This is a genomic window from Agriterribacter sp. (assembly GCF_035445465.1).
In the GTDB taxonomy this organism is placed as follows: domain Bacteria; phylum Bacteroidota; class Bacteroidia; order Chitinophagales; family Chitinophagaceae; genus Agriterribacter.
This window is the reverse complement of the sequence record NZ_DAOMQT010000006.1, coordinates 57,672-157,484: the sequence shown is the minus strand read 5'-3', so window position 1 is coordinate 157,484 and position 99,813 is coordinate 57,672. Positions and strand designations below refer to the sequence as shown.

The following is a 99,813-nucleotide window of genomic DNA, read 5'->3' as shown; positions in this document are numbered from 1 at the left end:
TTGAAGCCTGCCTACCGGCAGGTAGGTAATCCCCAATGGCAGAGTCGGATTATATAATTGATAGTTTATGGTTGCTTCGAATTCAGAAATTTCGATTTCGGATTTTCCCGTCCTGTTGCGTGTCTGCACGCAACACTTAGCCATGCTGAGATCGAAGAATCTGCAAGGATTAAAGCGAAGATGGATTCCTCCTTCGTCGGAATGACAAACGTCAGTAATACGGTTGAACTTTAGCAGCAAAACCGAACAAAACACCTGCTGCCGGTCATGCTAAGGAACAAAGTATCCGGCATTGCCATCATAAGCTATGACCTCATGTATACCTTACCAGGTGCCTGGGGAAGTCGCTTACTTTTTCGCAGCAAATTTGTTCCATAACCTGCTGAAGCTGTGTTTTCAAAATAGAGATCGTATGGTTTCCGCCTGCTTTACCCAGCGCCGCCACGCCATACATGAATGACCTGCCGAGGAAGGTAAACTGAGCGCCGGAAGCAAGCGCCCTTGCTATATCCGGACCCGATCTTAAACCGCTGTCCATCATCACTTTTATTTTATCGCCATACTTTGCGGCAATGGTGATGAGTGGCTTTATGGTTGATTGGCCCGCATCCAACTGCCTTCCTCCATGATTAGATACAATAATGCCATCAATGCCCAGGCGGATGGCTTTTTCTGTGTCGGCTTCGCTGGCTACTCCTTTCAAAACAATTTTTCCTTTCCACATGTCACGGATAGGCGCGATCTTTTCTTCGTTTAGCCTTCCCGAAAAAGTTTGGTCCATGAATTCTCCCAGCCGTTTTAAATCAAGTCCTTTGGGCATATAGGGTTGTAATATCTCAAAAGCGGGTTGCCCGTTGATCAGCGTTTTAATCGCCCATTCCGGCTTGCCCATAATTTGAAGCATATTGGTGAACGACATTTTAGGAGGCATGGCCAAACCGTTCCTGATGTCGCGCGGACGGTACCCAAAAGTGGGCACATCGCACAAAATAACAAGTACGGGGTATTGTGCAGCTTCGGCTCTTTTGATAATATCGTCTCTCAGTCTGTTTTCCGTAGGGTGATACAATTGAAACCAGGCCCTCCCTTCTGTAATTTCACTGATTTTTTCGATGCTGCTGGTAGATACCGTGCTGAGTATAAAAGGTATATTATGCTCAAATGCCGCTTTGGCTAAAATTTCAGGAGCTTTAGGCCACATCAGTCCCTGCAGCCCCACCGGGGCAATCCCGAAAGGCGCATCGTAAGTATGTCCGAATAATTCCGTGCGCATATCAGAACCTGTATGCACATCAAGGTATTGCGGAAGGAGTTCCACTTCCCTGATTTCGGCCGTATTCCGGTGCAGGTTTACATCTTCATTACAGCCGCCGTCTAAGTATTCAAATGCAAATTTGGGTATCTTTCTTTTGGCTTTTTCTCTTAGATCTTCCACGGAAGGGTAATGAGGGTTGTACTTAAGTTTCATCGTTTTATTTCTTGTGTGTATGTAAAAGGAATGTTGTGTAAAATTAGTTAACTCTCTCCACAATGAACGGATTCCTCATTCGTTGGAATGACAAGCAGTAGTAATGAATTTGAGCTTTTGAAATAAAGTCCAACAAAGAATTGCTCTCCTCTCCTATTTCAGCAATCCGCTGAGCGGATACGTTTTACCCGCAACGGTTTGCAGGCTTATTGCTGCATTACCATACTTTACTTCGCAGTTGCCGCCTTTTTTGGAAAGCAGCACGGCATCCGCCAGCTTCCCATCTTTCCATTTCATATGCAACTCGAAGCCGCCTCTTGCACACAAACCCTTTACCTCGCCATCCTTCCATGAAGAAGGAAGCGCCGGCAGCAGTTCAATAAAGTATTCATGGCTTTGCAACAACATTTCGGCAATGCCGGCAGTAGCGCCAAAGTTGCCGTCAATCTGGAATGGCGGATGAGCACAAAATAGATTATTATAGGTACCCCCACTGTTGGTCATTTCCACACCGCTTGAATGCACCGGGTTCAGTAAACGGTTGAGCAGCTTTAAAGCATGATCACCATCGTGCAGCCTCGTCCAGAAACTTACTTTCATAGCAAGCGACCAGCCGGTTCCGCCATCACCTCTTAGTTCGAGCGATTTGCGTGCCGCCTGTGCCAGTGCAGGTGTTTTGTAAAACGATACCTGATTGCCGGGGTATAAGGCAAACAAATGCGACACATGCCGGTGCTGTGGTTCCACTTCTTTAAACTCCTGCGCCCATTCCATCAGCCTTCCATCGGAACCAATAGCAGGAGCTGGAATTTGATCAATCGCTGATCTTATTTTATCAATCATTTCATTCTTTATCTCCAAAACTTCGGCCGCATTTAATGTGTTGGTAAACAAATCGTGGATCACCTGGTGATCATGCGATGGTCCCATGCTGATGCTTGCCTGGCTGCCATCGGGTGCTATAAAATTATTTTCGGGCGAAGCCGCCGGACCAGATACCAATTTCCCCGACACAGGATCTTTTACTAACCAGTCCAGATAAAATGCCGCGGCAGATTGCAATATGGGAAATACCTTTTTTAAATAGGCTTCGTCTTTTGTAAAGGCATAATGCTCCCACAAGTGCTGGTTCATCCATGCGCTGGCGCCAACATGCAATCCCCAACTGGGATGCTCCCCCGGAGCGGTAAATCCCCATACATTGGTAATGGGATGCATCACCCAGCCGCCGGCATGATAATGCGTTTGAGCCGTTTTTGTTCCGGGCGCCTGCAGTGATGCAATCAATTCGGTTAACTGCAGGTGGGTTTCAGAAAGATTGGTTACTTCGGCCGGCCAGTAATTCATCTGCACATTTACATCGGTATGGTAATCGCAGTTCCAGGGTGTTTGTATCTTATTGGCCCACATGCCCTGGAGGTTGGCGGGGAGACTGCCCTGGCGGGAAGAAGATAATAACAGGTATCTTCCGTACTGAAAATAGAGCGTGTATAATTCCTGCTCGCTTTGTGTTTGTTTATTCTTTTGCAAAAGTGCGTCGGTAGGCAGCGTGGTATTTTTATCATCACCCAGCCGGAACGATACCCGGTTCATGTAAAAAGAAAAATCGGCCACATGTTCGCTGCGCAGCGCGGCATAGGGCTTGCTGACAGCGGCCGCGGTAAGCTGTTCCAGCTCCGTTTCATAATTGGTATTGATATAATCCGGGTAATGCAAACGGTAATTAGTAGCCGAAGTTATTACCAGCATTACTTCCGTTGCGTTCTTTATTATTAACCTGTTACCGGATGTTTGTATGCTTCCGCCTTTCAATACCGGTGTTACCACTACTTTGTATTGCATGCCTTGTCCGCCGGCGCCATTGTTCATAGTACCTGTCATCAACAATGTATTTTGCTGCGCCACGGTAGTAAATCTTTCCGGACGGTTGATATCCAGCGTAAAAGAAAGGGCTTTGGCTTTTGATGCGGATAAATGAACGATCAATGCTTTTGCAGGATAGCTGGCAAAAACTTCTCTTTTGAACTGAATCCCTTCCTGGTCATATTTCACGGAGGCGATCCCATTAATAATATCAAGATCGCGGTAATAGTTGGCATAAGCCGCTTTTTTACCGAAATCAATCCACAGATCACCTAAGGTTTGAAAGCAACCAAAGGGAACCGTTGAGCCGTTACCGTTACCCGACCCGGCTCCCCTGCATACCTGTGTTTTGTTGGTGAGCGCGGTGGCTTCCTTATACTTTCCGGTAAACAATAAGTTCCTGATTTCCTGCAAAGAAGCGAAGGCATCCGGGTTGTCATTATCCGACACGCTGCCGCTCCACAATGTTTTATCATTCAGTTGCAATCTTTCTTTATTCACATCCCCAAACACCATAGCCCCCATAAAGCCATTGCCCACGGGCAGTGCTTTCAGCCATTCTTCATCATTCTTCCAGCCATCATCCACATCCTTAACCGATGCATCCGCCGGTGCGGCATACCATAATTTTGGTTTTTGTTGCTGTGAAAAAGAAATTGTTCCGATCAAAAAGAAAATGCCAAAAACTATTGTTCTTTTCATGCCGTTTATTTTAATATTCTATAGTCCAAATATAAACAAGAGAAAATGTAAATGCATACAAATAAACAGATCGTCTATAAGACAATAAAAAAATGCAAAGCGGTGGTACAAAATGTCGCTGGCGAATACAGATTCTTTCCAGCGTGACAGGCTGTAGTAATATGGATCAGCTTTAGCAGTACAGTCGAACCCAACTAACCGCCCGCCCGGATGAACTGTTCGGATAGAGTTGGGAAGGGATTGCTGCCCGTTTTCGCCTCAGATGTGCGGGGTTGATGAAGCATAATAACCTGCGGTAGATATTATGCATCGTGCCGGAGAGTGTATTCATTTACCGCACAAATGGTTTCCCTTCTTTACTCAATTCTCTTTTAATACCATGCAGCACATCGGCAAGATTAATAACAAGCGGAGGATGGTGAAAATTTTTATCCGGGTTGGCTATAGTTTCTGAAAAACCTGTTGCACCTGCTGCATCATTTGTACGATCGGATATGTTTACCTGCGCTGATGCCCTTTCAACAGACTTCAAACAGGCATAATGTACTACGTTAATAATACTTCCGCCAGACAGCTCATACTTTTTAACGATATTGAACAATCCGGCGTTTTCCCATTCCACTCTACCGGCGCCATTACCTGGTATTGATTCCGGCTCAGCAACAAAAACAATATTTTCCGGGAAAGACCTTTCCCATATCTGCGCCCTTTCCCCGGCATCGGGGAAAGGAAATTTCAGAATAGCATTAAAACGGCGAAGGAAAGCATCGTCAATATTACCTTTCATATTGGTCGCTAAAATAATAAGCCCGTCATAATCTTCTATACGCTGCAATAAATACGACACTTCCTGGTTGGCATACTTATCATGCGCGTCGCGCACATTGGTGCGTTTGCCAAATAAAGCGTCCGCTTCATCAAAAAACAATATCCATCCTTTATCTTCCGCACGGGAAAAAAGCATCTCCAGGTTTTTTTCCGTTTCACCTATATATTTTGAAACCACCATAGAAAGATCAATCTTATAAATATCTCTTTTCATTTCATTGGCCAGCAAGCCGGCGGTTAATGTTTTTCCGGTACCGGGCGGACCATGAAACAATGCCCTGTATCCTTTCTTTAACCGATCCTGCATACCCCATTGCTGCAGGAGCGTATTATTATACTTCAGCCAACCGGTAATTTCCTCAATCTGGCGCTGCAGCTCTTCGCTGATCACCAGCGACTCCCATTGTCTTTTTTCTTCAATCCGCCTCGCGGGAAAGGTGATACTGAAATGCGGAGGAGATGGTTTACCATACATCAGTATATCGGCATAATCCTGCGATAAAATTATCCTGCCGCTTAAAGGAGGCTCACCCTGGGCTAGTTCTTCGAGCCATAGTATTTTCTTCCGGCCAAATAAATGTTCCGCTCCAAACAATTGCTGAACTTCCAGTCTTCTTTGCATGTCATCACCTGCCAGCAGAAATAAAGCGGTTTCACCGGTAGGTAAAAAAGCCCGGGAATTTTTACCACGAACGCCGCCGATCTTCGGAAAGTTCCCCGCATCATTTAACCGGCTTTCAATAGCATGGTCAAATAAATCGGAATACAGGTAAGGAGTAAGCACAATTAATAATAAAACAGATTCCTCACGGTTTAATTTGTTGTTACTGATAAAATCGGACAATGGTGCATACCAGTTGCTCAAATCCGGAAGTAAAGGTTCTTCCACCTGCACATCAGAAGGAAAATAAGGCGCCAGCCTGTATTTAATGAGCGTATCGAGGTATATAAACTCCGGCGAAACCGGGAGATCGCGGTACCTCTTATTTTCTTCAGAACTCCTTCCGGTATGATCGGTGCTCATATATCAAAAATTTTCCAGCATTTAATCAAAGTAAAAGTAATATTGCTGTTATCATCTACCGTGTAGCTGAAACCACAGGCCAGTCCTTCGTTATTAATAATAGCTTTTGCGATAGCGCGATTAGTAATGGTATTCCATATTAATTTAATACTGGTTCCGGATTGTGTTATAAGTAAACACTCTTGCGAACCGGTAGCAGGTGAAGAACATTGTGTGGTTTGGGCCGGATCGAAAGTAATATTTCTCTGGGTTGCGAGATAGTGCCTGGCTAAAATGATGCTGAAAGATTCCCTGTCATTTTCTACGAGGCTTTCGGCCTTAGCACCGGCAGAAGGAGAAGACTGTTTCTGCACCGACATCCCATCGCCGCCCGGTTGAACAGCATGCGTTAATTCATGCGCCAGCAAATGTTTTCCTGCAAAAAAGGGTTGCGAAGGCATTTGTTGTTCTTCATGTGTATGCGGGTTCCTGTGCCGGCGGCTGCGATAACTGCTTCTGAACATACAGCAACATTTAAAACATTAACAAAACTATTTTGCTATTTTCTCTATAAATTCCAGCGCCAGGTTTTGATAATCTTCAGCGCCATGCGCATGTTTGTCAAAACTAAAAATATCCGTTCCCGCTTCCTGGGCTTTTGCCAACTGAATATTATTACGGATATGGGTATGAAATGCCTTTTCGCCAAACTCCTGTTCCAATTGCTGATATACCTGCCGGTTCATCGTTTTACGTTCATCATAACGGGTAAGTATAAATCCCAGCACTTCGAGGTTCCTGTTTAATTTACTTTTAACGGCTTTGAAATGGTGCATAAAGCTACGCAAACCTTTCAGGGGTAAGAACTCCGCCTGCAAAGGCATCAATACATAATCGCTGGCCACCAGGGCATTTACGGTAAGCATACCAATAGCCGGAGGGCAATCAATAAAAATGAAATCGTATTTCTCTTTCAGTGATTCAAGCATCCAGGAAAACACCTGCTCACGTCCGTACACACTTACAAGTTCCAGTTCGGCGCCCGCCAGTTCTATAGAAGAAGGAACAAGGGGCAGGCCTGATCGGGTTTGAATGATCGTTTGCACCAGGTCACCACTTTCTCCTGCAATTTCTTTCTTCAGTTCTGTAAAGAGGTTCTTCTCCGGCTCATCCAATACACCCAGCGACTGCGATAAATTGGCCTGAGGATCAGCATCAAACAGCAACACTTTTTTACCCATGCGCTGCAATGCCGCCGCAAGGTTGATGGCGGTGGTGGTTTTGCCTGAACCGCCTTTTTGAATGGCAATTGAAATAACAGACATGTATGCGGTTTTATATTTTTCTTTCTTTAACCTGTTCCACATCAATGCTGCTCACCTCCGCTCCGCGTCCACCGGCGGTATATACCGCTACCACATCCAGGCTATCCGTACTTTCAATAACAAGGAATCCTTCAAAGCCATGTATAAAAGTGAGGCCAAACTCACGCACCTGGGCACAGGTTATTCTTTGTACGACATCGGGATCAAGTCCGTCATTAAAATATTTTGAAATACCGATAGGAGAAGCGATCTTCTTTCTCATTTTTATTTTTTTGTTCAGGGGATTATGAATATTTACCGCCGTTTGGTAAACACCAGGCAGCAATGCGTCCGTTGTTTGTGAAGTGCCGGGAATATGGGCTGTGCAAATAAATTTCACAGCGTACTGAAACCGGTACCTGGTTCGTGAAATAACTGCTGCTTTTGCCATGATGCTATTTTTTTGATGAGCAATAAATGATTGACTTTATTTATAAATCAGGTGCTCCGCTTAATCATTAAAATAAAACAATGCTTTTTCCCATACACATTTGCCAATTTCCGCTCCCAGCTTTTGTCCATCCCTGTCTCCCTTAGAAAAATGCGTTCCACCATACAGTCCTGATTTTCCCGCTTGTTCTGCCGCTGCAGTAAAAGTGTCCCATTCTAATGTTATATCCTGCGTTGGTACTGTTCCTTTTTCAATTGCAGAACACCCTTTTTCAATAACGGTGCAGCCGCCAAACTGATCACTACCGGTATAGTATTGTAGTATGGTGGCAGCAGCACGACTGAATGTACTGTGCACTGAAACATGTTCCGGGAAAGGTGGGGTGGCAATATAAGATTGCCACTCTTCTCCTTTAATCGTTTCCCTGCCTTTATGCGCACCGCCCCAGGCCTGTATATCTTTGCCGCGGTACAGTTCCCGTATTGCCGTTACCGGCCGTACCGAATTATACCGGTGCTTGCATTCCCAGCAGGCAATGGAGGCATCGAGCAGGGCATTAGAAAGCACAAAAAATAATTTGATGCAATCGGAATCACCATATTTTTTATTAACGGCTACAAACTGTGCAATTTCGCACCAATGCCCTGCCGGAGTATAAGTGCCGGGGCCATCGGCCCAATATGCTGCAATAGCTTTTTGTTTATCTGTTAATGCTGCGCTGAGGGTTAGTATTTCTCTTGCCTGATCTTTAAATTGCGACTGGTGTTTTTTAAAAGGCGGTTCAGGTCTGAACTGTCCATTATAGTTGAGCGAAAATGACTGTATCAGTCCCCAATGCGGAACAGGGAAGTGCTGTATTTTATATTGCCCGGATGAGATCATTGTTCTTAATGGTTGCCAGTAATTCAGGTCATTTACTTTATCCCAGGTATTTACAGGTGTATATCCGGTATAATCGCTCCAGGATGGCATATGCAGCGTTCCATAAGGATTGGAGCCATCGCCGGCGCGATATTCGATCACTAATTTAGCTATCACATTTCCAATACCCTGCGGCATTGTAATATCTAAGGATGTATCAGCAGGATCGTAATCCAGTTCATGCATCAGCCCGCGAAACATGTTCTTGTTTTGTGCCGGCAACACCAGCCAAAACAATTCCACCAACACACGGTAAGCGGCATAGCTCACCGCTTTCCGGCGGTTATCCTTCCTGCATTTTTCATCATCCTTTATTTTTATGTATAAAGCCGTGCGGGTGCTGAGCGCACCATCGGTATACACACTCCACGCATCGTACGTGGCAGTATGCAGCATAGCCAATGCCCTGGCCGCCAATGGCGGGGATGTTTTGGAATACCGGATAGCGTTTAAGGCTAACTGGTTCCATTGGAGGGCGATGGGTTTTATTGTATTAGCTGACATGGCTTACTAATTTTTATTGATGCCATAATGATTCTGGTATTTAAATCCTGATCTATCCTGTTTTGTTCGTTCTTCCTTTATTTAATTTTTTAAATTCATCAAGCACAGGCCCATCCATTATTTTATTTAATACATCACCGGCGTCATTTTCTGCTTTTTTGGCCGCTATCAGCTTTTTGTTGATTGACGCTTCAGCAACAGATGTTGTTTTTGCTTCAGCGGTTATCATGCTGCTATACATTAAAAGCGACCCGATATACCAATAGATGTATTCACTTTCTCATCTGCAGGCTTAACGGGATTAGTATTATAATCAAATTTTATATCAAGGTTCACGCCTTTTCCTACAGGTATTTGTATATCTAATTTCAGCTCGCCATCTTTAAGAAACTGGTACGATTTCATACCTATGCCGGTACCATAAGAAAGTATATTGCCCCATTTTTTGCCCGTACCCAGGAAACCAAAATTTGTTTGCAGAAGGTTAACGCCTATTCCATATCTCAGAAAAGTATTCCACATAAGCTCATTATCGCCGGGATGTAAATTGGCTGCCTGGTAAAACTGATGAGCATTGTTTAAAATATTTTCATCAATATCTAATTTTAACTGGCCGGCAAAACATCCGAAATCCGGAAATGCAGGATCTGCCACACATCTGCCGGCACGGGCGGACCATTTTTTTGGAGGGATCACAGGCACTTGCTTCGGATCCGGTGAAGCTGGTTTGGTTTCTCTTGGCCCCTGTTCTTCCTGTCGCTGAATCCTGTTTTCTTCCTGCCCGCATGCTGTACATTTTTTTTGTATCGCACCCCTACCGCCAACACTAAACTCATTCGTTTGCTTGAAAAAAGCAGAATCCCCAATACTGCTTTCACCAAAAAAACTTCCCTCCGCCTTCTTTGAAAAGAAGGGCTGGTTTGCTTTTTGCACCGTAGCAACAGTTGCCGTTTTTGGTTCAGCCGTTTTCATATTCATATTTATTTTCCGGTTAATACGGACACTAACAAGGGCGGTAGATTAGCGACATACTTTGTATCAGTCCTTTAATGTAGAAGAATTTAAAATGTTATCTATTTCAATAGTATGGTTTGTATGGTCGGTAAACATAAATACAAACACGAGTGCATTTTTATCAAAACTCTTTACCCGAAAATCAATGAATGCAACTGCACTGTAGTCAATAAATGTGCAGCGATACGAAATAAGCAGCCGATTCCAGTCTCCGGTTTTTTCAAAGGCATACGATGGTGTTATTGTTTTAATTAAAGCCGGCAGTTCATTGAGTTTTTTCATGAATGAATTGCTACTGATATCAAAAGATGTACTTCTAAATACATAAGCCCGCACTTGCAAATCGGCAAAGCTTAACCCCTTACTACCCCAGCCCTCTGCACCTACATGAGCAAAACAATTTTCAAATGGCAATAAGTAGTTTACGTAGGTGGCAAATTCTTTATCCCATTCCCCTTCTGCATTTTTTACAGTGGATAATTCCTGAATTGATAAATGCAGGTTTGGATAAGTTTCGTTTTCATTATGCCATTTTATCCATTTCTCAGGTATAACAAAACTAGCTTTTCCATCCTCTGAAATAATTTCCCTGTTTTTTAAAACAGCACCCATTTTGTTATTTAATTTCTCATCTTCCATTTGCTTGTTTTTAAGGCCGGTACAACCTGAATTGACAAGGACTATACAATTTATAATTACCAGAAAGGATATTTCATTCATAGTACGGCATCATGGATTTACAATATCAACCATTGCTTTGCTTACGCGCCTGCCTGGCCGAGTTTGACATGGAGTCATAATAAATCCACTTGGATGGTCAAGTCCGAGGAAGTGGCCACATTCATGAGCAAGTCCCAAACCATCAGCACATGGGTTGTCTCCAATTAAAGTATTCACACCCAGATTAGCTGCATCATTCGGCCATGTTCCGTCTTGCATATATCTCCAGACTCTAAAAACGTTATAATTTGCTCCTGCGCCTGTTGCTATTACTGTTGCCCATTCTCCTCCGCCTGGCAGGGCTGATGTCCAGTCAACTGCGGCTCCTAAATCTCCGGCAACAACAACGTTTTGAGCGGCTCCTCCGGTAAATAAAATATTAGCCTGTAAATGCCATACACGGTTAAGCAGAGAGCGCATGGTATCCGCGTCCGGTGTTCTGTTTGAACAATGTGGGCCACCTGCCGCTGCTGCTCTTGAATCGCATACATAATGAAATGCAACTGACCGGGTCAACTGATTCTTGACCGTTACCCGCAATGTACCTAATATTGTTGCTCCCTCTCTTGCAGTAATATTTGCAGTTCCACGGGTAATACCAGTAACGGCGGCACCTGTATCTGTCCGCTGCACTGTAGCAACTGCCGGCGTATCACTTACATAGGTTGGTATAGCACCGGCAGGCGCCACTGTAACCTGTGCATGTCTTCTTCCATTTACCGGTACTACCAACCAATTGGGCGCAACAGAATTATCATAACCGGTAAATGCTTCAGCAGGCTCCTCAGCAAAAACAGCAGCTGTAGCAGGTGCAGGTGACGGACCAGCTACAGCCACAGTGCCTCCCCTATCCTGCATATTCAGCCTGCGCATTGTTTCGCTACCCACAATACCGTCTAAGAGTACGGCACCATTGTCTACCTGAAACTGCCTCACAGCAGCCTTTGTTTCGTTTCCAAATATGCCATCAGCGCCAAACAGCGGGAGCGTATAACCTAAAGCCAATAGTGCTTCCTGTATAAGTCGCACATGGGTACCCCTGCTATGGGTTTGCGTACTCACAACCGTTGTTCCATCAAATACGCTTTCTAAAATATTGTTTCCGGAAAACCGTGTTGCAGTTAAATTCGTTTGGCACTGTATTGACCCATTTCTACTTTGACTGATTTTCCCATCACCATTTTTGGCAGTGCTCAAATTCTTTTGAGCCGTACCCCCCTGCTGCACCACATGCGTTAACTCATGCGCCAGCAAATGTTTGCCTCCGGAAGAATCCGGATTATATTTTCCATTGTTAAAATAAATATTGCTGCCATGCGTGAATGCCTGTGCATTCAAATCCTTGTTCATCTCTGCTGCTTTATTATCCGTATGCAATCTTACATTTGAAAAATCTGCTCCGAAAGAATCTTCAAATTGCGTCTTTGTATTTGCCGGCAAGGGATTACCACTTCCTCTGGAGGCATTTAAGCTGCTTTCAATATGCGGTGATGCTGCGGGTATGGAAGATGATTCAGCTTTAGCATGTAGTTCTTCTTCCTTCTCACACGCTGTACATTTGCGTTGTATTGCATTTTTCTTTTCTTCTTCTTCGCAATGGGCACATTTGGTTTGCACGGAAGGATTTGCCAATCGTTGCACCACTTTATCTGCCATTTCATCGGCTTCCCTTTCGTATTTATCATTGGGCTGGCCGATGGATAATTTTGTTTGCAGAATACCATTTCCTTTTACAGCATGCCCAGCAGAAGCTCTAAAAAAAGATGGCTGTTCCGTATCGGCTTTACTAAAAAAATTATCCGTTCCGTTCTTTGAAAAGAAGGGCTGGCTTGCCTTTGCAACTGAGGCAACCGACGCTGTTTGCGATTCAACCGTTTTCATATTCCTATTTCATTTTTCTGTTTAGTGGAGGCACTCACTATTCACTATTCACCATTCACTATTCGCCACTCACCCACTCACTACTGTCTCCTCACCTCCATTCCACCCACAATATTTCTTTCATCCAGGGCAGTTTAATGATCCCCAGGTTCCAGGGCAGTTGGTCTAACAATACATCTAATGCACCGCGCTCTACCTGCAGGTATTGCTTATCGTTCCTGGTAAAAAACTTTCCCCGCCTTTGCAGGAAGCCTTCGCGTAATCCATCCGGAGAAGTATGCTGTAAAACCGTCCATTGTTCAATAGCGGCCTGCAACATACTATCTGCTTCATTTAATTCAGCTTTACTCCATTCCATATCTTTTTCCACAGGCATTGCCAGCGGCCAGTTGCATAGTATTTTGGGAACAACCAATTCATATTCTTCCGCTTCCCCCCTACCTGTAGCGGCATAATGCAAAAGGTACAGCGCTTTTTGCCGGGAACGTTCGTCTTTAAATGCTCCCTGGTTCACCCATTGCAACCGGTTAAAGAGCGCCGAAATAAATGGGTGGATCAGTACCATTCCGGCATGCTGTACAAAAACGCCTTCTTCCTCTGCGGCAGAAATATCCTGATTTGTTTTTGTCTCCACTGTTGCAGGATCAACGATAGCATCGTCAGTTTGCTTTGGAAAATGCGTTTTTTTATTAGCTATTATTTTTTTAAGTATGGGTAAAATAGCCCGCAGTTCCCCGGCATGAGTAGTAATAATATTTTCAACAACAATTGAACTGGTTAGTTCTCTTTCTAAAATTTTTTCAACAAGCTGCAGCGGCGTTAATGCTTTTTCAACTTGTGCAGCAACCTGTATTAACTGTTCCCATATCTTTTGTATAGCAGCTTTTTGATTAGCTTCGGTTAAATTTCCGTTGTTTAACCATACCAACAGAAGAGAAAATTGTTGCACCAGTTTTGGCAAACCCTGTTGATTCCCGGCGGTTAAAACTGCAACCAGTTGCTGTAAAAATATTTCGCTGTGCTGTAAAGCGATCCTTCTTACAACAAAAGGATGATGTTTAATGATGCTTCTCAGTTCAGATATGCTCCCGAAATCAACGGCTAAAGTTTCCAAAACTTTTTCATGCCACGCATCGCTTACCTGCAAAACATTCCAGGGCAGATACCCCTTTTGCATATAAAATAACCATTGCCTGTAATTGTTGAAAGACACGCCCGTGTGTTTAGTGTTTTCCTCTTCCCGTTTAGCTTTAATTTGCTGATACAATTGTTCCCTTATTTTTGAAAGAATAGCTTCGTTCCATTTACCCCGTTTCACTTCTTTTTCAGAAAGAATGCCCAGGTCAATTTCAAGATAATCTATTTGAATGATTTCACCCTTGGCCGACAATCCGTCAAAAACATTTTCCATCAACGGCACAACATCCCGCGTGTAATATTCGCTCACGCTTTGCTGTATACCAAAAGCATCAGCTTTTACGGGAAGCGCCAGGTTGATGATCTGTTTTTTTATGATGTGTTGCATAACAGGTTATCTCATATTGGGAAAAACAAGTCATTTAACATGGTTTCATTCAGCGTCGGCTGGAATACTGCTATTTCAGCAAAGTTCCAGTAAGCATACAAAGCCTTTATATCTGTTTCTGCTTTTCGCAGCTTTTCAAAAACCGTTTTTAATTCGCGGTGCTTAATTTTATCCTTACCATTAAAACAAAGCTTGTCTAAAAAATAACAGGTACCGGTTTGCAGGAGTTCACGTACCTGTTTCTTCGTGAGTGCCTTCACAGGCTTTTCAGGAGCTTTGTTTTGCAGCACTTCAACAATCAGCTTTGATAATCTTTCCCGGGTAGGATGCGGGTCCGACAGGAAACGCTGTACTTTGGCTGCAATGGCATTATTGCCCGACTTTTCAAATATATTATCTGCCATCTCTCTGTATTTCGCGAGGCGGCCGTTTATCACCTGGCGTTTCCGTTTTGCCATATCCTTATCTGGCAAACCCGTTTCGATTTTCCTTTCTACTAAAGATTTTCCGGATATGCCGACAGGCTCGGATAAGTCTTCATTCATTTCTTCATTATGGCTCCTTACTATGTTTAATAAAGGCGTACCGGGTATATCAGGGTTGCGGGGTTCTGTTCTTTCACAGGGAACAAACGTATACTGATCACACTGCTGATCATACCAGCAGTAGAGCTCATTGATCTGCGACAAATATTTATTTTCTTCTTCTCCGTCATTCCCTTCAGCAAAACAGGGATCGGGTTGTTGCACATTCTCTTCACAAGGCAGGCAAACCATACAATCATCCAAACATTCATAATTCCGGTCAAATAAAAAAGTGAGGAAATCACATACTGAAAAATCATCTGTACAGTTTTTTTTCTGTGCCAGCCAGCGACCCCAGCTTGTGAATTTTGTTTCAAAGCAGCAAAAATCGTGTGGCGCCAGCCATAATATGCGCAGCAGCACATGGGCAGGCGCCTCGCAGTATAATATGTTTTCAAGCAATGCCCTGTTCTCTTTTTTGCGGAAACGCTCCGGCCAGGCCGGCAATACTACCGTAGCAATAAAAGAATACCGGTCGGCGCCGGGAACAAAACAAATATCCTTTTCCTGCGTGCACGGGTCTTCATCCTGAACCGGCCACACAAAGCGGCATCCTGTTTCATCATCACATTGCTTATTATACTGTGAACAGCGGCAATCTTCCGGATTGCAGCGCGGGCGGAGCAAAATATGTTCCACCACATGCAGGCCTTCACTGTTGATCAGCGCTTTTGCACGGGCTACGGCTTCGCAGGCCATTTCAGCATTGGTATAACACTGGGGGTTAACCGCTACTATTTCACTGCTATGCCAGTTGCGGATCGCCGCTTCCTGCCAGTACCAGGTAATATTTTCATCTGCTATTATTGCATTCCTGCTAAACTGAATGGCAATACCATGTGAATAGCATCCGCAGTCAAATACAGGCTGGTAATAACTAAAATTCAGCAGCAGCCGCATAATGGTTTGTAATGCCAGTTCCGCTTCTGCGCAGGTAGAGTAACAACAATCCGCTTTCCATGCTATATAACAGGGTGGTTCGTCTTCCCCGGGTTCACTGCCGCAACCACAGGGCTTTTCTTCTGTTATATCTTCATTACAGGTATTGAAGCCGGGCAGCTTTATTTCTATACAATACCTGTAAGTATCGCCGCCTGCTTTTGCATCCTTCGTTTTTTTTACCGGATAATAGCAAACGAACAACTGCAACATTTCTTTCCATGCCGTAAGCGTTATATCTTTCTGCAGGGAACCGGCAATGATTTCATTTTGATCGTCCCTTAAAACTATTCTTCCTTCTTCTTCCTTATAATTTTGGATTGAGTCAACATATTCGGTTAAAGTCGCTATCCTGTCGCTTATACAATTGTTGTCCCTGTTACTGATACCAACAGCGGCAAATGCGGTTCCATCATCATTTCTCAATACAACTGCGTTATCATTTTCTTCCGCCTGCCATGCTTTCTTCTTTATGGTTTCTTTTAGCGACTGGTACAATTTGACCAACGCGTTATCTCTTTTTTGAGGCGTGTCATATTTACATGGATGATAAACCAAACCTGCGCCACAGGCAACATAAAACGAATAACAGCAGTCTTCTTTTCGCCTGTAGGTGTGAAAAGCATTTTCAGTTTGTGCTGTACAAATGAGCTTTTGCACGCCTTCCTTACCCCAGGCCTGCTCTTCCGAGATAAAGCGTTCGGCGCTTTCCGCAAGCACTTCCCTGAGGTATACCCGGTAAACAGTTTTGGCACCCGCACAATGATCGCAGTCTGCGTAATAGTTGCCCTGGTACCACAACAGCATCACAAAAAAATCAAATTCCTTTTTTGCTTCTCCGGCAGTAGTATAGAACTTTACGCTCTGCCATTTTTCAGTTCCCTGTTCCGGAGACAGCAAGGTGAAATAATATACGTACGGTTCATTTTTCTTAATACAGTTATCCGCAGTGGTTTGGTCACCGGGATTTTGTTCACAGGAAAAAAGTTCATAAAACGTCTTTGATTTATATTGTACCAGCCGTATGGGATAAGTGAGCGCCATTTTTACCATTGCAGCTATCAGTATATTATCCGCAGCGCCCAGCGCATCTTTTGTGGCTGCGGGCACAAAAACAATACTATCGGCACTGCCATAAGCATTTGCATTATGAATAAGGATTTCTGTAAGACTTATGGATTTTCCATAATTAACCGGATCAGATGCCAGGTGCAGCAGCAACAGATAATTTTCGGCAAATGCATTCTCCGCATCATCGCTGTTTTGATAGCCTTGCGTACTTTCAAAAAGGATCAGCGGTTTTCCTGCCAGAGGGCCCGACGGATAAAATTGATTCAGGCATTTAAGCTGGTAGTGATACCATGTGATTTTTGTGGCTTCATCTTTTCTTTTATTAATGATATCGCCACCCATGCAAACCTGCAAACAGGCGGCGCCATACTTAAACAACTTTGCCAATGACTTTATATCCGGCCCGGCGCTGGTTTTATCGGCAAAAGAACGGCTATAGAAAGCAAGCGGGCGATCTTTGTCTACCAGCCGGTACACAAACAACCCCTGCTCGCTAACAGGGTCTATACGCACACTATCAGAGAACGCGGCAGAGCTGGTACTTTCCGTAAGGCGGCTTATTTCTTTCTGTTCCAGCAATAGCTTATCTACAGCAGCTTTAGCCCTTATGATGTCTTTAGGTTCTCCTTCATCAATGAGTTTTACAGAACTAATTGCTATATCATCTTTGTGCGCCACTAAAAAAAGTTCATGCTTCACTGCATCAACGCGCAGGGTTGACGAGGCATTATAAAATAAAGTAGCGGCGGAAAGCGCCTCTTCCGGGTTTGTGTAATCACGTACACTATAAAATAAATACCGGTTATTTTTTTCATACCCCAGGCTGTAATTAAATTTCCAGCGATGGGGCTCTTTTTCTATTTCGATAAAATAACGATTCTTTTTTACAATGTCCAGGATCAGTAGCCGGAGCTGCTCCGCTTCTGCTTCAGTATTGTTTTCAATTATACAAACAGCCCTTACGGTTCCCCGATCTGCTACCCGGATAGCAAACTTACCGGTTGCAGCATTCCGGAAAATTTCATAGTGCTGCTCCCCGGTTAATAAGCCCAACAATGCAGCGGCATCTGTGAGTGCTTCAGTAGCATTATTAAATTCACTTACGGATTGAAATTTGAAATTATTTTCTTTATCTAACAGATCATAGGTAAACTGAGCAGGTTTTCCAACGATGCTGTTATTAACGTCAATTTTAAAAGCATCTGCATTAATAAAGGATAAGACGCCGGTGTTTTTTTCGTCATAAATCAATGTGCCCAGGCGGGCAACATCTTCACCATATTCCCATTTTTTCCGGTCGTCAATTTTTGTTATTGTTTTCAATACGGCTTTCCGTGCTTCTTCTTCAGATGGATAGAATGCCACTGATCTGCGAACCTGCTTCCCGTTTGAATCATTTAACCGGGGAACATATTTATAGGTGCTTTCAAATATTGCGGCAGCCGGATCTTTTGGTATAAACAGTTCCGTAATGTTACCGGCAACAGCCATTGCCTCTTCTTTTGCTGTATATTGAAACGGGAAAACTGCTGAACGGTTTGGCGCGTAATGTATGGTTAGCCTATACGCATTATCATGTTCAATAAATTCAGGCTGATAATTGCTTTTCCCGGGCAATGCGCTGAACAGGGCTTTGGCCGCCATCAACGCTTCATTCCTCGTATCAAATTTTTCATCTATGGTGAACCAGGAAGTGCCGGCGATTTTTAATATTACTTCAAACTGTTCTTCATATTCAGCTACTTCAAAATTGCAGAGGCTACGTTTGCGGTTAGCAATGCCACTGATGGCTTTCACTTTATTTTCGAACCCGGAAACATTTCCGTTGTTCCAGTTATTTTCTAAATAATCGTATGCTTTACCCCTGTTGCTGCTCAGATCATCATAATGAGTCAAAAAATTTTCTTTCCATTTTATAACGGCCCCTGTCAATTGCTGATCTGTTAAGAAGCCAAAAGACAGCAGGGCATAATCCGTAAACTGTTCGGCGAACCTCGAAAGCAGGTGATCAAGGAACTGCTGCCGCCGTTGAGAAAATAATTCCCCGCTTTCAACAATCAGTTGCAGGTATTTTTCGAATGTGAGCAGGTTAAGCTCCATATCGAAGGAAAAACCTCCGGTGGCAGTAACAAAGGAGCGGTAGTTTTCACTGAATGTTCCAATGTACTTTACTGAAGCGGCATTTTCAGCAGCCTCCTGCACGTTGCTGAAATACTTTTTGCTTACGAGCGCCATTTCATCAGAGCCGGTGAGCATATAATAGTAAATACAACCGTTGGCTGCAGTAACATACACACATTCATATTGGTTAAACAGCAGGTCGTTCTTCAACTGGCTGATAGCCGTTTCCTGCTCAGCCATTGTGTTAAAAGTATAGGGCTCAAAATTGCCGGGAGATAAAGTTTTTAGCTTATCATCATCTTTAAGTTCAAGTAATTTCATTTTATCTACAGGCAACACAAGTATTGTGCCTTCTGTGCCCAAAGCGTTTGCATTGCTTTCACTACTATTAAAACGAAGCAGTTGCTGCAGGTCGGGAACGGATGAAAGCCGGTTGATAAAATAAGTATGATTTTCTTCGTTGCTATCTGATGCCGACAATGCGAATAAGGAACGCATATGCTGCAATTGCGAAAGATAATTGGCCAGTAACTGGTCGAAAAATAAAAGATAAGCCTTCAACTGGTAGGCCTGCGCTTTTCGCAAGGAAGAAGCTCCATCCGGCAGCCCGCCTTCTGCAATGCCATATACCCGCGGAAATTCATTCTGGATGGAATAGTAATCGGCCAGGTCATTGCGGTAAACCCCTTTGGGAATTTCATTATCGAGATAAGGCGATGGAGCTTTATTGAGAATTTTTCCATTACCGGAAAAGTTGATCTGGAAAAGTCCTTCAAATTTTTTAAAATCAATAAAAACCGGCCTCCCATGTTTGGTAAACTGAAACCCTGAACACTGGACAGAAAATTCCGGCACATGATTTTCGGGGATATTCAATTTCCACGAATTGGGGGGAACAGGAGTTTTGTTGTTACAGAATCTCAGCTCAAGATTACGAACGCCCTTTATTCCTTCCACTTCAAACAAGGCATTGTATACATCCGACAAATGAATTTCTTTTCTCAGTTTCAATTGTTCCAGCTCCCCGGCATCGGTAAAGCCATGGCTTTCTGCAATATTGTAAGGGCGGCCGGCAAAAATTTCATCTATTGATTTTTGCTTTTCCAATAACTGCTGCAGCGTATAAAACCGGGGAGCCGGAGAAAAAAATGTTCTCAATTTTTCAACTATATCAATATATGCTTTTTCAATATCTGCATTATCTTCCAGCTCTATATCAGCGCATACACCTGTTTCCTGTTTGCATAAAAAATAAATATCAATAAAATCTTCGCAGAGGTTGCGATGCGACATCAGCGCGTTTTTAATTTTATCTTCCAATTTCTCCTTTTCTTCCGGGTCGTTTTTTATTTTCTCTTCAACTTCATTTTCCAGGTCAATATATATGTGGTATAATCCATTAAGAAAATCAATACACGGCACATCACTTTCATGGTTGCCGGCGTTACCGCCCGCAGGGTCTTCCTGCCAGCGTGGACGGCAAAAATCTTTCTGATCTGTGGCTATTTCCAGCCAGGCATTCTTAACGCCTTCTATATCTATCAGCAGTTTTCTAAAATCGGTAATGGTAAGCGGATTACAGGCCAGTATTTGTGCAGGTGTGAAAAAGTTATTATCCTTTGAGCTGTCATCAGGGTTCCGGGTGAGCAGATCTTCCACAGGGAGGTTGGTACGATACCCCAGATCAAGCAATGCATAGCAAAGCACCTCCAGGATGGTGATGCCAGGATCGTGCACATTATGATCTGTCCATATCTTACCTCCTAATTTCCCCAGATAATCAATACCTTCGGCTCTTAGCTTGTCAAAATCTAAGTAGCCGGGAAACCCCGAATTATTTTTACTGATAACCATATTTTCCTGACCACCTGCCATCCTAATATTTTTTACCCTATTACCACATCATCTTTACAATAATCAGCAACAGGTATTTTTTTATTATCACAACAATCCACCTCCTGCCCCTGCACATCAAAACACCGGCCCCATTCTTCACAATCCTTACCCGGAATGCACACATCTATATCGCCGGCAATTAAAATGCTGCGCGGTGTTTTAGGGCATACCGGCCTTAGCAGCTCTTCTTTTTTTGTTTTATCCGGCCAGGGATCATCATCATGCCGCATGAGCAGATCAATAATATAATCCACATAATCCCTTGTTTCCAAGAAACGTATAACTTCAGACCGACCAACACACTGACCAAATCGCAGCTTATCGTATTCACCAATTGCCCATGGCGCTAAAAATTCACGCAGATCCTGTTTCATCTTTTCTTTATAATAATTTTCATCCTTACCTGCAATCAATTTTACTTTTAAACAAAAATGTACTTTTTCGTATCGCGGGTTCATGGCCCGGAAGCGAACAAAAGGCGAGCTGCGTTTCTTACAATATTCCTGTATATCACCGAGCATACTTACCGGAACACGTGGCTCAAAAGATTGGGCGGCTTTTAGCTGGTTTAAATCCGGAATAACGGCAAGCAGCACATAGCCGGGGGCAATGGGAAAATCATTTTTATACTCGTGGGCATTCAACGCAAAACTGTGATTGATGCATTTTGCTTTAAACAATTGAGGAAAAGCTTCTAATACCAACCGCTCATAATCGAATTTTTGTATCGCTCTTCCTTTGTGGCGGAGCAATTCGCTTATCCGCACATAAAAATGTCCTTCGGCTTCCGGCACCCGGCCCCCAAAAGAATCAAAAGGCTGGCTTAATTTTTTAACATTCGCATCTGCTTCATTCAGTTTGGATATGGCTCCGGCAGCCAATGACTTAGAAAGGCGCAGTTTGTCATTTCCCTCCTCATTAGTGAAGGTAGCGCGGATAGCCTGCGTATATATACCCATCGTTTCACACACCGTTTTACTATTTTTTGATACGGAAGCTTTGATCCAGTGCAACTCTTTCGGCAGAACAGTGTTATCCTTTGTCATGTTTTCAGGCAATGCAAATTTTACAATGCCCGAAGTGGTTAACCCATCTGTGGCATCATCCTGCACTTCAAAACCTTTACGAAGCGTTTTCCATTGGTTATTCTCCAGGTAATACCAGTTTACTTCTTCAATATCTGATTCGGAATCGGCCGTAGCTTCCGCCAACTGGAATAATACATTTACATTACTGCCAGGTTCCAGGTCTTTTAAACCAATAAACAAATTGCCCTCATCACAGCAGGTGGGAAATAAGGTGGGCTGTAATGTTATCTTTTCTGTTTTGTATGTACCATCAAAAGGATAGAGATGGATCAGGTCCATATCATTAATCGTAGCTGTGGCAGTATAGTCAAGAGAAATATTTTTAATGATCGGCGTCCAGGGCTCGTTAGGAATCAATACGGTTAAAGGCTTCACTATTTCCCCCGTAAAAACATCAAAAATACCCAGGAATGTTTGAAGCACGGCCAACTTGTCTTTTGTATCTGCCGTCTTCTGCAACGAATTGTCAGCAAGCGTTTTGCTGCCATGAACCAGTGGAATGAGCGTATCTCTCTCTGCATCACTTACACTATTAACAGGTGGAGGCGGCGGAAAGCCAATGGCGCTATCAAAAGTTGTATTTAAGGTATCTACGATATCTTTAGCAAGCTGTGCAGCATCTTTAGATTTGAATATTTCGTCTTTCAGTTCAACAATTGCTTTACCAAGACTTCTGAAAACGATAACCGTGTTGCCGTCTTTTCTATACACAGCCCCTTCAAGAATGGAATCAGGATATTTTCCCATAGCCATCATTTGCCTGGCTAAAATAAATGGATAGTCTTTGTGCAAAAAATCCTGTTCCTGCAAATTGATTTTAATAAATCCTTTTCTTGTGTCTGATTTTAAAGCGGTTTCTGCAGCATCCGGCAGCGTAAATTCCCTGGAAAACTGACCGGGAAAATCTGAAGGTTTCACCACTATACCCTGACTATAGAAACCATCCGGGGTACAAGGTGACGGAGAGGCTGGAGTAAGCTGAGGTATAGCGGGAGGAGGAACAACATCAAATAATTTTCTATTGAGCACTTCGTCAACCCAACTACCATTTTGAAGTACGGAAACTTTGATTTTAAAATTATCCTGATCCAGTCCAAATATCTGGAGGTTTACATCTTCCACCACGTAGGCATTATAATATTCCCTGAAATCATTCGGTTTGTCTTTCCAGTTTAAATTGATCCTTACCGAGTTCCATTTCTTGCAAAAAACCTCACCCGATCCTATATAAAAATTGGGACCCGTTTGATTGTGCAAACAATAGCTTTTTGTTTTATCATTAATCAATGCTCTTATTGCTATTTTATCGGCATTATTAAAAACCGGGTTATTGCTATTGTCTTTTATATCTAAAAAAAGTTCCAGCTCATTCTTCGCTATAACTTTTTTAAACCCATTTGCAGGAGTGATCAGGCTTTGAAGATAGTTTCTGGCTTTAACAGAGATAACAGGAGTGGCATCATTAATAAATGCCGGTGTAATACAGACCGTTGGATTGACCACACTAAAGTCAACGATATCGGGTCGCGTTCCAAAAGGATATACCAGTCCATTTACATCCTGCACACTTTCGTCATTCTGAACAATAAAATTTTTTAGTCCGCATACGCTTACATCAATCCTGGTTGCATCCGTTGGATCGTTACTCAGCTTATCCAATACCGTCACATTCCGGAAAAAATGATACAGGGAAACCGTATGGCTGCCTGATGAGGATGCTTTCAATAAGCAGCAAGGATCAGCCGATCCTGTGTTTTCAATCTTTTCTTCCAGTTCAGTATCTGTAAATGCTAACTTTATTGTATCATCCAGTTCCACCTTAACCAAAGGCAGGGTGGTGTTAAAATCTTCTTTCAGTTCGTCTTTATTATAAAAAGTTACCGCAGGCTGATCTGCTGTAAGCGCGGCATTGATGTGTAAAAGAAATTTGCCTGCAGAAAGTGCAGGGCTCATGGTAATGGCTAAAGCACCGGTTGGCTCAATCCATTCCTTCTCTCCACTGAATAAAGCTTTTAAAGCTTTCCGGGGTTTAAACAGTTTATCCAATACCGCTTTTTCAGCAGGTAAAGCAGCATTGTAAAATATATCCCAGGCTGCTTTTTTCAGCACCGCATCATATTGTTTTATTTCTTCTGCACAATAGCATACCTTTTTGTCATGGATAAGAAAAGAACGAAGCTTATTTTCAAGCGCTTTACCGATCCCATTTTTAAGCGCGTCCGCTACCAGGTCTTCACTGATATAATAATACGTTTCATTCAATGCCGCAACGATATCACTATAGAAACCGGGAGAATGAATAAAATCGGGATATTTTTTCTTTGGACGGGGGGCTGCACCCGGGATGTCCTGTGTTGTTTCTTCACAACAGTTCCGGGTTGCAGGAGTTTCTTCATTCGCCGTCTCATTGCAGTAATCATTGGTTAACCGGCATGCTAATGTTATATCTATTGTTCTTTTTCCTTCATTTAACAGCAATACCGGCGATGCCAGTATAAATCCTATCCTGGCATTGGGATATGGCCGGGCAAATGTTTTTTCAGGATCAGTGTATTTGCTAAGCTTAGCACCCAGCGTGGCGAAACTTTTAGGATCAGTATCTTTAAAATCTTTGATCAGTCCATCTGCTTTACCGGCAGTGGGCGCCATATATACACCTTCTATATAAGTGTGCTCAAATATATTTTGATTATTGAGAAACAAAGTACGTTTGTCTGCCACCTGTGTTTTATTCACCACAATTTCATCATCAAGCGCAAAGCGGATCTCTGATTTGTTATTATCCTTCCCGTCTTTAACCAGGAGTCCTTTCTTCAGTAAATATTTATCTAATTGCTTTTGGATCTCAAAAACAATATGCGCTTTATCGGGCACGGCGTCACGGGCCTTTAATTGCAGCACCTGTTTGTAAAAAAAATCGAGATGCTTTTTGGTGTACGTATTCAAGTCGCCCTGCAGGTGCTGAAATAATTTCAAAAAAGCAAACAACAGGGCTAAATGAGGGGTATGCTTTTTCTGCAATTCTTCTTTCAGCGGAAAAAGGCTTTGTTCCATACTTTGCGCAGCAGTACCGGCAATGATCCGGATAGCATCTAAAAAGGAAGGCAGCAGGCCTGCAAGCTGGTCTCTTAAACCAATAAGCCGTTTACGTTTGCTTTTACCCTGCGGCCTGCAGTTTTCTTTCGCGTTTTCCACAGTTAAATCAAGCCCCCACACTTCGTTTTCAGCAATCCGGCTAAAACTAACCGGTTTTATGCAATAATATTTTACGGCTACATTGTTGATGCAGATCATTTTTTTTAATGGCTCCCGGAGCTTATCCTTAATTAGTTTTTCCACAATCAGTCCGGCAGGAAGCTCGCTGTGCTGTAATTGCAAATGCCAGGCATTGATCCGGCTAATCACCTGCTGAAATATATAATGAAGCTGTAATTGCAGGGCTGCTTTAGAGGGATGCCGGTTAAATATTTTGTTATAGCTATCTGTTTTTTCAGTAACCGCTTTTATATCATATTTAATGATCGCAGCCAGTACAAAAGGAATACTCTTTTGAAAAAAAGGTTGCCAGTCGCTGATACCCAGGCCTTCATCATAATAATTAACATGGGGGGAAAGCTGTACAAAATAATGCAGCAAATCGGCCATGCTGCGCCCGTCAATCTTAGGTGAGTTATGCAATAAATCATCCATTACCCGTTGCTGCTGACTTACACCGGGGTCGTTTTGAAAAGGATGTATAAGGTTATTGCAATCAAACATGGTTCAGTAAAGTTATTTTTGCTACTATACCGGCTTTAACGCCTCGTTTTTATAATAATCATACACATAATTGAAGCGCGAATTGGTACCCGGAATGGTATATTCCACCTTAATGATAAACCTACCTTCTATCAAATCAAAAGCATCATCGGGGGTTACTTCAATTTTATCCACTACAATGCGCGATTCATAAATTAAAATAGAAGATTCCACCCTGTCTTTTATAAAGCCGATCATAGAGCTGCTGAGCGGCTCAAACATATAGTCATTGAGATTACAGCCATAGTGGGGCTGCATCACTCTTTCACCGAGGCTGGTAGACAACAGGATGTTTAAGCTCTGCTTAATATCTTCTTCATCGCTTACCAATGCAACCGTGGCAGCATCCCTGTCGAAAGCCGGCGGGAAAGCCCAGCCTGTTCCAAGAAAAGAGTTAAATTGTTGATTCATCTTTTTGATTTAATACTTATCATTTTCTATCATCCTCCAATCTGCACCGTTGGCAAACCCATAACAATTACGCCGCCATGCGCTGTAAGATCGCCCTGCCTGGCTGCCGGTCTCCCGCCGATGAGCACCGTAGCAGATCCTTTTACAATGGTATCAGGCGGACCAACACATACTAACAGATCTCCCACTACTGCCGCCGGGAGGCTGTCAATCAGTACCGTTGGCACACAGGGCCCGGTTACAGGACCGCCCACGTGCGGAACCACACCCGTTACCATCGGGCAGGTATGCATATCAGATAGTCGTGCAGCGGAAGGCATTGTTGGGAATGTTTATAGTTTATGGTTTGTAGTTTATGGTTTATGGTTTTTTCCCGGTCTGCCCCTCCTTCGCCGGGTGCCGCAACCTTATACCTCACACCTCACACCCTATACCTTACACCCTATACCTTATACCTTATACCCCACACTTCTTACTCCCTCAATTTATCTTCACCAATGACCCGCTGATCTCCGTAATACCCTGGGCCGATAATTTAGCCAATGCGCCTTCCAAACTTAAATTACCATCTGCCTTAACCCCCAGCGATGCACCTCCAATGGTAAGGGATGCGGCGGCGGATAAGGTGAGATTTACACCAGCTTTTATTTCTACATTCATAGGGCTTTCTATGGTTATGCCGGATGTGCCCATGGTTATTTTATTGCTGTTCTGGTCTTTGATCTCGATCTTCATTCCCTGCTCATCTATGATGATGCTATTGCCTGCAGGTGTATCAATCGTAATCGTTTTGGTATCATCGTTAAACTGCAAATGCATTTTACTGCGTGTAGTGAAGCCCTTTTCATTGTTTGCATCCTGCGCGGTAACAGGCGCCGGCTTAGCGCTGCTATGCAACATACCCAGCACCACGGCATCTCTCGGGTCATCATTGATGAAACCCACAATTACCTCATCGCCAATTTCAGGTCGAAAAAAAGCACCCCTGTCCTGTCCTGCATCTAAGCTGGCAATTCTTGTCCATATGCCCTGGTCGTTATTATCAATTACCGGGATCCTTACCCTTATGCGGTCTTCGCCATCCGGGTCATTTTGCAACTGCACCACAACCCCGATCTGCAGTCCGTGAACAGCTCCTGCCAGCCCGGCAGCCGGGGCATCAGGCATATCCTGGTGAACAAAAGCATACCGCTCGGGATCAAGCCCAAACTGCACATGCGTATCCCACATCCCGTTGCCCATCTCCTGTTTCACCGCTGTTACATAGGCCTTGCCTTTAAAGCGTTCACCCACACCTTCAAGCTTTACCATATCACCGGGATGAATGCCGGCAAAACCGGTAAATTTCGCACGCCCCCTTATTTTTGCCAGCCTGCTGCGCAGCATAACGCCGTTTACCCAATCCTGCAGTTCCTGTTCCAGCGCATGCCCGCTGTGCTTCATTTCGTAAGCATCAAGATTGATCGTTTCGGCTAACTGGCTGCCCGTGATATTTCCATGCTGTGCAAAAGCGTCAAACTCACCGGCTTCTGCTTCAAACAACTGCTGGTTGGTATAATCCCAGGAAGCCGCTTTTACGTTTTTCCATTGCGTGCGGGCATCCATCTCCGCTTCAAATTCTAATATGGATGAACCATAGGTTACCTGCAATACGGGTTCGGCTGTTGTGTCGGGCGTTGATATTTTTATCCGCCCATCATCTACATTTACCAGCATGGCATTGGCTTCGGCGCGGAGCAACATAAAATCCCAGTCGCTGAGGTGATGCTGCACCAGGTGCTTATGCGTAAGTTTCGTTTCAGCAGTATCCCCCTGCAGCCCGTTATACCGCCCGATCAGCTCATCAAACAAGCGGTTGTCTTTTATGTTTTCATAGTAGCGGCTATGCCTGCCTATAGTCATCCGTACTGCTTCATCGCGGCATTCCACATGCAATTCCCCGTCCCCGTTTTCTTTTACCCTTATGGTGTGCCGGATGATAATACCTTTAAAAACCAGGATATTATTTCCGTCGAGCCCTATTTTGATCAGTATTTTTTTTCCGGGAATAAAATCATTGCTGTTGCTGATCTCAAATGATCTGTCGCTGGCTTCGCCATCACGCAAAACAATTTTTGCCGCGGGTATACGGTTAATCTCTTTTGTTATGGAAAGAGACAATACCTGGTACGATGGATTGATATCCTGGTCATCAACCAGTATATTGAAAGTGGCCACATCATGCTTTGAGGGATTGGGAATCAATAGCTCTTCCATTATGCTTCATTTTTATCAAAGGGTGGAAAAAAAAGGTCGGTACCTGCTTTAACATTACGGATACGGGTAAGCGCATTTGCCTTACCTACCTGCAAAAAATATTTAGGGTCGTTGTATATCCTGAACGTCATGAGGTCCAAACGGTCGCCCTGCTGCACTTTTCGCAGGTGGGTAAGATCAGCGGATTCCTGTCTTTCTTCAGCCAATCTTTCCTCCCTTGCTTTATAGTTTAAAAAAGTAGCGGTTAATCTCGCCCGTAATGGTTCGCCTTCCGGGTTAAACAGCGTATGGTTAATATCCAGGTTAGACAATATGCAGCGAAACCGTATTTCGGAGCCCCATATCAGCAATAAAAACTTCGGACGGTGAATTTCTCCCTGGTATTTATAAACGCTGTCTAAGAATTTTTTTATCTGGTCGTGCACCTTCATTGCTTTGAGCGAAGTATCTTCTCCCCCGTATCCTTCCATGGTTTGAGTACCATCCAGAATGAATTCCAGCTTTAGCTCTTCCGGCACCGTTGACCTGAACCGCAGATCGGTTCCATGACTGCCATGTCCGCGTCGCTGATCCAGGTCTATTTTTAAATTTTTGGTAAACGATTCGGGGTTAATGGGCGCCATGAATGCGGGTTGCAAACGGCTGATCCCTTCGCCCGGGTCAACAAAATTCCTGTCGAGGAAAGCATATATCCGTAGTTTTTCCATGACTATCGTTCAATTTTATCTTTTAATATGGCCAGCACTTTTTCCACGCAGCTATTGATCATTTCTTCATTAGGAGTAACAGCATTACCGGTAGCGGGTTGCTGTGCTCCGCCTGTTGTTGCTTCCTGCGTAACGGTTGCTTTTATAACCAGTTCCCGAACTTCTATGGGCATAATGTATCAATCGTTTAAGATGAGATAATTATAATTTAATTCGAGTGTTTCAATTAATACTTCTCCCCGTTCTGCATTCAGCTCACCTATCTTCCAGCTCCTGGGCCATACATTGTTGACCGTCCAGTGCATCAGCGGCTGATGTTCTTCATTTAACAATTTAATATGCACGGTAGCGATGGGCATTACCTTTTCATCATCAAAAACCTGTTTGAACCATTTTGTTATCCCTGATTCGGTTGGAGTTAGCACCCCTCTTTTTAAAACAAGCGGACCGTATTTTCTCCTAACCGGAATAACATGCTCAAAGCGGTTTTCTCCGCCTTCTCTTACCGTGTCCGTATCTAAAGTGGAATCTAACCCCGTTACCGATTGAAAGCTCATATCTAACGCCTGTGCTTCCCGCACAAACTCAACGCGGAAATGAAAGTTCACCGTTTGGTAAAAATTATCCGTATTTCTTGCTTGTTCAACTGCCATAGTTAATCTACATTCATTATTTCCAAACCTTCATGCACCAGCTCCATGGTTTCAATAGCCACTTCATTGGCATCGGCTTTAAGATCGGTTGATTGTATTTTGGATGGCCATGCATTCTGGAGCTTCCAGGTAATAATGGCTTCATGGTTTTCATTCAGCAACTTAATGGTAATGGTACGGCGGTACATGGAGCCTGTTTTATTGCCTTCCTGGAATAAATAGGTTTTACGCCACTCTTTATAGTAATCGAAGTCGCCTTCGAACGTACCTCTCTTTAAGGTAATATTGCTGAACTTGGTTAATCCCGGCTGTTTGCTTTTATTGTATTTTTTACTATTCCCTTCACGGTATTCAATTACTTCCGTTTCAAAGTCAAGACCACTGGCTTCCGTAAAGCCAATTCTGAAATCATCACCCCACTCAACCTGGAAGTGAAATTTTGGAATGGGATAATCTCCTTTGGCTGCCATAATTTTTAATTTTAAAGATGATGTGAATGGGTTTCTGCATTATTTACACCTGCTTTTGGGATCTGTTTCTTTAATAGCCGATTCCAGGCTTTGCTTGCATGCAAGCAAAGCTTCCTTTTTCTTATTCTCTTTCAATAATTCCTTAGCCAGATCTTCCGCGGCTTTTTTATCTGTTTCATACTGATCATCTACACACTTGTAATACGGGTCTTTGCAAACAGGGAACAGGAGTATGGGCTCAAGGCTGCAGGCTCCCAAACAACTGTCTTCCTGTGCAGGCGCCGTTCCGGTTTTAGTCATATTCGCTTTGGCGCCTGCAGGGGGGCAGGGCGCTGCGTCATCATCACACTGAACAGAACAGTTAAACGCCGTGCTCCATTCCGTGATAACCGTGCTTAATCCAAAATCAACTGAAATGTTTTTGTTAATGCGACAGGCTATTTTGATAGCCGCCATCAGCATTTTTATTACTTCATCCCTCGTGGCAATAACAATTTCCAGTTTCTTCCCATATTCCTCTAAGCATTTCATGATGCCTACACCCGGGCCAAGTGCCGGGTTATTCAAACATTTAATGCAGTTCTGCAACCGGTCGTATTTTGTTTTTATGAGGTCTACCTGCATATAAAAATCACGTACCATGCAGTAAAGGGTTTTAATGGCCTGTACTGCCAGCCCCGTATTGGTGCTTATTTTCTCCACCTGGGTAAGCAATATCTCCAGTTGATCACAAATTTTGCGGGCCAGATCATTGGCCTTTGTCAGCTCATCGTACCACATTTTTAATTTATCCCTCCGGTCTGCCACTATCGTCAGCTCATCCTTAAGCTGCCTCGCTTTCTCTTCCGACTCGCTGTATTTTGTTTTTACCACTTTCAGCTCATCCTGCCAGCTATCATAGCAACAATCGCAGCCCCGCGGATCATCCGGATCTTCCTTATCGCAGCATGCTTTGATCTTAGCATCCCAGGTATCCGCCAGTTTCTGATATTTATGTTCTGTAAGCATAATAATTTGATTTAATTGTTATGGATTAATTCACCTCCTGTTAACCGGCAGTGGTTTCATCATTACCTCCACTCTCATTACAAAAGGTCTCCTTCACTTCGTCACATATTTCACAAATTTCCTCTTTGCATTTTTCCAGGCGGGGTTTGCAATTATCATCTTCTGTAACACAATCACATGCAGGACAACAAATGAATTTGGTAGTACACATCAGTCCTTCAAAATCACTCCTCTTATTGTACAATCCGGTAGCAGATTTAGTGGCTTCCTGCACGGCTTTTACGAGGTCTTCCTGTGTTTTCTTCAAAGCGCCTTCCCTCAATTTCATCGTATCCTGGATATGCTTTTCAAAAGCTTTGGCATCATCGGCAAGCGTTTTTTGCAGAGGGTCGAGCGTGCCCAGGTTGGAAAAAACCTGAATGCCGATCACATCGGAAGCGGCGTTAAAAATATAGTCTGCATCAAATCCAAGCGCTTTGGGCATGCAAATAAGGTCGTCCAGCACTTCTTTGGCATCGTTGCATTCGTCGGGCCTGTTGTCCTGCGAAGGTCTTGTTTCACAATTCTTTTGCTGCTCGCCCGTTAAAATGGTCATTTGCGTGCAATTGCAACTATCATTTTTGCAATCCTCCAGCTTACCCGCCGCAGTACGCAGGTCGCCCAGTTTTATTTTCACATCCTTTATAGCTTTAAAGATATTTTTGAGGCCGGCAGAAAGATCATTGCCCCACTTTATATAATTGCTCACATTTTCTTTGATGAGATCGTTGGATTGCAGCAGCTCTGTGCCAACACAGATCTCCGTATTCCGATAACGGCGGTAATTGTCCTCCGTCCACACAAACATGCATTTTTTTTGTTCATACAAATTGCTTTGCCCGTAGTAATTGGTTTCATACTGGCTCATCTCACCCGCCGCTGTATACAGTTCGTTACAGTATTTTTTTCGTTCTGTACTGATTGATTTTTGCGTGGCGGTATCGTTCTCTTCGCAATTGCCGCAGTCATCATTCTGCTGCCTGGTACCTTTTTTTGAAGATGATATGATTGACATGTTGAATGATTTTAAAATTTAAGAATCCTGTTTTGTTACACATAGTTTATCATTCCTGCAGCATTTTGTGCATGAAACGCAGGATGATAAATTCGGCCGGACGAACCACCGCGAGGCCAATTTCCACAATCATGCGCCCTTCCCATATGTCTAATTCCGTCATGGTTTCCCCGAGCCCTACTTTCACAAAATAGGCTTCGCGGGTGGTAGTGCCCATCAATGCCCCGGCCTTCCATTGCTGGGTGAGGTAATTTTCGATCATGGATTTTACGCGTATCCAGGTATTGCGGTCGTTAGGTTCAAACACAAAGCGCTCCGTAGCATTTTTAGTTGATTCTTCTACCATATTAAAAAATCGTCTCACGGAAATATAACGCCATTCATTGTCGTTGCCGGCCAATGTTCTGGCTCCCCAGATAATGGCGGGGCCTCTTCCTGCGAAAGAACGGATAACGTTAATGGATTTACCGGCAAGGGTATCTACATTCAACCCTTCCTGCTGTTTGTGTGTAACCAATATTTCAGGACGTATAGCAAAATCAATCCCCACATTAGCCGGCGCTTTCCAAACACCCCTGGTATTATCTACTTCGGCATATCTTCCAACAACGGCACTGGAAGCAGGCATGAGCATCTCAATATCTGCAATGGCGCTTTTGGCCATAAAATAATAGGCATTATTTTTTGACTTTAATTCGGCAAGCGTTCCGTTTAAGGAACCATCGCCAACACCAACAATCGTTACCGCATCTTCATCGTCGTACTGGTAATCTAACCTGGTATAGATGCGCGGGTAGTAAACAGCAGCATATTTCATCGTATCAATTGTGCCAAAATCAAAGTCGCGAAGCACCTGTATATTATCAACGGTAGCATCCGGATCTACCCATACGTCTAAAACAGCAAAGCGATCTTTGAGCTCCGCACACTGATCCATAGCTTCCTTATATAACGCATAATAATTACCGGCGCCGGTCATATTCAAACCATCGGGAAATAATAGTAAGGTAACCTCGTTTATCTTTTCAACCTCATCCAGCCCTCCCTGCAGGGTTGCCTGGTCAATTACTCCGCCTCCGCTGTAGTCGCCTACCGATACGATATAGCACGGACCTCCCCCATTAATAAAAAACAGTTGAAGCGAATAATACATCAGGTAGGGAGCAGGTGTAATAACCTTACCCTGCGCATCAATACGCCCGGGCTGTGTAACATCTATGGTTACGGTAATTGTTGTTTCAGGCAGGGGACCACCAAAGAACTGTTCATATTCCAGCATAGAGGAAATGCGTTTGGGTATATTGATCAGATCGGCAGGTTCCTTTAGCTGCGCTTTCTGCGTATATCCGATAAACGCGGGGATAGCCGTTTCAACCGAGGCAATGGACGGAGGGAGTTTTGGAATCTCTTCAATATAAACTCCGGGGGTTTTATATTCTGGCATATGAAAAGGTTTTGTGTTTATAAATTGTTTACGAAACCAGTTTGCGCATACATTATGGTAATAATGGGAACAGGGCAGACGCTCCTACAAAAATGTCTGTATACTGCTTGCCATTTTCTGTTTTTACTAACTCAAAAGGAAGGGGGTTGGGCAGGTAATACGAACTATTATCGGGCTTCTTTAACAAATAAGGGGTGAAGCTTAACGGGCGGGGTAAAATTGAAACAAGGTTGTTGTTTTGCGGGAACAGGAAATCGGGGTGTTCATTTTTCAGCTTTTTCTTTTTATCATGAATGTATCGCCAGAAAGAAAGCCGGCTTTTCATTCTTATTTCAAAAACGGGCGCCGGCACCATACTGCTGTCGGGCATTATACGGGTAAGCAAAAAGCCATTGTTATCCAATAAATGGAAAGCGGGGTCGGTTACCTTTGGCTTCATATTTATTAATCCCCAGCTTTCCCTGAGGTTAACAGGATCATTAAAAAACAGGAAACGGTGTATGGAGGTATTTCCATTATTATCTTTTACTTCAAGGGTATAAAAAATATTTTCATCTGCCGGGAAAGCAGGAAGCGTGGCTATATCTCCCCGGCTGAAATCCAGTGTTATTTTTTGAAGCGGCGCCATGCTTTTAAACGTCAAAGCTTTTTTCTCCGTACCATATTCATCCCTTGAAAGCACTACGGCATTCCCATCTTTATCTTTCAATATCATTTCTGCTTCCGTTATGTTACCGGCAGCGCTGAAATTATAGGAAAAACGCAGCGGAAGCAGGATACGGTCGGTTTCATTTACGAAATGGGTGCCGCTTATATTCAGCCACTGCCCGTTTCCATCTTTATCAATATAGAAAGAACGGGTATCATTAAGACCGAATGAAGCCTGCTCACCCTGTTCATATATCAGGGAAGCGTCAAAGGCTGGTATGCTGTTAGACAAAACGGGATATGCTTTTACACCGGTAACATTTTCATTTGAAAAATAATATACTGCATTCGTCAGCCGCTGCATTTTAGCACTGGTATACGCATCCCAGGCATTGTTTTTCCGTACGATAAGGAAAGCAATATTCGAGGCATCGGGCAAAGGGATCAGGGGTTGATAAACCACCGTTCCGTCAGGAAGCTTTTGCCTTTTCACTTCCACTCCAACCTTGCAACCGGCATAAGAAGGCAGTAATTTCAGGTGATAATCCCGGAAGGTTTTACGTACACTTTCCGGGAGGTCAAAACGCAGCTCACTGTTAATATCCCTGTCGCCACGCGCAAAGCGGTTAAATAAAAAGTTAATTCTGTCTGTTTGCGCGGCCAAGTCAAATACCGTTTGCCCGTTAGGTTGGGTAAGATAAAACTCGTGGAGCAGCTTTACTTCAAATAATATTTTATAAATAACCCCCATCAATGACCGGTTGGTATTTTTGAAAAATGGGTTTCTATTTCTTCAATCAATGGCACTTCTCTCAGCACTTTGCGTTCCGTAATAGCTATCAGCCGAAGTTTATACAATACAAAAGGCATCTGCTTTCCACCCAGCGTGCCCCACAAATGATTGACCTGCTCAAAACTGAGCGTATACATTTCATGACGGATAGTAAGCTGCAGCAGGTCTTCATTAGTAAAGGAAGGCGTGCCACCCGAAACAGAACCGCCTGAAGAAAAGGAATTTTTACTTTGAAAAAAAGCAATCACCAGTGAAAGCCTTTCCAATGCATCTGTATAACTATTATTGTCTGCCGATTTATTGCAAGCAGTAACAAGCAGGTAAAGATTCAGAAAAACAGGAGGATTTTCATATTGCGCCACGCTGGCAAACTCCTTTTTTACGAAGGCATTGTTTTTCAGCGTACTTTCTTCTTCAATGTTCACCAGGGTAAAAACGATCTTGTCATCTAAATTCACACCACTGGCAGCAGACTCAAAAAGCCCGATATTTTCAATTACCACTATATCTTCCGCAGCGGCATATCCATGCGAGGAAAGATAGGTTACCAGTTCACGGCGCAATAAGCCAAGTGCTTCGTGGATCATACCCGATGTGTTTCAATGGTAAAAAGTGTACCCTCTCATAACGTAAAAAAATTGAGTGTACCCATTTGCCCAACACAGGAAGTGTTCAATTCTTTCACGATATGATATGGATATTTTTTCGGGGGCAGGGCAACAAGGTGTGCGGAAGTTTGCAGGGCGGATGATTTACTTGCAGGAACACGGAGGCCAAGGTAAAAAGTTTACCTGTCAGATGCAATAACCCATTTGTGGTATTTTTGGTTAATGCGGCCTGACCCTCCTGCCGTTGGGTACCGACCGCATAATCAAAAAGATGCCGCAGGTCAGCAGGTAGTACCTGCAAATCTGCGGCAAAAATGAAAGTCCTGCTCATGATTCAGGTTACTTTCTGCGCTTTCCTTCTCCTTTATTCATTTCCTGCGTTCTTACGGCTGCGGATTTATAGCACTTGTATCTGTTTGGGGATAAAGCGTATCGGAAGGAGCGGTCGTAATGGAATCGGCACTGTTGTTCTCTATGCTATCCGTAGAAGGATTGCCACAGGCTGAAAAAATAAAGCAGGTTATGCAGATCAATAATAAGTTCTTCATAGCTTTTGTTTTATTTGATTAAAAAGATAATTCTGCAATAACGTTGCCAGTAATTTCAGCAGCAATATTCATCCTGCAGGTGAAAATGCCGCGCCATTAAGGGGAATTTCATCCACACCTTTTAATCCTACCCGGATCGCCGGAAAGAAAATCAAAAAAAATTTTGATAATAAAAAATCAGTATTATATTTGCAGTGTACTAATACAATAGTACACTAAATCACTACATATGGTCTCTGTACAAAACCTACACTTTGGCTACAGCAAAAAAAAGGTGTTTACCGGTTTGAGCCTTCAGCTACAACCGGGCTTTATTTATGGTTTGCTGGGTAAAAACGGTACCGGTAAATCAACCCTGCTGCGCAATATCGCGGGAACGCTTTTCCCCGACACGGGAAGCATTACAGTAGGAAATCATGTGCCGGGCAAAAGAAAACCCTCCTTTTTACAGGACGTATTTATGGTAGCGGAGGAGTTTTTTCTCCCCGACATCACACCCGCAAGACTGGCAAAATACAATGCGCCGTTCTATCCAAAATTCAACTACGACCAGTATAACCGTTACCTCATCGAGTTTGAAATACCGATTGATAATACCATTCAAAGCATGAGCTACGGGCAAAAGAAAAAAACACTCATCAGTTTCGGGCTGGCATGCAATACGGCTTTATTGCTAATGGATGAGCCTACCAACGGTTTGGATATTATGAGCAAGAGCCAGTTCCGTAAAGTAATAGCAAGCGCTTTGGATGAAAACAAATCCATTATCATCAGCACACACCAGGTAAAAGACTTAGAAAATCTTATTGACCGCATTACCATTATTGATGAAGGAAAGATCCTGTTTGATCAAACCATTGAGCAGATCACGCATCACCTGAATTTCAAAATTTCTTTTGATCCCGAAGAAATTCAGCAATCACTATACAACGAACCGTCATTAAAAGGCAATGCTGTCATTACCCGCAACGCCATGCATGAAGAAAGCCGCCTGGATCTTGAAATGCTGTACAAAGCCATTATTGTAAACCGCGACAAAATTCATTCTGCTTTTAACTGATAAAGATATTACCATGAATAATTCATTTAGTTTTTCAAGGCTGGGGCTGCTCATTAAAAAACAATGGTTCGACAATGCGAAGCTTTACAGCTTATCTGTGCTGGCGCTTATAGGTTTGCTATCCATCATATTTATTTTTTGGGCCATTGCAAATGAAAGCCGTTACGATGAAGAAGATACCTATGTTATTTTCCTCGTTCTTTTTTTTGGCGCGGGCTTAATATTCGCCAGCACCACATTTGGGGCATTGAGCGATAAAGCCAAAGGCACTTACTGGCTCAGCATTCCGGCAACGCATACCGAAAAACTGTTGTGCGGTATTTGTTATTCGCTTATTGCTTTTCCTGTCGTTTTTGCGGTGAGCTTTTTTATTATCCAGCAAATCACTTTTTTTGCTATCCGCTTAAACCCTCATAACATAATAGAACCTGTACGCAACCTGAAAGATCATGTCATCATATTTTGCTATATTTTTCTGGCGCTCCAATCCCTGTTCATTCTTGGCTCTGTATATTTTGAAAGATATGCCTTTATAAAAACCATACTGGCCGCACTGTTTATCATATTCCTTTTTATGCTGGCAGGCATATTTTTCGCGAAAAATTTATTGCCTCACAATAGTGGTATGCGGGGTTTAACCAGCTTTGTAATATATGGCGATAATGAAATGAAGCTGTACCGGTTAGCACCCTGGATTGAAGATGCGGTTATAGCACTCGCAAAATTTATATGGGCGCCTGTTTTTTGGGTAGCCACTTATTTCAGGCTGAAGGAAAAGGAAATATGATCGAGTACCTATTAAAAATTTGTAACCATGCAATTCAAAGATAGTCAGTCAATATACCTGCAGATAGCAGATTACGTGTGCGAGAAGATCCTGCTCGGGGAATGGAAGGCGGAAGAACGCATTCCATCGGTGAGGGAGCTGGCTGTGCAACTGGAAGTGAACCCCAATACCGTAATGCGCACTTTTGATTTTTTACAGCAGCAGGAGATCATTTATAACCAGCGCGGCATCGGCTATTTTGTAACCGCTAATGCCAGGGAACGGGCCCTTGGCTACAGAAAGGAAGCTTTTTTGCAAAAAGACCTTCCCGGCGTATTCAGGAACATGTACCTGCTGGGCATGAATACCGAAGAATTGAAACCCCGGTTTGAAAAATTCATTAAACAAAACTTTTCATAACATAATACCACGGTATGAAAACAAGTAACAAAATATTATTAAGCCTGTTCGTGCTGCCTTTTATGATCCTGACTTTTATCTATGCTTCCTTATACGCGAAGTATAAAAACGGTGAATACGTTACAGAACAGCAGGTGGAAAATGAAAGAAGCGCGCTTACCATAACAGATCACTTTACTGAGATAGACCTCGGCAGATTTAAGCGGGGACATATTTCAATAAAGCATTCGGACAGCTTTGCCATACGGGTAGACAACTGGAATAAAGACAAAATTCAATTTCAGTCGGAAGCCGGCGTTTTAACGCTGCGCTCAAAAAATCAGCACGATTATTTACCGGTTACCGTGTACTGTCCCGGCTTTTTAAAGCTTTCTATTGACTCTGCTAATGCTGAAATTGATCCGGTTACCCTAACCGGCGCCACAATGCATATTGGCGCGGAAGGAAATGTAACATTCCACGGTTCAGCAGACAGTTTAACGGTAAACGTTAAACGAAGCGGTACGATTACTTTGGGCAGCACCGCCGATGTAAAATGGCTTAACCTTCAACTGGCTAATGGCAGCAGGTTCAACAATGAGCAGGGCAGTGTACAGCAAATCGGGAACCTTGTGCTAGAAGACAGCGCCACGCTGAATGTGAATGGCAAAACCATGCGCATGATTGCAGAAAAGAACAATCCTTAAAATATTAATATATCAAATCATGAAAAAGAATTTTCATTCCATTATAATGCTTCTTTCGCTGATCGCATTATGCATCGCGCTGCACCATACCTTGCATGCAGGAACAGAACCCGAAAAAGACCAGGCTGGAAAAGAAAGATTGATATTGTCACCTGCTGCCCAGGCTTTTCCGTCTGCCTTTTTTATTGGTTTGGAATAATCGCTGTATCACAAATAATTCGTGCCTGTTTGTAACATTCGTGGCAAAATATTACTTCTTGGACAGCCTCATTTTTTTGCATAATAGCATCGGGTAACAATTGCATATACTTTCACCACTTCCCTTCACAAAATTCACTTAGCCGGCCGATTCAACTTATCACTTATTTTTGTGTGATGGCAGCTCCACTGGCAGAACGACTACGGCCTCAATCATTAGATGAACTGGTAGGACAGGAACATCTTACCGGACAGGGAAGCATTTTGCGCAAGGCAATCCAGCAGGGTAAGATACCTTCTATGATCTTATGGGGACCACCTGGTGTTGGCAAAACAACCATCGCCCACATCATCGCGCATACGCTGCATGTTCCATTTTATACATTAAGCGCTATCAGTGCGGGAGTGAAAGAAGTAAGAGAAGTAATTGAAAAAGCAAAGCTTCAGTCTGAGAGTATTTTATTCATTGATGAAATTCATCGTTTCAATAAGGGACAGCAGGATGCATTACTGGGCGCGGTGGAAAAGGGTACAATTACCCTTATTGGGGCCACTACCGAAAATCCATCTTTTGAAGTAAATGCCGCCTTACTGAGCCGCTGCTTAGTATACGTATTAAAGCCGCTTGATGAAACGGCTTTGAAAAAATTACTTGCACTGGCTATTGAAAAAGATGCGGAGCTCAGTAAACGCAAAATAATGCTCAAAGAAATTGCTGCGCTTTTGAATATTTCGGGAGGCGATGCCCGGAAATTACTGAACCTGCTGGAGATCGTAACAGACGCTGTTCCGGATAACGAAGTGCTGATCACTGACGCAATGGTAATGGACATTGCGCAAAAGCGCATTGCACTGTACGACAAAAGCGGCGAGCAGCACTACGATATTATTTCGGCATTCATTAAATCTATCCGCGGCAGCGATCCCAATGCAGCCGTATACTGGTTGGCAAGAATGATCGAAGGCGGCGAGGATGTAAAATTCATCGCCCGGCGGTTAGTGATCCTGGCCAGCGAAGATATTGGCAATGCCAACGCCAATGCCCTCTTGCTGGCCAATGCCACGTTTGAAGCGGTAAATAAGATCGGGTACCCGGAGTCGAGGATAATATTATCGCAATGCGCTACCTATCTGGCTTCATCACCCAAAAGCAACGCCGCCTATCTTGCTATTGACGGGGCCCTGGCCGCTGTAAAGCAATTTGGCGACCTGCCCGTGCCCCTCCATATTCGCAATGCCCCTACCAAACTGATGAAAAACTTAGACTATGGAAAAGGCTATCAATATTCGCACGATTACCAGCATAACTTTTCGGCCCAGGAATATTTACCGGATGAAATAAAAGGAACGGCATTTTATAATCCCGGCAAAAATGCAAGGGAAGAAGAGTTAAGAAAATGGCTGAAGGGATTGTGGAAAGAGAAGTATGGATATTAAATTTGAAATCTGAGATTTAAAATTTGAGATGGGCTCGGGTTACAGGGTTCAGGTTTCAGGGGAGTTATGCTAACGACAGGCTGAGCTCTTCCTCTTTGGATTTTTTTAATTTACAGTTTATCGTTTGTAGCTTACGGTTGCATTTGGCTTCGAATTTCGAACTTTCTGCTTCGGATTTGAATTTTTATTTGGTTCTTGTTTTTTGCTTTTTGGAACTTTGTATTCGGTTATCATACATCAAATTCTTATGGTGCTGCAATGGAAAATTAAAACATTCGATGAACTCACAGTGCATGAGTTGTACAAAATAATGCAGTTACGCATGAAAGTATTTGTAGTGGAGCAGCAGTGCACTTTCCTTGACGCTGATGATAACGATCAGAAAGCGTGGCACTTATGTGCATGGAACGAAGACAGCCTTGTGGCGTATACCCGCCTTTTTGCCCCCGGAACAATATATACGGAAGCTGCAATTGGAAGAGTAGTTAATGCGGCAGAGGTTCGGGGAACCGGCATAGGTAAAGCGTTGATGGAACGTTCTGTTCTTACTGTATATCAATTATTTGGACGTACCCCTATCCGGATCGGCGCCCAGTTATACCTCAAAAAGTTTTATGAAAGTGTAGGATTTATACAGGATAGCGATATCTACCTGGAAGACAAGATTCAACATATTAAAATGATCCTCCTTTAAAGCATATTTCTGCTCACAACAGTTTTTGATTCTATCTATTCCTCTCCGGGGTTGTCTTTTCTTATTATACTATTTTATAGCATAGCCCGTTAATTAGGTCAGTCTAATACTTTTTGAAAGCATAAATCCGCTCTCATGACACAAAAATTACCCAACCTGGTTTTTCGTGCCTGTATTATTACGGCCATAAGTTTCTTTTCTGTACAATCGTATGGTCAGTATATCTTTTTTGATAAGCCTGTATACGAAATAGGGATCAATGTAGGCCCTTCCAATTTGCTTGGCGATTTAGGCGGACGCTACGGTACGGGTAAAACATTTCTGAAAGACAATAACATCCAGATGACCAAACTGATGAAAGGTGCTTATCTCACCATTCGTCCGAGTGAGTTTTTGGGTATAACGCTTGCTGCAAATTTCACAACGCTTGAAGGCGCCGACAGTATTATTGTGGATAAAGGCGGACCTGAAGTTGCCCGCAAGAACAGAAATCTTTCGGCCCGTATTCCTATACAGGAAGTTACGTTAACGGGTGAAATATACCCCCTGGTATTCCTTGAAAATGATGACAAAGACCTGTATCATAAATTCCGTCCTTACGGCGTAATAGGTATTGGCGTCTTTCATTTTAACCCTAAGGGACAATATACAGCACCTAATGGCACAAAAACCTGGGTTGACCTGAAGCCTTTGCGCACTGAAGGTCAGGGTATGCCTCAATATCCCGACAAAAAAGAATACAGCCTTACTCAAATCAATATTCCTTACGGCGTAGGTATACGTTATTATTTCTCCGATAAAGTAAGCGCCGCATTTGAAATCGTAAACCGGAAAACCTTTACCGACTATATTGATGACATAGGAACAGAATTTATTGCCGACAGTGATTTCGACAGCTATTTTGGCGCGGGATCGCAAACCGCGGCCATTGCCAAACAAATGCACAATAAAGCCCAGCTCATAAGCCCCGGCGTAAGGATACCTCATTATAACGAAGGCAATAAACGGGGTACGCCTACCCGTAATGACTCGTATTATGCCGCCACCATTAAAGTAGGCATTCGCCTGGGAGGCAACGGCGGTTCATCCGGTATTTTACGCTGCCCGATGGTGTTTTAAAATATTTAATAGCCCATATTTAAAAACAAAAACCATGAAAAGAAGCATTACCTCCAATATTGTAACGATAAGGGTTACTTTAATAGCTATACTGATTATTTACACCTTTATTGCCAACGCATAAGCGCGCAGGAACTGAGGCTTTCATTTGCCTGTTCTCCGGTTCAATAATGATATATCCACTGCATATCAATATTGCCCGTTCGCAATCCTTATCTTTGTGGCAAATTTTTTCAATGGAACCCGTTTCAAAGAAGGCCAGTGAATCATTAGTAATGATGACGGAACTGGTATTACCTAATGATACCAACGTGTTTGGAAATCTGATGGGCGGCAGGCTCATGTACTGGATGGATATTGCTGCCGCGCTGGCTGCGCAAAAGCACGCCAATGCCCCGGTGGTTACGGCCTCCGTTGATAATATTTCTTTTGAAGCGCCGATTCTGCTGGGAAACGCCGTGTATATTGAAGCCAAAGTAAGCCGGGCATTCACCACGTCAATGGAAGTACATTTGCATGTATGGGGAGAAGATTTAAAACGGCAGCATAAATACAAAAGCAATGAAGCCTATTATACATTTGTGGCCCTGAACGCTGCGGGAGCCCCATCACCCGTTCCCCGGCTTACACCCCAACTGGAAGAGGAACAGAAATTATATGAAGGCGCCATGAGAAGAAGACAGCTCAGGCTGGTATTAGGCGGAAAAATGAAGCCCGATGAAGCGCTTGAGCTGAAAGCGCTCTTTTTTAACGGGGCAGAAACTACACAGTTTTAGCTTTATACGCATCGCTTTGTTCTATTGCATCCATCAATTGATTTAATATGCTGTCTAAACTGTTTTCATAATTAACAGCAAGCGGCGCCTTAAAATTTACGGTTAACAACACGCCTTTCCGCATAAGCTTCAGGTTTTTTTTATGGAACGCCTTATTAAAACCATCTATTACAATCGGCACTACCACGCAATGGCTTTGCTTTATCAGAAAAGCTGTGCCTTTACGCCCGGGTGCAAAAGGGGTAGTAGTTCCCTGGGGGAAAGTGATCACCCAGCTCCGGCTCAGCGCTTTTAAAATTTTTTTGGTATCGGAAAGGTTTAATCCTTTTCTCACGGCCTTATCATCTTCCACCCACGTACGCTTAACAGTTAAGGAGCCCGCCAGCGCCATTAACCTGCTCATGAAATTTTTTCGCATGGTATCTTCCGCCGAAACAAAATATACATTGGTAAAAGGATTAAGCAGGTAATAGGGCACACCCAGCTTGTTTGTTTTTCTCCACTTCACTGCGCAAAAAATATGCAGGAAAGCGATCACGTCCATAAAATAGGTTTGGTGATTGCTCACAAATAATACATTTTTCCGGGGTAAGTTCCTGAGATGTTCCGTACCGGAAATTTTAATACGGTTCATCATTGCCAGCCCCGGATAAGACAGGGACCCAATGATAACATATACGATCTTTCGTACCAGTTTTACATAGCGTAGCCTTTCAAAAAATGAAACCATTAGTAAATATTTATACTCCTCATTTGCTTTGCAATATAGGCTATTTGCAAAAACTTTGTTAACTCCTGCGCAACGCTTCCTATAAATATGCAATCAGTAAAAGAATAACATCCTGTCTGAAATTATAATTATGAAAAAACTGGTATTCACATCCGCATTAGCCATTGTGCCGGGGAAAGCAGCACCATTGATTTCAAAAAAATTAAATTGAAGTTTGAAGTACAAACCGTTTTTGCCCTGCAATAAGTTTAACCGGGTAGCCGCCGGAAATAAATAATGACCGGCGGCACTTTCCACCCTCACCCCTACCTTCTCTGGGCAGTCAGCGTTCAGCCTTCAGCCATCGGCTAAAGTATACTAACGACGAGCTTATTCGTTCTCTCCTTTCACGTCTCACGGTCTAACCTCTCACCATTCCCTACCCCGTTTCCTTTATATTTGCAGCATGCAAACAGATACCGTAATTTTCGACATGGACGGGCTGCTCATTGATTCTGAACCTTTGTGGGAAGAAGCGGCAGCAGAAGTTTTACAGGAATTCAACATACAGCTAACTACAAAACAATACCACGATACCAGGGGTTTGCGCACCGAAGAATGGGTTACCCACTGGTTTCATTATTTTAAAATAAAGCCTGAATTTATCAACGATGCTATTGAACTGACCATTCAAAAAGCAATTGAAAAGATTGATACCCGTGGGATAGCCATGCCCGGCGTACAGGAAATTTTTGCGCTGCTACAGCAGCATCAATATAAAATAGGATTAGCCACTTCTTCGCCAATGGCAGTGGTACATGTGGTAGCCGATAAATTAAATATCCGCCGCTACCTGCAAGCCATGACCTCTGCCCAATCCCTGAGCTTTGGTAAACCCCATCCCGAAGTATACCTTGCCTGCGCTGCGGAGCTGCAATCTGCTCCCGTTAAATGTATTTGCTTTGAAGATTCATTTAATGGCATGATCGCCGCCAAGGCAGCAAGAATGAAATGCGTGGTGGTTCCCGATAAAGTTATGAGGGACCTGCCCCAATGGAATGCCGCCGATCTGCAATTGAACAGCCTGGCCGATTTCGGTGAAGCGCAATTGAAGCGTTTTTTATAAATAAAGCAATATTTGTGGTATCCATAAAATGGAAGACCCCATGTTGAAGTTCGCCCATATGTTTGAAAAAAAATTCCTGGTGGTGAAAAACCGCCTGAGAAAAAAGCATAGCATATTTTCCCTGTTCAACCGGCTAATTCTTCGCAAATAAATCCTGTTGTTTTTTTTGAATATGGTTGTTCAAAAAGTACATGAGCAATATGGCCACCATCATAGACAGCACTACTACATAACCGAGTGTGTTGTAATGCACCAAAGCACCACTGCTGTTTTGCACTACAATCATTCCTGCTATAGCCGAAGCTATGCCACCCGATATTTGCTGCACAGCAGCATTGATACTCATAAAAGCGCCTCTGTCCTGTGGCTGCGGCACCGCGGTTAGTAATGCCGATGCTGAGATCATCCGCGATGAAATTCCCACAAACAATATTACATTCAGCGCAATGGCAATCCATAGCGGGGTAGCGCCTAAGTTTGTATATATAAGCACCATGCATATACCAAGTACAGATCCGAGGACAAAGATTTTATATTTTCCAACTTTATCGCTCAGCCGCCCTATCAATGGTCCGAAAAGGATGGAAAAAAAACCCGTCACACCATATAATAAAGGCAGGCGCTCTAATGATATCTTCATATTATTGGTCATAAAAGCACTGCCAAACGGCATGAGCATAAACCCGCCTGTAGCCAGTAAAATAGTGGCCGTAAACCCTTTCACATAATCAGAATCAGAAACGGTTTTCCACAAATGCTGAAATGCACTCCCCTTATGTTTTAATAGAAGATGTTCGGTTACCGGTTGCATAAATATCCAAATGACGCATCCCACAATAACAGCAAACCCGGCTATCATCCAAAACGGCGAATGCCAGCCGAAATAATTTGCCAGCAATAATCCAACAGGAATGCCTAATACCTGGCTTGCAGCAAAAGCCATTTGTACAAACCCCATTACCCTTCCTCTTGTTTGCAGCGCAAATAAATCCGTAATAATGGCGAAACCTACAGCCCCTATAACGCCTCCAAATAAACCGGTTATTATACGTGCTACCAGCAAAAAATGGTAATTGGGCGCAATAGCGCACAATACAGTACCGGCAATAAAACCAGCATAAAAGAACAAAAGCATTTTTTTCCTGTCGAATTTATCGGCGAAGCCTGCAGCCAGTAACCCGGAAGCACCGGCGCTGAAAGCATAAGCCGATACCACCAATCCAAACTGGGAAGGCTTAATATTTAACTCCGGTAGCAATATGGCTCCAAGCGGAGATAATACCATGAAATCTAAAACAACTGTAAACTGTAATATGGCCAGTATGGCAATTACAAATTTTTGATACCCGGTAAAAGTATGCCCGACAGCGCCTTCCTGATGATTCATATATGTTCAGATAAAAGTGAATACAATTTATTCAGGCTGCAATGCTTTTATAACCAGCTTAAATGTTTGTTTCATAATGGTGTCCGTAAGCTTAAAGTTTTCATTCATCATAGACTTTTCATTAAGATGAAATCTTACAAGAGCATAAAAGCTGCCATAGGCAAGCGACCAGAAAATTTCGGGTTCCATCTTTACAAGCTCGCCGCGCCTTATGGCATTCAGCACAAAGTGTTTCATATTGTTCTTAAAAACAGACAGTTTAACATCGCCGTTATTTATTAAAGGTGAGTTCCTGAACTGCTCGTAAAACTGGTAATGCACCGGGTATTTCAGTATGAAGCGCAGCCTGTTTTTCCATTGCAACCATAAGCCTTCTTCAAGAGACAGGTCGGCGCTGAAACCCGTCAGCGCCACATGGGAAAAAGTTTCCTGCACCTGTATAAACAACTGGTTCAGCAGGTCTTCGCGGTTTTTAAAATAGATATAAATGGTAGAAGCGGAGATATTGGCAGCCCTGGCTAATTTTTGCATGCTCAGCCCGTCAAAGCCCTCTATCACAATCATTTCCATTGCTTTTTCCCGGATGGCTATTTCTTTATTTTCATCTTTCTTACGCATGATGAAGCGAAAATAAACGAATATTCGTTCATTTTATAATAAAAGGTTTCCACATCTGTCTTTTCATCTCTCCAATTCGCCGAAGGGAACACAACCCGGCTGAAACTTACGCATAAAGGGCTGGAATCATTCCCGTTAACAAATCCGGATATGGCCAAAGAAAATTTTGCCGGAGGATGGAAACAGATCATTGGAGAATCGCTGAAAACATTTGTTGAAAAGTGACGCTATGCAGCTTTAACAAAGCCACTGTATAATAAATACTATTTTGCAGCCGTTTGTAGCTTATAAAGCCATATCCAGCAAATTTCTTTCAATGAAAAAATTGATATACTTACTATTATGCTTTTCTACAGTAACCGTGCTGGCGCAGAATAATAAAAAGCCTGCCACCGCTCCACCCGCACTGCCTAAAGTAACCATAACCATCGGCGGATTTAAAGGTGGCGATATCACTTCGGATATACTTTCCCGTATTATTGATTCCTCCCTGGTAGCCCGTGATGAAAAGGGAAATAAATATGCTATTGTCCGTTTCCGGTCTATTTATAAATTTAAAAGCAGCTATGAAGATCCGGAAACCGGCGTGCGAAAAACAACAGACGATATGCGCATCAACGACTTCAACGACACCAGTATAATGACTGAACTGTGGCGGCAAAGTATTAAAGATAATATCGTTAAAGGCGACCAGATGATCCTGGATAACATGATTGTGCAGCTGAAAAACGGCAATAAAATAATGGCGCCTGCCATTACATTTAAAGTGATCCGGTAGCGCACTGGACAGTTAACACCCAAAAGTAGTTGTACGGGTCTGGGATTATATGCTTAAACAACTACAGGTCTCCATCACCTACCCGAATAAATCAGACATTCGATGACCTTTTTTGGTCAACTCCCCGACAATTTGTAATGCACTCATCCGATACGGCCTTTTCTAAAATTTCTGCTATTTTTGGAAAACAAAGATATTGGAACATACCCAACCATACAATGAGAAAGCGTTACTGCACCAGTTAGCAAAAGGCAGTGAAGAAGCCTTTACGGCCATCTTCCATCATTACAGGGGCAAGCTGTATCACTACATCTTCACCATTACCTCCTCGAGGGAAATGGCGGAGGATACCGTGCATGATGTGTTTTTGAAAGTATGGACCCACAGGGAGAAACTGGCTAATATAGAAAACATGAATGCCTACCTGTACAGGGTTTGTCATAACCAGGCCATTGGCGGGCTGAGGCGAATGGCCAAAGAAACCCTGATACTGGCTGAACTGCAGCAGGAAGATATACCGCTCCTTCCCAATGTTGACCCTGCCGGTCAAAGAGAAATCCGGAACTCCATACAGGAGGCAGTAAGCAAACTCAGCCCTCAGCAACGTAAAATATTTCTTCTCAGCCGCCAGGACGGCTTAAAGCATAAGCAGATAGCCGAACAACTTGGTGTGTCTATCAATACAATTAAAACCCATTTGGGGCAAGCCCTTCGGTTTTTAAGAGAAGAAATCGGTCAGCAATACAAACTCCAAGCCACCGCTATTTGGGTTATGTTCCAGCTTACGTAAAAAAGTTGTCTTGCCGCCTCATCCTCTTTTGCATCTCATTCGTTACATATCCGTTAACGGGGAATTTTTTAGTATTCATTTGAATACTTATTGTTTACTCCAATAATGATATATGAAGGATGAGCGCATACAATATTTATTTAACCGCTACCGTACAGGAACCTGCTCGCCTGAGGAAAAGAAAGAGCTTTCCTTGCTTTGCCTGCTACCTGAAAATCAAAAGATCCTTGAAAAATTATTGGAAACCACCTGGGAACAAACTCCGTTAGAAAATGACATGCCCGCCAGAAAAGGGGCCTCGATATTGCAAAATATCCTGGACTCATCTGCCAGGGAAGGGATGCCTGTTAAAAAAATAGAATGGCGTCGCTGGGTGGCCGCTGCCGCTGTTATAATGACTGCAGGTCTGGGCAGTTACTTCTTCTTATTTCATAAAAAAAATATACCGGGGGAAACCGTACTGGCCGTTACTCCCAATGATGTAAAACCGCCAAAGACCAGTAAAGCAGTTATTACATTGTCCGACGGAAGCGTGCTGTATCTCGATAGTGCCGGTAAAGGGCAGTTAGCCATACAAGGCAATGTGAAGCTGGTAAAACTCGCCAATGGGCAAATTGCATATGAGACCGCAGATGGCAGCACGACCCCGGAACCGCAGTATAACACGCTATCAAACCCCCGTGGCAGCAACATAATAGACATTAAACTATCCGATGGCTCGCATGTATGGCTTAATGCCGGTTCCACTATACAATACCCCGTGGTATTTACAGGAAATGAGCGAAAAGTTTCCATAACCGGTGAAGCTTATTTTGAAGTTACCCGCAATCCGGCGAAACCATTTAAAGTGGCAAATAACAAGATGGAAGTGACTGTATTAGGAACACATTTTAATGTGAACGCGTATGATGATGAACCAAACGTTAAAGTAACATTACTGGAAGGTGCTGTAAAAATAAAGCATTCAGGCTTCACCAAAGTTTTACAGCCTGGCCAGCAGGCGCGCATCACCAATGAAATACTGGTTACTGATAATATAGACATAGAAGAAGTAATGGCATGGAAAACCGGGAAATTCGTTTTTGGAGAAAAGGCAGATATAGCAACCGTTATGCGACAAGTGGCAAGATGGTATAATGTGGATATTGAATACCGTGGAAAAATTACTTCTCATTTTGGAGGAACGATATCCAGACAGGTAAACATCTCAGAAATAATCAATGTTTTGGAAGCCACGGGGCATTTGAAGTGTAGTATAGAGGGGAGAAAGATTATTGTATCACCATGAATTCGTCATAAACCATTAAATAAGTTTCGGATACATTAAAATGGCCAGCAGTGGTGGAACACGCTGGCCATAGCCTGGATTAACACCTAATACAATCAGCGAGATTATTTATTCATTAACCCAAACAAAACAAAGTTATGGTATTAAAGGCTTTTGGCCTCGCCCGTTCCATACCGGGAGGCTTTTTCTGCAGGAGTAATGCAGGCGCTGCGGAAGAAGACCTTAAACGAAGCCGCTCAATTAAACAATTGCTGAATGCAATGAAACTAACTGCTATCTTTTTACTTCTGGCCTGCCTCACGGCAGGAGCAAAAGGGTTTTCCCAAATTACCCTGGCGGAAAAAAATGCTCCTTTGCAAAGAATATTTAAAGCCATTCAAAAGCAAAGCGGCTACGATTTTTTTTATACCTATGAAGTAATTGAAAAGGCCGGCAACGCAACAGTCAACCTGTACCGGATGCCGCTGGAAAAGGCCATCGAAGAGGTGCTGAAAGATAAACCGCTCACCTATATTATCACCGGCAAAACGGTGGTAATAAAAGAGAAGGCAGCCCCCTCTTCTAACATGGAAGGAACACCGGACCTTCAGGATATGCAGAAAAAGATCAGCGGTGTGGTAAAAGATGAAAAAGGAATGCCGCTCGACGGGGCTTCCGTAGTGGTGCGCAGCAGCGGCAAAGGCGTAAGCACGGATTCAAAAGGAAGATTTACGGTAGAAGCGGATACAGGAGATATACTGGAATTTTCCCGCGTGGGATATAAGACGGCTTCTGTAATCATCGGTTCTGATGCATTTTTAGAAATAAGCATGCAGGTGGAAATTACTGCTGCAACGGAAGTAATAGTGGTAGGTTATGGCACTCAAAAAAAGACCAATGTAACAGGCGCCGTAAATACCGTGAACATGAAAGAAGTGGCAGGCAACAGGGCTACCACCAATATTGCACAGTTGCTGCAGGGTGTTGTACCGGATCTGCAGATCACCTATTCTTCGGGTGAACCGGGAGCTTCCACAGGCCTGAATATAAGAGGTACCACAAGCATCGGTTCCGGCTCCAATGGTTCACCGCTGATATTACTTGACAACGTTCCGGTAGCTTCGCTTTCCTTAATTAATCCTAATGATATTGAAACCGTAACTGTATTGAAAGATGCCGGCTCGGCTGCAATATATGGCGCCAGATCGGCCTGGGGAGTTATCCTGCTCACCAGTAAAAACAAGGCGGGCGCTAAAAAAACAAGTATTGAGTATGCTAACAACCTGGTCTTCAGCCGTCCGCTGGAAGTGCCTCAGAAAGCTACTCCGCTCCAAACCGTTCAATCTTTTAAAGACATGAACTTTGCACCGGGAACCGGCCAGAATGTAGACGAATGGATAAACTTATTGCATGACTATGCCCAAAATCCGGCTCAATACGGATCAGGATATACTGTTCAAAACGGCGTTATCTATCCTTTACGGGAGAATGATATCTGGGGTGAAATGGTCTCCAAAAACGCCTTTCAGCAAACGCACAACCTGGCAATAAGCGGCGGAACAGAAAAGACTTCCTACAGGATTGCGGGCGCTTTTACCAATGAAGACGGCATACTGATAACCAATAAGGATAGTTACAAGCGGTACAATCTTACTGGTTTTATCAATTCGCAGATCACTCCCTGGGCAAATGCCCAGTTGAGTACCATGTACTCCAACGCCAATAAACGTTTCCCGTATACAGGATATGGGTTTGACATATTCGGATCGGCATCTGTATTACCTTCTTACAGCCTGATCGGAGATTCGCTTATTGACGGAGTACATGTGCCCTATGCCACTCCGAAGAACCTGATTGAGAACGCGGCGGTAAGCAACAACAGGTTAGACAATATCAGGTTGTCCGGTAAAGTAACCCTGAATATTTTTAAGGGATTTAATGTTGTAGGAGAATATACTTACGACAAGACGAATACTGTTAATACCAGCTATGACAAACCATTTAATATTATCACATTAGCCAGTTTTGTTCCCAACCCTACCGTTACTGCTGATAAGGCAAAATATTATAAATACAATGATTTTACGGACTATCATGCCCTGAACATTTACGGTACCTACGAAAGAAAACTGGATGATCACCTGTTTACGCTGGTTGCCGGATTTAACCAGGAAAGTTCCTATTTTGAACTGCTGAATGCGCAGATGTCGAACATGATCAATCCCAACCTTCCTTATTTAGATGGCGGCACCGGTGTTATTCAGCCGGATGACAATGGTTTTGACGGATTTTCTGAATACGCGGTGCAGGGATACTTTTACAGGTTCAACTACGCATATAAAGGAAAGTATTTACTGGAGACCACGGGAAGGTATGATGGCTCCTCCAAATTCCCCGAAGGAAGAAGATGGGGATTTTTCCCTTCTGTATCAGCCGGCTGGCGGGTATCAGACGAAATATTTATGAAGGCGCTCAAACCCGTGCTGTCTGATCTGAAAGTCAGGGCAAGCTATGGTAATGTAGGCAACCAGTCCATTGGTAATTATCTGTTCTATTCGGGAATGAAAACCCGGCCCACCTCCAACTGGGCTGATGTATCGGGGGTGAGGTACCTCACGCTGGATGCTCCGGGACTGATCAGCGGCGACTTTACATGGGAAAAAGTAACTACCCGGAATCTCGGCATTGATCTTGGGCTGTTCAACAACAGGTTTACCGGCAGTTTCGACCTTTTTAAGCGCACCACAACAGGCATGCTGATCCCCGGTGCACAACTGCCTGCTGTATTGGGTGCCAGTGCTCCGCTTCAAAATACCGCCGATTTAAAATCTACGGGCTGGGGGTTGCAGGCTGCCTGGAAAGACCAGATAGGTAAAGTGAATTATCAATTCGGATTTACGCTTTCCGATAACAAAGCCTTCATTACCAAATACGATATTAATACAACCCGTCTCCTCACACAATATTATGTAGGTCAGCAAATAGGAGAGATTTGGGGTTATGAAACTGATGGGTTCTATACCGTGGAGGACTTTGTTGACGGCAGTTTGAACAGCAATCTGCTGGGAGGAAAATTACGTGACGGAGTGATCAGCTACCAGGGCGAAAATCCCAACCCGGGGGATATTAAATTCAAAGATCTTGATAAAGACGGGAAAATATTTACGGGAGACAATACAGTAGATAACCCCGGCGACAGAAGGATCATCGGCAATACCAATCGCCGCTACCAGTATGGCTTTTCAGCACGTGCCGCCTGGCATGGTTTTGATGTTTCGGTCTTTATACAAGGTGTAGGTAAAAGAGATTTGTTTGTTGTAAATGATCTTACATATCCCTATTCCTCCAACTATGGCACGTTGTATAGTAACCTGCTCAATTATTGGACCATTAACAATACCGATGCCTACTATGGACGTATTTATAATTTGGGAGGCGGCAACAGCAGCTATAATAAGCTTGTGCAAACACGGCTTTTGCAAAACGGGGCTTATATGCGTGTAAAAAATATTACGCTGGGTTACATTGTCCCTCTGCAATGGCTGTCAAGAGCTAAAATAAATTCCATGAGACTTTTTGTGAGCGGGGACGACCTGCTTACCAAAAAGCATTTGCCTACAGGAGTAGATCCTGAGCTCAAAGATCAGGGGTATGGTGCGCAATATCCCATTATGCAGAAAATGAGCATTGGGCTCAACCTCAACTTTTGATTTTTTAAAGCTTAACATTATGCAACAAAACCGTTTTTATATATTATTGCTCTTTGTAGTGCTGGTGGCTTCCTGCAACAAAGATTTTTTGAACAAGATACCTTTAGATCAGCAAACAGAAGCCACATCATTTAAAACGTATGAGAATTTCAAAACATACGCATGGGGGTTGTACGATCTGTTTGATGGTTACGGGCAGGGGCCTATATTGAATACCGCTACTTCTCTTTTTGAGGAAGCCAATTCAGATAATCTTTGCAATACGGCTTCTCTCAATTCAAACCCATGGGCTTACCAACTCGTAACAATACCCTCTTCAGGGGGAGACTGGGACTTTTCTTTCATAAGACGGGTGAATATCATGCTTGACAATATAGATCAGTCTTCCATGTCGCCGGCAGAAAAAGATCACTGGAAAAGTGTAGGATATGCTTTCCGGAGCGCCAGGTATATGCAGTTGCTTTCCAAATTCGGCGATGTGCCCTGGCTGGAGCATGTAGTAAAAGACAATGATAAAGATATATTATACGGGCAGCGTGCTCCGAGAGATGCAGTGGCTCAAAACATTCTCGACAATCTTTTATGGGCAGAATCGCATATCAATCCAAAGGGAGATGGCGCCAATACCGTTAACGTGCATGTGGTGCGGGCGCTGATCTCCCGGTTTGGGTTATTTGAAGGTACCTGGAGAAAATATCAGGGACTGGGTAATGCAGAGCAGTACCTGCAGGCCTGCCGTACCGCCTCTGCAAAGCTTGCCGCCGATTTTCCAACATTGTTAGCGGACTATGACCAGGTTTTTAATTCGGAAGATCTGGGCGGGAAAGCCGGGATAATATTGTACAGATCTTATGCTGCGGGGCAAAATATGCATGGTATACAACGGTATCATCGTACAACGGAATGGTATTTTGACGTAACGAAAGACGCTGTTGAAAGTTACCTGTGCCAGGACGGGAAACCGATCAGTACGAGCAGCCTGTATGCTGGGGACCGTACATTACATGATGAACTGAGGCATCGCGACCGGAGGCTGTACCTTACTGTTATGCCTCCCTACAGAGTTTTTACTACTACAGACGCCACGGGCAACGTGGTTACCTCTCAAAACACTATCTTTTGGAAGCATACCGGCATAGCGGCAGACAGGGAATACATGGATACCATGGCTACTATTGCATCACCCGGATATAAAAGACTTCCTTACCTGCAATGGGCAGGCAATGTACTGAGAGGCGTTCCTCATTTTAGAAAATTTAATGAAGGACAGGCATTTGGCGTATCTCAGTTAGGATATTATTTTTATAAATTCTACAATGCCACCACGGATGCTACCGGCTTTGTGAATACCACCGATGCACCGATCTTCCGGATAGAAGAGGTGCTATTGAATTACGCTGAAGCAAGCTATGAGCTGGGCGAATTTGACCAGTCCATGGCCGAGCAGACCATAAACAAACTTCGCCGGAGGGTAAATATGCCGGCTATGATCATTGCCGATATAGATGCTTCTTTTGACCTAAGCCGGGATACAGATGTGCAGCCCGTTTTATGGGAAATACGCCGCGAGCGGCGTGTAGAGCTGATAGGGGAAGGATTTCGCTTTAATGATCTGCGCCGTTGGAAAAAGGGCAATTACCTGAATAAGCAACAGACCGGTATGTGGGTAGACAATACTCAATATGGAAATAAACTGGCGATCGCCGGCGGAGGCACTGAAGGATATGTGGAATACAATACTGCCCCATCAGGCTGGCTGGAATATTATTATCTGTATCCATTGCCTAAGGATCAGCTTGTATTGAATAGCAGCCTGATACAAAACACAGGCTGGAAATAGTTTCGTTACCGTATTTTCACGCAGAGGTGCAAAGAAAATCGCAAAGAGCGCAGAGGATATCTTTGTGCTCTTTGCGTAACCTTAGTGTTCTTTGTGATTAAAAAATGTAATTGACTCAGGCATATTTTAATTTTTAACCCCCTTTTTTATATTCAAACCACCTGTAATGAGATTGAACCTGCTGATAAGCTGTTTGCTTCATTTAATAACTACAGCAAAACTATATGCCGGGATAGCAGATACCACACAAATCCCCATTCTTGCCTGGGGTGGAGTGCCGCCCCATGAGGCTGGCATAGCCCGTTATGAGGAAATGAAAAATGCGGGGCTAACTGTCAGCCTTACACGCAGCACCTCAATAGATTCTATGGCAATGATGCTGGACATGGCAGCAAAAGCCGGTGTTCAACTGATCGTACGCTGCCCGGAATTGCAAACAGATCCCGAAAACACGGTAAAGCGTTTTATGAATCACCCCGCCACAGCAGGATATTTTCTTAAGGACGAGCCTTCCGCTTCCGAGTTTGAAGCGTTAGGCATTTGGGCGGGTCGTATAAGAGCTATAGACAGTCAACGTTTCAGCTACCTGAATTTGCTTCCTAATTACGCTGTTCCTGCTCAACTGGGTACCGCTTCCTATCAGCAACATGTGAGCGTGTATCTAAAAAGCGTTCCCGTTCCCTTCCTGTCCTTCGATCACTACCCCGTAATTGAAGATAATGGTCAGCGATCCTTGCGGAAAGAATGGTTTGAGAACCTGGAAATCATCGCAGGGGAATCAAAAAAAGCAAACAAACCTTTTTGGGCTTTTGCGCTCAGCGTGGCACATGGCAATTATCCCGTTCCAACCCTGGGAGAATTGCGGCTGCAGGTATTTGCCAACCTTGCGTATGGCGCACAAGGAATACAATATTTCACCTACTGGACCCCCAAAAACAAGTCTCAATATAATTATCACCATGGCCCTATAGATGATGATAACAAAAGAACAGATGTGTATGAAATGATCAGTACAGTGAACAGGGAAATTCAAAACCTTTCCGGTGTATTTCTGTCGGCTAAAGTAATTTCCGTTGCGCACATTGGTAAAAACATTCCAGTTGGCACGCAACGCCTTCCTAAATTGCCTGAAGGCATTAAAAAGATCAGTATACAAGGAGAAGGAGCAATCGTATCCGTACTCGAAAAAGGGAACGACCGTTTTATTGTAATAGTCAACAAAGACTTCGTCAATCCTATGAAGTTAAAGATCAAAAGCAACAGCACGCTTGAAAAAGTATCAAAAAACGGTACTATTCTGAATACGCACAAGCATTCCTCATCTGTAGCAATTGGTGCCGGGGATATTGCGGTATACAGGCTGAACCATATAAATGAATCATCACTTAAATAACAACCTATAGGGTGCAAAAAAACACATAGCGCTTAACGGCTCAGCAAATCTACCGGCAAAATAAATTCCCACAGGTTGGCATTGTTAGCGCCAATCACATTCTTATCTATCAGCCTGCTATACCGTATGCCAAAAGTAACCGGTTGCTGGTTCCACCATTTGGTATCAAAAAAAACTTCGGTTCCGGTACTCCTGAATGAAAAAACATCACCGGTGCGTAAACTTTTGGCCCGGGCGTAATCAAAAAACAGGTTGGCTCTTATGCGGGAGCAGTACACGATTTGCGCAAAGCCCCAGTCCGGATAAGCTAAAGGCAAATGATAATTGACACTCCCCTTCCACATGCGCGGCGCATCAACACTATTGTAACCACGGGCAAAAGGGAAATTATTGGAAAAGCGGTATTGATCTGCCGTATCGCGTACCTGGAAAGCACCGCTGAGCACCAGACTGTGATTTACTCCTATACCGGGGAAGTACAATGATGCCGATGTGAGCAACTGATGAGCCCTATGATCATTAATAACAGTGCGGTACCGCAGCAAAAATCTTTGTGCAAAATGCGGATTGATGTGCTGTACCGCCTGCTGGGTTTGACTACCCCAGTTAACCGAAAACTGCAGGTAATTGAATAAAGGACCCGCAATACTGTCTTTATACTTTCCCGTTATATTCAGTTGCTCCACATTAAAAGAAGAAGCCAGCGTAAGATTTTTATACCATCGGCCTTTCGTAAGATCAAGCGGCAGGCTCACACCTATATTAGCATTCAATTCATTCCATCGTATCGTTCTCACGCTGTCGCTCACCTTCCTGTTGAATGTATAAGACACCCCTCCGGTTACCCATGGAAACCAGGCGCCGTAAACGCCGGCAAAGCCGGTTTTATGACTTCCTTCATTTTCGTTATAGGTATAATATAATTGCGATTGAAAAGTATTGAGGATGTTTTGACCGTATACCGTAAAGCTCCATTCGGGCTGCTCATAGTAGGGGCGCCAGCTATGAAAATTGAATGGCGCCGATAATTTGCCATATGTGGAAACCGGGTACCGGCCATATGAAATACTGTCTAAAATATTACCGCCTGTTTGCTGCAGCGCCCCGGGCAAATACAAATCAGGAGCATTTATTGTGGCAATCTGCATCAACGGCTGCCAGTCTTCCGCTTTTAAATGTTTTTCCTTTAGCTGCAAGCCCTCTGCCGTAAAGCTGCTCCATACTAACCGTCCCGCATTATTGACGGCGGGTTGGTATGCACCTAACGGTTCATTAGTGAGCTTAAAAAGATTTCTTGTTTTGATATCCACTGCAAAAATATCATCCTGGTAACCGCTGCCTGCCGAAAAATATACCGTATCTCCTTTTAAGAATGGGAATCCCTTTACTTCATAGCTCCAGGGCAGCAGGTTATCCGTTGCTCCCGTTTGCAGGTTAACCATCGCCAGGGTCATTAACCCCTGTGCATTTCTTACACAGGAAACCACATGATCCTTACCGTAAAATGCAGGATACGTATAGACCAGGCGCTCCGCCGGTTGTGGTACCCGGTGCAGCAGCGCCCCGGTGGCCGCATCCAGCACATGCAATTCCTGCTGCTGATCCGGCGTAAACTGCACGGCAACAATCACAGTACCGTCCTGTGCAATATCGGGCTGGAAGTATTTGCTCCTGTGCGTTAACTGTACGGTTTGCTTCGTTGCTATATCGAATACTTTTATTACGCTGTAATCTCTTTGTCCCCACCGCGCATCGGGCTCATAGGCGGTATAAATGATTTTACCGTTGCGGTAAGCATAATAATCATCGCGCGCAATATCCTTCACCCTTATCTTTTCCTCTCCCTTTGCTGTAACCAGCCACCATGCAGGCAGGCTGCGGTATGTTTTTTTCAGTACTACCAGCGAATCTTCGCCTGCAAAGTAAGGCAGCGAATAATCCGATACATACCGGTTATTACCGGCAGTTATAAAAGCATCACCTGCAGAAAGCGCCGATTGGTCTTTATAAAACTGCAGGGCATTTTCTACAAAATCACTATACGTTATTCCTGCATATTTTTTTACCGCTTTTTGAAAAGGATAAAATAACCCTTTAAACCGGGCCGCATCATCCGTTACTGCGGTCCAAAACCGGTCTCCGTATTTTTCCCTGCCATAGCCCGTCAGTAAATAGCCTAATGCATAATGATCAGGCATATAATGCCGCAATGATCCATTGCGCAGCTTCATAAAGCTGTATTTCTTATCTGCTTTCCATAGCGACCGGTAGCCGTTAAAAAAAACGGGCAGCCTTCCCCTGCCCTGCCCGCTTACGGCTGTTTCCTGGAAAACAGCATCCCCTTCAAAAAACCAGTTAGGGATAGCCGCGCTGTTGGCAACCGCCTGTCCTTCTTCGCCCAAAATGATATATGCCAGCTTCGATAGCCCTTTCCTGTAATTCATATACTGCTGCACATGCCTGTATTCGTGAATAGCTAAATTTTCAGCCCATGGCAGGCTGCCGAGGTCAAAGCTGTTGAACCGGGGTGTAAGAAAGAATTCGCTGCGCCACGGGGCTAATCCAACATAACCATTTGCCAGTGTAGTCTGGTTTTGCAACACGATATTGATCTTACGTTGAGCGGTACCCGCAGTAATGCCGGTATGCCGGTTAAGATAATGAACAATAGCGGCTATGCGCTGTGCCGTTGTATCGAGTCCGCGGGGATAGACAACCCGGGCTTCGGGCGTATTCACCTGCTGCCATTTAACCGAAGGCGGATTAGCGCCAAACTCCTGGGAATAAGCTGAAAATCCGGAAAAAAGCAACAACCATAACAAAGCATGTATACGCATACGCAACAATTGCAGCCTAAATATACATTCAAAATGAATAGCCGTTGGCACACATCATTCACTTGTTTTTACCAAACCCATTTCGCGCAGATTGCGGCTTGCAATGCCATGAAGGATAAAAGTGAATCTTATTTTTTCCCTGGATTTATATATTTTTTGTGCCAAAATACCCGGTAATTGCGCGATTGTTATTATCTTTTCGCAGTATGATAAATGCTATTATCGTAGATGATGAGCAACATTGTGTTAACAGGCTGTCAGGATTGCTGGGTCAGCATTGCCCTTCCTCCGTAAATATCCTCGACAGCTTCAATACCGTTGAGGATGCGGTTTCAGGAAGTGTGCTTTTACAGCCCGATCTCGTTTTCCTGGATATGCAGATACATGATAAAACAGGTTTCGACCTTTTAAAACAAGTCAGCGACATCTACTTTGATGTCATCTTCACCACAGCTTATGAAAAATACGCCGTTCAGGCATTTAAGTTCAGCGCCATTGATTACCTGCTTAAGCCTGTTGATGCCGATGAGCTGAAGCAGGCTGTGGCAAAACTGGAGCAAAGGTTATCGAAGAATGAAATGTCGAAAAAAATTGACGCGCTTTTTGATAACATGAAAAGCACGCAAAGTGCCACAAAGCGTATAGGTATCCCTACCGTTAGCGGTATCACCTATATAGCCATCGGAGATATCATCCATTGCCACAGCGATATTAATTATACCACGCTCTTCTTAAAGGATAATAAAAAAATTACGGTAGCCAAAACCCTTAAGGAGTTTGAAGAAATGCTGTTGGACTATAATTTCTACAGGGTGCATAATTCTCATCTTGTAAACCTGGCTTTTATAAAAAGCTATCATAAAGGCAAAGGCGGTTATCTGATTATGGCCGACAATACTGAAATAGAAGTTTCCATACGGCGAAAAGATGAGCTTTTAAAGAAGCTTTCGCGCTAACCGGCTAAAATAAATATCGCATATGCATTTTGCCGCTGCGCCATTCCCCGGTAGCACATGACAGCACATGACAGCTTTAACAGGGGTATAGTATACTTTTGAACACAGATTGTTTACACCCATAAGAAAAGACTTACGAATGCAGGTAATTTTAGGAATTGTTTATCATTTTATAGGAGGTTTTGCATCGGGTAGTTTTTATACTCCATTTAAGAAAGTTAAAGGCTGGGCCTGGGAAAGCTACTGGATAGCAGGTGGAATTTTTTCCTGGCTGATTGTTCCCCCCCTGGCTGCTTATCTAACCATTCCGGGTTTCGCGGAAATTATTAAAAGCACCGATGGCAGTATCTTAGGCATTACGTATTTGTTTGGTGTACTTTGGGGAATTGGCGGGTTAACCTATGGGTTGGGTGTACGTTACTTGGGCATTTCGCTGGGTACCAGTATTATATTAGGGTTGTGCATGGTATTTGGTTCGCTTATACCTTCCATATACTATAACTTTTTTCCAAAAGAAGGCAAGGATACGTTTAGTATGCTCATCCATTCAAAATGGGGGTTGTATGTACTGGCAGGGCTGGCGGTGTGCGTGCTGGGAATCGTTTTCTGCGGTAAAGCGGGAACGATGAAAGAAAAAGCGCTTAATATATCGGGCACCGGCCCGCACGGAATGCAAACAAAAACCGAATACAGGTTTGGACTGGGTTTGCTGGTTTCCATTGTATCCGGCATTTTAAGCGCCTGTTTTAACTTTGGTATAGAATCGGGAAAATCAATGGCAAATACCGCCAATGAATTATGGAAAACGGCGCATCCCGGGCAGGGCGAGTTTTTATTTCAGAACAATGTAATTTTCGTGGTAATACTGTGGGGCGGACTTACCACTAATTTCATCTGGTGCATGATACTGAACGCCCGCAACAAAACCTTTGGTGATTATACCAATACAAAAACACCGCTGCTGTCTAACTATATCTTTTCCGCCTTAGCCGGCATTACCTGGTTCCTCCAGTTTTTCTTTTATGGCATGGGTGAAAGCAAGATGGGTAATGGCGCCAGTTCGTGGATATTGCATATGGCCTTTATTATTCTGGTAGCCAACTTCTGGGGTATTGTGCTAAAAGAATGGAATGGGTTGAGCAGCAAAACAAAATCCATGATCACCCTGGGCATTGTTACCATAATTATAGCTGTTTTGCTGGTGGGGTATGGCAATTCATTAAAATAAATTAATTAAAATACTAAAATAAAAAATATGCCTTCCGTTACAACAAATGAATTTAAGCACGTGAGCTATTTATGGGATGATGCCAAAGCCGCCGCACTTGCCGGGGATGAAGTGGGATTACTGATTTACCGTTCTAATTTATTAGGCGCCGATTTGCGGCTTACCAATTACGGCGGCGGCAATACTTCCTGCAAGGTAATGGCAAAAGATCCGCTCACCGGCCGGGAAACAGAAGTGATGTGGGTAAAAGGTTCCGGGGGCGATTTGGGCACACTAAAGAAAAGCGGTTTGGCAGCTTTATATGTAGACCGCCTGAGAAGCCTGACGAATGTGTACCGTGGCATTGATCACGAAGATGAAATGGTGGAGCTGTTTAACCACTGCATTTTTGATCTGAGCTCCAAAGCGCCTTCCATAGATACGCCTTTGCACGGGTTTCTTCCGTTTAAGCATATTGATCACCTGCATCCTGATGCCGCTATTGCCATTGCCGCTGCCAAAGACGGCAAGCGCATTACGCAGGAACTTTTTAACGGCGCTATAGGCTGGGTAGAATGGCAGCGGCCGGGCTTTGACCTTGGCTTAAAACTAAAACAGTGCCTTGATGAGAATCCGGGAATACGGGGTATAATGCTTGGCTCACATGGCTTGTTTACCTGGGGCGATACCGCCTTTGAAAGCTATATCAACACCCTGGAAGTAATTGAACGCTGCGCGGCTTATCTTGAAGAAAATATAAAAGCCAAACCGGTATTTGGCGGAGCTAAGCTGGAATCCTTAGCCAAAGAAGAAAGGTTAGATAAAGCAGCAGCTTTAGCACCCATACTCAGGGGATTCTGCTCTTCCAATATAAAAATGATCGGACATTTTACGGATGACGAAAGAGTATTGGAATATATCAATTCCAACGACCTGGAAAGATTAGCGCCTATGGGTACCAGTTGTCCTGACCATTTTTTAAGAACCAAGATCAGCCCGCTGGTGCTGAACCTTACTGCCGGTGAAAGTGTAGCGGATGTTGCCGCCGTAAAAGAAAAGCTGAAGCCGCAATTTGAAGCTTACAGGGAAATGTATACGGCGTATTACGAAAAATGCAAACATCCCAACAGTCCTGCTATGCGCGATGCCAACCCGGTGGTGATATTATACCCAGGCGTGGGCATGTTCACTTTTGCAAAAGATAAGCAAACGGCACGGGTAGCCGCTGAGTTCTATATTAATGCCATTAATGTAATGAAGGGCGCTGAAGCCATTTCCGAATATACCTCCCTGCCCCGCCAGGAAGCTTTTAATATTGAGTACTGGTTATTGGAAGAAGCCAAGCTGCAGCGTATGCCAAAGCCTAAAGCCTTATCGGGACGGATTGCATTAGTAACAGGCAGCGCGGGGGGCATTGGCAAAGCCATCGCCAAAAAATTTGCAGATGAAGGCGCAGTAGTGATGGTAAATGATAACGATGCAGACAGGCTGGCGAATGCAAAAAAAGATTTCGCAGCGCATTACAGTAAAGATGTTTTTTCGGCAGAAATATTAGATGTTACCGATGTGAATACCATTCGCAAAACGTTTAAAGCCTCAGCACTCGCCTTTGGCGGTGTTGATATAGTAGTTAACTGCGCCGGCTTATCTATTTCAAAGCCATTGGAAGAACATACCGAAAAAGACTGGGACCTCCTGTACGATGTATTGGTAAAAGGACAGTTCCTCATTACACAGGAAGGCGTAAACGTTATGCGCAAGCAGGATATGGGAGGCGATGTAATTAATATCGTAAGTAAAAACGCGCTGGTAAGCGGTCCTAATAATGCGGGCTATGGATCGGCTAAAGCAGCACAATTGCATTTAAGCCGTTTAAACGCCACCGAATTAGGGAAGGATCATATCCGCGTTAACGTGGTAAACCCCGATGCCGTTATTTCCGACAGTAAAATATGGGCGGGCGCATGGGCGCAGGGGCGCGCCAAGGCATATGGCATAACCGTAGAGGAACTGCCGGCTTTTTACGCCAAACGTACTTTACTGAACGAAATTATATTGCCTGAAGATATAGCCAACGCCTGCTTTGCTTTTACAGGAGGCTTACTAAACAAAACCACGGGCAATGTGCTGAATATTGACGGTGGTGTTGCTATGGCTTTTGTAAGATAAGAGTATTAAATCCGAAGCCGGAAAACCGAAATTCGAAGGAATACAAGTAAGAACCAAATAACAAAAACCAAATAAAATCCAAATTTTAAATCCAAAGGAGAAAGTTCGAAATCCGAAGCGAAATGCAACCATAAACTACAAACAATAAACTATAAACTAAAAAAATCTGCCTCCGGTATGAGGGGATTGCTTCGCAAGATGGTATTTGGGGTAACATTATTCATCCGTTTGCTTCCTCGCAATGACGGGTAAAATCCGAAGCCGGTAGCGCGAAATTCGAAGGAATACAAGAAGAAACAAATAACAAGAAACAAATAATATACAGATGCTTCGTTCCTCAGCATGACAGGCAATATTCAAATCCGAAGACGAAAATCTGAAATCCGAAGCGAAATGCAACCATAAACTACAAACAATAAACTGTAAACTAAAAAAATCCGGAGCGGAATCTAATCTCAAATCCATATGCATCGTCTCGCGTTTATAATGAGATTACACAAAGGTGCTGAAGCCGAATACCAAAAGCGGCATGACGCGATATGGCCGGAATTGCAGGCATTATTAAAAGAAAGCGGTATTCAGGAATATTCAATTTTTCTGGAGGAAGCAACAGGAAGCTTGTTCGGTTATTTGAGGATCAATGATAAAACCTCCATGGAGGCATTGCCACAGCAACCCGTTATGCAACGCTGGTGGCATTACATGAAAGATATCATGGAGGTGAATGACGATGCATCACCGGTAAGCATACCGCTGAAAGAAGTTTTTTACATGCCATAAAAATAAAATCATGCAGATAGAAAAAAACAGGATTGACGATCACAATGCCACCCTGCTGAAAACACATAGCAGCAGGTTTGCGTATTGCAGCGCAGCTATTGAAAAAACGGAAAGCATTGTAAAAAAGCTAACCGCCTTCCAGGTAGCCATTCCCAGTTGGGCTTTGGGAACCGGTGGTACAAGGTTTGGAAGATTTTCGGGGGGTGGCGAGCCGCGTAACCTCGAAGAAAAAATAGAAGATATAGGCCTGCTGCACGCGCTCAACCAATCAAGCGGCGCCATTTCGCTTCATATTCCATGGGACATTCCGGAAAACCCTGCGCATATCAAAGCGCTGGCTGCGCAGCACGGACTGCAGTTCGACGCTATGAACTCCAACACCTTCCAGGATCAGCCCGGCCAGCAGCTCAGCTACAAATTCGGGTCGCTGCAAAATGTAAATAAAGCCATCCGCCGGCAGGCAATTGATCATAATATTGAAGTGATCCGGCAGGGCGTGGAGCTGGGCTCCACCTCCTTAACCGTATGGCTTTCCGATGGGTCCTGCTTCCCCGGGCAGCTTAATTTCAGGGAAGCTTTTCAGCATACACTCAACGGATTACAGGAAATTTACAAGGCATTACCGGAAAACTGGAAAATGTTTGTAGAATACAAAGCCTTTGAGCCTAACTTTTATTCCACTACCGTTGGCGACTGGGGGCAGTCGTATTTATATGCCAGCAAGCTGGGCAATAAGGCCTACACATTGGTTGACCTGGGTCATCACCTGCCCAATGCCAATATTGAACAGATCGTTTCCCTTTTACTGATGGAAGGAAAATTGGGCGGCTTTCATTTCAATGATTCCAAATACGGAGACGATGACCTTACAGCAGGCAGTATTAAACCCTACCAGCTATTTCTCATCTTTAATGAGCTCGTAGAGGGTATGGATGCCAAAGGCATGAACCACGCTACAGATCTTGGCTGGATGATTGACGCATCGCACAATGTAAAAGATCCGCTGGAAGATCTGGCACAGTCGGTTGAAGCCATTTTTATAGCTTATGCACAGGCACTATTAACCGACAGCAAAGCCCTGCAGGAAGCCCGCCAAAATAATGATGTGGTAAAAGCACAGGAAATACTGCAGCATGCCTTTAGAACCGATGTACGACCGTTAGTAGCCGAAGCCAGGCTCCGTGCCGGCGGAGCGTTAGACCCTATAGCGCTGTTCCGCAGGGAAAAGATACGGGAGCAGCTTGTCAAAAGCAGGGGAGCAAAAGCGGTAGCCACCGGATTGTAAAAAAGAATATGGGAGTGGTGAATAGTGAGGAGTGAATAGTAGACCCTATGCTTATGCTTCTTCTCCTGTACACATGCTCTTTTTATACGCTGATTTTTGGGGCGCATTTCAAATTTTCGCAGGTGGGTGGTGACACCCACCTGTAGAACCCGCTACCGGTCGGTGTCTCACCGACCGGAAAGTTGTACATGGAGCGAAAAATTGAAATACGCCCGATTTTTGTCTTTCAACCCCTACCTCCTATCTTTACGCCATGATGAGCAATAGTGTGCCGGTTATAGCCATTTACGATATCGGCAAAACCAACAAAAAAGTATTCCTCTTTAACGAAGCTTACGAAGTAGTATATGAAAAAAGCGCCACGCTTCCCGAAACAACGGATGAGGACGGGTATCCCTGTGAAAACATAGAACTGCTGACCCGGTGGATCACGGAATCATTCAGTGAAATAACGGAGTTAAAGGCATTTACTATAGTAGCTGTTAACTTCACTTCTTACGGCGCCAGCTTTGTGCATATTGACAAAAATGGCAATCCCTTAACGCCATTATACAATTACCTGAAGCCTTACCCCGAAGATTTAAAGAAGAAATTTTACGGCAGGTATGGAGGGGAGATCATGCTTTCTATACATACCGCTTCTCCCGTACTCGGCAGCTTAAATTCGGGCATGCAGTTATACCGTTTAAAATATGAACAAAAAACTGTGTTCGACCAGATCGTGTACTCGCTGCATCTTCCGCAATACATCAGCTACCTGCTTACCGCAAAAGCCTGTTCCGATATTACCAGCATTGGCTGCCATACCAACCTCTGGAATTTCCCGCAACACAATTACCACGAGTGGGTATACAGGGAAGGCCTGATAGATAAGCTGCCGCCGGTTTTTGCTTCAGATGAAATAGTAAAAGAGATAATATTTTCAGGCAAAAAGATCAGGGCCGGCGTTGGTTTACACGATAGCTCAGCGGCGCTTATCCCCTATCTCACTAATTTCCGGGAACCCTTTGTACTGATCTCCACGGGCACATGGTCTATCAGCTTCAACCCGTTTAACAGCAGCCCTCTTACGGTGGAAGAGCTGCAGCAGGACTGCCTGTGTTATTTAACCTATCATGGCAGACCGGTAAAAGCCTCGCGTTTATTTGCAGGATACGAGCACGAGCAACAGGTAAAACGCCTGGCTGCGCATTTTAATAAGCAAACCGATCATTATACTACGGTAAAGTTCAGCAAAAACATTATTGATGCATTGCGGTTGCAGCCTGAAGTTCGTGCAAAAGATGCCGCCTCCATAACGGTCTTTCCCGAAAGAGACCTGCATGCATTCACCAGCTATGAGCAGGCCTATCACCAATTGATGCTGGATATTATGAGCAGGCAGATCAATGCTACAGGGCTGGTGCTGGAAGGCACTGATGTAAAAAGGATTTTTGTTGACGGAGGATTTGGCAAAAACCCGCTGTATATGCATTTGCTGGCAGAAGCCTTTCCGGGCATTGAAGTATATGCAGCATCTATAGCGCAGGCTACTGCACTTGGGGCAGCGCTGGCCATACATCCTCACTGGAACAGCAAACCGGCCCCTGCCGATACGATTAAATTAATGTATTATAACACCAGTACTTTTCAAAAATAGCGGCATTCCATACAGCAATTGAAATACGCGGGCTCCCGCTTAACCACCACTTGTCCACCTGCTGTGGAAAAAAAGAATAGTATATATCCGTTTGCACAACCGATATTTATCCCGATTCTCTTACAATAAAAGGCGGATACATTCGTCTATATCTTATTCAACATTTCCCATGGAAGAAACCCGTGAAATAAACGCGCTATTGCATCTTATAGATGACCCGGACCATGAGGTGTTTGATACCGTTAGCAACCGGATCGTAAGCTATGGCAGGCCCATCATTCCTAATCTGGAACATTTATGGGAGAACACCCTTGATGAAATCGTTCAGGAAAAAATAGGACTGCTCATAAACCGGCTTCATTTTCATGAATTACAGGCGGATATTACCGCATATACAAAATCCACCCGTCACGACCTGTTAGAAGGATCATTGCTGGTTGCAAGATACCAATACCCTAACATGGCAGATACGCCCGTATTCCAGGAAATAGAAAAAATAAAACGCAATATCTGGCTTGAGCTCAACAGCTATCTCACAGCGCTGGAACAGGTAAATATCATTAACCGCATTTTTTTCACTTATTATAAATTTAAAGGTGTTGAGGTTTCTTACCAGCACCCCGAAGAATTTCTCATCAATAAAGTACTGGAAACCAAACGCGGCAACGCCATCATCAATGGCATCATATACCAGTTGCTTTGCGGGCTGCTGGATATTCCCGTGAAAGCCATTAAAATACCGCGCCAGTACCTGCTCGCTTATTTTGATACCTCTTACGACTACTTCAACCCGAAAAAAGAAAATGATAACAACATACATTTTTACATAGATCCGATGAACGGCCAGGTATACACGCATAAAGACGTGGAAAGTTATTTTAAAAAAATAGGCGTTCCCATCACCACATCTTATTTTAAACCTATGGATCACAGGCTTATTTTCCAGTTTTTGCTGGAAGAGCTGGCCAAATGTTTCGATACGAAGGATAACCTTTATAAGCAAACGGAGCTGCTTACGCTCGCCGATATTATGGGGCACTATAATACCTCAAAATGAAGAAGGGACGTTTTGCCAGGTACCTTATTGCGCTGCTGGTATGCTGCGGATTGTTCTGGCTGTATTACAGCAACAACATAACGCAACAGCAGCCTGTTGAAAAAAACGGAGGCTTTAACCGTGCGCTTACCCCGCTTATTTATACCCGTCATGCCCGCTGCCGGATGGATTGCAGGCATATAGACGAAGGCGAAATAGCCGGAATACTGCAAAAAGGAAAGATCAATTACAGTAAAAGCGATTTGCATGCGAAGCCCGATCCCAAATATGCGCTCGAAGGCATTACACGCGACAATCAGCAGGTTCGTGTTATTTTTGCTCCTTCAAAACGCGGTATGGTAGTGATTACCTGCATAGACATGAATGAAGAATGGCAATGTAACTGCAACTGAGCCTGTTGCTATTTATCACAAAGAACATGACTGTTCATGAACCTCCTGGCTATAACACTCCGCCGGCTCTACAATGTGTATGCCATACTTTTGTTTGTATTGCTGATGCTTATTATATTTCCCTTTGTAATCATTGTTTCTCTGGCGGGCCCCGTATGGGGAGGAAATGCCATCTACCGCATTTGCATGCTATGGGGCGACGTATGGTTTCCGCTGGTGGGTATTTTTCATAAGAATATATACGAATCACCACACGATAAAAAAAGATCCTACATCTTCGTCAGCAACCATATTTCTTTTCTCGACGCCGCCGTAATTGTTAAAACCTACCGGCAACCCATACGCGCTTTAGGTAAAAAAGAAACGTCCGGCATCCCGGTATTTGGGTATATTTATAAGAATGCCATAGTAACCGTTGACCGCGATAATGCAGCGGATCGCTCCAGAAGCGTACGCAAACTAAAAGCAGTGCTGCGAAGAGGTATTTCCATTCTGATATTTCCGGAAGGCACATTTAATGAAACAGGCAATGCCCTGAAGCCTTTTTTTGATGGTGCTTTCCGTATTGCCATTGAAACGCAAACCCCCGTTAAGCCCGTTTTGTTTCTTGATGTATTCAACAGAATGCCTTATGGAAAATTATTGTCGCTTACACCGGGAAAAAGCAGGGCCGTATTTATGAAAGAAATTGATGTAACCGGCTTAACCATAAGAGATATGGATACGCTGAAGCAAAAAGTGTATGCACAAATGGAAGAACGGTTATTGTATTATGGAGTGAGTTGGGTGAAATAGGTTAGGTTGCAAAGTAACCTGTAGTCCTAAATGCGAACGGCACTGCAATACATGCCCGGTAAATTTTCTTAGGTAGTCATGCAGATGGTATATGCTATACTATATTCACCTCTCTCTCCAGCACTATACCAAATTTTTTATGCACACTGCGCAAAATCTCCCCGCTTAAATGGTAGATATCTTTCCCCGTAGCCTTACCATAGTTAACCAGCACCAGGGACTGGTTAGCATGCACGCCGGCATCTCCGCGGCGAAACCCTTTCCAGCCACACTGCTCAATAAGCCAACCGGCTGCCAGCTTCACAAAATCGTGATCGTCCTTACCCGGTGCGGGATATTGCCTGGCAGGATAATGTGGTATGGCAGGATATGTTTTTCGTAAAGCTTCAAATTGCTTTAGGGGAATTTCGGGGTTCTTAAAAAAGCTGCCTGCATTGCCAATTACTGCCGGGTCGGGTAGTTTGGAAGAGCGGATATTGATCACAGCCTGGGAAATAGCCCGGATGCTGAGCGCTTTTACCTGCATCTTTTCCAGCTCTTCCCGGATAGCGCCATAGGAAGTATGAAATACCGGGTGCTTGCGAAGCCGGAAAGTTACATTCAATATAATGAACTGATCTTTATACCTTTTTTTGAATACACTTTCCCGGTAACCAAAGGCACAATCGCCTGCCGTAAAATTGTGCACTTTTTTGTCGTGCAGGTGATACGCACTTAAGCTGTTAAACACCTCCTGCAATTCTACCCCATAAGCGCCAATGTTTTGCATAGGCGCGGCGCCCACATTGCCTGGTATCAGCGACAGGTTTTCGAGTCCGGCCCAGTTGCGCTGTATACAATACTGCACAAAGCGATGCCAGTTTTCACCCGCACCTGCCCGAACATACACATAGGTGTCGTCTTCCTTTATCTCTTCAATACCCATGATCTCATTCTTCAATACGATCCCATCCACATTTTTGGTAAACAGCATATTGCTGCCGCCACCAAGGATTATTTTTTTTACCCTTGGTTTTCTTTCAATCCATTCGGCCAGCAAATCAATGCCGGCAAAGGAAGAGAAATAACGGGCACGCACATCTATTCCAAAAGTGTTATATTGCCTTAGCGAAATATTTTCCCGGATCTGCATATGGTATCTGTTCACTGCAAAATACAAAAATCATGCAAGCAAAAACAGCGGTGCTGCTCGGTGCAACAGGATTAATCGGCAATCACTTGTTACACCTCCTATTAACGGATGACTATTTTACCGGGATCAGGGTGCTGGTAAGAAAGCCATTTGCTTTTATGCACCCCAAACTTGAAGTACGCATCACCGATTTTGATGATCACGATAATTTCCACAGTGCCCTGGGAAAGGGAGATGCTATTTTTTGCTGTACCGGCACAACCATGGAAAAAGTAAAGGGAGATAAAACACTGTATCGCCGCATTGATTTTGATATACCCGTGCATGCCGCACAATGGGGCATAGATAATGGGTTCTCCCAATTCTTAGTGGTATCCGCAATAGGCGCCAATGAAAAATCCTCCAATTTTTACCTGCATCTCAAGGGTAGCATGGAGGCCGCCATTCATGCCCTCCCCTATGCATCGCTCCATATTTTCCGGCCATCCCTTTTGCTGGGCGATCGGGCAGAAAAAAGAAAAGGGGAAAAGCTCGCCCAGTCAGTTATGCCGACACTGTCTTTTATGCTGGCAGGTTCATTAAAAAAATACCGGGCCATTGAAGCCCTGGATGTAGCCAAAGCCATGCTTGCCGCGGCCAAATCCGGTAAAAGGGGCATTAACGTACACGAGTACACGCAAATGAAAATACTTTCGGCGCAGTAACTGTTTATAAAACCATAAAAAAATCGTTTAGTTGATATGACAAAAAAAATACGCTGGGGCATACTGGGCGCCGGGCGCATCGCACAAAAATTTGCGTCCGATCTGAAGCTGGTGGAAGATGCTGAACTGTACGCCATTGCCTCACGCGGCAAAGCCAATGCTGAATTATTTTCCGGCTTATATCCTGCAGCCGTGCAGTACAACAATTATGAGGCTTTGGTACAAAACCCTGATATAGATGTAATATACATTGCCACACCACACGGACTGCATTATGCGCATGCCCTGCTTTGCCTGCAACATGGCAAAGCGGTATTGTGCGAGAAAGCATTTGCGCTGAATGCCCGGCAGGCAAAAGAAATGATAGCGGCAGCCAAAGCACAGCAGGTATTTTTGATGGAGGCCCTGTGGTCGAAATTTACGCCCCCCTGGCAAAAAATGATGGAAATGATCCGTAACGGGCAATTGGGTGAAATAAAAAATGTGCTCATCAACTTTGGCTTCATACCGCAGGCGCCTGTTGCCGACCGGCTGTATAATCCTGCGCTGGGTGGCGGCACCCTGCTGGATATTGGTATATATAATGTTTTTTATGCCCTGTCGGCTTTGGGAAAACCAGATCATATTGAAGCCAGCATGACGCCCGCTGCTACCAATGTGGATGAGCAGTGTGCTATTTTATTTCGTTATAACAACGGCGCCATGGCACAGCTTTTTTCTTCCTACTACGCTCATCTTGCCACAGAAGCCGACATTAGCGGCAATAAGGGCAGGATACGCCTTACCCATCGCTTTTATACACCGGATACCACTATTGAATTTTATCCCGGGAGAGCAGACAGTAAAACCATCATCCCCACGCAGCTTACAGAAGGATTTGGCTATCACTACGAAGCACGGCATGTGGGTGAATGCTTACGCAAAGGCCTAACCGAAAGCCCGGTAATGACACATGCCGACACTTTGGTGTTGATGGAGGTAATGGACGAAATTAGAAGTAAAGCGGGAATCAGGTACCCGGCTGATGAGGTATAACGCAGGGTTTCTTTGAAAGGTTGGAAACCCTGCCGGGCACCTCACACCCTGCATAGCGGCTTGTATTGCCGGCGAATGGAGGTATCTCCCCCAATGCCTAACCTAAGGCAACGGCTTCACCATTATATCTTTATAATACACCACGCTGTTAGGGTCGTGCGCCTGGAATGCAAATGTGCCGGGTTTTATTAAACGGCCGGGATGTCCTTTTGGTGCAACAGCATTTTCGGGTTCCGTCCAGTCAATGATGGTTTGCCCGTTGATCCTGGTAATAACATGTTTGCCTTCAACCCGAATACCCAGTTCGAACCATTCGTCATCTTTTACAAAAGTGGCCGCCGTATCTTTAATATCATATAACCCCGCGGTTCTTTTCCAGTCTCGGTGTGAATTGTTTACCTGCACTTCAAAACCATCATCCGGAAAACCTTTCTGCTGAAACCTGGTATGAAAATAAACGCCTGAATTGGAGTTGGCACGCGTCATAACCTGCATCCTGATCTCAAAATCTTTGAAGTTATGATCGTTCACCGGCCCGACATAATACAGATGGGAGCGTTTTCCTGCAACTTTTATGGCGCCATTTTCAATGCTGAACGAAGGCCCTTCGCTTTCTTTCCAGCCATCCATTGATTTACCATCAAAGAGGCTGATCCATTGATCGCTATGGCTGTCCTTGCTGCTGTCTTTTATTTTATTCTGGCTGCTGCAGGCGGCAAGCAGCAGCACTGCTGCAAGAAAGAAAATATTTTTTTTCATGATCAAACTTTAAAATGAATGGTAATGAAAAGAGGCTGTCTCGAAAGCAATATTTTGCCACGAAGTCACGAAAACACGAAGAAAATAAAACCTGAAGATCAGGACTTTGTGTCCCTGCCTACCGGCAGGCAGGTTAGTGTCTTAGTGGCATATCTTCTATAGCGGCTCTTTTGAGACAGCCTCTTTTACATATTAAAAATCCAATGTCCATCCCTGGCGGTATTCGCGTTTTACAAAACGATTTACTTCTTCAAGGTTGGTAACACGCATATTTTTATAATCCCACAGCAATTTCATATTGGCGCCCGGATAATCATTGCCCCTACCATTGGCTCTTGGCTTGGGAGTATCAGCCGCCCTTATACCGAGATTGGCCATTAATATAGCTTCGGTAAGCGGTCCTGCCTTTTTAAAGGGAGAGCTCAGCTCCATATTGCCATAGCCGGCTATACAACCTTCTACCCATTGTGCATAATGCCCGTCTGCGCTCCCCGGAACACGTTTTATTGTTTGCGGTACTTTTACTTCGTCATTTCTTGTAAGCGGTAACAACCGCGGATTGGCTGCATATTCGCTCGCCATCATTTTACCTTTGGTGCCTATAAACAGAATACCGCTGTTGCCATCGCCAAACACTTCGTTGGCACCCAGCTCTTCCGGACGCTCCGGCTTAATACCACCATCCATCCAGTGCATAATTACCTGGCCTTTTGTTTTTGATGTTTTGGGGAAAGTGAGCGTAGCATGACTTGACGGCGGAAAACTATCGGGGAAATATCCGCGCTTACCAAAAGCTGTGAATACGCTGGTTACAGATGCCTGCACGTCGAGCGCATACTCCAAACCCAATATTCTGAATGGAGCTTCCATCAGGTGACAACCGAGATCGCCCAGGGCGCCGGTGCCGTAATCCCACCAGCCACGCCAGCTACCGGGTATCAGGCCGTCTACATAATCCTTCTGCGGTGCGGTGCCCAGCCATAAATTCCAGTCTAATTCCTTAGGAACGGGTGGCTTTCCGGAAGGCCAGGGAATGCCTTGCGGCCAAATTGGCCTGTTAGTAAATATGTATACCGTATGCACATCGCCGATTATTCCCGCATCAAACCATTCCTGCATCTGGCGTACACCATCACCCGAAGCGCCCTGGTTGCCCATTTGGGTTACCACTTTAAATTTATCGGCTGCTTCAGTAAGCATCCTCGCCTCATAAATATCATGTGTGAGTGGCTTTTGCACATACACATGCTTTTTTCTGCGCATAGCAGCCATCGCCACTACAGCGTGGGTGTGATCGGGCGTAGACACTGAAACGGCATCAAATGATTTGGCCTCTTTATCAAGCATTTCCCTCCAGTCTTTATAATACTTGGCCTTGGGAAACCTTTTCCGGGATTCTTCAGCCATGCGGTCATCCACATCGCACAAAAAACCTATTTCTGCTTTTTCGCTTTTATAAAAATTAGCGAGATCGGAGCGGCCCTTGCCTCCTGCTCCCACGCCGGCAATAATTAATTTATCGCTCGGTGCTGTAATACCTTTACCCAGAACATTGCGGGGGACGATCATAAAGCCCGCGGCGCCCAAAGCTGTATTTTTAATAAAGCTCCTGCGGGATCTGTTTTTCTTTTCTGACATACATACGATTTTTAAGCAATCAAATTATTAGACCTATTCATGTATAGTAGCTCTTTCTCGTTATATAGATCATCGCTACACAAAGCGTAAATAGTTGAGGTGCATAACTAAATTAAGCGTTTTGCAATAAATATCACTGCAATGTTTTCGGAACAGCACCCGGTCTCCTGTTTAAGCCGGATTCTGAAGGAGCGTTAAGTTACCATACCTGCCTACTTCGTATGTGAACAGAGAGATGGTAATCGCCCGCATACCCGAACATACCGATTTTTTTTTGAAGGATGCAGAAAGATTCCTGCTAAAAACGAATACGATTACTATTACTGCCGGCATTACCGTTCCGGCAGCTTACACAATTAAATTTCAAATATTTTTTGCTACATGTACGTGCTTTAAGCCACATAATGCTGTAAAATACAACGCTTAAGCCATTGCGGCTGCATCAGCGCCCGTCTTTCGCATAAGCTACTTCAGCAGAAAATTTCGGATCTTTATCGCTGATCTTGAGTTCCGCAGCCGCTGCATTGCTGATGCGGATAAGCAGCCCCTCGTTTTCCCTGCCTGGAGGAAGCTCGCCCAGCACTTTGGCAAATATAATACGCTTATTATTGGCGTTGGTGATACGTACAATGGTGCCGGGCGTAATATTGTTCATTAAAGCATAATATTTGGCATCCTGCCAGCCACTCGTGCTTTTAAAAACAGCGGCTTCTCCCATCTCACGCTTAAATGCATTAAAGCTTCCCGCCTGCTCGCGATAGCTGTTCTTAAAAAAACCCGCTCCTTCTGTATCGCTTTGCAATGCAGTATTTTGAGCAGTTTCAACGGCTTTTACCACAGGTTCCTCAACCGGCCGGGTAGTTGCCGGCGGAGCTACTGCCGGTGTATGGGCAACATTACCGCCTATGCGCTTTATACCCTTAGCTGCCAGGGCAGACTGATTTGTTTTAACCCTGAGAAAACCCACAACCAGCGCCTGCCCGTTACTGATCGTTTCCGAGCTCAGGTTGTTCCAGGTTTTAAGGTCGCTTACACTTACTTTATTAAAGTTTTGCCCTATGCGGTATAAGCCCTCTTTTTGGGCAACAATATGATATAACGGAACAAAAACTTCATCGGCGGCTGCTGTGCCGTGTTGTGTAAAGTTGGTAACCTGCAATGGTATTTTAAGCTCCTGGTCAATTTCCAGCCCGCTGTTTAAAGACAATCCATTAAAAGGTGCTATTTCCTTCGGGCTGATATTGTATAACCGACCGATGCTATAAAGATTTTCCTTTGGCTCAACTGTATGATTAATAAAGAGTTTACTATTCTCTGATTGAATAATAAGGTCTGCAGGCTGTGCTTTAAGTGCAAGCGCAATACCAAATGAGAGCAATACAATAACCAGTTTTTTCATCAGATATTATTTATTTTCAGCACTTACGAAAATAAGTAAAAAATGTATACTGCATGATATAACGTGAAAATCAATGCTTTAATATGCGAAAAGGAGAAGGATAATAGTTATTTACCCTGTTGGGTAATACTTTAACCCACCCCAGGTTATATCCCATAAATCTTACGACGTTCCAGCCCCCCGCAGCGTTGCCTGCCGGAATATCTTTTTTCCGTAAATAATCCAAAGCAGCTTCATTGTCTGCATCTATTGCCTTCAGGTTCATTGTAATAATAGTGCTGAGCGCCAGGTCATGCGATGGAATAAGCTCATTTCTCATTACCCTGCCCGCCTTAATACCAAGCTTCTTTATATACAATACCGAAAAAAGTACAGCAAGGTCTTCCGTATCATTCTTTTTCAGCACCTTAACCTCATCGTTGGAACGCACCAGCTCAAATTGTTCCGGAGCCGTTAAATAGGCAGAAATCGCATTTTGCTCCTGCTTTGAAGCCATTATGAATTTTTTAGGTTTTGGTATTTGCGCAGCAACCGCTTCTTTCTTTCGCATACATGCAATAAAAAAACCTTCACCTTTTACTTTATCGGGGTAAAAACGATAACCATACATATGCTTTTGCTCAGAAACCGTTTCCACAATTCCCCAACCGGTTGCACCGGGAACAGGTATCGTTTCTACATCAAAGATTTCTGCTATCCGGTCTACAACCGCTTCATTTTCCTCCACCGAATAAGAACAGGTAGAATAGATCAATATCCCGTTCTCTTTTAACGCTGGCCAGCTATCCTCTACAATACGCTGCTGCCGTTTACTGCAAAGCCCTACATTTTGCAGCGACCATTCTGCAATGGCATCTGGATCTTTTCGAAACATGCCGCTGCCGCTGCAGGGGGCATCCACTACAATCATATCAAAATAACCCTGCAGTTCTTTAAAGTCTGACGCGTCATTGCTCGTTACCACTATATTTTCCTTTCCCCATTTCACTGCGTTCTCCGTTAAAGCACCTGCTCTTGTTTTAATCACTTCATTGGCTACTATTAAACCTTCGGGAAACAGGGCCGAAAGGTGCGTTGCTTTACCCCCGGGAGCGGCACACAAATCAAGTACTTTGTATCTTGCTGTGGCATGATCGGGATACACAGCTTTTACGAACTGCTCTAAGAACATGGAAGCGGCTTCCTGCACATAGTAGCACCCGGCATGAAACAAAGGATCAAGGGTAAAGGAAGGCCGCTCCGAAAGATAGAAACCGGTACTGCACCAGGGAACCGGAGAAGGTAGTGGTAAGGGGTAAGGGGTAAGGGGTAAGCGCGGTTGCCGCCATTTAAAAGGATTGGTACGGATAGAAGTAACCTTTACAGGCGATGCATGTTCCTGCTCAAAAGCTTCTTTGGAAAAGCCTTCAGCGTTTTGTAAGCTGTTTATGAATGCGGCAGGAAGGTGCAAATAATGATCCGGTTTTAAGCTGCAAATATATTACGCATTATTACAGGATGGCTTTGCAGGAACTATTTTTAACGGTACTATAATTCCTTCAGCTCACTGATCAGGTCCTGCAGCACTTTCTTGGCGTCGCCAAACAGCATGGATGCTTTTGGCTGAAAAAAAAGATCGTTCTCTATGCCGGCGTACCCCGGTTTCATGCTCCGCTTGTTTACAATAACGGTTTTTGCCAGCTCCACATCCAATATGGGCATGCCATAAATAGGAGAAGCAGGATCATTTTTAGCGGCAGGGTTAACTACATCATTCGCTCCTAAGATCAGTACCACATCGGTGGAGGGAAAATCGTTATTGGCCTGTTCCATTTCCTGCAGCTTATCGTAGCTCACATCGGCCTCTGCCAGCAGCACATTCATATGACCGGGCATGCGGCCGGCCACAGGATGTATGGCATAGGTAACTTCCACGCCTTTCGATTCGAGCAGCTTTTCCAGCTCATGACAGGTATGCTGGGCCTGCGCCACAGCCAACCCATAGCCCGGAACAATAATGACCTTATGGGCATAGTTCATTACCATTGCCGCATCGCTCAGCGATATCTCTTTGTAGGCGGCGCCCCCTTCCGCTTTAGCTCCCGCCGCGCCTTTATGACCAGTTCCAAAAGAGCCAATCAGCACATTGAGCAGCGAACGGTTCATGGCCTTGCACATCAAGATGGTTAACAATGTACCCGCCGCGCCAACTAATATTCCACCTGTTAGCATGGCTTTATTGTTATATAAAAAGCCTCCGCAGGCCGCAGCCACGCCGGTAAAAGAATTGAGCAACGAAATAACCACCGGCATATCTGCTCCGCCGATAGGCATCACAAAAAAAACGCCATACAGCAGGGATAAGCCCAGGATAATATAAAACAGCAAAACACCACTTGCCGGCAGCCAGCCAACGAGGTACAGCGCCATAAAAAAAATAACCAGCAGCAGAACAATATTAAAAATATGCTGTCCTGTAAAAATAAAATCCCTGATCTTACCATTAAGCTTGCCCCAGGCTATCATACTACCGGCAAAGGATATGCTCCCGATAACAAGTCCGGCCAAAATGATCAGCAGTTGCTGCCGCAACCCTGCCTGAAAAGTTATATCAATGGCGGTTAGTCCTGGTACCGATTGCAGTCCGTCCATAAGATGCCCGAATTCCACCACCGATATTAAAGCCGCGCAGGCGCCCCCCATTCCGTTGAATATGCTCACCATCTCGGGCATAGCCGTCATTTTCACTTTGCGTGCGGCAACCGTTCCCGCTATACCTCCAATTATTAATCCTCCAAATATCCATGTATAATTTTGCAGGAAATTTCCCTCTTCATCTTTGTACAAAAAGATCGTTCCCGCAATAGCGGCAGCCATCCCGGCAGCGGCTATAAGGTTTCCCCTCCGCGCCCTGGCCGGATGCGCCAGCATCTTTAACCCAATGATGAAGGTAATGGAGGCGAGGAGGTAAATGATTGTTAATATAGCTGCCACATTCTAAGTTTGAAATCTCAAATAGCAAAAAAAAAATAACAAAAAAATAATAAATATTAAATTCAAAAGGCCTGATCCTGATCATTCCCCTCTTTTTTTCAAAATAGCAGAAAATATCAAAATAAACTCTTTTGCTTCCTGCCTCAATCCAAGCCTTTCATTTTCCATTTCAGAAGAATGATCGGTTATAACAAGTCTTAACCAATACGCAGATTCTTTTGCTTCTCTCCGGCATGTTTTAATTTTCATCTTAAAATCCTTATCACCTATGCTTTCATTCGCTTCAATATAATTAGCACCCGGCGAACTACCCGCCCGGATTAATTGTGACACATATTCGGCATTTATACTATTCCTTGGTAATTTTAAACAGAAGTCTCTGACCCGTTCCGCAAAAACCGCTGTTCTTTCTTCCAGGTCATATTTATTTTGTTGCCTTTCCAATATGCAGGAGTTTGGTGAGATGAATAGGTTATTTTATGCTCTAATTTATTTTTTATTTTTTTATTTTTAACTTTATTTGGTTCTTGTTTTTTGGTTCTTTGAATTTTTATTTCCCTTAAACATTTCCAGCATCCTGTCTGTTACCACAAATCCGCCTACCACATTTAAAGTGCCTAATATTACGGCCAGAAAGCCCAGCACCAGCGCGGGATAATTATCTTTTGCCGCCTGGCCCATTACAATAATAGCGCCGATGATCACTACGCCGTGAATGGCATTGGCGCCGCTCATCAGGGGTGTATGCAATACGGCAGGTACCCGTCCTATTACTTCAATGCCCACAAACACCATCAGTATAACGATATAGATCATTTGCTGATGCTGCGAAATAAAAGAAAGTAATGCTTCCATATATAGTTATATTACATTTCTGATCTTTTCATTTACGATCTCCCCGTTATATACCACGCATGTTCCTTTCACCAGGTCGTCGTTGAAACTGAGATTTAATTTGCCTTCTTTATCAATCAGGAGATACAGGAAATTCAGGATATTCCTGCCATATAATTTACTGGCATCAGAGGGCATGGATGATGGGAGACCGGAATTGCCAATAATGCTCACGCCATTATAACGTATGGTTTCTTCGTTTTTTGTAAATGGCGTATTGCCACCGGTTTCGGCGGCGATGTCAACAATTACCGAACCGTTGCGCATGGTTTTCAGCATATCTTCCGTAATGAGCAATGGTGCTTTTTTACCCGGTATCTGGGCCGTAGTAATTACTATATCAGCCCTGGCAATATGGTCTGCAATTTTTTGCTGCTGCCTGAGTTTGTATTCATCCGGTTGATCAACAGCGTAGCCCCCGGCTTCACTGGCATCGGCAACGCCTTCCACTTCAATAAATTTAGCTCCCAGGCTCATTACTTCTTCCTTAACCGCAGGCCTGGTGTCGAATACTTCTACCACGGCGCCCAGCCTTTTTGCGGTTGCTATGGCCTGCAACCCTGCCACGCCTGCACCCAAAATCAATACCCTTGCAGGCGCAATGCTGCCGGCAGCCGTCATGAACATGGGAAAATATCTTCCATAATGATTAGCGGCGGTTAATACTGCTTTATAGCCCGCGATATTGGCCTGGCTGCTCAGTACATCCATACTTTGTGCGCGGGAGGTGCGGGGCAGCATATCCATACTAAAAACCGTAACGCCGGCATCCGCATATTGCTGCATCAAAGCCCCGGCATAAAGGGGTTGCAAAACACCCAGTACAATGGCTCCTTTTTTTATTGTACTTATTTCTTCCGGCACAATTCCGTGAATAGAAAGAATAATATCGCATTGGGAAAGCAATGCGTTTCTTGCATAAGAAGAAACGCCTTTTGCATGATATGCGTGTTCATCAGCGAAGGCAGCATCCCCTGCTCCGCTTTCTACCCGTACTTCCACATTCCTCTTGGCCAGCGCTTCTGCCTCTTCGGGTAACAACGACACCCTGTTTTCTCCGGTAGGTTCTTTGAGTATACCTGCGATCATAAAATGAATGTAAAGATTTTCAGGGAAAAAAGGACTTACAATCTAAAACCTTATGCTAAAATGTTGCTTCTCCTTAAAGCCGGGTGTAAAAAAAACAACGCCTATAAAAAACAGGTCAATGCTACAGGTAACTAAAGGATGAGACCGGATAACGCGCCACGCTGCTTCCATTTCAGCGCTCCAGTGTATATCATCAAAAACAAACAGGGAACCGGGTTGCACATAAGGCAACAGCCAGTTAAAATAGCGCAGTGTTGGCTCCATTCGATGATTGCCGTCTATAAAAGCAAAATCTGCTTTACCGGCTTTTGCCAGAACAGTTCGCAGGGTATCATCAAAGTTACCCACGGTTAAATGGATATTAGAAAGCCTGAGCTGCGCAAAATGCTGCCTGGCCAACGCCGCTATAGCCGGTGCACCTTCTAATGTATATACCTGAGCAGATGTATTTGCCGATGCAAGATAGGCAGTGGTAATGCCCAAAGCAGTGCCCAGCTCAACAACGGTTTGGGGCTGGTAATAATTAACCATCCGGAAAAGCAGCCGGGCGTATTTGGCCGATTTAAGCGACCACCTGGCAATATCTTTCACCTTCCTGTTACGGGAAGCCATAACCGCAGATCCGGCGCCATAATCCTGCACTTCAATCTTTTCATCGTTAAGCAGCACATGTGCCCTCAAACGCTCTACCCGGTCGTAGGCATAAAAAAAGCGCTTATCGTTTAATACTTTTGTAATAAACTCAAACACGAAAGGCGAATGCACGCCATGCCCGCTGCCATTAGCGGCGGCGCCATAGTATTGAAGATATTTAAAAGCGAGCTGGAATTTATTGTACATCCGTGTTAAAGCTATGGACAGCACCCCAAAAAAAGAAATCTTATTGCTTTCTTATCCAGGTTTGAAAGGAATAAGCATATGCATGACGGTCATCGGCCGCGAAATCAAGGTTGTACACTTTTTCCCATTGCTGTTCGTTTATTGCCGGGAAAAAAGTGTCGCCTTCCAATACCGCATGTACCCTGGTTATATAAATTTTATGTGCAAGCGGCAAAAAAAGCTGGTATATCTGTCCGCCACCGGCTATAAAAGCTTCTTTGCAGTCGGTTTCTGCCGCTTTTGCCAGCGCTTCTTCCACCGAGCTTACTACCCACACATCATCGCGGTGAATGCCGTGATCGTGCCGGCGGGTAATAACAATATTATATCTTCCCGGCAAAGGCTCGGCTGCCATAGACACGTAAGTTTTCCTGCCCATGATCACCGGCATGCCCCAGGTAGTGTTCTTAAAGAACTTCATATCGTTGGGCAAACGCCACAGCAGTTCATTATTGTTGCCGATGGCATTGTTTTCCGAAGCAGCCACGATGAGCGATATAATCATATCCTAATAATTCAATACAAAGAACCAAATAACAAAAAACAAATAATTTCAAAGCCCGAAGTCAAAAATCCGAAATCCGAAACGAAATGCCAACGGTAAATCATAAACGACAAACTGTAAATGAAAGTAGTAATTCCATTTACAGATTATAAACCGTATCCCAATCAGGGGATTGCTTCGACCCTTACAAAATAGTACGCATCATTCATATCTGTGTAGGGTCTCGCAATGACGTTCAAATCCGAAGCGAACCAACGGTAAACAACAAACAATAAACTATAAATCCCTATACCGCCACCGGCGCTTTTATGGCCGGATGATGCTGGTAGTTTTCGAGCGTAAAATCTTCGAATGTAAAATCAAAAATATCCTTCACTTCCGGGTTCAGCCGCATTACGGGCAACGCATAAGGCGTACGCGATAATTGTAGCTTTGCCTGTTCAATATGATTGTTATATAAATGCACATCGCCGAAGGTATGTATAAATTCACCCGGTTCAAGGCTGCAAACCTGCGCAATCATTAGCGTAAGCAGCGCATAGGAAGCAATATTAAAAGGCACGCCCAGGAAAACATCGGCAGACCGCTGGTACAACTGGCAGGAAAGGGCAGGCTTTCCTCCGCCTTTCGGCTCAGCTACATAAAACTGGAACATGTTATGACAAGGCATCAAAGCCATTTTGGGAAGATCGGCTACATTCCATGCACTTACAATGAGCCTGCGGCTGTCCGGATTTTTTTTGATCTGGTCAATTACCTCCCTGATCTGGTCAATGGTTTGTCCGTTTGCCCCTTCCCAACTACGCCATTGCTTGCCATATACCGGGCCTAATTCACCATTACTGTCGGCCCATTCATTCCAGATGCTTACCTTATGCTCATTAAGATATTTGATATTGGTATCGCCTTTTAAAAACCACAGCAATTCGTATATAATGCTTCTCAGGTGTAGCTTTTTGGTGGTTACCAGCGGAAATCCCTTACGCAGATCAAACCTTGCCTGGTAGCCGAAACAACTGATGGTGCCTGTTCCCGTACGGTCGTGCTTTTGCACACCGCTATCCATAATATGCTGAAGTAACTGCAGGTATTGTTGCATGGGTGCAAGTTACGGCAAAAGCTGCAAGGAGATAATTTGAAAATGCGGAAATGTGGAAATCTGCCAGCCGGCAGGCTGGTTTGAAAATGAAAGGAGCGTCAGACTGCGGGTGAATATGGAAAATGTGAGTATACGGAAAACCGTTTCAGATCCGGTATTTTCTTACTGATCGCTAACTGCTGACCGCTGACAGCCACGATTAGAATTTTTTACGTCCAGGGCTTCCTCTTTATATTTATAAAATATTCACTGATCTTTACAACTCATAGAAATTCCGGCTTAAGATTAGCTTTTACTGTTATCACTGAAATAATTACAAAATGAAAAAGATTTTTTTACTTCCTGCTGTATTTTTTTTGTTATTATCAAACGGTTGTATGTCCACTAAAAAAAACACGGCTGCTTCCCTGTCGTTTGCGCCTAATATTGTTGTTGCCCATCGTGGCGCCTGGAAGAAAAACAACCTGCCTGAAAACTCTATTGCCTCATTAAAAGAAGCGGTGCGGATAGGTTGTACCGGCTCAGAGTTTGATGTGCATCTTACGGCAGATGACAGCCTGGTGGTTAACCACGATGCACATTATGCAGGGCTAACCATTGAAAAAAGCACCTATGCCGAATTATCCGCAACAAAACTATCCAATGGCGAAATGCTGCCCACGGTATATCATTACCTGAAGGAAGGCATGCAGCAAACCAAAACCATGATGGTACTGGAGATCAAGCCCTCCACCATAAGCAAAGAACGGGGACAGTACCTCGCGGAAAAAGTGGTGACGCTGGTAAAGCAGCTCAGGGCCGAACCGTGGATCATGTATATCAGCTTCGATTATGATATACTCAAAAAAATACTGGAACTGCAACCCGGCGCCAAAACCGCCTATCTTAACGGAGAGAAGACGCCGGAGCAACTGGCAGCGGATAAGATCTGGGGGGTAGACTATCATTACGCTGTTTTTAAAAAGAATAACAGTTGGATCGCAGACGCTCAGAAATTGGGAGTGAACCTGAATGTTTGGACGGTAAACAATGCAGAAGACATGGAGTGGTTCATCAATAATAAATTTGATTATATTACCACTAACGAGCCGGAGCTGTTATTTGACCTCATTGATAAAAAAGGAAGATGAAAAAATACGTTAAACACATAGGAACAGTAGAAACATAGGAACACAATAGAGAGCACAAAACTATGTGCACCTATGTGCCTATGATCCTATGTGTTACAGAAAAAACTAAACACATAGACACAATAGAAACATAAGAACACAATAGAGAATACAAAAAACTATGCGCACCTATGTGCCTATGATCCTATGGGGTCAGGAAAAAACTAAACACATAGACACAGCAGAAGCACAGAAACACAATAGAGAATACAAAAAAACTATGTGAACCTATGTGCCTATGATCCTATGTGGTCAGGAAAAAACTAAACACATTAGACACAGCAGAAGCACAGAAACACAATAGAGAATGCAAAAAAACTATGTGCACCTATGTGCCTATGTGTTAAAAAAACACCTAAGCACAGTAGAAACAGAAGCATATCAAAATAAACGCCCCGGATAATGATTAGTCCGGGGCGTTTTACATTTATAAATACAATTTTACCTGCCGCCAATAACATAGCGTGCCGCTATACCAAAATTAGAGGCATGAAAAGAATCATAATAATCGGGACGGGTGAAAAATATAGTTGGCCTATAATCCGCAGTTAAATTCAACGGTATAGAAGGGAACTTATAATCCAAGCCTCCTGTTGGATAGAACCCGAATCCAAAGCCCTTATACCTGTTTTCTCCTGAAAATGCATTATAGCCTGTTAAACCTCCGCCTACAAACCATTTCAACCCGGTTACCGGTATATCAAAATGGTGCTGATATCCTGCTGATACAGAAAGACTGAACGGACGATACCTGTTATTAGTATAATAGTATCCCTTAGTTCCTCCCCCGGCATTCAATTCAAAAGCTCCGGCATCGCTAACAAAGGTTTTATAGGAAAACGCAAAAAGGTCATAATAAGATTCCGGCGCTATACGTATACCTATAGCGCTTCTGTAATCTCCCTGTGCTGTGGCGGCAACGCTGATACCCGTTGCGATCAGGGTCATGCATAACAATTTTTTCATCATAACAATTTTTAATTTGATGTGGCAAAGATAACACCGAAAGAAAGATATCATAACTTATTATGCTGTATGGCACAGTTTTTAAACAGTCGTTAACATAATTGTTTTAACTTATACCACTTCTCGTTTCACAGCCTCATTAAAATTGCATGTAGCTAAAAAATATTATTCTTATTATATTTGACGCCTGTATGTTTACATTAAAAAGATCAGTGTTTGCACCTTCATTCTTTACGGTAATATTATTATTGTTCACATCGCAATTGCTGCCTGCTCAAAGCAATTCCGTTGATTTTAACCGCAAGGCTTATTATGCGGCCTTTACCAGCGCAGATATTAACGGTATTGAAAAACAATTGGATATTATAAGCCAAAGCGCACACGGGCAAAAAGATGCTTTTGAAGGCGCATTAATGATGAAAAAAGCAGGACTGATCAAAGGCGCATCCCACAAACTCAAAACATTTAAGGCAGGGAGGGAAAAATTAGATAGCATGATCGCTGCAAATGCCGGTAATGCCGAATTCCGGTTCCTCCGGCTGATGATACAGGAAAAGGCGCCCAAAATACTCCATTATGACCAACAATTAGAGGAAGATCGTCAATACCTGGTTGAGCATTTCAGATCTGTTCCGGAAAGCGTTCAAAAAGCTATCCTTGATTACAGCAAATCATCTAAAGTTTTATCACCCCAAGACTTCTAATCCCCGGCAAGTATGAGTAAAAAAGTTTTAGCCGTTTATTTTACGCAATCCGGCCAAATGGAAAGTATTATTGATCATTTTACCAAGCCGCTGGCATCCGCTGCCGATATTACCGTAGAGAAAGTGCGCATTTACCCTGCCAAACCGTTTCCTTTTCCATGGACGTCCGCCCTGTTTTTTGACGCTATGCCGGAGAGTGTGGATGGCATTCCCACAGCACTGGAACCCTTTACTTTTAAAGAAGCACAATACGACTTGATCATACTGGGTTATCAGCCCTGGTTTTTATCGCCAAGCATTCCTGCCGGCTCATTGCTACGGCATCGGTTATTTAAAGCCATACTTAACAATACGCCGGTGGTTACGATCAGCGGATGCAGGAATATGTGGATCAACGCCCAGGAGAAAGTAAAAAAGCTGCTTAAAGAAGCCGGTGCAAACCTGGCGGGAAACATTGCGCTGGTAGACCGGCATAATAACTATATCAGCCTGGTAACGATCCTTTACTGGATGCTTACCGGCAAAAAAGACAGGAAATGGGGGATATTCCCCAAACCCGGCGTATCGGATGAAGACATTGCCAATGCCGCTTTGTTTGGCCAAACGGTAAACACTCATTTACAAAAAAATGAGTGGCACGATCTGCAGGCCCACTTGCTGCAGCAACAGGCGGTAAACGTAAAATACAACCTGATGTTCATTGAACGAAAAGCAGGTCGCATATTTTCGATATGGTCGAAAATCATTAATGGCAGCAAAAAAAGACGCGCCTTACTTGTTGCATTCAAATATTATCTTTTAATTGCTCTTTGTATTGCGGCGCCTGTTATTTTACTGGTTGACGCTTTGTTTTTTAAACCCTTTCTGGGTAAGCGGATAAAACGACAAAAAGAATATTATGCAGGTGTGTCCCTGAAGTAATTGACAGACAACGATATAACTGTTAATTGTATTTGATAATATTCTATTTTTGAATTTCATACTTGAAGAAAATGTCATTGAACGAAGTTTATATTACAAGAACAGCCAGTTTTTTTCCCAACAGCCCTGTTTCAAATGATGAGATGGAGGAATACCTGGGCTATATTAATAACAAGCCGTCCAAGTCTAAGCGGATCGTGTTGCGCAATAATGGAATTACCAACAGGTACTACGCACTGGAAAAAGGAGGAAAGGTAACCCATACTAACGCAGAGATGGCGGCCCTGGCCGTAAAGTCTTTATTTAATGGCGCCCCGGATGATATAAAATCTGTTCAACTATTGTCATGCGGCACCTCCTCTCCCGATCAACTGATGCCCTCTCATGGGGTAATGGTTCATGGCTGGCTTCCGGAAAGCGGCGCTATAGAAGTGGTTTCACCTTCCGGTGTTTGCTGTGCGGGTATGCATGCGCTTAAATATGCGTACATGGCCATCAAAACAGGGGAGCTTACAACCGCTGTGGCTACCGGGTCAGAAAGAATGTCGGCATCACTGCGTGCAGAGAAATTTGAAGATGAGGTGCAGAAGCTGATCGAACTGGAAGAAAACCCTTATATCAGCTTTGAGAAAGAGTTTTTAAGATGGATGTTATCGGACGGCGCATCGGCATTTTTATTATCAGACAAAAAAAATGAAAAAGGCTTAACGCTTCGCATCGAATGGCTGGAAGGCGTTTCTTACGCGCAGGAAATGGAAACCTGCATGTATATGGCCGGCGAAAAGCTCGAAGACGGAACCCTGAAAAGTTTCTTAGAATATACGCCGGATGAAATAAATGAGCATTCTGTAATGAGCATTAAGCAGGATGTAAAGCTGCTCAGCGAACACATCGTTCCACTGGGTGGCATTAAGCTGAAACAATTATTTGAGAAGAAGGGATTAACGCCTGATGATATAGATTATTTTCTGCCCCATATGTCCAGCAACTTTTTTAAAAGCAAGATATATGAGCGGTTAGAATACAATGGCATCGGTATTCCGTATGAAAAATGGTTCGTTAACTTAAGTACCGTGGGCAACGTAGGCGCGGCATCGGTGTATATGATGATTGATGAATTATTTCATAGCGGGAAGCTTAAAAAAGGCGATAAAATTCTTTTACTGGTTCCCGAAAGCTCACGCTTTTCATATATGTATGGTTTATTGACTGTATGCTAAGGAATGTGAGAAATGTGGAAATGAAAGCAATGCGGGAGGCTAATAGCATATCGGGATAGTTACAAGTTGCAGGTTACAGGGTGCGGGTTTATCGTTTCACGATGGGATGAAAAGGTGAAAAGAGAGACGTGAGACGTGGCTGATTGCCAATGGCTGAAGGCTGATCGCTGATAGCCCAAACCTGACACGGGACAATTCGCATTGCAAAATAATTGCTCAATGAAAAAAGAAGACATACCCCAGGATCCCAGTGCTTTGCAAAATGTAACGAAAGAAGTTTCGTATGCAGTTGATGAAAATGGGAAGTATGTAACAGAACTGAGTGCCGGCTGGGATGTAAAAATAAAGGCATTAGATGTTGCCTGGAGCGACATTGAAAAAAAGGTAGCCGGCGCCAGGCAAAAAGTGCTGAATAAGGAAGCCAGCCCGCTGTTATATTTCATGGAACTAAAGCTGATGGATATAGAGATCCTGTCGGCCTATACCGGTTTTTGGAAATGGCAGGTAAAGCGTCATTTAAAACCCAGCGTTTTTGAAAAACTATCAGCTAAAAAATTGCAGCGATACGCAACCGCTTTTGACGTAACGGTTGAAGCATTAAAAAATGTGAACTGGAATGAAACCGGAGTATAAGCACCTGCAGGCGGCGCATTGCGAAAATGGGGTAACAACGAGCCTGCTGCAGCATTACGGGGTACATCAGATAACGGAACCTTTAGCTTTTGGCATCGGTTCGGGGCTGTTCTTTATTTATATCCCTTTCATGAAAGTAAATGACGGCCCTGCCATTTCCTTTCGTACCATGCCGGGTATGATCTTTAAGCGTACCTGTAAATCGCTGGCAATTCCTATACTGCGTAAAAAATTCTCTTCTAAAGAAAACGCGAAACAGGCATTGGACAACCGGCTGGCGGAAGGTCACCCTGCTGCCTGCCAGGTGGGTGTTTTTTATCTTCCTTATTTTCCAAAAGAATACCGCTTCCATTTTAACGCGCATAACTTAATTGTAGTGGGAAAGGAAGGAGACAACTATCTCATCAGCGATCCCATTATGGAAACCATCACCACCATGAACAGCTATGAGCTGGAGCGGGTTAGGTTTGCCAGGGGTCCGCTTGCTCCCCGCGGGCAACTGTATTTTCCACAAAAAACAGGAGCAGTAACGCAGGAGCAAATGAAACACGCGATTATTACCGGCATCAAAAGAAATGTACGCCATATGCTATATGCACCCGGTAATATTGCCGGCATCAGCGGCATACGCTATACCGCCAAAAAAATAAAAAAATGGCGTGATACACTGGGGCTGGAAAGATCGCGCAGCTACCTGGCGCAACTGGTGCGGATGCAGGAAGAAATTGGTACAGGCGGCGGCGGCTTTCGTTTTATTTATGCGGCGTTTTTACAGCAGGCGCATGCCTATTTCCCTGTTGATGAATTGATGGATATATCAAAACAGTTTACCAAAGCCGGCGACCTGTGGAGAGATGCGGCTATACAGGCATCGGGCATTTATAAAGGCCGGCTTACGGAACAGCACGACTACAATATAATGGGCGATCACCTGTTGGAAATAGCAGCGCTTGAAAAAGAGGCGTTCAATGATTTGGCTGCCACACTAAAAAAATTACGTTAATGGAGCATACAGGGTGCAAGTTACAGGGTACAGGGTGCAGGGTGCAGGGTACAAGTTACAAGTTGCAGGGTACAGGGTACAAGTTACAAGTTGCAGGGTACTGGTTGCTGGGCACAGGGTGCAGGACAAGTTTATACCATGCACCATACCGCTATCGCCGAACAAAAGTCTTTCACACCTTATACCTTACACCTTATACCTTACACCTCATACCCTATACCCTATACCTCACATCCCATACCTGATACCCCATACCTCAACCATGCCCTCCGCCATCCATATAGAAAACCTGAGCTTTGCATACAAAGGCAATACCCATAAGGCAATAAGGCAATTCAGTATGCAGGTGGAAAAGGGCGACCGTTTTGGCATTTTTGGACCCAACGGGGCAGGTAAAACCACTTTAATGAACCTGATGACCGGACTGTTGCCCTATACAACAGGATCTGTTCAACTGATGGGACATGAAGTAAAGAACAATAAAAAACGCGTTAATACCTTATTTGGCTTTGTGCCGCAGGACTTCTCTTTTTATCATGAGCTGAGCCCGGCAGAGAATATGGAATTTTTCGGCGCCTGGGCAGGATTAACCAAACAGCAGATCGGGCAAAGAATAAATGACCTGCTGAACATTATGCAATTGCAGGATGTACGGAACAAGCCGGTAAACAAATTTTCGGGCGGCATGAAACGCAGGGTAAACCTTGCCATTGCGGTTATGCACGAGCCCCCTGTATTATTCTTAGATGAGCCAACGGTGGGTGTGGATGTGCAAACGCGGCATGCCATTATTCGTTATCTGAAAGAACTGAACGAAAAGGGCACTACACTAGTATATACATCGCACCAGTTGAAAGAGGCGGAAGACCTGTGTAATAAAGTAGCAATGATAGATGAAGGAAGAATAATCGCTAGTAATACGCTAAACCAATTATTAAAAGAACATCAGCAGGATGGGCTGGAAGGATTGTTCCTCAACCTTACGGGAAGGGAATATAGAGATTAAAGATTTTAAATTTGAAATGCGGCTGGCTTATAGATCATTAACAAATTGAAAAGTGGTTATTATAAATAAAAGAGAAGTATGCTGAAGAGGTTATCCATTATGAAATATAAAAATGAAGCAAAGCCTGATTTTAATAAGCGCTCTATAAACCGCATAATCTCAAATCTGAAATCTCAAATTTCAAATTCTTTTGTTTAAGCTCTGGTCAACGATAATAAAGGATTGCAGGATTTTAACCCGCGACAAAATGGGACTGACCCTGATGTTCCTGATGCCCATTGTATTGGCCATTGTAATAGCATCGGTACAAAACAGCACTTTTGAGCTGGTCAATGAAAATAAAATACCTATTCTCCTTTTTAATAAAGATACCAGCGAACCGGCCAGAGAACTGGAAACAGCATTAGCCAAAGTGGGCATGTTTGATATAAAAAAGGTAGAGGATATTCAAAATGAAGAAGCGCTTAAAGACCGTATTAATACCAAAAACGCGTTAGTTGCCATTGTTATCCCCGGTAATTATTCAGAGGATGTTTTAAAAAAAGCAAAAAATATAGCGTCGGAAGCTTTAAAAAATATAGCACCGCCACAAGATTCGGTACAGCAAACCCCGCATGAGGCAGCCCCTGTTCAACTGTATTATCATCCCGTATTGCAGCAATCTTTTCGGAAAAGCATTGACGGCATGCTGCGCAGCACCCTGCAATTTATCCAAACCAAATATATCGTAAAAGACGTATACCATGCCGTAAATGAAGAAGACATCCCCGTTTCCTTAGAGGATCAGATCGTTACCAATCAAACCCCCATAGCGGAAATTTCTGTTTCAAAGAACAACAGCCGTCAAATACCCAATGCCACGCAGCACAATATTCCGGCCTGGACGATCTTCGCCATGTTCTTTATTGTTATATCGCTCGGTAGCAGCGTGGTAAGGGAAAAATTAAATGGCAGCATTATCCGGCTGCGCACCTTGCCTACTCATTTTGGGTTAGCTATCATTTCAAAACAAATTACTTACGTGGCGGTAACGATGTTGCAGGCAGCCGTTATTTTTTCTATTGGCATATGGCTATTTCCGCAAATGGGCCTGCCCGCGTTAAACCTGCCCTCCGACAAGGGCGCTTTATTGCTGGTAACCTTCATTTGCGGCTGGTGCGCCGCGAGCTTCGCTATTTGCATTGGCGTTTTTTCCAACACGCAGGAGCAGGCAAACGGCTTTGGCGCAGTATCTGTTGTATTGCTCGCTGCCATTGGCGGACTATTAGTACCCTCCTTCGTAATGCCACCATCCTTCCAGCTTATCATGAGGTTATCGCCGCTGCACTGGTGCCTTGAAGCCTATTATGGACTGTTCCTGGAGGGCGGCAGGCTACGGGATATTGGGATGAATATTATACCTTTATTGGTTATTACATTATTATTGCAAATAATTGCGTTTTACGGGTTAAAACGTAAAAATCTGATCTGAAAATTTCATCAATGGAAAAGGAACAATTAAAGCAACAGCTCAAAGAACAAATAATTCAATTTCTAAATCTTACCAGCGTAAAACCAGCGGATATCAAAGATGACGAGCCTTTATTTGGCGAAGGGCTCGGACTTGATTCTATTGACTCTATTGAACTGATCGTATTACTGTCGCGCGAATACGGCATTACCATACAAGACCCTAAGGAAGGCCGGAAAATACTGGTAGATATCAATACCATGGCAGACTATATTATCCTGCACCAAACAAAATAAAAATTTTCTATTGAGCAGGATCTTTGTAACAGGAATGGGAATGATCAGCGCTATTGGGGATGCTGTACAAAAAAACCGGGAAGCGCTGATCAGGAAGCAAAGCGGCATTTCCACGCTAACATTATTTAACACAAAGTATACCGGGCTGAGACCCTGTGGTGAAATAAAAAAGGGAACCCAGGAGCTGAAAGATATGCTGCATGCCCATGAAAAAGGAACTACCCGCAGCTCCGCACTGGCTTTACATGCATTTAAAGAAGCGGCTGATGATGCGGGTCTTTCGGCTCAACAGTTATCGTCACCGCATACAGCGCTTATTGGCGGGTCTACGGTAGGCGGCATGTGCCTTACGGATGAACTATACCATGATGCAAACAGGAGTGAGAACGGCTCCGAGTATCTTTCGTCTTATGATTGCGCTTCCGTTAATTTGTACCTGCAAAAGCGTTACCGGATGGGCGGTATTATTAATACCATCAACACCGCATGTTCCTCTTCTTCTAATGCCATTATGTATGGCGCAAGGTTATTAAAAAACGGTTTGGCTAAGTGCGTGATCGCCGGCGGAACCGACAGCCTGGCTAAGTTCACGATCAACGGCTTTAACGCGTTGCATATTCTTTCCCCTGAAAAATGCGCCCCGTTCGACAGGGACAGGAAGGGGCTGAACCTGGGTGAAGCTGCTGCATTCCTGGTATTGGAAAAAGAGGAAGATATTGCCGGTAAAAAAACATACGCTGAATTAACGGGTTATGGCAACAGCAACGATGCGTTTCATCCTTCCTCATTATCGGACGAAGGAGACGGTCCTTTTTTGTGTATGCAAAAAGCTTTAGAAAAAGCCGGGCTTTCGGCGCCGGCCATCAGCTTTATCAATGCGCACGGTACCGCTACTGAAAATAACGACGCCGTTGAAAGCCGGGCTATGCTGCGCTTATTTGGTACGCCTCCGCCCTTTGCTTCCACCAAAGCCAACACAGGTCACACGCTTGGAGCGGCAGGCGCTGTGGAGGCAGTATTTAGTGTTTTAAGCCTTTACTACCAGGAAATATATCCCGGTTTGCATTTCAGCAATGCAATAGCAGCCACAGGCCTAAAACCTGAAACCCATTACAGGCAAATGTCATTGCAGCATGTGATGTCTAATTCATTTGGTTTCGGGGGTAATTGCACTTCGCTCATCTTTTCGAAAGTATAGAAGAGGGATTGGGAGTTTAGGGTTTATAGTTTGTTATTTGTGGTTTATGGTTACATTCGTTTGGGTTCTGGATTTTTCGTTTCGGATTTCGGATTTCAGGCTTCGGATTTGATTTAATATTTGAATTTTATTTGCTTCTTGTGATTTGTTTTTTGGTTCTTTAATTCGAACTTTACTTCCCATGTATATCCATCACCATACCTGCATATCGCCCCAGCAAACTTTTAGAAATGCCGATGTGGAAGCATTGCAGGAAAACACTGATAATAAATTAAAGGCAAAGGAACCGGTATATGATGGCATTCCGCCCGGTATTTTACGCAGGATGGGGAAAGCGGTAAGAATGGGCATAGGCGCTGCAATACCCATCATCAAACAACAATCAACAGACGGGATTATTATAGGCACGGCCAACGGGGGCATGGAAGACTGCATTAAATTCCTTAACCAGATCATAGCTTATGACGAAGGGATGCTCACCCCGGGAAATTTTGTACAAAGCACCCCCAATGCCATTGCGGCGCAAATGGGATTGCTGGATAAAAACAGGGGATACAACATTACCCATGTGCACCGGGGGCTGGCATTTGAAAATGCATTGCTCGATGCCATGCTGATGATCAGGGAAAACCCGGGTAATCATTACCTGCTGGGAGCAGTGGATGAAATTTCCGACTACAATTATAATATTGATCTTTTAGACGGCTGTTACAAAAACGAAAAGATCTCTAATAAAGCGCTGTATACCACGTCATCTGAGGGTACTATTGCCGGAGAAGGCGCGGTTATGTTTTTAGTTAATAACGATGCTGAAAATGCCTTAGCAAAAATAAACGCTATACAAACCCTTCATACAACAGATGAAACAGAAGTAAGGCATGCGCTCCGGCAATTCATGCAACAGCACTTTGCTCCCGGGCAGAAAGCAGATATGCTGCTCACCGGTGAAAATGGCGATAACCGTTTATTAAAATATTATACTGCCGCCGAATCGCTGTTTGACGATCATACTACCGTTGCCCGTTTTAAACACATGTGCGGCGAATACCCTACCGCTTCATCGGTAGCACTATGGCTGGCCTGTTACCCGCAGCCATTACCCCCGCATATGATCAAAAAACAAGGATCAGCCGCTGCTGTGCGGAATATCATTATTTATAACAGCTACCGGGGATTGCAACACAGTTTTATACACATTGTTATTACTCACAAAAAATAAAAACCCTGTACTTTCGTTTATTATCGCAATCATATCACTAAACAAATAAATAGCCATTTGTATGAAATCACTCCCCAAAATCATCCTTCTTTTTGCAGTAACATTTGCTTCGCTCCAGCTATACGCCCAGCGCATCCGCGTAGTGGAAGGTAAGGTACCTGACCTGAAAAATGAAAAAGCGGTGAATACCGAATTTACCTATGATAATATAAGTGTAGGTAAATTTGATAAAGAAGCCGACTACATTAAGGCAAAAACAGAAGAATACAATAATAAGGAAGCAGGAAGAGGAGACAGCTGGGCAAAGAAATGGGTGGATGACCGGGAGTACAGATTTCAGCCTAAGTTTGACGAATTACTTACCAAATACAGTGATCTGACCATAGACAATAATGCCAAATACACGATTATATTCCATACCACTTTCATAGAGCCGGGATTTAATATTGGCATCACCCGTAAAAACGCTTTTATCAATGGCGAAGTGCTGATTGTGGAAACTGCCAATAAAAGTAATGTAATAGCTAAACTATCTGTTGATAAAGCTCCGGGCAATTCGTATTGGGGAAATGATTTCGATACCGGTGAAAGGCTTTCAGAAACCTACGCTACTGCTGGCAAAGCGCTGGGAAAGTTTATTAAGAAATAATAGTACGGATAAATTATGCTGAAGATAAAGAGGTTGCAAAAATCATGGCAACCTCTTTATCTTTTATATCAAAAATATTCCAATTCTCATCTTAAAACTTAAACCCAACCGTGAGCAATATATTGCCAATGGTATTGCTAAGCTTCGCAGCGTTATATACGCCTTCATCTAAACGATAGGGATAATACGCGTCTTTAATGATCTGGTGAATATAGGCCAGGTCAACAAACATTCCTTTATTACGCCAGCCCAGCCCGCCACTGATATTCATACGGCTTGCATTGGTTATATCTCCGGGCTGGTTGTCAAAATAATTGCTGGTATAGGGGTTGCTATAATAGTTGAAGCCGGCCCTAACCATTACCGTTTCAAATTTCAATTCCCCACCAATTCGAAAATTGATAGCAGATTTGAATACCTTATCTATATCCTTATTTAGTTTGTTGAAATATTCTTTATCCCCTGCGCTCGTATTATCCTGTGTATTAAATGTATTCCCTTTATAATCCACATATTCAATATCGGCAGTGATAAATCCTTTTTGAGAACTTACATCCGCCTGGGTTCCGAAAATATAGGCCAGTCCTGCGCCTATACGCATGGGGGTTTTATACCTGTATGTATATTCACCCGCGTAGCCGTCATTCAGATCCAGCGAGCTCTGCGACTTAACGCCTGCGTAACCTTCAGTATCAGTAGTAAGCGAAGCATAATAAGTATCCTTAAAAGAATACCAGGAAGGGCTATGAAAATTCAATCCTACCCGCAATGCCTCAACAGGTTTAAATATGATACCGATTTTAATGCTTGCTCCCGTACCATCTGTTCTTAAATAATCGTCTGCAACAAAACTATCAAAATAATTTCCAGGATCACTCTTAGTGTCTATTTCCTTAAAACTACTGTTACGTACGTATTTTAACGTGTTAATATTGAGTGAACCTCCAATATAAAATACATCGTTATAATTTCCTCCAACACCTATACTAAAATCTGAAATACTTCCCTTTGTTGATATAATCTGTTGCTGCCCCAGAGGCCCTCCCGTCCTTAATATATCTGAAGCACTACTGAAATATCCAAAATTGCCATTCATATCGGTTATTGTATCAATGAGATAAGTATTAAATGCAAGGGCGGGACCATACCTATAATTAGGGTCATTTAACATTTCATCTATATCATTAGGGCCGGCTCTATTATCACGATATAACTGATCAATATATTTTTCCGAATATGAATTTTGATTATTCTCCCCGCTAAGATACACTCTATTATTAAAATTAGCTGCTTTGCTAACAGCCAGCCCAACGCTCATATTCTTCCATTTGCTGTTTGCTTTATAAGAGGGAATGCCCCAAACTACACCCACAGGTCCGTAATTGAAGCTGCTTTTACTGTCGGTTGCCGAAGCGCCCCTGTAAGTAGCTTTATTGTTGCTAAAAGTAAAGCCGGGTGTTAACACGATTTCGCTCGTTTTATATAATCCGATCCCCGCGGGGTTGGTATAAAGCGCCGATATGTCGCCGCCCAATGCGCTAACAGCTCCCCCTAATGATTGCGCACGTGCCGTTCCCTGTGGCGTAAGCCAGGAGTACCGTATGGCGTCTAAAGGTTCCTGCGCTGATAAAATGGTAATGGAAAGAATAAATCCTGAAGTTAATACTAGTTTCCTCATATTTTTGAATGGTTTAAAATCAAAGGATCTGCAACTTTATTATACTAAAAAGAGCGGAAAGCCGCTCTTTTGGTTTAGAAAATAATATTGTAAAACTGTACTATTACACACTATACCGGCAATTATCTGCCCCCTCTGCCGGGTGAACGGGAAGGAGCGCTGCCACCTCCGCTGCTTCTGCTGCCTGAATTTGAACTGGGAGCAACCCTTGGTGCGGAAGGTGTGCTATTGCTGCGTTCAAATGTTCTGGCAGGCCGGCTTTCGCTGCTCCTGTCTGCAGAACGGCGCGGACTGGTGGTGTTACCCGAAGAAGAGCTGCGGGGGTTGATATAATTGTTATCGTTATTCCTGAATACTCTTACCGGTGCATTCCTGCTGTTATTTAATTCCGGATTACTGTTCCGGTTGCCATAACTGCCAAGGTTTGTTCTCCTGGGTGCGTAAGTTCCCGCAGGCCTCACATTACCGGGCTTGGTAGAAATTAAACCGGGATAATAATGCCCGTATCCATAAGAAGGATAATAAGGATTATAAAATGAATAAGGATTATAAAATCCGTTATACAAACCTCCCCATCCAAAACCCATGCCCATACCCATTCCATAATAGGAGGACGCATAAGGCGAATAGAAGGAATAAGGATTATAACCAAACCCCATTCCGAACCTGCTGCCATATGAATATGGCGAATACATACCGCCGCCATAATAGCCATAATCATCTAACGACGACCAAAGCGAGGGATTCCTTACTTTCATACGGAGATAATTGTCTTCACTGCTGTAAGCGGAACGGTCCTGTTCCGTTTGCACATTCACGTATTCATCCTGCCCGCCATTATCATCGTAATATTCATCATCGTTATTGGAGTAGGCTACACGCTGCTGTGGCGCAGGAGAATAATACACATCATCGGGTGTTTGGCCCGATTTATACATGGTGGAGCAGCTACTAAGCCCTACAGCCACCGCCGCCAAAAGTAAAATTCTCTTATTCATACATAGAGTGTTTTAAAATTACACCATGAAGTTACTACATTTGCGACAATTCGCACTGTTAATCTATTCAAAATAGTTGGGTATATATTAAAAGATATCCTATGTGAATTAACGCCTTTCAGGGTGCATAAAACAAGAACATATTAAAAAAATCATGAGCAAAGAAATTACTTCCCGGTTGCAGGATTACGCACAATGGTATAATGATCTTGTTATCAAAGGCGGACTGGCAGATTATTCTGCCGTAAGGGGCTGCATGGTAATTAAGCCCTACGGGTTTACATTATGGGAAAACATGCGCGACCAGTTAGACAGGATGTTTAAAGATACCGGGCATGTGAACGCTTATTTCCCGCTGTTTGTTCCCAAAAGCCTGTTTGAGGCGGAAGAAAAAAACGCGGAGGGTTTTGCAAAAGAATGTGCCA

Annotated in this window: 87 protein-coding genes (1 of these 87 cut by a window edge); 41 read left to right on the top strand and 46 right to left on the bottom strand. The window is 43.8% G+C overall.

The features are described 5' to 3' along the window. Positions 1-313: 313 nt before the first annotated feature. From PLE34_RS05460 to PLE34_RS05330, 27 genes are all read right to left on the bottom strand, one after another. Positions 314-1,468: an alpha-hydroxy acid oxidase gene (locus PLE34_RS05460; protein WP_324554779.1), complete on the bottom strand. Its 1,155-nt coding sequence runs from the start codon at positions 1,466-1,468 to the stop codon at positions 314-316. Positions 1,469-1,621: 153 nt separating this feature from the next. Then, a complete protein-coding gene (locus PLE34_RS05455; protein ID WP_324554778.1) occupies positions 1,622-4,033 on the bottom strand; it encodes a glycoside hydrolase family 95 protein in 2,412 nt (803 codons plus the stop codon). A gap of 331 nt (positions 4,034-4,364) precedes the next feature. Then, positions 4,365-5,885: an ATP-binding protein gene (locus tag PLE34_RS05450; protein ID WP_324554777.1), complete on the bottom strand. Its 1,521-nt coding sequence runs from the start codon at positions 5,883-5,885 to the stop codon at positions 4,365-4,367. Continuing rightward, positions 5,882-6,388, bottom strand: a complete 507-nt coding sequence (locus PLE34_RS05445) for an eCIS core domain-containing protein (RefSeq protein ID WP_324554776.1) — start codon at positions 6,386-6,388, stop codon at positions 5,882-5,884. Before PLE34_RS05445 ends, PLE34_RS05450 begins: the two co-directional genes overlap by 4 nt. Before the next feature lie 27 nt (positions 6,389-6,415). Next, the gene (locus PLE34_RS05440; protein WP_324554775.1) at positions 6,416-7,189 is read right to left on the bottom strand and encodes a ParA family protein; all 774 of its coding nucleotides are present in this window, start codon (positions 7,187-7,189) and stop codon (positions 6,416-6,418) included. Positions 7,190-7,199: 10 nt separating this feature from the next. After that, positions 7,200-7,619 (bottom strand): hypothetical protein, encoded by a 420-nt coding sequence (locus PLE34_RS05435; protein WP_324554774.1) that lies wholly within the window; start codon positions 7,617-7,619, stop codon positions 7,200-7,202. Between the two features lie 60 nt (positions 7,620-7,679). Continuing rightward, positions 7,680-9,044, bottom strand: a complete 1,365-nt coding sequence (locus tag PLE34_RS05430) for a vanadium-dependent haloperoxidase (protein ID WP_324554773.1) — start codon at positions 9,042-9,044, stop codon at positions 7,680-7,682. Between the two features lie 52 nt (positions 9,045-9,096). Then, entirely contained in the window at positions 9,097-9,273 is a 177-nt protein-coding gene (locus PLE34_RS05425) for a hypothetical protein (protein WP_324554772.1), read from the bottom strand. Positions 9,274-9,284: 11 nt separating this feature from the next. Then, the gene (locus PLE34_RS05420) at positions 9,285-10,016 is read right to left on the bottom strand and encodes a hypothetical protein (RefSeq protein ID WP_324554771.1); all 732 of its coding nucleotides are present in this window, start codon (positions 10,014-10,016) and stop codon (positions 9,285-9,287) included. A 66-nt stretch (positions 10,017-10,082) separates the two neighbouring features. Further along, complete coding sequence (locus tag PLE34_RS05415) at positions 10,083-10,697, bottom strand: hypothetical protein (protein ID WP_324554770.1); 615 nt, start codon at positions 10,695-10,697, stop codon at positions 10,083-10,085. Between the two features lie 90 nt (positions 10,698-10,787). Next, entirely contained in the window at positions 10,788-12,659 is a 1,872-nt protein-coding gene (locus tag PLE34_RS05410) for an eCIS core domain-containing protein (protein ID WP_324554769.1), read from the bottom strand. 91 nt (positions 12,660-12,750) lie between these two features. Next, positions 12,751-14,184 (bottom strand): contractile injection system tape measure protein, encoded by a 1,434-nt coding sequence (locus PLE34_RS05405; RefSeq protein ID WP_324554768.1) that lies wholly within the window; start codon positions 14,182-14,184, stop codon positions 12,751-12,753. Between the two features lie 11 nt (positions 14,185-14,195). Continuing rightward, positions 14,196-20,774, bottom strand: coding sequence for a baseplate wedge protein (locus tag PLE34_RS05400; RefSeq protein WP_324554767.1), 6,579 nt, complete (start codon positions 20,772-20,774; stop codon positions 14,196-14,198). An 11-nt stretch (positions 20,775-20,785) separates the two neighbouring features. Then, positions 20,786-25,642: a baseplate J/gp47 family protein gene (locus PLE34_RS05395; protein ID WP_324554766.1), complete on the bottom strand. Its 4,857-nt coding sequence runs from the start codon at positions 25,640-25,642 to the stop codon at positions 20,786-20,788. Positions 25,643-25,666: 24 nt separating this feature from the next. Beyond that, positions 25,667-26,092 carry a GPW/gp25 family protein gene (locus PLE34_RS05390; protein ID WP_324554765.1) on the bottom strand — a complete coding sequence of 142 codons (426 nt, stop codon included), beginning with the start codon at positions 26,090-26,092 and terminating at the stop codon, positions 25,667-25,669. Between the two features lie 29 nt (positions 26,093-26,121). Continuing rightward, the gene (locus PLE34_RS05385; RefSeq protein WP_324554764.1) at positions 26,122-26,412 is read right to left on the bottom strand and encodes a PAAR domain-containing protein; all 291 of its coding nucleotides are present in this window, start codon (positions 26,410-26,412) and stop codon (positions 26,122-26,124) included. A gap of 160 nt (positions 26,413-26,572) precedes the next feature. After that, positions 26,573-28,348: a type VI secretion system tip protein VgrG gene (vgrG, locus tag PLE34_RS05380; protein ID WP_324554763.1), complete on the bottom strand. Its 1,776-nt coding sequence runs from the start codon at positions 28,346-28,348 to the stop codon at positions 26,573-26,575. Further along, the gene (locus PLE34_RS05375) at positions 28,348-29,055 is read right to left on the bottom strand and encodes a CIS tube protein (protein ID WP_324554762.1); all 708 of its coding nucleotides are present in this window, start codon (positions 29,053-29,055) and stop codon (positions 28,348-28,350) included. The genes vgrG and PLE34_RS05375 overlap by 1 nt, the downstream gene beginning before the upstream one ends. Positions 29,056-29,057: 2 nt before the next feature. After that, positions 29,058-29,228 carry a DUF5908 family protein gene (locus PLE34_RS05370; protein WP_324554761.1) on the bottom strand — a complete coding sequence of 57 codons (171 nt, stop codon included), beginning with the start codon at positions 29,226-29,228 and terminating at the stop codon, positions 29,058-29,060. Positions 29,229-29,234: 6 nt separating this feature from the next. Continuing rightward, a complete protein-coding gene (locus PLE34_RS05365; RefSeq protein ID WP_324554760.1) occupies positions 29,235-29,708 on the bottom strand; it encodes a phage tail protein in 474 nt (157 codons plus the stop codon). A 2-nt stretch (positions 29,709-29,710) separates the two neighbouring features. Beyond that, positions 29,711-30,178: a phage tail protein gene (locus tag PLE34_RS05360; protein ID WP_152270059.1), complete on the bottom strand. Its 468-nt coding sequence runs from the start codon at positions 30,176-30,178 to the stop codon at positions 29,711-29,713. 39 nt (positions 30,179-30,217) lie between these two features. Continuing rightward, the gene (locus PLE34_RS05355) at positions 30,218-31,186 is read right to left on the bottom strand and encodes a hypothetical protein (RefSeq protein ID WP_324554759.1); all 969 of its coding nucleotides are present in this window, start codon (positions 31,184-31,186) and stop codon (positions 30,218-30,220) included. A 40-nt stretch (positions 31,187-31,226) separates the two neighbouring features. Further along, positions 31,227-32,240, bottom strand: a complete 1,014-nt coding sequence (locus PLE34_RS05350) for a hypothetical protein (protein ID WP_324554758.1) — start codon at positions 32,238-32,240, stop codon at positions 31,227-31,229. A 49-nt stretch (positions 32,241-32,289) separates the two neighbouring features. Next, positions 32,290-33,684 carry a phage tail sheath C-terminal domain-containing protein gene (locus PLE34_RS05345; protein WP_324554757.1) on the bottom strand — a complete coding sequence of 465 codons (1,395 nt, stop codon included), beginning with the start codon at positions 33,682-33,684 and terminating at the stop codon, positions 32,290-32,292. Positions 33,685-33,736: 52 nt separating this feature from the next. Continuing rightward, positions 33,737-35,083: a hypothetical protein gene (locus PLE34_RS05340; protein WP_324554756.1), complete on the bottom strand. Its 1,347-nt coding sequence runs from the start codon at positions 35,081-35,083 to the stop codon at positions 33,737-33,739. Beyond that, positions 35,083-35,712, bottom strand: a complete 630-nt coding sequence (locus tag PLE34_RS05335) for a Pvc16 family protein (RefSeq protein WP_324554755.1) — start codon at positions 35,710-35,712, stop codon at positions 35,083-35,085. Before PLE34_RS05335 ends, PLE34_RS05340 begins: the two co-directional genes overlap by 1 nt. 404 nt (positions 35,713-36,116) lie before the next feature. Beyond that, entirely contained in the window at positions 36,117-36,281 is a 165-nt protein-coding gene (locus tag PLE34_RS05330) for a putative periplasmic lipoprotein (protein WP_324554754.1), read from the bottom strand. 229 nt (positions 36,282-36,510) lie between these two features. Between PLE34_RS05330 and PLE34_RS05325 the strand changes: the two genes are divergently transcribed. From PLE34_RS05325 to PLE34_RS05285, 9 genes are all read left to right on the top strand, one after another. Further along, on the top strand, positions 36,511-37,341 hold the full coding sequence (locus tag PLE34_RS05325; RefSeq protein WP_324554753.1) for an ABC transporter ATP-binding protein: 831 nt from the start codon (positions 36,511-36,513) through the stop codon (positions 37,339-37,341). Between the two features lie 13 nt (positions 37,342-37,354). Continuing rightward, complete coding sequence (locus tag PLE34_RS05320; protein ID WP_324554752.1) at positions 37,355-38,128, top strand: hypothetical protein; 774 nt, start codon at positions 37,355-37,357, stop codon at positions 38,126-38,128. A gap of 27 nt (positions 38,129-38,155) precedes the next feature. Beyond that, positions 38,156-38,527, top strand: a complete 372-nt coding sequence (locus PLE34_RS05315) for a GntR family transcriptional regulator (RefSeq protein ID WP_324554751.1) — start codon at positions 38,156-38,158, stop codon at positions 38,525-38,527. Positions 38,528-38,541: 14 nt separating this feature from the next. After that, complete coding sequence (locus PLE34_RS05310; protein ID WP_324554750.1) at positions 38,542-39,213, top strand: GIN domain-containing protein; 672 nt, start codon at positions 38,542-38,544, stop codon at positions 39,211-39,213. A 19-nt stretch (positions 39,214-39,232) separates the two neighbouring features. Beyond that, positions 39,233-39,412 carry a hypothetical protein gene (locus PLE34_RS05305; protein WP_324554749.1) on the top strand — a complete coding sequence of 60 codons (180 nt, stop codon included), beginning with the start codon at positions 39,233-39,235 and terminating at the stop codon, positions 39,410-39,412. 176 nt (positions 39,413-39,588) lie between these two features. Continuing rightward, positions 39,589-40,848: a replication-associated recombination protein A gene (locus tag PLE34_RS05300; protein WP_324554748.1), complete on the top strand. Its 1,260-nt coding sequence runs from the start codon at positions 39,589-39,591 to the stop codon at positions 40,846-40,848. A gap of 322 nt (positions 40,849-41,170) precedes the next feature. Further along, positions 41,171-41,542: a GNAT family N-acetyltransferase gene (locus PLE34_RS05295; protein WP_324554747.1), complete on the top strand. Its 372-nt coding sequence runs from the start codon at positions 41,171-41,173 to the stop codon at positions 41,540-41,542. Positions 41,543-41,677: 135 nt separating this feature from the next. Continuing rightward, positions 41,678-42,661, top strand: coding sequence for a hypothetical protein (locus PLE34_RS05290; protein ID WP_324554746.1), 984 nt, complete (start codon positions 41,678-41,680; stop codon positions 42,659-42,661). A gap of 236 nt (positions 42,662-42,897) precedes the next feature. Next, the gene (locus PLE34_RS05285) at positions 42,898-43,437 is read left to right on the top strand and encodes an acyl-CoA thioesterase (RefSeq protein ID WP_324554745.1); all 540 of its coding nucleotides are present in this window, start codon (positions 42,898-42,900) and stop codon (positions 43,435-43,437) included. Here PLE34_RS05285 and PLE34_RS05280 read toward each other — a convergent pair. Continuing rightward, the gene (locus PLE34_RS05280; protein ID WP_324554744.1) at positions 43,424-44,167 is read right to left on the bottom strand and encodes a lysophospholipid acyltransferase family protein; all 744 of its coding nucleotides are present in this window, start codon (positions 44,165-44,167) and stop codon (positions 43,424-43,426) included. The two genes, PLE34_RS05285 and PLE34_RS05280, sit on opposite strands and share 14 nt — an antisense overlap. 445 nt (positions 44,168-44,612) lie before the next feature. Here PLE34_RS05280 and hxpB point away from each other — a divergent pair, with 445 nt between their 5' ends. After that, positions 44,613-45,272 (top strand): hexitol phosphatase HxpB, encoded by a 660-nt coding sequence (gene hxpB, locus PLE34_RS05275; RefSeq protein ID WP_324554743.1) that lies wholly within the window; start codon positions 44,613-44,615, stop codon positions 45,270-45,272. A 133-nt stretch (positions 45,273-45,405) separates the two neighbouring features. Here the strand turns inward: hxpB and PLE34_RS05270 are convergent, their stop codons facing one another. Further along, the gene (locus PLE34_RS05270; protein ID WP_324554742.1) at positions 45,406-46,659 is read right to left on the bottom strand and encodes an MFS transporter; all 1,254 of its coding nucleotides are present in this window, start codon (positions 46,657-46,659) and stop codon (positions 45,406-45,408) included. Positions 46,660-46,686: 27 nt separating this feature from the next. Next, positions 46,687-47,277: a TetR/AcrR family transcriptional regulator gene (locus PLE34_RS05265; RefSeq protein ID WP_324554741.1), complete on the bottom strand. Its 591-nt coding sequence runs from the start codon at positions 47,275-47,277 to the stop codon at positions 46,687-46,689. A 316-nt stretch (positions 47,278-47,593) separates the two neighbouring features. On the opposite strand from PLE34_RS05265, the gene PLE34_RS05260 reads away from it, so the two are divergent. From PLE34_RS05260 to PLE34_RS05235, 6 genes are all read left to right on the top strand, one after another. After that, entirely contained in the window at positions 47,594-48,055 is a 462-nt protein-coding gene (locus PLE34_RS05260) for a hypothetical protein (RefSeq protein ID WP_324554740.1), read from the top strand. Between the two features lie 196 nt (positions 48,056-48,251). Further along, positions 48,252-48,845: an RNA polymerase sigma factor gene (locus tag PLE34_RS05255; RefSeq protein WP_324554739.1), complete on the top strand. Its 594-nt coding sequence runs from the start codon at positions 48,252-48,254 to the stop codon at positions 48,843-48,845. 112 nt (positions 48,846-48,957) lie between these two features. Next, complete coding sequence (locus PLE34_RS05250) at positions 48,958-50,133, top strand: FecR family protein (RefSeq protein ID WP_324554738.1); 1,176 nt, start codon at positions 48,958-48,960, stop codon at positions 50,131-50,133. Positions 50,134-50,270: 137 nt separating this feature from the next. Next, positions 50,271-53,822, top strand: a complete 3,552-nt coding sequence (locus PLE34_RS05245) for a TonB-dependent receptor (RefSeq protein WP_324554737.1) — start codon at positions 50,271-50,273, stop codon at positions 53,820-53,822. Between the two features lie 19 nt (positions 53,823-53,841). Then, entirely contained in the window at positions 53,842-55,662 is a 1,821-nt protein-coding gene (locus PLE34_RS05240; protein ID WP_324554736.1) for a RagB/SusD family nutrient uptake outer membrane protein, read from the top strand. Positions 55,663-55,828: 166 nt separating this feature from the next. Further along, positions 55,829-57,055 (top strand): beta-galactosidase, encoded by a 1,227-nt coding sequence (locus PLE34_RS05235; protein WP_324554735.1) that lies wholly within the window; start codon positions 55,829-55,831, stop codon positions 57,053-57,055. 32 nt (positions 57,056-57,087) lie between these two features. Here the strand turns inward: PLE34_RS05235 and PLE34_RS05230 are convergent, their stop codons facing one another. Continuing rightward, the gene (locus tag PLE34_RS05230; RefSeq protein WP_324554734.1) at positions 57,088-59,892 is read right to left on the bottom strand and encodes a TolB-like translocation protein; all 2,805 of its coding nucleotides are present in this window, start codon (positions 59,890-59,892) and stop codon (positions 57,088-57,090) included. Between the two features lie 206 nt (positions 59,893-60,098). Between PLE34_RS05230 and PLE34_RS05225 the strand changes: the two genes are divergently transcribed. From PLE34_RS05225 to PLE34_RS05185, 9 genes are all read left to right on the top strand, one after another. Then, positions 60,099-60,848 carry a LytR/AlgR family response regulator transcription factor gene (locus PLE34_RS05225; protein WP_324554733.1) on the top strand — a complete coding sequence of 250 codons (750 nt, stop codon included), beginning with the start codon at positions 60,099-60,101 and terminating at the stop codon, positions 60,846-60,848. A 139-nt stretch (positions 60,849-60,987) separates the two neighbouring features. Beyond that, a complete protein-coding gene (gene rhaT, locus PLE34_RS05220; protein ID WP_324554732.1) occupies positions 60,988-62,076 on the top strand; it encodes an L-rhamnose/proton symporter RhaT in 1,089 nt (362 codons plus the stop codon). A 27-nt stretch (positions 62,077-62,103) separates the two neighbouring features. Beyond that, entirely contained in the window at positions 62,104-64,224 is a 2,121-nt protein-coding gene (locus PLE34_RS05215; protein WP_324554731.1) for a bifunctional aldolase/short-chain dehydrogenase, read from the top strand. A gap of 465 nt (positions 64,225-64,689) precedes the next feature. After that, positions 64,690-65,004 (top strand): L-rhamnose mutarotase, encoded by a 315-nt coding sequence (rhaM, locus tag PLE34_RS05210; RefSeq protein ID WP_324554730.1) that lies wholly within the window; start codon positions 64,690-64,692, stop codon positions 65,002-65,004. A 10-nt stretch (positions 65,005-65,014) separates the two neighbouring features. Then, on the top strand, positions 65,015-66,289 hold the full coding sequence (locus tag PLE34_RS05205) for a sugar isomerase (protein WP_324554729.1): 1,275 nt from the start codon (positions 65,015-65,017) through the stop codon (positions 66,287-66,289). Between the two features lie 253 nt (positions 66,290-66,542). Then, positions 66,543-67,928: an FGGY-family carbohydrate kinase gene (locus PLE34_RS05200; RefSeq protein ID WP_324554728.1), complete on the top strand. Its 1,386-nt coding sequence runs from the start codon at positions 66,543-66,545 to the stop codon at positions 67,926-67,928. 169 nt (positions 67,929-68,097) lie between these two features. After that, positions 68,098-68,985, top strand: a complete 888-nt coding sequence (locus PLE34_RS05195; protein ID WP_324554727.1) for a transglutaminase-like domain-containing protein — start codon at positions 68,098-68,100, stop codon at positions 68,983-68,985. Next, positions 68,982-69,377: a DUF4258 domain-containing protein gene (locus PLE34_RS05190; RefSeq protein WP_324554726.1), complete on the top strand. Its 396-nt coding sequence runs from the start codon at positions 68,982-68,984 to the stop codon at positions 69,375-69,377. The genes PLE34_RS05195 and PLE34_RS05190 overlap by 4 nt, the downstream gene beginning before the upstream one ends. Positions 69,378-69,413: 36 nt before the next feature. After that, on the top strand, positions 69,414-70,172 hold the full coding sequence (locus PLE34_RS05185; RefSeq protein ID WP_324554725.1) for a lysophospholipid acyltransferase family protein: 759 nt from the start codon (positions 69,414-69,416) through the stop codon (positions 70,170-70,172). A 94-nt stretch (positions 70,173-70,266) separates the two neighbouring features. Here PLE34_RS05185 and murB read toward each other — a convergent pair whose 3' ends face one another. Next, entirely contained in the window at positions 70,267-71,304 is a 1,038-nt protein-coding gene (gene murB / locus PLE34_RS05180; RefSeq protein WP_324554724.1) for a UDP-N-acetylmuramate dehydrogenase, read from the bottom strand. Between the two features lie 32 nt (positions 71,305-71,336). Between murB and PLE34_RS05175 the strand changes: the two genes are divergently transcribed. Both PLE34_RS05175 and PLE34_RS05170 read left to right on the top strand, forming a co-directional pair. Beyond that, positions 71,337-72,008 carry an NAD(P)H-binding protein gene (locus PLE34_RS05175; protein ID WP_324554723.1) on the top strand — a complete coding sequence of 224 codons (672 nt, stop codon included), beginning with the start codon at positions 71,337-71,339 and terminating at the stop codon, positions 72,006-72,008. A 36-nt stretch (positions 72,009-72,044) separates the two neighbouring features. Next, on the top strand, positions 72,045-73,043 hold the full coding sequence (locus PLE34_RS05170) for a Gfo/Idh/MocA family protein (protein WP_324554722.1): 999 nt from the start codon (positions 72,045-72,047) through the stop codon (positions 73,041-73,043). Between the two features lie 102 nt (positions 73,044-73,145). On the opposite strand, the gene PLE34_RS05165 is transcribed toward PLE34_RS05170, so the two are convergent. Continuing rightward, positions 73,146-73,802 (bottom strand): 3-keto-disaccharide hydrolase, encoded by a 657-nt coding sequence (locus tag PLE34_RS05165; protein WP_324554721.1) that lies wholly within the window; start codon positions 73,800-73,802, stop codon positions 73,146-73,148. Positions 73,803-73,826: 24 nt separating this feature from the next. On the opposite strand from PLE34_RS05165, the gene PLE34_RS05160 reads away from it, so the two are divergent. Beyond that, positions 73,827-73,964, top strand: coding sequence for a hypothetical protein (locus tag PLE34_RS05160; RefSeq protein WP_324554720.1), 138 nt, complete (start codon positions 73,827-73,829; stop codon positions 73,962-73,964). A 30-nt stretch (positions 73,965-73,994) separates the two neighbouring features. Here the strand turns inward: PLE34_RS05160 and PLE34_RS05155 are convergent, their stop codons facing one another. The 10 genes from PLE34_RS05155 to PLE34_RS05110 all read right to left on the bottom strand — a co-directional run bounded on the left by PLE34_RS05155 (position 73,995) and on the right by PLE34_RS05110 (position 84,278). Further along, the gene (locus tag PLE34_RS05155) at positions 73,995-75,440 is read right to left on the bottom strand and encodes a Gfo/Idh/MocA family protein (protein WP_324554719.1); all 1,446 of its coding nucleotides are present in this window, start codon (positions 75,438-75,440) and stop codon (positions 73,995-73,997) included. Positions 75,441-75,882: 442 nt separating this feature from the next. Next, a complete protein-coding gene (locus PLE34_RS05150) occupies positions 75,883-76,839 on the bottom strand; it encodes a muramidase family protein (protein WP_324554718.1) in 957 nt (318 codons plus the stop codon). Between the two features lie 70 nt (positions 76,840-76,909). Next, positions 76,910-78,289 (bottom strand): methyltransferase RsmF C-terminal domain-like protein, encoded by a 1,380-nt coding sequence (locus PLE34_RS05145; RefSeq protein WP_324554717.1) that lies wholly within the window; start codon positions 78,287-78,289, stop codon positions 76,910-76,912. 77 nt (positions 78,290-78,366) lie between these two features. Further along, a complete protein-coding gene (locus PLE34_RS05140; protein WP_502875861.1) occupies positions 78,367-79,803 on the bottom strand; it encodes an NAD(P)(+) transhydrogenase (Re/Si-specific) subunit beta in 1,437 nt (478 codons plus the stop codon). A gap of 90 nt (positions 79,804-79,893) precedes the next feature. Next, the gene (locus tag PLE34_RS05135) at positions 79,894-80,256 is read right to left on the bottom strand and encodes a four helix bundle protein (RefSeq protein ID WP_324554715.1); all 363 of its coding nucleotides are present in this window, start codon (positions 80,254-80,256) and stop codon (positions 79,894-79,896) included. A 72-nt stretch (positions 80,257-80,328) separates the two neighbouring features. Then, complete coding sequence (locus PLE34_RS05130; RefSeq protein ID WP_324554714.1) at positions 80,329-80,667, bottom strand: proton-translocating transhydrogenase family protein; 339 nt, start codon at positions 80,665-80,667, stop codon at positions 80,329-80,331. A gap of 6 nt (positions 80,668-80,673) precedes the next feature. Beyond that, positions 80,674-81,795 (bottom strand): Re/Si-specific NAD(P)(+) transhydrogenase subunit alpha, encoded by a 1,122-nt coding sequence (locus PLE34_RS05125; RefSeq protein WP_324554713.1) that lies wholly within the window; start codon positions 81,793-81,795, stop codon positions 80,674-80,676. Positions 81,796-81,837: 42 nt separating this feature from the next. After that, complete coding sequence (locus PLE34_RS05120; protein ID WP_324554712.1) at positions 81,838-82,635, bottom strand: O-methyltransferase; 798 nt, start codon at positions 82,633-82,635, stop codon at positions 81,838-81,840. A 40-nt stretch (positions 82,636-82,675) separates the two neighbouring features. Next, a complete protein-coding gene (locus PLE34_RS05115) occupies positions 82,676-83,179 on the bottom strand; it encodes a dihydrofolate reductase (RefSeq protein ID WP_324554711.1) in 504 nt (167 codons plus the stop codon). 286 nt (positions 83,180-83,465) lie between these two features. After that, the gene (locus PLE34_RS05110) at positions 83,466-84,278 is read right to left on the bottom strand and encodes a thymidylate synthase (RefSeq protein WP_324554710.1); all 813 of its coding nucleotides are present in this window, start codon (positions 84,276-84,278) and stop codon (positions 83,466-83,468) included. Positions 84,279-84,655: 377 nt separating this feature from the next. Between PLE34_RS05110 and PLE34_RS05105 the strand changes: the two genes are divergently transcribed. Further along, positions 84,656-85,408: a glycerophosphodiester phosphodiesterase family protein gene (locus tag PLE34_RS05105; protein ID WP_324554709.1), complete on the top strand. Its 753-nt coding sequence runs from the start codon at positions 84,656-84,658 to the stop codon at positions 85,406-85,408. A 480-nt stretch (positions 85,409-85,888) separates the two neighbouring features. Here PLE34_RS05105 and PLE34_RS05100 read toward each other — a convergent pair whose 3' ends face one another. Beyond that, complete coding sequence (locus PLE34_RS05100) at positions 85,889-86,416, bottom strand: hypothetical protein (protein WP_324554708.1); 528 nt, start codon at positions 86,414-86,416, stop codon at positions 85,889-85,891. A gap of 188 nt (positions 86,417-86,604) precedes the next feature. On the opposite strand from PLE34_RS05100, the gene PLE34_RS05095 reads away from it, so the two are divergent. From PLE34_RS05095 to PLE34_RS05045, 11 genes are all read left to right on the top strand, one after another. Then, the gene (locus PLE34_RS05095; protein ID WP_324554707.1) at positions 86,605-87,117 is read left to right on the top strand and encodes a hypothetical protein; all 513 of its coding nucleotides are present in this window, start codon (positions 86,605-86,607) and stop codon (positions 87,115-87,117) included. Between the two features lie 12 nt (positions 87,118-87,129). Next, positions 87,130-88,038 carry a hypothetical protein gene (locus PLE34_RS05090; protein WP_324554706.1) on the top strand — a complete coding sequence of 303 codons (909 nt, stop codon included), beginning with the start codon at positions 87,130-87,132 and terminating at the stop codon, positions 88,036-88,038. 71 nt (positions 88,039-88,109) lie between these two features. Continuing rightward, a complete protein-coding gene (darB, locus tag PLE34_RS05085; protein ID WP_324554705.1) occupies positions 88,110-89,258 on the top strand; it encodes a dialkylresorcinol biosynthesis protein DarB in 1,149 nt (382 codons plus the stop codon). 219 nt (positions 89,259-89,477) lie between these two features. Then, entirely contained in the window at positions 89,478-89,891 is a 414-nt protein-coding gene (DarG, locus tag PLE34_RS05080) for a flexirubin biosynthesis protein DarG (RefSeq protein ID WP_324554704.1), read from the top strand. Next, on the top strand, positions 89,875-90,894 hold the full coding sequence (gene darH, locus PLE34_RS05075) for a BtrH-related acyltransferase DarH (protein ID WP_324554703.1): 1,020 nt from the start codon (positions 89,875-89,877) through the stop codon (positions 90,892-90,894). The genes DarG and darH overlap by 17 nt, the downstream gene beginning before the upstream one ends. A gap of 262 nt (positions 90,895-91,156) precedes the next feature. Continuing rightward, on the top strand, positions 91,157-91,900 hold the full coding sequence (locus tag PLE34_RS05070; RefSeq protein ID WP_324554702.1) for an ABC transporter ATP-binding protein: 744 nt from the start codon (positions 91,157-91,159) through the stop codon (positions 91,898-91,900). A 190-nt stretch (positions 91,901-92,090) separates the two neighbouring features. Then, positions 92,091-93,371 (top strand): ABC transporter permease, encoded by a 1,281-nt coding sequence (locus PLE34_RS05065; RefSeq protein ID WP_324554701.1) that lies wholly within the window; start codon positions 92,091-92,093, stop codon positions 93,369-93,371. 11 nt (positions 93,372-93,382) lie between these two features. Next, entirely contained in the window at positions 93,383-93,646 is a 264-nt protein-coding gene (locus PLE34_RS05060) for a phosphopantetheine-binding protein (protein ID WP_324554700.1), read from the top strand. A 10-nt stretch (positions 93,647-93,656) separates the two neighbouring features. Continuing rightward, the gene (locus PLE34_RS05055) at positions 93,657-94,844 is read left to right on the top strand and encodes a beta-ketoacyl-[acyl-carrier-protein] synthase family protein (RefSeq protein WP_324554699.1); all 1,188 of its coding nucleotides are present in this window, start codon (positions 93,657-93,659) and stop codon (positions 94,842-94,844) included. A gap of 181 nt (positions 94,845-95,025) precedes the next feature. Continuing rightward, positions 95,026-96,063, top strand: coding sequence for a beta-ketoacyl synthase chain length factor (locus tag PLE34_RS05050; RefSeq protein WP_324554698.1), 1,038 nt, complete (start codon positions 95,026-95,028; stop codon positions 96,061-96,063). Between the two features lie 61 nt (positions 96,064-96,124). Next, positions 96,125-96,712 (top strand): hypothetical protein, encoded by a 588-nt coding sequence (locus PLE34_RS05045; RefSeq protein ID WP_324554697.1) that lies wholly within the window; start codon positions 96,125-96,127, stop codon positions 96,710-96,712. A gap of 91 nt (positions 96,713-96,803) precedes the next feature. Here the strand turns inward: PLE34_RS05045 and PLE34_RS05040 are convergent, their stop codons facing one another. After that, entirely contained in the window at positions 96,804-98,390 is a 1,587-nt protein-coding gene (locus PLE34_RS05040) for an OmpP1/FadL family transporter (RefSeq protein ID WP_324554696.1), read from the bottom strand. A gap of 122 nt (positions 98,391-98,512) precedes the next feature. Then, on the bottom strand, positions 98,513-99,388 hold the full coding sequence (locus PLE34_RS05035; protein WP_324554695.1) for a hypothetical protein: 876 nt from the start codon (positions 99,386-99,388) through the stop codon (positions 98,513-98,515). 154 nt (positions 99,389-99,542) lie between these two features. Between PLE34_RS05035 and proS the strand changes: the two genes are divergently transcribed. After that, positions 99,543-99,813 carry the 5' portion of a proline--tRNA ligase gene (gene proS, locus PLE34_RS05030; protein WP_324554694.1) on the top strand. It continues 1,208 nt past the right edge of the window, so only the first 271 of its 1,479 coding nucleotides appear in the window; the start codon lies at positions 99,543-99,545; its stop codon lies beyond the right edge, outside the window.

Excerpts from the sequence above, each read along its gene's own strand:
- PLE34_RS05115 (WP_324554711.1), bottom strand. The coding sequence starts at position 83,179 with ATGATTATATCGCTCATCGTGGCTGCTTCGGAAAACAATGCCATCGGC.
- PLE34_RS05395 (WP_324554766.1), bottom strand. The coding sequence starts at position 25,642 with ATGTTTGATTGCAATAACCTTATACATCCTTTTCAAAACGACCCCGGT.
- PLE34_RS05290 (WP_324554746.1), top strand. The coding sequence starts at position 41,678 with ATGACACAAAAATTACCCAACCTGGTTTTTCGTGCCTGTATTATTACG.
- PLE34_RS05190 (WP_324554726.1), top strand. The coding sequence starts at position 68,982 with ATGAAGAAGGGACGTTTTGCCAGGTACCTTATTGCGCTGCTGGTATGC.
- PLE34_RS05335 (WP_324554755.1), bottom strand. The coding sequence starts at position 35,712 with ATGATCCACGAAGCACTTGGCTTATTGCGCCGTGAACTGGTAACCTAT.
- PLE34_RS05120 (WP_324554712.1), bottom strand. The coding sequence starts at position 82,635 with ATGTACAATAAATTCCAGCTCGCTTTTAAATATCTTCAATACTATGGC.
- PLE34_RS05215 (WP_324554731.1), top strand. The coding sequence starts at position 62,104 with ATGCCTTCCGTTACAACAAATGAATTTAAGCACGTGAGCTATTTATGG.
- PLE34_RS05360 (WP_152270059.1), bottom strand. The coding sequence starts at position 30,178 with ATGGCAGCCAAAGGAGATTATCCCATTCCAAAATTTCACTTCCAGGTT.
- PLE34_RS05270 (WP_324554742.1), bottom strand. The coding sequence starts at position 46,659 with ATGAATCATCAGGAAGGCGCTGTCGGGCATACTTTTACCGGGTATCAA.
- PLE34_RS05160 (WP_324554720.1), top strand. The coding sequence starts at position 73,827 with ATGAAAAGAGGCTGTCTCGAAAGCAATATTTTGCCACGAAGTCACGAA.
- PLE34_RS05130 (WP_324554714.1), bottom strand. The coding sequence starts at position 80,667 with ATGGAAGCATTACTTTCTTTTATTTCGCAGCATCAGCAAATGATCTAT.
- PLE34_RS05350 (WP_324554758.1), bottom strand. The coding sequence starts at position 32,240 with ATGTCAATCATATCATCTTCAAAAAAAGGTACCAGGCAGCAGAATGAT.
- PLE34_RS05105 (WP_324554709.1), top strand. The coding sequence starts at position 84,656 with ATGTCCACTAAAAAAAACACGGCTGCTTCCCTGTCGTTTGCGCCTAAT.
- PLE34_RS05425 (WP_324554772.1), bottom strand. The coding sequence starts at position 9,273 with ATGATAACCGCTGAAGCAAAAACAACATCTGTTGCTGAAGCGTCAATC.
- PLE34_RS05440 (WP_324554775.1), bottom strand. The coding sequence starts at position 7,189 with ATGTCTGTTATTTCAATTGCCATTCAAAAAGGCGGTTCAGGCAAAACC.
- PLE34_RS05070 (WP_324554702.1), top strand. The coding sequence starts at position 91,157 with ATGCCCTCCGCCATCCATATAGAAAACCTGAGCTTTGCATACAAAGGC.
- PLE34_RS05125 (WP_324554713.1), bottom strand. The coding sequence starts at position 81,795 with ATGATCGCAGGTATACTCAAAGAACCTACCGGAGAAAACAGGGTGTCG.
- PLE34_RS05400 (WP_324554767.1), bottom strand. The coding sequence starts at position 20,774 with ATGGCAGGTGGTCAGGAAAATATGGTTATCAGTAAAAATAATTCGGGG.
- PLE34_RS05345 (WP_324554757.1), bottom strand. The coding sequence starts at position 33,684 with ATGCCAGAATATAAAACCCCCGGAGTTTATATTGAAGAGATTCCAAAA.
- PLE34_RS05315 (WP_324554751.1), top strand. The coding sequence starts at position 38,156 with ATGCAATTCAAAGATAGTCAGTCAATATACCTGCAGATAGCAGATTAC.
- hxpB (WP_324554743.1), top strand. The coding sequence starts at position 44,613 with ATGCAAACAGATACCGTAATTTTCGACATGGACGGGCTGCTCATTGAT.
- PLE34_RS05325 (WP_324554753.1), top strand. The coding sequence starts at position 36,511 with ATGGTCTCTGTACAAAACCTACACTTTGGCTACAGCAAAAAAAAGGTG.
- PLE34_RS05385 (WP_324554764.1), bottom strand. The coding sequence starts at position 26,412 with ATGCCTTCCGCTGCACGACTATCTGATATGCATACCTGCCCGATGGTA.
- PLE34_RS05330 (WP_324554754.1), bottom strand. The coding sequence starts at position 36,281 with ATGAAGAACTTATTATTGATCTGCATAACCTGCTTTATTTTTTCAGCC.
- PLE34_RS05035 (WP_324554695.1), bottom strand. The coding sequence starts at position 99,388 with ATGAATAAGAGAATTTTACTTTTGGCGGCGGTGGCTGTAGGGCTTAGT.
- PLE34_RS05100 (WP_324554708.1), bottom strand. The coding sequence starts at position 86,416 with ATGATGAAAAAATTGTTATGCATGACCCTGATCGCAACGGGTATCAGC.
- PLE34_RS05245 (WP_324554737.1), top strand. The coding sequence starts at position 50,271 with ATGGTATTAAAGGCTTTTGGCCTCGCCCGTTCCATACCGGGAGGCTTT.
- DarG (WP_324554704.1), top strand. The coding sequence starts at position 89,478 with ATGAAAAAAGAAGACATACCCCAGGATCCCAGTGCTTTGCAAAATGTA.
- PLE34_RS05095 (WP_324554707.1), top strand. The coding sequence starts at position 86,605 with ATGTTTACATTAAAAAGATCAGTGTTTGCACCTTCATTCTTTACGGTA.
- PLE34_RS05445 (WP_324554776.1), bottom strand. The coding sequence starts at position 6,388 with ATGTTCAGAAGCAGTTATCGCAGCCGCCGGCACAGGAACCCGCATACA.
- PLE34_RS05230 (WP_324554734.1), bottom strand. The coding sequence starts at position 59,892 with ATGCGTATACATGCTTTGTTATGGTTGTTGCTTTTTTCCGGATTTTCA.
- PLE34_RS05050 (WP_324554698.1), top strand. The coding sequence starts at position 95,026 with ATGTATATCCATCACCATACCTGCATATCGCCCCAGCAAACTTTTAGA.
- rhaT (WP_324554732.1), top strand. The coding sequence starts at position 60,988 with ATGCAGGTAATTTTAGGAATTGTTTATCATTTTATAGGAGGTTTTGCA.
- rhaM (WP_324554730.1), top strand. The coding sequence starts at position 64,690 with ATGCATCGTCTCGCGTTTATAATGAGATTACACAAAGGTGCTGAAGCC.
- PLE34_RS05320 (WP_324554752.1), top strand. The coding sequence starts at position 37,355 with ATGAATAATTCATTTAGTTTTTCAAGGCTGGGGCTGCTCATTAAAAAA.
- vgrG (WP_324554763.1), bottom strand. The coding sequence starts at position 28,348 with ATGGAAGAGCTATTGATTCCCAATCCCTCAAAGCATGATGTGGCCACT.
- PLE34_RS05045 (WP_324554697.1), top strand. The coding sequence starts at position 96,125 with ATGAAATCACTCCCCAAAATCATCCTTCTTTTTGCAGTAACATTTGCT.
- darH (WP_324554703.1), top strand. The coding sequence starts at position 89,875 with ATGAAACCGGAGTATAAGCACCTGCAGGCGGCGCATTGCGAAAATGGG.
- PLE34_RS05225 (WP_324554733.1), top strand. The coding sequence starts at position 60,099 with ATGATAAATGCTATTATCGTAGATGATGAGCAACATTGTGTTAACAGG.
- PLE34_RS05430 (WP_324554773.1), bottom strand. The coding sequence starts at position 9,044 with ATGTCAGCTAATACAATAAAACCCATCGCCCTCCAATGGAACCAGTTA.
- PLE34_RS05405 (WP_324554768.1), bottom strand. The coding sequence starts at position 14,184 with ATGCAACACATCATAAAAAAACAGATCATCAACCTGGCGCTTCCCGTA.
- murB (WP_324554724.1), bottom strand. The coding sequence starts at position 71,304 with ATGCAGATCCGGGAAAATATTTCGCTAAGGCAATATAACACTTTTGGA.
- PLE34_RS05175 (WP_324554723.1), top strand. The coding sequence starts at position 71,337 with ATGCAAGCAAAAACAGCGGTGCTGCTCGGTGCAACAGGATTAATCGGC.
- PLE34_RS05185 (WP_324554725.1), top strand. The coding sequence starts at position 69,414 with ATGAACCTCCTGGCTATAACACTCCGCCGGCTCTACAATGTGTATGCC.
- PLE34_RS05250 (WP_324554738.1), top strand. The coding sequence starts at position 48,958 with ATGAAGGATGAGCGCATACAATATTTATTTAACCGCTACCGTACAGGA.
- PLE34_RS05235 (WP_324554735.1), top strand. The coding sequence starts at position 55,829 with ATGAGATTGAACCTGCTGATAAGCTGTTTGCTTCATTTAATAACTACA.
- PLE34_RS05340 (WP_324554756.1), bottom strand. The coding sequence starts at position 35,083 with ATGGGGGTTATTTATAAAATATTATTTGAAGTAAAGCTGCTCCACGAG.
- PLE34_RS05155 (WP_324554719.1), bottom strand. The coding sequence starts at position 75,440 with ATGTCAGAAAAGAAAAACAGATCCCGCAGGAGCTTTATTAAAAATACA.
- PLE34_RS05455 (WP_324554778.1), bottom strand. The coding sequence starts at position 4,033 with ATGAAAAGAACAATAGTTTTTGGCATTTTCTTTTTGATCGGAACAATT.
- PLE34_RS05170 (WP_324554722.1), top strand. The coding sequence starts at position 72,045 with ATGACAAAAAAAATACGCTGGGGCATACTGGGCGCCGGGCGCATCGCA.
- PLE34_RS05260 (WP_324554740.1), top strand. The coding sequence starts at position 47,594 with ATGAAAAAATTGATATACTTACTATTATGCTTTTCTACAGTAACCGTG.
- PLE34_RS05415 (WP_324554770.1), bottom strand. The coding sequence starts at position 10,697 with ATGGAAGATGAGAAATTAAATAACAAAATGGGTGCTGTTTTAAAAAAC.
- PLE34_RS05450 (WP_324554777.1), bottom strand. The coding sequence starts at position 5,885 with ATGAGCACCGATCATACCGGAAGGAGTTCTGAAGAAAATAAGAGGTAC.
- PLE34_RS05150 (WP_324554718.1), bottom strand. The coding sequence starts at position 76,839 with ATGAAAAAACTGGTTATTGTATTGCTCTCATTTGGTATTGCGCTTGCA.
- PLE34_RS05110 (WP_324554710.1), bottom strand. The coding sequence starts at position 84,278 with ATGCAACAATACCTGCAGTTACTTCAGCATATTATGGATAGCGGTGTG.
- PLE34_RS05285 (WP_324554745.1), top strand. The coding sequence starts at position 42,898 with ATGGAACCCGTTTCAAAGAAGGCCAGTGAATCATTAGTAATGATGACG.
- PLE34_RS05420 (WP_324554771.1), bottom strand. The coding sequence starts at position 10,016 with ATGAAAACGGCTGAACCAAAAACGGCAACTGTTGCTACGGTGCAAAAA.
- PLE34_RS05310 (WP_324554750.1), top strand. The coding sequence starts at position 38,542 with ATGAAAACAAGTAACAAAATATTATTAAGCCTGTTCGTGCTGCCTTTT.
- PLE34_RS05195 (WP_324554727.1), top strand. The coding sequence starts at position 68,098 with ATGGAAGAAACCCGTGAAATAAACGCGCTATTGCATCTTATAGATGAC.
- PLE34_RS05305 (WP_324554749.1), top strand. The coding sequence starts at position 39,233 with ATGAAAAAGAATTTTCATTCCATTATAATGCTTCTTTCGCTGATCGCA.
- PLE34_RS05295 (WP_324554747.1), top strand. The coding sequence starts at position 41,171 with ATGAAAGTATTTGTAGTGGAGCAGCAGTGCACTTTCCTTGACGCTGAT.
- PLE34_RS05460 (WP_324554779.1), bottom strand. The coding sequence starts at position 1,468 with ATGAAACTTAAGTACAACCCTCATTACCCTTCCGTGGAAGATCTAAGA.
- darB (WP_324554705.1), top strand. The coding sequence starts at position 88,110 with ATGTCATTGAACGAAGTTTATATTACAAGAACAGCCAGTTTTTTTCCC.
- PLE34_RS05240 (WP_324554736.1), top strand. The coding sequence starts at position 53,842 with ATGCAACAAAACCGTTTTTATATATTATTGCTCTTTGTAGTGCTGGTG.
- PLE34_RS05040 (WP_324554696.1), bottom strand. The coding sequence starts at position 98,390 with ATGAGGAAACTAGTATTAACTTCAGGATTTATTCTTTCCATTACCATT.
- PLE34_RS05390 (WP_324554765.1), bottom strand. The coding sequence starts at position 26,092 with ATGAATCAACAATTTAACTCTTTTCTTGGAACAGGCTGGGCTTTCCCG.
- PLE34_RS05375 (WP_324554762.1), bottom strand. The coding sequence starts at position 29,055 with ATGGAAAAACTACGGATATATGCTTTCCTCGACAGGAATTTTGTTGAC.
- PLE34_RS05280 (WP_324554744.1), bottom strand. The coding sequence starts at position 44,167 with ATGGTTTCATTTTTTGAAAGGCTACGCTATGTAAAACTGGTACGAAAG.
- PLE34_RS05300 (WP_324554748.1), top strand. The coding sequence starts at position 39,589 with ATGGCAGCTCCACTGGCAGAACGACTACGGCCTCAATCATTAGATGAA.
- PLE34_RS05205 (WP_324554729.1), top strand. The coding sequence starts at position 65,015 with ATGCAGATAGAAAAAAACAGGATTGACGATCACAATGCCACCCTGCTG.
- PLE34_RS05090 (WP_324554706.1), top strand. The coding sequence starts at position 87,130 with ATGAGTAAAAAAGTTTTAGCCGTTTATTTTACGCAATCCGGCCAAATG.
- PLE34_RS05200 (WP_324554728.1), top strand. The coding sequence starts at position 66,543 with ATGATGAGCAATAGTGTGCCGGTTATAGCCATTTACGATATCGGCAAA.
- PLE34_RS05265 (WP_324554741.1), bottom strand. The coding sequence starts at position 47,277 with ATGCGTAAGAAAGATGAAAATAAAGAAATAGCCATCCGGGAAAAAGCA.
- PLE34_RS05410 (WP_324554769.1), bottom strand. The coding sequence starts at position 12,659 with ATGAAAACGGTTGAATCGCAAACAGCGTCGGTTGCCTCAGTTGCAAAG.
- PLE34_RS05365 (WP_324554760.1), bottom strand. The coding sequence starts at position 29,708 with ATGGCAGTTGAACAAGCAAGAAATACGGATAATTTTTACCAAACGGTG.
- PLE34_RS05370 (WP_324554761.1), bottom strand. The coding sequence starts at position 29,228 with ATGCCCATAGAAGTTCGGGAACTGGTTATAAAAGCAACCGTTACGCAG.
- PLE34_RS05060 (WP_324554700.1), top strand. The coding sequence starts at position 93,383 with ATGGAAAAGGAACAATTAAAGCAACAGCTCAAAGAACAAATAATTCAA.
- PLE34_RS05165 (WP_324554721.1), bottom strand. The coding sequence starts at position 73,802 with ATGAAAAAAAATATTTTCTTTCTTGCAGCAGTGCTGCTGCTTGCCGCC.
- PLE34_RS05355 (WP_324554759.1), bottom strand. The coding sequence starts at position 31,186 with ATGCTTACAGAACATAAATATCAGAAACTGGCGGATACCTGGGATGCT.
- PLE34_RS05435 (WP_324554774.1), bottom strand. The coding sequence starts at position 7,619 with ATGGCAAAAGCAGCAGTTATTTCACGAACCAGGTACCGGTTTCAGTAC.